We start from the raw sequence: 91,691 nt of genomic DNA on the forward strand, positions 1-91,691 counted from the left end.
CCGGATTTCCACGAAAGCGTCGTCGAATTTGTTCATTTTAAGATAATTCAGCGACATAAAAATATTCGTGTATATGTTTTCATAAGTGCTGCCAGCGTAATCTTTTACAGTGTCGTTGACAAGAAAAGACGCTACGGCTTGGGAAATACTCTTTGCGTAAAATTCGTCTATTTTTCTTTCCGCTAAGGATAATTCCTCGTTGGACCGCTTTGAATTCCCTGCATAATGAGAGACGATGCCCTTGTCGAGATTTTCCAAAACAATGTCGTTTTTTGAATAAAGCCTTTTAGAATCGGCTTCAAGATCGGAATAGACGGCCTCATAGTCCGCGTTTTTTAACGAAGCGTCTATGCTTGAAAAATCGTAATCCGCCGTTGTGGCACATGAAAAAAGAACGAAACCTGAAAATAAAACGAGAAGCGATATAGGAAGGTGCCCGGTTTTTTTCATGTGCAATTCCTTATGCCGTCCGGTTTCAGTCGAGCATCAAAGCCGCCATTGTATATGCGTCCGCTTCCGTATTGGCGATGACGCTGTATTCGTTTGGCTGATGACACACTTCGTCCAATGTGCTCCACACAGCGGCGTTGTATCCCGCCTTTCTGAGATCGCCGCCTACGGTTCCCCCTCCGATCCCTATGGTTCTCGCCTTAATTCCGTGTACTTCTTTGAGCGTTTTTGAAAGTTTTTTTACAATCGGGGCGTCCGCCGGAGTGGCCGGAGATTCTTCCGCCTGGAGGAGTTCAAGCTCGATTTTTACGCCGTATTTTTTTTCTACGTCGGTATAAATGGCCTCAACTTCTTTTAAAACGTCTTTTATCTTATAGCAGGGCAGTATGCGGCAATCCGCGCAGCTTACATCGTCTCCGGGGATTATGTTTACGCCCGAAACGTTTGCAAGGCGCATCGTAGGCTGAAATGTCGAATACGGCGGATCAAAAAGATCGTCTTTTTTATCGAAGCGCTTTTCAAGATTGTTTATGCGGAGCATCAGATCCGCCGCCGCAACACAGGCGTTTTTGCCCTTGTTAGGCATGGAACCGTGCGACTGTTTTCCGATGGTGTGGAAGCGCATCCAAAGGATATTTTTTTCGGCGATCTCGATCGTTTCGCCCTTGGGATCTCCTCCGTCGGGGATAAGTATGAGATCCTGTTTTTTAAACAGATTATGTTCTTTAAGGAGATATTTAATTCCGTATTTCGATCCCACTTCTTCGTCCGCTATAAAAAGCAGCTTTACGGTGTGAGAAGGAGTTATGCCGGTTTTGAAAAACGCCAGAGCCGCAAAAACCGATGAGACCAGTCCCTGCTGATTGTCTTCTACGCCGCGGCCGATCAGTTTTCCGTCTTTTTCGATCACCTTCCACGGGTCGGAATTCCATAAAGAAATTTCCCCGGGAGGAACTACGTCCAAGTGAGACATTATCCAAAGAGAATATTCGTCGCTTTTTCCGGGAATCGTAAGCACAATGTTCGGGCGTATGCCGTTTTTCGCTCTTTTGTCCGGAGCGTCGTAGCGTTCAATATTTTTTAGTCCCTTGTCCGAAAGCCACTTGATCAGGGCCTCCGCCTTATCGAATTCGCCTACGCCTCCGTTTTCCGGCGCCAATGCGGGAACGGATGTAAGAAGCGTTTCCAGGGCGATCATGTCTTTGCGGGAATTTTTTATAAAATCATTCAGCTTTTTAAGCTCTTCATTAGAATTTGTCATATTTTCCTCCGTATATTTTAAGTATCAAGGCCTGTCCTAAATTTTAAGATTTTCGGCAGCTCCGGATACCTTTTAAGCATTTTTTAGGTAAGCTTTCCACGTTGAGCTTACAAGGGTTTCTATGTCGGAATACAAAGCTTTCCAGCCGAGTTTTTCGCGGGCAAACGAAGAAGAAGCCACAAGGGCAGCCGGATCGCCTTTTCGCCGCGGCGCATACTCTGCGGGAATCGGTTTGCCCGTAATCCTGCGGGAGGCTTCGAGCATTTCAAGCACGGTTATTCCTTTTTCGCTGCCCAGCCCCACGGTTATACTTTCATTTTTCTTAACGATGTAATCGAGCGCTTTTACATGAGCGGCCGCAAGATCCGTCACGTGAACGTAATCCCTTATGCAGGTGCCGTCGCGGGTTTCATAGTCGTTGCCGAAAATTTTCAGTTCTTTGCGCATATCGCAGGCAACTTCCATTATTACCGGCAGCAGATTGGCGGGATTCTGTTCAAGACCGCATAAGACGCCGTCGGGGTCGTAGCCTGCGGCGTTAAAGTATCTCAACGCCGCAAAGTTGAGCCCTTTTAATCTTGCATACCATCCCAATATCTGTTCTATGGCGAGTTTCGTGTATCCGTAATAGTTTTCAGGTTCCGTAGGATGTTTTTCATCGATCGGCAAATATTTCGGTTCTCCGAATACCGCCGCGGACGACGAAAACACCATGTTCGCGCAGTTGTGAGCCAGAGCGCCGTTAAGAATATTGATAGTTCCGCTTATGTTGTGGGACGAATACTTTTCCGGAACTATCATAGATTCCCCTGCGGCCTTATAAGCCGCCAGATGAATGAACGCATCGAAACCCTGCGAAAACGCGGAGTTTACGTGTTCTTCGACCATTATGTCGCCGGCTATAAAATCGTTTTCCGGAAAAAGATTTCGGATAAGCCCTGTCGAAAGATTGTCAAAGACGCAAATCTTGTGTCCGTTTTTCATGAGCTCTTTTACGACATGGCTGCCTATATATCCCGCACCGCCTATAACCAATACTTTCATTTTTTCTCCCATAAAAACTTTTACAGGAAGTTTCAACTTCCGAAAAAGTTTTTTCCGCGCTTTCGCAAACATCAGTTGAGAAAGCGCAATAAATAATCGAGTTTGCGAAAATGTAATGTATCATATTAATTTTTTTCAAAACGATATGTATACATGCTTTACGCAAACAACCATGCAAACTCGAGATAAAAAGCGACGGCGATATTTCAGACGGTGCTTTTTATCATGTCTCCTTTTGGAATTATATATCTTTTTGTGCCGCCGCTCAATTAAAAGCCGATCAATCAGGCGCTTTGCAGCAAGCGATTCAGTAAGAACCGCAAGGGCGCCGTAAACCGGATTGAGCGGATTCCGCGTTTATCGATATTTTTCCAAATCCTCCATTGCCTTTTCCCACTGAGAATTCAGGCCGTCAAGCAAACTGTTGATTTCATTTATTTTAATTTGAATCGACTTGCATTTTTCGCCGTTGCTGTAAATTTCAGGCTTGGCCATCTTATTTTCAAGCTGCTTTTTTTTATCTTCATTTTGAAGAATCAAGTTTTCAATATTGTTGACTTCGTTTTCTTTTTTGCGCTTTTGAGCGCGGAGAGCTTTTTGCTCTTCATAAGAAGCCGGAATTTGTCTTGCCTTTTCGGCGGACGGGGCTTTGGGGTCGGATCCCTTTAGGCCGGAACCGCCGGATTTTACCGTGCTTGATGCAGTCGGAGTCTTCGTGCCCTGTGCCCCTGTTGCAGCCGACGCGCCTTTTGCGGCTCTTGACGCCGACGCATTGGATGCGTCAGTCGCCGCCTCACGGTTTTCCGCTTCCAGCCGTTCAAGATAATAATGATAATCGCCGGGAAAATTTCTTGAGCGTCCGGGCTTGAGCTCAAGCACACGGGTGGCAAGGCCTTCTATAAAGCCTCTGTCGTGGCTTACGAATACTACCGTTCCGCCGAAGTCTTTTAAAGCTTGTAAAAGAACGTCTTTTGAATGCATATCCAAGTGGTTTGTCGGCTCGTCGAGCACAAGCAGGTTTACCGGATGCAAAAGAAGGCGGAGCAGGGCAAGCCGGCTTTTTTCGCCCCCGGAAAGCACGTCAAGGCTTTTAAACACGTCGTCCCCACGGAATAAAAATGCTCCGAGCATGCCGCGCAGTTTGGGAATAAGCTCAAGCGGCGATTCTTTTTCCATAAAATCCATTACGGACTCGCCGCCTTTGATCGTCTCCGCGATGTCCTGAGAAAAATACCCTATTTTTACTCCGGCTCCCGGTATTATTTCACCTTTAAAATCTTTGTCCTCTCCTGAAATGATACGCAGCAGCGTCGTTTTTCCGGCGCCGTTGTAACCTGCTACAACAAGCCGCTCCCCGTTTTCCAGAACCAGATCAAGATCGTTAAGCACATTAACCTTTCCGTCATAAGTTTTGCAGATTCCGTTCATCCTGAGCACTATTTTTCCGGCATGGGGCGCTTTAGGAAACGTAAAATGTATTTTTTTAAGCGATTCGGGAATTTCTATGCGTATTATTTTGTCCAGCCGCTTTTGTCTGTCTTGCGCCTGAGAAGCCTTCGTAGCCTTTGCGCCGAAACGTCGTATGTAATCTTCAAGATGTTGAATCTCTTCCTGCTGTTGCTCGTATTGGGCAATAAGGGTTTGAAGTTCTACTTCACGAACTTTTTCATAGTGAGAAAAATTTCCGGGATAGCGTTTTAAATTTCCCCCGAAAAGCTCGTAAACTTCATTGATGGTAACATCCAAAAAATAACGGTCGTGACTTACTAAAAGGAATCCGCCTTTGTAATTTTGCAAAAACCGCTCAAGCCAGCTGCGGGCTTCAAGATCCAGATAGTTCGTAGGTTCGTCCAAAAGAAGAATATCGGGATTTTGCATCAGAACCTTGGCGAGCGCTATGCGCATCTGCCATCCGCCGGAAAATTCTTCGGTTTTTTTATGCAAATCCTCTTTTGCAAAGCCCAGTCCCAACAATACGGACTCCGCCGTCGCACTTCTCATGTGCCAGCCGGACGTTTCAAGTTCGTTCATCAAAAACTCATGCCTCTCAAGGAGGCTCCTTGTGTTTTTGCCGTCTTGGGCAAGACTTTCGCCTATGCTTTCAATTTCTTTTTGTATCTTGTATCCGAAGTCAAAGGCTTTGTCGGCTTCTTCCATTAGCGTACAGCCGTGATGTGTAAGCCCGGACTGCGGAAGATAGACGATCCTTGTGTCCTTTTGCAGCGAGCGTTTGCCGCTGTCCGGAGCTGTGAGCCCTGCCATTACCTTTATGAGAGTCGATTTGCCAGCCCCGTTCGCCCCAGTTAAGGCCGCCTTCGAACCTGTCTGCAGGTTTATCGAAACGTTTTTTAATATGTCGCGGCCGCCGAAAGCCAGTGAAACTTGAGAAAACTGAACAAAGGCCATCATTGCCCCGCAAAGAAAAGCACGAGAGGACTTGCTCCCGGATTTTGTACGGAGAGGCCTTTAAAAACCGCCCCTCCGGCATCCGTAAGCCGTATTCCGTTTTCTTCAAGTTTATATAAAAAATTGAGCTCTTTATTCATCCTGTCAAATTTGAACGTAAGAATTCCATCGTAGGAGGCTTTAAGTGGATTGGAAATAAAATATTTGACGGACACGATGCCCTCATTTCCCGCATTGCGGACTATCAAAGACGGAACCAAAAGATTGTATCCCCGCCAAGTAAAGCTTCCGCCTTCGTTGAAGGTAAGATGTCCGTAATTCGAACTTCTGAAGCGTCCGCCGTTCGCGCATAGCCTTTCTATCTCGTCGCTTCTGCGCTTTATCTCTGCGGAAACAAGCTCGTCGATGTTTTCTTCCACCGTTACCATGTTAAAGTCCTGCGGTTTTCCGCTTTCATCGGTGTAGCGCACTACTATGAAATTTTCGTTCCGAACGGTTATCTCTATGGGAATATCATTGTATTGATAGACGTCTTCGGGCGTTTTTGTTACGCCGTTATACTGCCAGCTTTCAGAAATGCCCGGCATATTAAGCGTTACCGTTCCGGAACCTGCGCCCGTATCGAAGCCGTAAGACGAATTCATTTTTTCTATGTCGATGTTTTGCGAACGGATCATCGCCGTGTAGTAATCCGGATACCAGCGTTTTGAGAGCATATCTTTAAGCACGGTATCTTCTTCCTGTATTTCTTGAATTTGCCCGCCTGTTATGTTCCCGAAAGCGTCGGTTTCATACTGTTGAAGGTTGTAAGAAAAACACCAGCCGGAAGTTCCGTCCTGGGTGAGAACGCGAAGCCAATCGCCTTCAAGCGGAACATTCCCGACCATTACGGTCTGTCCCTTGCCTTTATACAGAAGTTTTACGGTTTCGTTTTTCCGCAGCCTGTACACTTGCTTTGCGGTATTCACCGGTTCGTTTCTGATCGGGAGCCCGTCAAGTTTTACATGCGCGTATTGATGTTTGAATTCCGCGTATTTTTGCGCAGTTTTCGACGCCTTTCTTTTTGACTGGGGTTCTGTGATTTTCCACAGAGCCACTTCAGCTTTTTTACTGCCGCCCGGTAAACCTATGACGTAAACTTGTGAGATATTCGATTTTATATAGACGGGGACTATGTCGCCGTCTTGAAGGCGGTGTTCAGGGATTCCCCATAAGAGCACGGAATAGCCGGTGATATTTGAACATGAACTTAAAAAAAACATTGCGGCTAAAAAAGCGATGACAGATAAACGATAGATACGGAATTTCATGCTTCTATGATAGCAAATACGGCGAAAAAAGTCATATGGCGGCTTGTAAAAACTCGCAACATTGGCGCCTCATCGTATGCCTGCACAGGAGACGCTCGGCGGCGCTTCTTTTGGTTCTTGATTCACGCGGAACCTTAGACAAATGCTTTTGCCCTGAAAACGCGCGACGACGGTTCCTGAATGGCGGAGTGCCGTATCTGTCGTAATGGATCCGAAAGCCCTGAAACTGCGAAAGCCGTATTTTTATCGGCTATGGACTAATTTTTTTCATTTGTTATAATTATTATCATGGCGAATAACAGTATACCGGAAAGAAAAGATGTTCCGGATAGCGATAAATGGGATCTGACAACCTTATTTAAAACGGACGAAGATTGGGAAAAGGCTCTTTCGCAGATAGTTTCTGCGGCCGAAAAGCTTTCAAAATTTAAAGGAAAACTTTCGCTTTCAAGCGGAAATCTCCTTTCCGCTCTAAAGTTAAGCGAAGAGCTTTGGAAAAACGCAGAACTCGTCGGAAATTATGCGGGGCTTCAGCACACGGCCGACGAGAGCGACAGTGCGGCAACCGACCGCGTAGGGCGCTATTCCATGGCGTATTCAAAAGCTTCCGCAAAACTCAGTTTTTTTGATGCGGAAATTCTTTCAATACCGGATGAAAAAATCCGCGCTTGGACGGCTCTTCCCGAATTTGCAGATTATAGGGTTTACCTTGAAAAACTTTTGTATCTAAAGCCCTATGTCCTTTCCGAAAAAGAAGAGCGCATCATGGCGCTGCAATCGGAAGCGGCGGAGGCTCCTCAAAAGACCTTCAGCGTGCTTAGCAACGTGGATCTTTCTTTCGGCGACATTGAAATAAACGGCAAAAAAGAACCTCTTACACAGGGAACCTGGAGCCGGTTTATGGACAGCAACGACAGATCAGTCCGCGAAAATGCCTACAAAAAGTTTTACGGCGTATTTGAGCAGCATCAGCATACCTTGGCCGAATTGTATGCGGGATCCGTCAATCAGGACGTATTTGAAATGCGCGCTCGCGGTTACAAATCGAGCTTGGAAAAGGCCTTGTACAAGGATAAGGTTCCGACGAGCGTCTATCACAATCTCATAGAAACCGTTCATAAAAACCTTCCCGCGCTGCACAGGTTTTACGCGCTTCGCAAAAAAGTTCTTAAACTTGACGAACTTCGCCACTATGATGTATACGCTCCTCTTGTAAAAACGGTGGACGTTAAAATTTCATATGACGAGGCCGTCGATATTTGTAAAAATGCTCTTTCCGTTTTGGGCGGCGAGTACACCGATATTCTCTGCGGCGGGCTTAAAAACGGCTGGGTAGACCGCTATGAAAACAAGGGAAAAAGAAGCGGCGCGTTTTCATCGGGAGCTTACACGGGTTATCCTTACATTCTTATGAATTATAAGGATACTGTCATACGCGACGTCTTTACACTGGCGCATGAAGGCGGACACTCGATGCATTCTTGGTATTCCGCGCACAACAACCCTTTTATGCAATATAATTATACGATCTTTGAAGCGGAAGTTGCGTCTACGTTTAACGAAGAGCTCGTGTTCAGGTATCTTTTTAAAAACGCAAAAGGCGACGAAATGAAAACCTACCTTTCGGCTATGAGGGCGTGCGACATTACGGCCACTCTTTACCGGCAGACTATGTTTGCCGAGTACGAGCTTAAAACGCACGAACTTGTGGAAAACGGAACACCGCTTTCTGCAAAAGTTCTTAGAAAAACTTACCGAGCCCTATTGGAACAGTATTTCGGTCCTGAAATGTGTTTTGAGCCCAACAGCGACATGGAAGGGCTTAGAATACCGCATTTTTATTCCGCATTTTATGTGTATAAATACGCTACGGGAATATCGGCTGCGCTTGCTCTTGCGGACAGGGTGTTGAACGGCGGTCAAAAAGAAAAAGACGATTATTTCAAATTTTTAAAGGCGGGCGGAACTTATTATCCGATAGAAACTCTAAAAGTCGCAGGGGTGGATATGTCGAGTGCCGCTCCGGTGCAAGCTGCGCTTGACGTGTTTACGCAATTAATTGCGCAGCTTGAAAATATGCTCAAGATTTAGTACCGTTATACCGATGCTATAGATATACAAGTCTGTATAAACTCACGGGGGCATTCGTTGGAAAAAGAATTATTTTATTCTTTTATGAAAAAAATACCGAAGGCGGAAATTCATCTTCACATTGAAGCCGTAGCCAAACTTCATTCCATAGAAAAACTTTATGAAAAACGATTTGGAAAAAAAATAACGGATGCCGAACGGGACTCTTTTTTTTCATATACGGATCTTAACGGTTTTATTCAGGCCTTTTTAAAAGTTCAGGATCTGTTTTTGTCCGTCGACGATTTCAATTTGGTTTTTGAAGATTTTGCCGAATACTTGTCTGAAGATAATATCGTTTATTGCGAAGCCTTCTTTGCTCCTTCAGCCTTTATAAAAAAAGGTTTTAACTACAAGGACATGATCGACGTCTTTACCAAAAATATAGTAAAGATAAAGCGGAAAAAAAACATAACGATAAAGCTTCTTCTCGACGTGTCGAGAACGTTCGGCTGTGAAAACGCAATGCGGAATTACGCTCTTTTAAAGCAATTTCCCTGCGAACATATCTTAGGCATAGGGCTCGGCGGAGCCGAACAAAAAGGACCTGCGCGCGAGTTCGAGCCTGTTTTTACACAGGCGCACAAGGACGGTTTTCACGCTGTGGCTCACGCAGGAGAAGACGTAGGGCCGGAATCCGTGTGGGATTCAATAAATCTTTTGCATGCCGAAAGAATAGGGCACGGAATTACGTCCGTAGAGGATCCCAAGCTTGTAGATTATTTAAAAGACACGCAGCTTCCGCTTGAAATTTGCCCCACAAGCAATGTGTTTACAAAAAAAGTGGTTAAAAAGATTGAAGATCATCCTATAAGGCAGCTTTACGATAAAAATGTTCTTGTAACCGTGAATACGGACGATCCGGTGTTTTTTAAAGTCGGCCTTATAGACGAATACTGGAATCTTTACAGCAAACTGAATTTTACTATGGATGAAATCAAACAGCTCGTCATAAACGGTTTTAATTCAACCTTCCTATCTGATGCCGAAAAAAAATCATACATTAAAAACGTAAAAGCCGCGTGGAAAAAAGCATCCGCCGAATAAACAGATAATCGCTGCCGAATAAGCGTGTGCCGTCGGGCGCACAGCAACGCTTTTTCCGGCCTGCAGTCGCCCTGTAAAATACTTATAAACTGTAAAACGCCTGTTACCAGCTGCCGCTGGCTCCTCCTCCGCCGAAACTTCCGCCGCCGCCGCTAAAACCGCCTCCCGAACTATGTCTCGAGCCGCCAAATCCTGTTGAACCGTCGAACCCTCCGAGACCTCCTAAAAAAACGCTTCTGCCTAATCCCCCGTATCCAGTTCTCGAGGCAGATGAACCAAATGTTCCTTGCGGATTTGAACGCGGCTTGAATTTGGAAGCTATTCCCATTATGAATATTAAAAAGTATATTACCAAAAAAGCGAAAACCGGCAGCGGAAGGCCGTCTTTTTCTTCTGTCCCGGTTATAAGGGGATTAAGAGAATCCTCGTTTTCCTGAATGTCTTGCCCCGCCGCTTTTAGTACTACGGCGCTAAGCCCTTGTTCGAGTCCTTTTGCGTACGCATCCTGTCTAAAGTACGGAATCATAACCTGCCTTATTATAAGACCGCAGTATGCGTCCGTAAGAACTCCTTCAAGCCCGTAGCCAACTTCTATGCGCACCTTGTGTTCGTTCAACGCAAGCAACATGAGAACGCCGTTGTCCTTTCCTTTTTGTCCGAGTTTCCAGTTTTCCGCCACGCGCATGCTGAAAGATTCTATTTCTTCTCCGTTTAGGGATTTGACGGTTAAAAGAGCGACTTGTATTCCCGTTTTTTCGTTTACATTGTTGAGGTAAGATGACATCTTTTCCTTTGCCGTTGCGGTCAATATATTTGCGGTATCTGTTACGGCTCCTTCCATCTTAGGTATAGAATTTTCTTTTGCGTGTACGCTTGTAAATATGAATAAAGTTAAAATTATCATATTCAGTTTTTGCCTGTAGTTCATCTTAACCTCGCGAGATTTAATGTTCGCTCTGTGTGCGGCCGCATTCCGCCGGCACAACGTTGGCGGGCAAGTCACAAAACCGCTAATCCGTCCGGCAATTCGGAGCGGTCTTCATTTTTTTTAGGAAAGTGCTTTGCCAAAAGAACGCCGCATTCTTCCAGAGCGCAGAGAAAGGCCTTTTCGCCCGATCCCTTTCCCAAATCCGAAGCGAGTTTTGCCGCTATTTTATCCCATACCGCCTGTTCTATTTTTTGCGCAATTCCCGTGTCGGCCAAAATAAAGACGTGTTTTTCAAGGTAAGAGGCAAAGATAAGCACTCCCGATCTGTCGCTTGTCTTGTATACGCCGCTTTCGGAAAAATAGCGCAAGGCTCTTTCGTATACGCTTTGCCTAAAGACGCTTTTGGGCACTATCAGGCGGTCGATCGCTCTGATATTTGCAAGAAAAAAAACCGCGATGATCGCCGATAAAATTCCGCATCCGTATACAAAGGGCATGTACCATGCGGGAACTACCCAAAAAAACCGTGCGGAAAACTGCATGATATTTTTTGCAAAGGGTAAAAGGAGCGCAAAAAATACCGCCGAAGCTATTACGGCTGCAAAAAGTTCCCAAAACGCATAGGAAGAACTTTCCGCCGTCAGAGCCAAAGCTATTTCACCGCTCGTTGCGCTTTCGATCTTTTGAACGGAGCTTTTTATAACTGCAAAAGCTCTTTCGTTCAATCCGAGATCCTTTAACATTTTGCCGGTTTTCATAGATTTCATTTTATCCGATTTGCCTGAAAAAACGGATTAAAAACTAACCTGCGGAGCCGTCTGCGCCGCGTCCGATGCCGTAAAATACTGTTTTGCCCTAAAGCCCGACATATTCGCTATGATAACGCGCGGAAATTGCCGGATGAACGTATTGTATTGCTGGGCGGCATCGTTAAAACGCTTTCGCTCCGTTGAAATACGATTTTCGGTTCCTTCCAGCTGATCCTGAAGCGCCAAAAAATTGGAGTCGGCTTTAAGGGCCGGATAGTTTTCAGTTATCATCAAAAGCCGCTGCAAACTCGAACTTAGATTGTTTTGGATTTGCTGATATTTTTTAAAACTTTCAGGGTCGTCCAAAACGTTACTGTCTATGTTTACGGTTCCGCCCGCCGCAGCGCGTGCTTTTGCAACATTTTCATATACTTCGCTTTCGTGAGAGGCATAAGCTTTTACCGTCGCCACAAGGTTGGGAATAAGATCCATGCGCCGCTGATATTGGTTTTGAACCTGCGCCCATTGGCTTGTCACGGCCTCGTCCATTTCTACCATACGGTTGTAATTGCCCGTCCAAAATCTGTAAAAACTTAAGCCGATTATCGCTATCGCCGCCAAGACGATAAGAAGCAGCTTTGTCCCTTTTTTCATTGAAAACTCTCCTGTGGGAACATATAAAAATCGCTGAAGGCGGATTTTTTCAAGATGCCCCTATTCTTAAAAATTAAGGATCATACGGATTATAGTCAATAGATTCGTTAAAGTTTTAGGCGAATCCCTAATTCTTCAAACAACCAATCGGAACAACCAGAACTCCGTCCTCTCTTTTGTACGCATACCGGCCGACTCCGGTTAAAACCATCAAGAACGAAGGCTCTTTCATCTTGGAAGTATCAATTTTGGAGCCTAGCTTTTTCAAATTTTCTGCACCTTCTTCTATACAGATTATCGCCACCGAGCTTTATTTCAATTAAACCATATTTACTATTTCTCAGATGAATAACTGCATCACATTCCAAACCTGTGTTATCGCGATAATGATAAACTGAACCGTCAAGGCTTTCTGCAAATACACGCAAATCACGGACACAAAGAGTTTCAAAGAAAAGCCCGCAGGTGTTCAAATCATTCAGCAAATCTTCAGGTCCGATTCCAAGACTTGCAACGGCAATTGAAGGGTCAACATAGTAACGAGTATCAGATGTTCGGATTGTAGATTTTGAGCGTAGATTAGGATTCCATGCCGTCATATCTTCAATCACAAAGATTTTTTTTAAGGCTTCTATATAGGTGTGAACAGTATCTTCATTTACGCTGGAAACATCGTTTGCCAGAATGTCATTTGCAACTACTGTTGTTGCAATCCGGCTGCCTTGATTACGTGCAAACGAACGCATTATCCGCTTTACGCGCTCTTCATTTTTTGTGCTTCCATCAGCCCGATTTATATCATATTTTACAACTCCGTCATAATAATCAAATGCCTGCTGTAAAGCCGGTTTTTCATTCAAATCAATTGCTCCAGGCCATCCGCCACGGCAGATTAAGAAAGCGAGTTTCTCTATATTATTATGATTCTCTCCATCTACATCAAGATTACCGTTAAACAGTTCTTTTAAGCTGACTTCGCCCGATGATTCTCCTGATTCAAATAGCGACATCGGTCTCATCAAAAGCCATGAAAATCGGCCTGTACCGGAATGAGTGATTTCTTTAGTATCCGGAGGAACCGCCGAACCTGTAAGGATGAACTGTCCCATTTTAGCGCGCCGATCTACTTCATATCTTATTGTATCCCAGAGAGAAGGTGCCAGCTGCCATTCATCAATAAGGCGGGGAACTTCCCCCTTTAAGAGTCTCAGCGGATTTAATTTTGCAAGGTTTAGATACTGCTCTTTTTCTGTAGGATTGTCCATGCGCAAAACACTTGCAGATTTCTGTACAGCAGTTGTTGTTTTGCCGCACCATTTAGGGCCTTCTATGAGAACAGCTCCTTTTGCTTCGAGTTTATCTTGTAAGATTGTATCAACAATACGAGTTCTATATTTATTATTGCATTTTTCGGCGTTTTGTAAAGATATTTTTCGGCGAGTTGGAATGATTTTTTTCGGCGTCTTAGCTGGCTTTTATTCGGTGAGTCGACGTATCATGTCCTTGCCGTGAATAATAAAAATCTCAGGCCTAACTCTTACGTTTTACCGGAACGGTGCAGCCATGTAAGTTCGTGTTTGTTGTAATTGAGATGCACGATGCGGCTTTCAGGCAGATTTTCAAATTCCTTTATTAAATTCCAATCGATCTTATCCTGCGTTTCCGTTTTTATTTTCATCTTTATAGTGCAGATCATGTTTTTTGCAAGCCCGCTTTCTACCCATCCTTGAACCCATTTATACAAACGCTCCGGATAGCATATTACGTCGCTGAACACCCAATCGAAGGCTCCCAGTTCTTCGGGTTTTAGGGTAAAGGCGTCGTGTTTTATAAATTTTACAAGCGGATCTTTCATAAGGCCGGGAGCAAGCTCCGCCCTGTCTACCGCAAGAACGTCGCAGCCGAGCTCCGCAAGCACCCACGTCCAGCCGCCGGGACTTGCGCCCGCGTCAAGGCAGCGGTCTTTCGCTTTAGGAAACCCCGTACCTAAAAGACAATCGGCCGCGCATAGCGCTTCCTGAAGTTTTAAATAAGCGCGGCTCGGGGGATCTTTGTGATTTTCTTCAAAGTTTATCGTTCCTGCCGGCAAAAAGCTCGTCGTTTTTGCGGAAGCTATGATAGTATGTTCGTCTATGAGCGTGTACAAGCCTATGGGGCTTTTAGGTATGCAAAAAGGAAACTTTTTAGGCTTTAAATTTATATAGGGAAGACTTTCTTGAATGAAATTCGAGCGTCTGAACAGCCTGTACGTGTACGGCGCCCAGTTTCTTTGAATTTCTTTTAGAGAATTTGCCGCTTCTTTGCAGGAATCGAAATGCAGCAAAAACGGCTCCGTCATTGCAGTTCTACACCAGTAAGGAAGGCTGCCGGCAGGCCAATCGGAAAAGTAAAGCAGATCGCCGTAGGCGGCGTCGGGCGGCCGTTTTATTCCAAGCCGGTCTCTTAATTCTTCCAAAAAAAGACCTTCCGTTCCGTGGAACGCTAATAAGGCTGCTCCTGACAGTTTTTCTGTGCGGCAGGACATAGAATTCAGCTTATAAAATCGTTTTTTAAATCCATTTCGTCATCCGCAAGCTTTTGAATATAATCGTTAAAACGGGCGGTGTCGGGTGATCGAAGGAATTCAAAACCTATCAAAGTGGAACCGTCGTCTTCTTTAAGCCATTGAGGATGGCATATAAGTACGAACAAAAGCGATTTATCCATTTGCGTAAATTTTATTTTAAGCGTATAGTCAAGATCCATATCTATCGTTAAAGAAAGTGGAAAACGCACTTTGCAGCCGGACTTGCTTATGTCCGCAAGAGCGCCGTGAATTTGACATATATCGGGAGCTTCGACGCGTGCAAAAGTATTAAAGCGTTCAAATCTCCTCTGGATCTTTGCCATGGATAAAGTATGCCTTTTTTATCGATCGCCGTCAAGAATAGCCGTAATAATTTTGACAATAAAGCGAATACAATGTAAATTTGTTTTAACGAACAAAAAATATCAGCTACGGAGGTTTTTATGGAAAACAAGGTTATGGACGCCCTGCTGTCACGGCGCAGCTGCCGCTCTTATACAGGCGAAATGCCCACATCGGAAGAGTTAAAGGCCATTCTAAACGCGGGACTTTACGCTCCCAGCGGAAAAAACAACCAGACATCCGTAACGGTCTGCGTTACCGATAAAGCCGTCCGCGACAAATTGTCCTGCCTTAATGCGGAAGTTCTCGGGCGCGACGGCGATCCGTTTTACAGAGCTCCCGCCGTAATAGCTGTTTTAGGCGACAGCACGTGTCCTCTTTACGTTCAGGACGGCTCTCTTGTAATGCAAAATCTGATGCTGGCCTCTTATTCTTTAGGCCTTGCTACGTGCTGGATAAACAGGGCGTATGAGGTTTTCCGCTCTCTTGAAGGCAAAAAGATCAAACAGGGATGGAAAATTCCGGAACAATATGAAGGTATAGCGTTCTGCATAGTAGGACATGCTTCAGGCGCTATGGACGAAGCGAAACCGCGCCGCAGCGGCCGCATTATATTTGTGTAACTTCGACGACTAAAATGCAAGGTTTATTCAACAAAGTCCGCTGCTGCCCCGAAAGCAGAAATTGGGAGCAATGCATTTTACGCGAAAGCCGGCTTTATTCGCGCGGAAATGATATCCGAAGCGATTTTGAACGCGATTATACGCGTATTCTGCATTGTCAGGCTTACAGACGCTTAAAGCATAAGACTCAGGTGTTTTTTTCGCCTCATAACGATCACGTGTGCACCCGCATGGAACACGTGCAGCACGTGGCGTCGGTAGCTTGCACCATTGCAAAATATTTGGGACTCAACACGGAACTTGTCGAAGCCATAGCGCTTGCTCACGACATGGGGCATGCGCCATTCGGCCACCACGGAGAAGATTGCCTTAACGGTCTCTTGGAAACCCGCGCTGGAGCCGGCGGTCTTAAAAAATTCTGGCACGAACGGAACAGCCTTTTTTTTGCAGATTATATTGAAACCTTGCCCGACCCCGACGGGATTGAAAGACGCCTGGATCTCACGTATGCCGTCAGGGACGGAATTATCTGTCATTGCGGTGAAATCGACCAGCAGGGAATAAAACCGCGGACTTCCGCTATAGATCTGTACTCTATGAAACGTCCCGGGCTTATACAGCCTTATACGTGGGAAGGCTGTATTGTAAAAGTTGCGGACAAGATCGCCTACCTTGGGCGCGACCTTGAAGACGCAAGAACTTACCACATCCTTGACATGGGGGCTTACAGGCGCCTGCGGGAGATAGTTCTTGTTACGCTCGGTCTTAACGATAAGGGAAAAAAGGCTTTGCGGAGCGGAAAGGCGGTAAACACTACCGTTTTGATCAATGATTTGATCGTCGATCTGTGCGAACAAAGCTCCCCCGAAAAAGGGCTGTGCTTTTCGCCGGAATATTTTTCGTTTCTTCTTGAGCTGAAAAAATTCAATATCGCGCACATATACAGACACTGGCGCCTGGTAGAATTCGGAAAGTACGCTACGAACATTATTGAAACGCTTTACAGAACTCTTTTAAGAACGCAGCCTTACGCACAAAACGGAAGGATCGCCTCTGCGCTGCGCAATTATCCCAATCTGTGCAAAACCTTTGAGGAATGGCTTTTAAAATATTCGGATTATAAAAAACAGGGACATGACGGCATTTTCGGGACTCTGAAATACGATACGAAGGTTGTTTTTTTTGTAAACGACAACGAATCTTTTAAAAAGTGCATAATCGAATACATTTCGGGAATGACCGACCAGTATGCTACGACCGTGTATCAGGAAATAATTTCTTTTTAAAATCGATCGATAGATCGATCAAACCCTGTGCATTGCGGAAAACACTTTTTCGTTCATGACGTTGATTTCAACCTGCATTTCTTTACTGATCTTATCCATCTCTTTGCGTAGATCGTCGATGGAAATGTCGGCGGAATCAAGGTTTACCATCATCATCATAACGAAATTTCCCGACAAAACGGTCTGCGTGATATCGGCAATATTTATTGAATGTTTTGCCAAAAAGGCGCTCGTTTTTGCTATGATTCCTACCTTGTCGGAACCCACAACTGTAATAATTGCATTCATGCTCTTATTCTAGCAGCAATCATATGTTTTTTCCATACGAAAATCCTAAAGTCAACACGGGGAAAATTCCAAAGTTTTGACAGGGAATAATCCAAAGTCATGTATTTCAAGCTGTAATTTCGACTTACCAATCGTCACAAATACGGCTTTCATAATAACCGCCGCCGGCTGCTTCGATCCCCAAACCCAAAACTAATCGAAACATCATGGCTTTCTTTGTTTTTAGTTTTTCCCGGTTGCCCTTGCTTCCCGCAAATTTTTAAATAGACAAAATCTTCGGAAAACGGTATTTTAAAAGCCGCAATGCAACGTGCGCAAGATGCGCACGACTTGCACAGCTCCTAAATCTGAAGATTTACTCGCTGTGCAATTTTAAGGAATGTTTATGGCTGGTAAAGGCTCGCAAAAAAAAGCTAAAATAAAATTTAAAATCACATACAATGCGCCCGTGACGCTTACTTTTGCGCTGTTGTCGTCGCTTGTCCTGATTTCGGATTCAGTGATTTTTAACCACAGGCTCATAACTGCGCTTTTTGTTTCTCCCGGATGTCAGGGATCCGTCTATGCCTTCGATTGGCACAACGGGCTTGATTATTTTAAGCTTTTTTCACACATACTCGGGCACAGCGACTGGAACCATCTGCTGTCGAATTTCGGATTTATCCTCCTTTTGGGACCGATCCTTGAAGTGCGGTACGGCTCGGCGGTTCTTTTTATCATGATTCTTGTCACCGCCTTTGTCACAGGTATAATAAACGCCTGCCTAATTCCTTCCCCATTGATGGGTTCAAGCGGCATAGCGTTTATGATGATATTGCTCGCTTCTTTTGCGACTATGTCGCGACACGAAATTCCTCTTTCGTTCCTGCTGATCTTGGGGCTGTATATAGGGAGGGAGCTGTTTAACAGGAGCCGGGATTCGGATATCGCAACCTTTGCCCATATAGCCGGCGGAATATGCGGAAGCATGTTCGGATTTCTTGCGTCGCCGACAAGACAATCGTCCGCCGGCAAAAGAAGCGCAAAAAAAGACAAAAAAGAACAGCCGGAAGAAATTTTTCCGGCTGACGACATTCCTCAATAAATATCCGCAAAAGCAGATTATTTTTTTGCAAAAATAGGGCGAACCTTCGTTACGTTTTCAATGGTCGCAAGAGCTCTGAGCGTTTCTTCAGGAACCGTTCCGTCCACGTCAATGATATTGTAAGCCAGTTCCCCCTTGTTTTGGTTTATAAGTCCTGCAATATTAAGATTTGCATCGCCTAGAATTGTCGTGAATTTTGCCACCATCGCAGGCGCGTTTATGTGAGAGATGCAGAGCCTTGTTCCTCCGCCGGGTATCGGATTTTCACTTACGCATTTCGGAAAATTAACCGAATTGGTGATGTTTCCGTTTTCCAAAAAATCGCGGAGTTCTTTTACAGCCATCAATGCACAGTTTTCTTCCGCTTCGGGAGTTGACGCTCCGAGGTGCGGCATGCATATTATCTTGTCGTTATTAAGTATGTCTTCAGACGCAAAATCGGTGACAAAGCACGAAACTTTTCCGCTTTTGAGGGCTTCAAGCATATCCGCATTATTTACCAGCCCGCCGCGCGCTATGTTGATTATCTTTACGCCGTCTTTCATAGCCTTCAGCGTGTTCGCACATATAAGACCTTTCGTGTCGTCCGTCTGCGGAACATGAAGAGTGATGTAATCCGCCTTTGAAAGAAGCGTATCCAATGTTTCTGCGTGCTTTACGTTTTGATTCAGCCGCCATGCCGAATCAACCGACATGAACGGATCGAAACCTATTACTTCCATGCCGAGCTCGACGGCAGAATTTGCAACCATCGCTCCTATGACGCCGAGTCCTATGACGCCGAGCCTTTTACCCATGATTTCATTGCCTATGAATTGAGACTTTCCTTTTTCCGTAAGCTCTTCAATTTCATCGCCCTTACCGGCAAGGCCGTTTATCCATTTTGTCGCCTGAAAGACGGGGCGGCTTGAAAGCAGCAGCGACAGGATGACAAGCTCTTTAACGGCGTTAGCGTTCGCTCCGGGCGTATTGAACACTACGATCCCTTTGCCGGTAAGCTCCTTTATGGGAATATTGTTCGTACCGGCTCCGGCGCGGGCCACCGCTTTTACGGTTTCTTTTATTTCCATGTTGTGCATATCCTGAGAACGCACCAGAATTGCGTCCGGATCCTGGATGGACGAAGCTATTTCATAGTCGTCCCGCGGGAATTTATCCAGTCCTCTTGCCGAAATCTTATTTAAGGTTTGTATTTTAAACATTTGTCTTCTCCTTGATTCGCGATGTTTCAGCGGTCGAAATTAAACTTCTCCTATTTCGTGCGCGTGCCCCGCAACGAGCGCGTAAGCGCGAAGTTTCGAGCGGCGCACAGTTAAAGGCGAAAGCGCACTGCCGCCGATAAGCGGCCGCTCGAAACGGTCAAAAATTTTCTTTTGCAAATTTTTCCATAAAAGCGATAAGTTTTTGGACACCTTCGATCGGCATGGCATTGTATATCGAAGCTCTCATTCCCCCGACGGTTCTGTGCCCGGCAAGGTTTACCATGCCCTGCGCCGCCGCTTCCGACACGAATTTTTTGTTTATAACTTCGGCCTTTTCTGCGTCCGGTTCCTTTGTAAGAAAGGGAATGTTCATTATCGATCGGCTTCCCTTTTCTACGGTCGAACGGTAAAATTTGCTGTTATCCAGATAATCATAAAAAAGTTCGGCTTTTGCATAATTTTGCTTTTTCATGCCTTCGGCGCCCCCGTTTTTTTCGATCCAGTCAAGAACCTTCCCCATAACGTATACCGTGTAGCACGGAGGCGTGTTGTACATGGACATTTCGTCGGCGTGCGTTTTGTAATTGAGCATCGTGGGAGTTCCCTTGAGCGGAGATCCTGTTATGAGATCGTTTCTGATTATGACAAGGGTAACTCCTGCCGGCGCAAGATTTTTTTGCGCGCCCGCAAACAAAATCCCGAATTTCGTAACGTCGAGCGGTTCCGAAAGTATGCAGGATGAGATATCGGCTACTAGCGGAATATCGCCGGTGTCCGGAATGTATTCAAAATGTGTTCCTTTTATGGTGTTATTAAAGCACACATAAACATAATCGTAATCGCCGCTTATTTTTTCAAGTTTGGGAATATAGGAAAAATTCCTGTCTTCCGAACTTGCAATTACATCTACGTCCACAAATTTTTGAGCTTCTTTGATCGCCTTGCTTGCCCAGATACCGGTGTTTATATAGGCAGCCCTGCCTTTTTTTACACCCAGATTCATCGGAACCATGGCGAACTGTGTTGATGCTCCTCCCTGTAAAAACAATACAGTGTAGTTATCAGGAACGTTCATGAGCTTGCGGACTTTTTTTTCACAGCCTTCGATTATAGGCTTATAATCTTTTGATCTGTGGCTCATTTCCATGACGGACTGACCGGTGCCGTTATAGTCGAGCATTTCATCCGCACATTCTTTGAGAACTTCTTCCGGAAGGCAGGACGGTCCCGCCGAAAAATTGTAAACTCTTTTCATTTTACCTCTCTCCTCGTGTATTTTATCCGCCGTTGGCAGCGTTTGCCGCTATCGGCGTCAGTAGTTGCAGGCCTCAGTTGCTGCCGGCGTCAGTCGGTGTCTGTACCCGCCGCGCATTCCGCAGCAAGGTTTGTAAGCACCGTTACGGGTGAAGCGTTTTCAACTGCAATATTTACGGGCAACGAAAGCATCACCGCCGTATAATTGACGATTCCCTTTATTCCGGCGTTTACCAGTCGTTCCGCCATTTTTTGCGCGTCGCTTTCAGGCACGGCGAGCAGCGCAAATTTTATATTCTGCTGCGCAATTACGGTTTCCAGCTTTGACGCGGGATAGAGCGGAAACGTTGAACGCAGAATTTCAGTCCGGTTAACGTTCGAATCAAAACCTGCAATCAGCGTAAACGGCGAGCCTTCAAAGAGCCGGACTTCAAGCAGCGCCGTTCCGAGACGTCCCAAGCCGACTATGCAGCAGTTTTTTTTACCGCCGGCCGCTTCGCTTATTTTAAGCCCCTCACATATCGCGTCGTACAAATCTTTTACGGCATATCCGTTAGAAACGCCGCCCTTATATCCGAGCGTAAGAATATCTCTTCTGATAAGGGAATCCGACCATCCTGTCAAAGACTGTATGGTTTTGGAAGTTATCTTTTCGGACTTTTGTACGGACAAAAGCGCCGCCAACCGGACCAAGCGCCGTTTTGCTGCTTTGGGTATCTGCCTCATGTCTAATGAATATTAGATTTTGGCGTGAACGGCGTCAACATCGAAAATCCGAAATTCGCTTGATTTTAAAAGGAAATGCAAAAAAATGCTGAAATTTGTCGTTTATTGTGATTTATTTCACAGTAAATGCCGGAAGACACGCTGTAGAAAAGTGTGCGGAAAAAGCCGGCGGCGGATTATTTTATCATTGCAAGTTTTACACCCTTCGGCGTTTCAGGCTGATATAATCTGGCTATCTCATTTGAAAAGGTTGACTCCAGCCCCGATCGGTAGCGCATGATTGCGTCCACATAGTTCAGAGTTGACCGGGGCGTATTGTTCCTTCTGACTCTGTTCGCTCCGGCGTTGTACATGGCAAGAGCCGTAACTTCCTCTTCGCCTAGATCAAGGCAAAAGCGAAGGTGCTTCATTCCGTATTTTGCGCTTACCGTCGGATCATAAAAATCCGTTTCGCTTAGGTGCGGAAAAGAAAAGCTGTTGAGCTGAAACAGGCCCCTGTCGATCGAGGAATTAGTATTTTTATTTGCGGCTTTAGGATTAAACCGGCTTTCTACGTAAGCCAAAGCAAATGCCAGAGATAGCGGGATGTCGTTTTTATTCGCTTCCTGCAAGATTGCGTAAGCTATCTCTTTATTTCCGGTGATATTTATGTAAAACCATTCTACGGCCGTTTTTGAACGCGCCTGCCTGTACAGTTCCAGCCCTTTGTCCGCGCGCTTCGAGTGCTGCAGCACAACGTTGGAAGGCGAAAAGATATTTTCCGAAAGATCCGCTGCGGCTTCGGCAAAAAAATTGTCGCCCGTGATCAGCTTGCCCAGCGTTTCCTGAGGCGACGGCATCTTTGCCGGCAAAAAAAACGCAACGGCAAGAGCGGCTGCGGCAAAGAAAACGCAAAACCCGATCGTTTTCAGGAGCAGCAATTGCATGTTTGAGTGCCTGTAATTATTGGACGTTTGATTCTTTTCCATTCGCATAAAACAGACATATATTTACATAAAATTGAATTTTTATCAACAGTTTCGATGAAAATTTTGCATAGTCATGAAAACCGTGCGTTTTTATGGCTTTTAACGCTTTCAATACATCACGATATCCGTATTTGCTATGCCGCTCATGCAATGTGCTTTTTCAATTTCACTCTGTTCGGCAAAAAAAATATAATGTTCGTGCTTCTTTTTCAATTCCGAAATATATTCGGCGGCAAGGCTTTTTTCGCCCAGCAGCCCGCCGGCCAACAGTTTTTCAGGAATCGCAAAGCCTATCACCGACTCGCAATCCTTTATGCGGCGCGCTGCGTGGCTCACGGCGGCGATAAACGAGCCTTGAGAATCGCTCGAACCGGCTTGCAATGACCGTATGTCAGAATCATTTTCAAGGCGAGGCGCAATAACAACGTTGATTTCGCTTTTTTCTATCGCTTTTAGAAAGTCCCTAAGAGAGGCCAGAGCGGTTTCATTATACGCGCCGGAAGAAATTTCCATAAAACTTTGCGGCAAGTCTATAAAAAGAAATTTGTTTTTTGCGGCGGCCGGTTCGCCTTCGGCTTTTTTTAAAATATCGATTTCAAACGTGCCTTTATAGACGTCGGCCGCTTCAGTCCGCACGGGACAAGAAATAGGAATTTCCGTAACACCGTCGGCGCTTAACAGTTTATTGGACTTTACGGTGAATTTCGCTTTGATTTTCATGCGCACAGTAAGTCGATAAAAGACAGCTTTTACAGCGGCGGAGTTTATTCCGTTAAAATCTTTATGACGTCGGCTTTGTCCTGAGTGTTCAGAATCTGCTGGCGCTTATCCGCGCTTTTGAACAGAAGGCTTACTTCCGCCAAAAATTGAAGGTGCGGCCCCGTCTTGTTTACCGGAGAAAGTGTCATAATAAAGATGCGGCAAGGCTCCTGGTCAAGCGAATCAAAATCGACCGGCTTGTCGGATATGCCTATGCAGGCTACCAAATCGGATACGGTATCGGTTTTTCCGTGCGGAATGGCGATACCGTGCTTCATTCCTGTCGACATCTTGCGTTCACGATCCAACACACATTCAAGCGCAGCCTTTTTATTTGTAACTTTCCCGGCCTTTACGAGAATATCCAACATTTCATCAATAATTTCTTCTTTTGTGCTCCCCTTGAGGTGGAGATTTACCATGTCGGTTGTTAAAACAGTTCTAAGATCCATGATATAAGTGTATGTTTACTTTTTGGAAAAGTCAAGAAAATAACGGCTCTTATTCGGTTATCGGCAATGAATTTTAAGCGAAAACAAAAACGGCCAAATAGCGAATTTTGAAAATACCGGCTAATAATTCTAGGATTTCTGCGGGAACGCTTTGAGGTTCCCGATTGCGTTTTTATCGCCGTATCGCTATCATTCTTTTTAATGAACGAATCCGATAAATTTATTGCCGACCTGAAGCGCATCGTTAAATATGAGCGCGCAAAAAACGGCGGCAGACTTAATATTCATGACGTTTGCAAAGCTATGGCGGATTTTTTTGTAAAGGCCAATCCCCCTGCGCCTTCGCTTGCCGCCGGGGTTTTTGACTATTGGAAGGGAACTTATGTCGATTCTTCTTCGAACATCGACCTTGAGCCTACGGAAGAAAATCTTTACAGACTCTGCGCAATGAAAAATTTTCTCTGCGGTGTTGACGATAAAAATGAAATTCTTTGTGAACGGGATTGGAAAGAATTGTCCGAAGCGGTCAGGTTTGAAGCCGAGGATATTCCGCTTGACCTGTTGGAGCGGATGATGGCGATCGTCGTCGATAAAGACGCGCTTTGAACGTTTTGAATTTTATTCAGCGCATATTCGAGCTTCATATGCACGACCGTTTGTCTTTATATAAAAAATGTTTTCAGTGCCCGCGCAAATGCGGAACCGACAGAACGGGCAAAAAAACAGGGGTATGCGGCGAAAGTAAAAGTATAAGAATAGCCTCCGCTTGCCTGCACTTCGGCGAAGAGCCGCTCGTCACCGTTTACGGCGGAAGCGGAACCGTTTTTTTTACGGGCTGCACGCTTAAATGCGCCTTTTGCCAAAACTATCAGATTGCGCAGCAGGGAATGGGAAGAGACGTTTCTTCAGACGAATTTATAAGTATATGCTTGAAGCTTCAGGACGCCGGAGCGGAAAACATAAATCTTGTTACGGCAAGTCATTGCATTCCCAAACTGGCCGAATACTTACGCGGCGCAAGGCGTGCGGGTCTTACAATCCCGTTTTGCTGGAATTCTTCCGCATATGAAAATGTCGAAATGCTTGAGCTTTTGCGGGGGACAGTTACGGTATGGCTTCCAGATCTTAAGACCCTGAGCGCTGCGCTTGCAGGCCGGCTGTTTGCAGCGGAAGATTACCCTCAAACAGCCGTAAAGGCGATTTTATGGATGATGGAAGCGTCTCCTTTAAAGCTTGTTAAAAAGAATTCGGACGGAAGCACAAAAGAAAAAATACAAAGCGGGGTCATAATACGGCATTTGTTCCTCCCCGGGCGTTTTGAAGAAACTGCGGATACCTTGGACTGGCTTAAACACAATGCGGATAAAAAAGCCGTGATTTCTCTTATGTCGCAATACACTCCCGTTCCCTTTGCGGGAACTGAAGACGAACTTTTAAAGCGCAAAAAAGCTCTTTCCGCCATAGAAAACAGACTTGTTACGGCTGAAGAATATCAAGACCTGAAAGATCTCATAGAAGCCTACGACTTTGAATATCTTTTTTATCAGGAGCTTTCAAACGACACGTCTTGGCTTCCGGACTTTAACCGACGGCAGCCTTTTTCAAACGAGCTGGCAAGGCCGTTCTGGCACTGGAAGACGGGGTTTTGCATTTAAATTTTTATTCATGCCCGTACAAAACTTACTAATCATGATATACTTTTATACATGGAAAGTGCTGCCCGCAAAAAACTTCAGCGTCTTACGGGGACTGTAATTCCCCTCGGCGCGCTCCGCACTGAAAAAAGTCCCGTCATCGGTGAATTTTTGTCATTGATCGACCTTATACCGTTTTGCCAAAAAGCGGAGCTTGAAGTCATACAGCTTTTACCCGTAAACGACAGCGGGACTCACGTTTCTCCCTACAGCGCTCTTTCGGCATTCGCCTTGCATCCTATTTACGTTTCGATTCCGGAAATCCTTGAGTTTCCTAAGCTTTATAAGAGCGACAAAGACTTTGCCGGCATCTATGACCGATTCATAAAAGAGCATTCAAAAGCCGCGTCTAAAAAAAGCAACCGCTATGACTACGAAGCGATTCTTGAAAATAAGACCGCGCTGCTGAAGCGCATTTTCGAAAAAAGCGAAATTGCCGCCGGGCATGTCGGTTCAAAACGCTGTTCGTCGGACGGGAGAGGCTTAAAAACCGCAGCCTCGGAATATGAGGACTTTTCTCTATGGCTTAAAAAAAACGGCTGGGTAAAAGGCTATGCCGTATTTAAAGCCTTAAAAGAAAAACACCTGCAGGCCTCATGGAAGACTTGGCCTGAAAAAGACCGTAAAGCCGATGCGGAGCTTTTATGGGATACCGAAGACGTAACTCGTTGTAAACTGCAGCTTTTTTACGCGTGGGTGCAATTCGTCTGCCACGTTCAGTTTAAAAAAGCAGCGGACGCCGTTGCCGATGCGGGGATACTTTTAAAAGGCGACATACCGATTTTGATGAATGAGGATTCGTGCGACTGTTGGGAAAACGGCTATGTTTTCGATCACGGTTTTAGGGCGGGAAGTCCGCCTGACGGCGACAACCCGAGCGGGCAAAACTGGGGCTTTCCCGTATATAACTGGAAACAGCTAAAAAAAAGAAATTATTCATGGTGGAAGGAGCGGCTTGCTTTTGCCTCTCAGTATTATAAGGCCTACAGGCTTGATCACATACTAGGTTTTTTTAGAATTTGGGCCGTTCCCGAAGACGATGTGTCGGCGGAACTAGGACATGCCGAGCCTTTTGTTCCTTGTACTAAAGATGAGCTCGAACGGCTGGGATTCGACGAAGGCAGGATTCACTGGCTTAGTGAACCGCACATTCCTACAAAAGTCGTTGAAGATATTACATGGAATCATGAAAACGCTCATAGAATTCTCTCAACAGTTGCAAACCGCATCGGAAGCGAAGAACTTTGGAATTTCAAAAAAGAACTGAAAGGCAGCAAGGAAATTTATTCCTTGGATTTTTCGTCTTTGTGCGCTCAGGATGCGGAAAAACGCATAAAAGACGAACTTTGTAAATATTGGACGGACAGGTGCATTCTACAGATAAAAAAAGACATGTTCGTTCCCGTGTGGAAATACAAGGATTCTACGGCATGGAAATCTTTAAACATTGACGAACGGGAAAAGCTTGAAAATCTGTTTGAAAAAAAAGATGCCGAACAAAACGAATTGTGGAAAAGCGACGCTTCTGAAATTCTTAAAGAACTCACGTCTTCGGTTAGTATGATACCCTGCGGCGAAGACTTAGGCGTTTCTCTGGAATGCGTTCCCGCTGTTATGAATCTTTGCGGAATTTTGTCGCTGAAAGTAGTGCGCTGGTGCCGTAATTGGGCGCAAGAAAAGCAGCCTTTCATTCCCTTTGAAGAATATCCGCCGTATTCGGTTACCGCAAGCTCCGTTCACGACTCTTCCACGCTGCGCCAATGGTGGGAAACAGAAAAGGATTCCGTAGAAGCTTTTATAAAGGCCTTCGCTTTGAATAAAGATTTAGATTCCGATTTTTCACCGGAAACTGCGTATCTGATCCTTGAAAAAACCGCGCATAGCGCAAGTTTCTGGTGCGTACATCCTCTGCAGGATTTTTTATACCTTGCAAAGGAATATTATCTTAACGAAAGCTCCGACGAGCGCATAAACGTGCCCGGCACAGTTACAAACACCAATTGGGTGTACCGTATGCCCGTATCCGTAGAAGAGCTTTCCAAAAACAAGAGCCTATGCGATTCGATAAAAAGAATTTCTGAAATTCACAAAGATAAAGGCGGCCAGAGATGAAAAAAGACTTACCCGTATCGTATAACGAATTTCATGTAAGTAAAACTGTAAGAGATATGTGCGGCTTCGCCGACACACTTTTTTCTTCTTCAGGCAACGTCGTTTTTAGGAACATACGCGCCGTCCGCCTTTTCGCGCAAAAACTGAACGCACTTTTTGATGCGCAAAAAACTCCGGAGCTGAAAATTTCCGCAGGAAATTTAAATGCCATGGGACTTATTGACGAAATTTTCCACATCGTAAGCATGATTTACCGGCGGGACAAATACAGGGCCGCTTTTTTTGAAGCCTTGGAAGCTCTTGATAAAAAATTCGGAAAAGAAAAAGTCGACGGCATGCTGCTCTGCTTTGTAGAAAATTTTCCGTCTACGGAAGTGTATGCGAAAAAGATTTTTGTCCGCGATTTTTTAAATAAAAAAGCGTTCGACCAAGGCGTCCGAGCGGAAAGGGAAAACCGAGAAAGCGTTTTGGAAGAGCTTATTCTGCTTTATCTTGCAAACGAAAATCCGGCTTTCAAACCTTTTAAAATTCTGTTCGACGATTCTCCTCTTAAAGAGCTTTCAATATACAAGGATGCGTGGACGGAAATCAAGGCGTTTTTTAAAGCAAAACCGGTGTTCGGACCGTTCAGCCACGATCTCATCACCATGCTGAGGGAACCTGTCATTTTCAGTCCTAACGACTTACGCGGCCAGCTGGAATACATAAAAAAACATTGGGTTCCGTTTTTCCCCGAGCTCGCGGAAATAGTTTCGCTTCTCTTGTCTTCGCTTGATCTTCTTTCCGAAGAAGCTAAAGCCGCTTGGAGGGCGCCGAATGCGGGCGGAGCTCTTCCCGACATGTCGGCGTACAGTTATGAAAATTTAATGAACGAGTACGAAAGGTTTAGTCCCGACCGGGAATGGATGCCGAAAGTGGTTCTTATGGCAAAATCCGTTCTGGTTTGGCTTGATCAGCTCGGCAAAAAATATAACAGAAGCATAACCCGTCTGGATCAAATTCCCGACGAAGAGATAAACATACTTGCCGACGAAGGCTTTACGGGGCTTTGGCTCATAGGTTTGTGGGAAAGAAGCTCTGCAAGCCGCCGCATAAAACAGCTGTGCGGAAATCCCGAGGCGGCAGCGAGCGCTTATAGCCTTTACGATTACGACATCGCAGCGAATATCGGCGGCTGGGACGCGATAAACGACCTTAGGTTCCGTCTCTGGAAGCGCGGAATAAGGCTTGCATCCGACATGGTTCCGAATCATACGGGAATGGATTCCCGCTGGATTTCCGAAAAACCGGATCTGTTTATCCAGCGCAAAGACAATCCTTTTCCTCAATACACTTTTAACGGGGAAGATCTTTCTCACGACCCGCGCATAGGCATATACCTTGAAGACCACTATTACAACAGATCGGACTGCGCCGTCGTTTTTAAGCGGGTGGACAAGGCTACGGGCGACGTTCGCTATATTTATCACGGTAACGACGGAACGGGCATGCCGTGGAACGATACGGCTCAAATCGATTTTTTAAATCCTGCCGCCCGTGAAGAAATAATCCAAAAAATTTTGCATGTCGCAAGAAATTTTCCCATAATCCGGTTTGACGCCGCCATGGTTTTGGCAAAAAAACACATACGGCGGCTTTGGTATCCGGAGCCGGGAAGGGGCGGCGACATAGCTACAAGAAGCGAAACACAGCTGTCTACAAAACAGTTTGAAGACGCCATTCCTCAGGAATTTTGGCGTGAAGTTGTGGACAGGGTTGCAAAGGAAGTTCCGGACACCCTGCTTTTGGCCGAAGCGTTTTGGATGATGGAAGGATATTTTGTTCGCACCCTCGGAATGCACCGCGTGTACAACAGTGCGTTTATGAATATGCTAAAAAAAGAGGAAAACCAAAAATACCGGGACACCGTGAAGAATACTCTTGCCTTCGATCCGCAGGTTTTAAAACGCTTCGTCAATTTTATGAATAATCCCGATGAAGAAACCGCTGTTGCCCAGTTCGGCAAGGGCGACAAATATTTCGGCGTATGCACCCTTATGGTAACGATGCCGGGACTTCCCCTGTTCGGCCACGGGCAGATCGAAGGCTTTGAAGAAAAATACGGTATGGAATACACGAGGGCTTACAAATACGAAGTGCCCGACGAAGGTCTCATAGAGCGTCATCGCAAAGTGATCTTTCCTCTCATGAAAAAACGCTACCTCTTTGCCCAGATCGACGATTTTTTGTTCTTCGACGTATGGAACGGTTCTTTTGTGAACGAGAATGTCTTTGCGTATTCAAACCGATGCGGCGACGAAAAAGCCGTAGTTTTTTATAACAACAAATATGAAAGGGCTTTCGGCACGATAAAGCAGTCGGTTCCCTATGCGGTAAATACGGGCGGCGAAGGCGAAGTTCAAATGCGCTCCAGAAGCATAGGAGAAGGACTGGGGCTCTCTTCGGAGCAAGGAAGATACTGCATATTCCGCGATCTGTCGAGCGGCCTTTGGTACGTGCGCGAAAGCTCGGATATATACCGAAACGGCCTGTTTGTGAGTTTGAACGGGTTTGAAACTCAGGTTCTGCTTGACATACGCGAAGTTGCGGACGCGGCGGACGGGAAATGGGGAATTTTGTGCAGTAATTTGGCGGGCAAGGGCGTCCCCGATCTGGAAATTGCATGGCAGGAGCTTGCGTACAAAGAACTGTATGAAGCGCTGGGCGCCTTTATGTCGGCGGAATTCATAAGATCCGTAAACGGAATTTTATATCCGGCGGATATTCCGCCTGAAACCGAAAGCGGCTCGGCTGTCCGCATGCATGGCGGCGCGGATACCGCCGGCGCGGCTGCCGAAGGCAAAAACTCCGCCTATGCGGATGCCGCAGAAAATGACTCGGCTGTCCGCGCCGCTGTGGGCGGCCGCACAGATTCTGCCGGCGCTGCCGCAGCGTTGAAATCGCTAAATTCGATCCTCGGAAAGGTAAAGCCGTATGCGCTCGTCTTTTATTCTTCGGCCGCAGAGTTTTACGCAAAAGAAAAAACCTCTGCGGATAATGAGAACTTAAAGCCTGTAGGTGCGGCAAAGATGATGAGCGCCGTAAAGACGGCGGATAGCGCAAAGCCGGTGGGCTCCGTAAAGCCGGCCTCCTTTATGCCGGAAAAAGAATTCCGCACGTTTTCAAAAAAAGCCGAAATTCTTGTCAATCTTGCCCAAAAGTCCCGAAATCTTAAATCTTCTGAAAACGATGCGCTTTCAAAATTTGCGGCAGAAAATCCTCTGTCACTGAACGCTTTGTTCTGCTTGGCGGCGACAGGCAGTTTTGCAAAAACATCGGCCGCGCTTAAATGGGCATTGCCCAGAAAATTTTGCGCTTTCTTCGCCGATGCGGGAATAACCGCTCCCGGTTTGTATAAGGATCTTGAAACTATGTTCATCTTAGGCGGATTTACTCCTTTTAAAAAGCAAAAACTTAAAAACGAGGTTTCAAAGAGCTTAATAAAAAAAGACGCATATTCGGTTGCAAAATTCATGATGAAAAGCGAATTTTCGGCCGCCTTATGCGGTGTAAATGAGTTCGGCGGAGTGCTGTGGTTTAATAAAGAAGCTTCGGAGAGATCTTTAAACCTTTTTGCCGCCCTTAACATGTTTGAACTTGAAGCCTCCGTGCGCGGAGACTCTCTTGCCGAAAAACAAAGCGCCGTCTTGAAAATGCACAAGATGCTTTCGGACGCTCAAAAAAAATCCGAGTATAAGGTGGAAAGATTCTTAAAGGAATTCGAACCTAACGGAAAGCCCTTGAAAACAGTCAAAGAAAAAAGCGCAAAGGCCGTTAAAGCGCCTGCCGAATAAGGCTCGTCGCAACTTGCAGGCGGCGCGGCATTGTCGTGACGGAAGCCCTGCCGGCGTGTCATTTTCAGTGCGGCATTTAAAAACTTGCGGCCGTAAAATTTTTTGATACGTCCCGCGCTATGCTTAAGACTTCGCTTGAAGACCTCATTAGAGGCTTTCCTATATGCGCGGGGCGGACGGAAGCGGCAACATTTTCAGGCATTTGCAGATTTTCCCCGATACATCGGCGTATAAAATCCGCATCGAGCGACGGATGATCGTTTACAACTAAGACAAGGGTTCCGTTGTCTTGGTACGTAGCGGCTTTTTGCTTTAGAGCAGCCGCGTAAGCGCTCGCCGTGTTTTTATCTGCGTAAAGGTGATATTTCATAAACAGCTCTTTTGCGGCAAAGACCGTATCGTCGTCCGTGATCTTAGCTGCATAAACAAGGTTATGCATGAGAGCCGTATTTGCGGAAAAAATTTCTTCCAATCTTTCAAGGTTTGAAAGGCAGGAAGGATCAGTTTTTCCGCGCTCGTTCACCGGTACGAGGGCGTCGAGCATCACGCAGCGGCCTGCAGGATCCACCGTAAGGGCGTCGGTCGCCGGCAGGATAAAGCCCGAAACGGGCATGGCGATCTTCCAGCTGTAAAGCCCTGCCGTAACGTTGCTGAAATTTCCCGGCGGCATGGCATAGTAAATATTTCCCGTTACTTCTCTCTTTAACCTTGAAAATGCAAAAGGATAGAAAAATGCCTGAGGAAAAAGTCTTCCTATGTTTGCCGTGTTTGCGACGGTCAGATTAAGATCTTCGACGTTTTTATGATCCGAAAAAATATCTTTTACGATTTTATTGCAATCTTCGATATTTCCGTCAATCTCTATCGGAAAAAGGTTTCCCCCGTTCCAAATAAGATCTTCTTCCGAAAGTCCTTTTACGGAATTTTTAGGGAACAAAAGTACGGCCTTTATGCGTTTTTTGCCGCGCAGCGCGTTCGCTAAAGAGGCCGCCAGAGCGGAGGCGTTTACGTCAAGGATGACGGCGTTTGTGTCCTTCATCAAAAGTATGTTTTCAAGGGCTTCGATGAGGTAGCTTACGCCGAAATCGCGGTGCCACCCTGTAGGGCCGTGAAAAAGTTCCAAAGTATAAAGCCCCTTGTCCAATTTGGACAGTTTGGGTTCATAAGGAAACGCTTGTGCGGCTATCGCTTCGCATATTATCGGACTGAACTCTTCGTTTACGCATGCGAGCGTAAGAGCTCCCGCAACGGAAGCGTAGGTCGTTTTTTCATTTGTAAATAAGATCCATCGGCGCAGGTCGTTCACTTCCGCAGGAACGTAAAGACCTCCGTCTCCCGGCATGCAGTCGCGAATAGCTTGTTCAAAGCCTACGTTCAATTTTTTATTTCTCGTACTGGTAAAACGCATAAAAAGATTATATCACTATATGAGAGCTTTGCCAAAGGTGCCGGATGCGACCGTCAACCGCAGTCGATTATTTTATTGCAATAAAAAAAACTTTATTGTATCATATTTATTATATTAAAATCGAAACGGCTTAAAATGTTCTTTAAATCCCGTTTTGCAACGAGACCGATTCGGTTTTATAAAAACAGGAGGCTTTATGCTTAAAAAGAAATTTGCGATTGCATTGGCTGTTGCGTCATTGGCGTTTACGGCAAGCACATTTGCAACGGCTGTAGGTCCGGGTCTCGGATATGTATTCTTCGGCAAAAAGAGCGGTGCCGGATGGGACATCCTTGCCGCTACGACAAACGGATGCTGTTTCACTCAATTTTTTGCCATCACGTTCGGAACGTCCGGATATGAAGGCGGACTTATCGGTATGGAAGAAACCGATAAATTCATTGCCGAAAACATGGACTCTCTTGCGGCGGACATAGCAAAAGGCGACGGCGAATATGTCGACACCCTTTCGACCATGCTTAATGTCGCGGATAAAGTGGCATTTAAAGCTGCCCTGCAGGATAACTTTGATGAAATTTTCTCTTCATCCGAAGTTTCTGCAAAAGAAGTCAGCGCAAAGATCTATTCTTTTGTAGGCTAAGCTGACCTTCTATCTTTGTAAGACAGGGTGCGGTAAAGTCCGCATCCTGTTATTTTTTTGCCTACTTTTTTGTTGTTCAATGAAATGGCGAGTTTTGAAAGCGAGATGCGGCGGCGGGATTCCCAGCTGCGCACAGCTTTAAGCGTTATACTCACGGAATTCTTCTATGCACAAGGCGACGGTTTCACTTACAATTCTTTTGCTCCTTATTCGGTTTTTTCCGGCCTTTTCAGAGCCCGTAAACTCCGGCGGATATGAAAAATCCGCAGAATTTGCCGTAAAAAAAGCGCAGGAAATGCGGCTCTCCGAAGATCCGTATTGGCACACATTGCTGCACTATAAACCAGCCGGAGAAGGGCGTTATAAAAGTCTTATAGACGATCCCAAATTCTTTTGTGCAAAAAACGGAAAAACCGATCCCGCTGCGGAACTTTCGGCTACTTTAAAGGCTTTTTTTGCGCTTCCCGTAGAAGGCGAACGCCATGCGGCAGCGCGTTTCCCGGGCAGGTATGCATGGCTTTGCCGTAAGCTCGGTTTACAAACCCAGGATTTTCCTTATGACGGCGACGCCGAATATTCAAGTCTCATAAAACTTCTTCGCCCCGGTTCGATTTACTTGGTTTTCCCTTCCGGCTATATGAAAAATCCCGCTTCCGTATTCGGACATACCTTGATCCTTGTTGAAACGGAAGGCAGGCCCCAGCTGCTTGCCAATTCCATAAGCTACGGGGCTATTACAACTTTAAACACCGGCTTTGTTTACGCCCTTTTGGGGCTCGTGGGCGGGTTTCACGGTTATTACGGCTTTAGTCCCTATTATGAAAAGATAAAAGAATATGCAAACATGGATATGCGCGACATGTGGGAATACCGCTTTAATTTTACGGAAGAAGAAAAAGACAGACTTTTGCGCCACCTTCTTGATATGACTGGCATATATTCAAATTATTATTTTATAAGCGAAAATTGTTCGTATAATCTGCTTTTTTTAATAGAAGCGGCCCGGCCTGAAACAAAGATAACTCAAGTAGTGTCGGGCGTGGTAGAGCCCGTTGCGACAATAAAGGCCATGTACTCCGCCGGATTATACGACGACTTTGTATACAGACCTTCGCTCTTTAAAAGAATAGAAACATTAAAAACCGCTTTGAGCGCGGAACAAAATAGATACGTAAAATCTCTTTGCACGGGCAAAAAAACGGTAAAGGATTTTCCTTTTGAAACTTCGGATAAAGAAACGCAGGCTGTAATTTGGGAGATTTCGGCGGAATATCTTCAATACCTTCTCAACAACGGAAAGATCAGCCCGGAAGAATACAGGCCGCGCTATGTCGAAGTTTTATCCGAAAGACGAAAACTCGGCGCGATAAAATACGATGCAAAAACAGAAATCCCTAAGGCGCCGCACACGGCGCACGGTTCAAAGAAAATCGCCTTAGGATGCGGAAAAGACGCCGGCGGAAACTACCTCGGCTTTAATTGCAGGCTTACTGCGCACGAGCAGCTTGAAAATTCCGCCGGCTACAGCGATAATTCTCAGCTCTTGTTTTTCAACGTAGACGGGCGATTGAGGCCTATGACAAACGAATTTTATCTAAAGCATGCCCTCCTTGCCGATATTATCTCTTTGCCGGTTTCCGACATATATTTTTTTAATTCAGCCGTCCGCGTTTCATTCGGCTTAAAAAGCAGCGCCTATAAGGATAAGGATGAAAACCTTGCTCTTAATTTAAAGTTCTTATACGGTACGAGCATAAGTCCCGTTTCATGGATTCAGCTTTATTTGATGGCGGGCGCCGACGCATATTTTAATCATGAATACGACTATTATACGGATTTGCGGGCCGGCGGCGAAACCGGATTTATAACTACTTTCGGTGCGTGGAAAAATAAAATACAAGCGGAGATTTTTCAGACGCCGCTTGATCCGCAGCATCTTTTTATAACTTTTTCCGCTGACGAAGAGGTTTCGCTTTCTCAAAATTCGGCTTTAAAGGCCGGCTGCTCGCTCAACATTAACCGAAGGGAACGGCGCAGTTTATATCGTCCCGAGTGGTACTTTTCCGTCAACGCCTTTTTTTAGAGGAATCTTTCCGGCGCGCACGCTCCTGCCGGCCGATGTCGCGTGCCTGTCCGCCGCGCCTTGTTCAAGGATCGGCGTTTCCGAAAGTCCGCATCCGGAAGTTCCGCCATTTCTGCTACTTTACAGTAGTTCTGCTTCGCTCCTTTTCCACAACATAGAGCACAAGGACGGAACCCTTCGCCAGCTCGTACGGCGCTGTGAAATTCCCGCCCGGATGGTTGAAAGCGATCAGCGTATAAGGTTCTGTTTCGGGCGACTGCACTTCGATTCTTACCGGCACGGGATAAGGATAATTTGTAAGCGTTTCGCTTAAAATTCCAAATACAAATTCATCGCCGCCCGCCTCGGGAAAAGCAAATTCAGCCGAAACCCTTGAATAATTCGGAAGGAATTCTTTGTCGAATGTCTGCTGCTGAACCACAGTTCCCGGAGTTTCATTTGCCTTTGCAATATGTGATGTAAAATCAAAGACTATCTTACTTGTCTGCATAATTTCGAGCATTTCTTTTACGTTTTTACCGATTATATTCGGGACACGGGTATTTTCAAATTCCGGCCCGCGGCTCACGATGAGATTTAAGGTTACCGGTTCCGTTATGACCGTACCCGGCGCGGGATTTTGTTCAAGGATCACGCCGGGGGAAGAAACATCGGCCTTGTAAACAGGATCGGCAAGAACAATAAGCGGATTGGCCGAGCCTGCAAACAATGTCTGCAATTGCATACGGACGTCGTCAAGTATGAGTCCCTTGTAATCTTCGATATGGTCTATGACTACGCCCTTGCTTACCACGAGCGAAATCCTGCGGCCTGCCTTTACGATCATGCCGGCGCCCGGATTTTGTTCAAGAATTTTGCCAGCGTCGCCCGGCCTTTCCGAATAGCGCAATCTTATTTTGGGATAAAGCTCCTTTTCCTGCATTTCGATGAGAGCGTCGGCCAGGGTTTGTCCCGTTACGTCGGGAACCATAACCTTTTCCTGCCCCTGCACTACCGCAAAGAAAACCACTCCGGCGGAAAAGATCATTAGAATAAAAGCCGAAACAAAAGTAAAAATCATAGCTTTTGAATTTTTTTGAAACAGCGACAGAGTGTCCGCCGCATTTATCCGCAGTTTGTTAAAAAAGAAATTTTTAAGTTTAAAAAGAATATCCGCTGCGTTTATCTTTGTGATTTTGAATTTGTTTTTTCCGAAAAGTGAATTTTTTTTCGATCCGTCGGAATCGGAAGTTTTGTTTTCATCATCCATAGCGTTTCCTCTATTGTAATGTGGTGCCTATAAAATTGCGGCTGCCGTTCATAAAGTCTATGTAATTCATGGCTTTTTTAAACTGCCATTGAAGCTCTGTCGCAACAATAAAATCCTTTGCGCAGGCAATGTAAATTCCGCTTTTTTTATCAAAGAAAGCCGCCGTGCCCGGTTTTAATTCCGCCGGACCCTTTAATGCCGGATTTTTTGACGCGGAAACGAAAGCTGCTGCGGGCAAAGCGCACGATATGCGAGCCTTTAGGATTTTAAGGTTCACGCCCCCGGCAGTTGTAAAACATCCGGGTTCGCTCGTGTAGGCGCGGATCATCGCTTCGATGTCTTCGGCCGGCTTGTCCCAGCGGATCTTTGAGTCTTCTTTTTTTATAGCAAAAGTGTAAGAAACGTCGCCTTTTTGCGGTTTTGCCTCAGGCAGATTGCCTGCAGCGGCGGTTTCTTTCAGTATACGGGATATCTCCGCCGCTCCTAAAACGGCGCTTTTTTCCAAAAGGCTGTCCGCCGTTTCCGTAAAGTCAAGCGGAATTTCTTTTTGATAAAGTAAGTCTCCGGTATCCGTTTCAAGCGCAATTTTTTGTATGCTTATGCCCGTCGTTTTGTCGCGGTTTAATATGGCCTGGGGAACGGGAGAGCAGCCTCGGTATTTGGGCAGGAGCGACGGATGCAAGTTTATTCCGCCGTATTTTAAGGTTGCCAGGAATTTCGGGCCGAATATATGACCGTAGGCAAAGCACACTAAAATGTCGGGGCTGAACTTTTCCATTTCAGCGCGGAATTTTCCGTCCAAATGTTCGGGCGTAAACACCGGGATGTTTGCATTTCGGGCGACGACGTGAACCGGCGTGGGAATCAATTCCCTGTGTCTGCCCCGCGGTGCGGGCGGATTTGTGAGAACGCTTGAAATTACTACGCCGCTTTCAAAAAGGGATCGGTCCTTTAAAAGAAGTTCAAGCATAACGGCGGAAGCGCCGGGGCTCCCTGCGTACAGTACTTTCAGCACCGGTTCGTTACCTCCGCTTTTTTTGCTTCCTTCGCGGCGATTTTTGCGTTTATTCGGTTCAATTTCGCTTTTTTTTGCGCTTGTTTTTGAGCGGAACGCTCCGCCCGGATTTTGAATTTCTGTTTTATCTTTTCGGCGAAATCCTTATCGCCCTTGTCTATAAAAAGAATTCCTTCAAGGTGGTCGCTTTCGTGCTGAATAACGCGAGCAAGCAGTCCGTCGGCTTCGAGTGTAAACGGTTTACCGCTTTCGTCAAGCGCCTGCACGGTTACCTTTTTGGGACGAACGATGGATTCGTAAGTTTCCGGAATGCTGAGGCAGCCTTCCTCATAGGAACAGACTTCCTGAGAAGTCGATATTATTTGGGGATTTATGAATACGCGGCGTACGTTGTCGTCAACCATGATGACAAACATTCTTAACGGAAGACCTACTTGCGGCGCCGCAAGGCCTACGCCGTCGGCATTTATCATCGTTTCAAGCATTTGTTCAGCCAAAGAACGGATTTCGTCCGTTACTTCGGGAACATCTTTTGCTTTTTGGCGTAAAATTTCTTCTCCCAATTTACATATACGAAGCATATCACTCCTTAAAATTGCACAGCGCCGGAATTTTACCGCAAGCCGCGGCGCAAAATTCATAAGGTATTATTCTCTTATTCTCAGCCTTGCGGACTCTGCGTGGGCAAAAAGACCTTCCGCGCATCCCAAACAGGCCGATACCTTTGCGCTTTTATTTACACCGTCATAACCCGGTTTCGTTCTGAGCGTAGTAACGGTTTTTAAAAAACACCGCACGCTTAAGCCGCCTGTAAATCGCGCGGAACCGGAAGTAGGAAGCGTGTGATTTATTCCTGCAGCATAATCTCCCAAAACTTCTGCGGAACTGTGTCCTATAAAAAGAGACCCGTAGTTGTGTACGCGTTTTTCGATTTTATCGAGGTTCGGGCCTTCATCGATCGCAAGCTCAAGATGTTCCGGAGCTTTGCGGTTTGCAATATCGGCGGCCTGTTCGAGCGATTCGGTTATTATGATCCGGCCGAAATTATCGATGCTTTCCCGCGCTATGTTTTTTGTTTGAAGCGTCTCAAGCTGTTTTTCTATCTCTTCCGCAACGGAAAAAGCAAGTTCTTGCGACGGAGTTGCCAAAACCGGCTGAGCTACAACATCGTGTTCCGCCTGAGCCAAAAGATCGGCTGCTATCCACTCGGGATTCGCCGAAGAATCGGCAATTATGAACACTTCGGTAGGACCTGCCGCCATGTCCAAGCCGACGGTTCCGTAGACTAGTCTTTTTGCCTCAGCAACAAATTTATTACCCGGGCCTACTATCACGTCGACTTGCGGCACGGATTGTGTTCCGAACGCCATCGCCGCGATCGCCTGTGCTCCGCCGCAGGCAAAGACGCGGTCGGTACCGCAAATATATGCGGCGGCCATGATTCCTTCGTCGGCGTACGGTTTTCCGCCTGAAAACGCCTTGCCGGAAACGTTGGCGGCCTTTTTTAGGTCGTCGGGGTGCACCCGCGGAGGAGTACAGAGTATCGTTTCTTTTACGCCCGCCGCCTTTGCAGGCATCACCGTCATTATCACGGTTGAAAGGAGCGGGAACCGCCCCGCAGGGACGTATGCTCCGGCTCTTTCAACGGGAACGGTTTTTTGTCCCGTAAACAATCCCGGCCGCAGTTCGATTTCAAAGTCGCCGAAAGATTCTTTTTGTTTTTTTGCAAATTCAAGCGCAAGGTCGCGGGAATAAGTGAGCGCTTCGTACAAGGCGGGATCCCGCTTTTCCATCTTTTTTGCGGCTGCTTTAAGATCGCTTTGAGGAATTTCAAAGACGGCCGGATCCGCAGCGTCGAATTTTTTAGCGTATTCGTGAAGGGCAATGTCCTTTTTCGCTTTGACGTCGGACAGGATGGTCTTTACCGTCTCAAGGGAAGATCCGAAATCCCGCCCTTCAAAAAAGTCGCTTTCAATTTCACAGGCTTTTTGTATTTTTATCATTTTTCGTCATTTTTCCTTATGGCGCTTGTCCAATTCATCGTAAACGTCCTGCCACGTAATTCCGCTCTTATTCATCAATACGCTTACAAAATACAAAAGATCCGAAGTCTCCCAGACTATTTCATCTTTGGTTTGAGCTTCGCACAGCTCTTCCGCCTCTTCTTCGATTTTTTCACGCACACGCTTGTCGTTAAGAGTCGCAGTGTACGATCCCGGGCTGGGATCGGCAAAGCGCTCGGCTATAGTCGCGTAAAGCCGCTCCATAGTAGAAGGTTCGTCGGGAGCGGACGTAAAGCACGACCAGCTTCCCGTGTGGCACACGCCGCCGTGAGGAACGACGGTAGCTAAAACCGTGTCCCTGTCGCAGTCCGCGCGGAGTTTAACCAGCTCAAGATAGTGCCCTGAATTTTCACCCTTTGTCCATAAAACGCGCCGAGTACGGCTCCAAAAAGTGAGCTTACCGGTTTTAAATGTCTTTTCAAAGGCTTCTTTATTTGCGTAGCCAAGCATTAAGACGGCTCCGTGAACGTCCTGAGCGATAACCGGAACGAGCCCTTTTGTCTTTTGCCAATCCAGGCAGGAAATGAAAGCGTCTTTCAGCGCGATTTTTCCCGTATAAAGCGCCATTCCGATTTGAACGTCGCAATGCATCGTTTCGAGCTTTTCAATTTCTTGGATCGATGAAACGCCTCCGGCGGCGACAATCCTGCACTTTACGGCTTTGCGAAGCTTTTCTACGGTTTTTATGTCGGCGCCTTGCATGCAGCCTTCTTTTTCGACGCATGTGAACAACAGCTCCGAGCAAAAATTCTCCGCGGCCTTCGCTCCGTCTATCAGAGAAATGTTTAAAGATTGCGTCCAGCCTTTTACGGCGATTTTTTCATCGACGGCGTCTACTGCGATGATTATGCGCTGTCTGCCTACGGCATTTACGAGTTCTTCCAAAAATGTTTTATTTAAGATATCGCCGCAGGAATTTGCGTCGGCGTTCCATGCGGCGGAACCGATTATGACTTTTTCAGCTCCCAGGCTGACTAATTCTTTTGCGCGCTTTACGGAGCGTATGCCGCCCCCGCACCTTACGTTTCCACGGCGTAAAAGCGATTTTAACAAGGCGGTGTTTACGGTGTTTCCTTGAGCATCCGCGTTTCCAAGCGCTGCGTCAAGGTCTATAACGGCGACTTCGCCGTAACGGTTGAAGTCTTCGATAAGTTTATCCGCGTCGTCGCGCTGAATTACAAGCTCTTTTCCGTTTTTTAATTGAACGACGTGCCCGCCTTTTAAATCGATAGAAGCGATTACCATACTTCGATTTTATCAGAAATGGAAAGGTCTATCAATTACAGGATGCCCGGCAGCCCGCTGCGCGTTGCGGCATCTCTTACACGTATTCGGCAAATTTTGCGTTTACATACTTGTCGGAAATGCTTCTTACCAAAGCGTTGGCGGCGTCGCACATCTCTTTATTGTTTGCAACGATTTCCCAACGGGTCATACCTTCTTCGCTTCGGCTTATTCTTTGAGCCACTTGGAACCACGGTTTTGACATGTCGGTGTCCTTTGTGATAACTTCCGGCAGGCCGTAGCGCATTAAAGTCGCGTCGAGGCTGCTCTTGTCTTCCATAAATTTTATTACAGTAACGCCGAATTTGTCTTTCATTGCGTTTTCAACGTCGTCCATTATGGACTCCTCTTTGGATTCGTCCAAAAAGTGGCACGGCCATTCCCTTATCCTGAAAATATCTTTTTGTCTTTCATAGATTTTTTCATATTTTTCAGGATATTTTGCCCACATATTCGCGGTTAAAAGCGTGAACAGCAGAGTGTTTTCCGTAGCGGCAAAGCCTTTTGAATAATCGTTCAGATCGAAAGGCTGGTTCAAATAATAGTGAGCGGACTCTTCGCTTGCCACAATATATTGGCGTTTCAAGTTTGTCCTGAGAGCCTCTTTTATAAACGAGTGTCCGTTACGGATTATGTGAACATTGAATCCTTCTCTGCATTGATCGTACATCGAAAGCGGATTGGCTTTAACGTCCGAGTACAGATGAGGGTTATAAGTCGAGCCTTCAAAAAATCCGCTTTCAAAAACGGGGCGATAGATTTCTTTGAATTTGGGAGCCAACAAGGTCATGTTAAAAGCCGGCGCCAACTGCTCTCCGTCGCGGTTCATAATGTCCAGGCGGTCGCCGTCTCCGTCATAGCAAAAACCGAAGTCATAGCCGCCTTTTTTCATAATATCCCAAGTGGGCTTAATGCTTGAGATTATGATAGGGTTGGGATCTCCGTTTGGGAAATATCCGTTCGGAACGATATTGCGGGGCGTAACGGAACAGCCCGCATAGGTAAGGGCTTCAACTATTTCACAGCCTGCGGCGCCGGATAAAAAATCTACAAGAACGGGAACGCCGTTCAAGCTGTCTTTTTCAACGCCTGCAAAGCGCATGCTGTAGTCGATGAATTCGTCCATCACCCTTGAAACTATAACTTTTCCCTTTTGCTTTGAAGGAGAAATTTCTTTGTTTTCAACGTAGTATTCTTTGATACATCTTATTCCGCCCTTAGGCCCGCAGTCCGTCGCCAGAGTAAACATGTCGGGCGCCATGAGCTTTAAGCCTATGTATTCTCCGGGATTGTGGCTTGCGGTAAACATTATGGCAGCGCTTTTTCTGTGTTTCATGCAGGAAAAATAAAATTGGCACGTTGAAATTTGAAGAGGGTTCAGTATTACGTCCAGCCCGATAGACGTGAACAGATCCGACGCTTCTTGAAGCAGGCCCGGCGCGGCGAGCCTTGCGTCCCGTCCCAAAACTACGGAGCTTACCTTGAGATCATCTTTAAAGTATCTTCCTGCCGCTTTTAAAAGGCGCTCGGAAACTTCGCTTGTCATTTTACCCGATCGGGTTCTTATATCGTATGCCTTAAACATCGATAAATTCAAATCGAAATTTTCATTCATAAAATCTCATTCCCCTTACATCTTAAAACTGTTTGACATGCGCAGTCCGCGGATCTTATTTGTTCCGTAGACCACAAGGAACACCACTATGAGCAAAATGGTACTTAAAGCGGACGCTTCGCCTAAAGTTCCTTCGGCTACAGCGACGTAGATCTGAACAGGAACCGTTCTTGTCTTAGGTCCGTACAAAAGGATCGTCGTGGACAATTCCTGCAACAGCGTCGTAAACGTCAGGATTGCGCCGCTTATGATTCCCGGCAGAATCAAAGGAACGCTTACCTTCCTGAAGGTGTAAAACCACGTGGCGCCTGCGATCGTCGACGCTTCTTCCAGCGACGGATTAAGCTGCGTCAAACTTGCACATACAGAACGGTAAGTGTAGGGTGTACGCCTTATCATATATGAAATAATGATGATCGTGTAAGTACCACCGATGCTTATAAACGTATTTCCCGTAAAAGCCGATATGAGGGCAACCGAAACGACCGTTCCCGGCAAAATAAAGGGAATCATTATCGCCATATCGATAATGCCGGCTCCTTTGGGACGCTTTCTCTCGGTTATATAGGCCATGATGCTGCCTAAAAATGCGGACAGAACCGTAGCCGCCGTTGAAAGGTAGAACGAATTGAAAAATTCATGACCGCTTGTCTTGGGAATTACCTTATAGTTGTTTAGGGTAAAGCCTTCGGGGAACAAACCGTACCATTTTTCAAAAAAGCTCATGATGATGATCGTTATCTGAGGCGCCAAAGAAAGCACCAGGACTAAAAGGCAAAAAATAAACGCTAAAATCCTTGCAGCCATGTTCGTGTGCTGCCTGATCTCGGTGTGCGTCGCGCTTATCGTTTCGTATTCTCTGCTTTTTACCATGCGTTTCTGCGCGTAAAGTATGATGCCCGTTATTATGCAGTTTACTACGGCGATCGTGCTCGCTCCGTTATAATCGGCAAAGCCGTTTACTCTAAAGTAGATTAAGGTCGGAAGCACGTACTGGTCGCCGCCGATCATGGCGGGAATTCCGAAGTTTCCGATCGCTCTTATAAATACCAAAAGGGCGGAAGCGCCTAAACTGGGCAGTATGAGAGGCAGCGTAATGGTTCTGAAAATTCTTCCCTTTTTTGCGCCCATGAGCATTCCGGCGTCTTCCAAAAGATTGTTCGCTCCGCTGAAAGCGCCTTCGGCCAAAAGGAACACGAAAGGATAATATGACAGAACCATACAAAAAATCATGCCGAACATACCGTATATGCTCGGAAGGGTTATTCCGAAGGGCGAAAGCAAAAAGTTGAAAAAATACCTCATTATTCCCTTGTTGCCTAAAAGGATAACCCAGCTAAAAGCTCCGATAAAAGACGGCATTATCATGGGAAGAATTCCCAGAGACAGCATAAGTTTTTTACCGGGGATCTTTACTCTGGCCACAAAGTAGCCCATGGGCACCCCTATGAGCAAGGTTCCGAGCGTTACCGAAAGGCTTGAGATAAGGCTGTTCTTCATGCTCGTCATGTAGAGCTTGCTGGTAAAGAATTTCTTAAAGCCGCTTACAGTAAATTCGCTGAGCTTTAACTCTATCCCGCTGGGCATAAAGGCTCTGAACAAGGTTATTACCAAAGGATAGATCAAAAATATCAATAAAAATAAAAGCGGAACCAAAAATATAAAAAACTGCGACCTGTCTTTTTTATAAAGAGCGGAAGCGTCTTTTATTGCAGGCGATAAATTATTTTTGCTATCGGATTTCATTAATTATTTACCTCCGGCTTAAACAAAAACGCTCTTCCTTCTTTTATGCGGACAGATACGTCGTCGTGTTCTTTTAAGCCCTTTACAAGGAACGGCATGTCGACTTCAAGCGCAACCGGACTGATTTTTTTATCGACGGTTATCTCATAGCGGACTACCTGACCCAAGTGCTGAATGATCTGGATTTTACCGGAAATACACGAAGGATCTTTTTCGGACGTAACTTCAAGCATTTCGGGTCTTGCGCCGACAAATACGTCTTTACCCGCAGCGACGGCTCCCTTCGTTCTGTCGTTATTCTCCGAAACAGAAACGGTGATGTTCGTTGTGTGAATTTTTGCTGATCGTCTGTCCGTAAGTTCGGCGTTAAAATAGTTCATCTTGCCTATGAAATTTGCAACAAAGGCGTTGTCCGGAGCCGTGTACAGCTCGTCGCTCGAGCCAATCTGTTCTACAACTCCGCGTCTTAAAACGGCAAGCCTGTCGCCTACGGCCATAGCTTCTTCTTGGTCGTGCGTTACAAAAATTGTGGTTATATTTGTAGCCTTTTGTATTCTGCGGATTTCAGCCCTCATGTAGCGCCTTAACTTTGCGTCAAGGTTTGCAAGCGGTTCGTCCAAAAGCAAAATATCCGGATCGTAAACTAGTGCCCTTGCAATGGCTACGCGCTGCTGCTGTCCGCCTGAAAGAGCCGTGGGGAACGGATTTCTTTTTAATTCTTCCTGCAGACCCACAAGCTCCATAACGCTTTCAACCTTTTTTTTGACGGTTTCGTTGTCCGTCTTCCTTACGCGTAAGCCGTATGCGACGTTTTCAAATATGTTCATGTGCGGATAAAGGGCAAAGCTCTGAAACACCATGCCTATATTTCTTTTATACGGCGGAATTACGGTCATGTCAGTGTCGCCGTAAAGGATCTTGCCGCTCGTTATGGTTTCAAGACCGGCGGTGCTCCTCAGCAAGGTGGTCTTCCCGCAGCCGGAAGGACCGAGCAGGCAAAACAATTCTCCCGGTTCTATCACAAAAGAAACATCGCTTAAAGCCTTTACTGCGGAAGGTCCCTTGCCGCCGTAAACTTTATCTACATTTTGATAGGTCAAACTTAAACTCATCATTACCTCTTGTTTTATGAATTCAAAATCCGCTATAGACGACAAGAGCCGGCTTTTATTAAAACCGGCTCTTCTTTTACAGGCATAAAATCGGCCGTTGTCAGACCGGCTTTTGCGTTTAGTCTCGAAAATCGCTGGAGACGAGTTTTTCGAGCTGCCTTAGAGCATCATTTCCGAAAAACGGTCAGTCAGGTCTTTTCTCAATTTTTGCGCTTCGACTGCGTTATAGTCAAAGAATTTTATATTTTTCAAAGACGGTAAAAAGTCCGGATCGGGGATATTATCCATTACTACGCGGCGTCCCTGCGTTTCTCTGATCGTCCTGTAGGCGTCTTCCGTGGTTAAAAAATCCATAAACAGTTCCGCAGCCTTGGGATTCGGCCCGTTGTTTATGATTGCGGAACCGTCGAAGCGGAGACCCGTTCCGTCTTCAGGGTATACGTAGGTTACGTGGCTTCCGCTCACCATAAATTTTGAAACATTATATTCTGCGGTAACGCCGATAGCGTATTCGCCGCGGGCGACCGATTCGCCTACCGTTGTGGAATTAGGCGTAAAAGTGCAGTTTTTTGCAAGGGCGGGAAGAATGGATTCGCCGTACAGTTTATAGATCATATAAAGCTGGGCGTAAGCTCCTCCGCTCAGCGCGGGGTTTCCCATGATGATCTTGCCCTTGTATTTTGGATCGGCTAAATCTTTCCACGTCTTCGGGTATTCTTCCGGTTTTAAAAGGTCGGTGTTTACCATAAAGCACTGAATAGGCATGGAATAGCTATAGTACTTGGGAACGTCGGCTCTGTCGCGAAGGTTTTTGTCAAGTTTTGAATCGTTAACAGATTTGTAAGCCCTAAAATAGTTATAAGAACCGTCAAGAATTTCCTGAGAAGCTCCCAGCAAAATATCTCCGGAAGGCTTGGGCTGTTCGGCGTTAAGCCGCGTATTGAGTTCTCCGGCTCCCGCTCTTATGATGTTCACTTTAATTTCGGGGTGGATGACGTTGAATTTTGCAACCAAGGCTTTTGCCTCTTTTTCCTGCGCGGCGCTCCAAATCACCAATTCTGTAGGAGCTTTTTCCTGCGCGGCGGCAGATTCTTTAGAACCGGTTGCAAAAGCCGAGCCCAGCAAAACGGTTAAAACGGATAAAACAGCAAGTGCTTTTTTCATGGATACTTCCTTTGCGCGTATGCGCAGTAAACCGCGGCGCCGAAAAATTTCAATTTTCCGCGACGCACAGTTTTAAATAACGTTTTATTTATAATATCGGTTATGATACTTTACGGAATGTGATTTTGTCAATGTTTCGGTTAGGTTTTTATGTTGGACAATGCGACGGATTGAAATGTCTTAAACAAACCCATATACTTATACAATGTTCCGCATATATGTAGAAAGAAAAGAAGGTTTTCAAAACGAAGCCTCACGGTTTTTTTCCGAAATAAGAGATTTTTTAGGAATCAAAGGCGTTACGGACGTAAGATATCTAAACCGCTACGACATTGAAAACATTTCAAAAGACGTCGCAATGTCCGCCGCGACTCGTATTTTTTCGGAGCCGCAGAGCGACCTTTACACGTTTTCAGAAATTACCGTAGAAAAAGACGAAACCGTCATCGCGTGGGAATACCTTCCCGGGCAGTACGATCAGAGAGCGGATTCTTCCCGGCAGTGTCTTCTTTTGCTGCGTGAAGATCTTTCGCGGTCGGTCAGAACGGAAGAGAACCCTCCTCTCGTGTACTGCGCAAAGATGCTGATTTTAAAAGGAAATTTGTCGGCCGAGGACATAAAAAAAATAGAAAACTATGTCATAAATCCTGTAGATTCTAGGCTCGCTTCTCATGAAATTCCTGAAACCCTTGTTATGAAAACAAAGGATCCGGAAGATATCGAAGTTCTTGACGGTTTTATTTCTCTAGATGAGAGGGCTCTTGAAACTTTGCGACTGGACATGGGTTTGGCGATGGATTTCGCGGATATAAAATTTTTGCAGGATTATTTTAAAAAAGAAAACCGAAATCCTACGGAAACCGAAGTCCGTGTTTTGGACACATATTGGTCGGATCACTGCCGTCACACCACTTTTTTAACAGAGCTCGGCGACATTCAAATTGAAGACGGCCCTTATTCGCAATTATTTAAAAAATCCTTAGAAAACTATAATTCCATGAGAGATGATCTGTATGCTAAAAAAAGCGGCAAGCCGGTAACTCTTATGGATATGGCGACGATAGGGGCCAAATATCTTCGTAAACACGGCAAACTCGACGATTTGGAAGTTTCCGAAGAAAACAACGCCTGTTCGATTTACATCGACGTGCATTACACGGCCGATAAAAACGGAAATCCCGTTACAAAAAGTTCCGAAAATTCCACCGAACGCTGGCTCTTGATGTTTAAAAATGAAACGCATAATCACCCTACGGAAATAGAACCTTTCGGCGGAGCGGCCACTTGTATAGGCGGAGCTATAAGGGATCCGCTTTCGGGACGCTCGTGGGTATACCAATCAATGCGCATTACGGGAGCGGGAGATCCCACCGTTCCTCTTTCCCAAACCCTGCCGGGAAAACTTCCGCAAATAAAGCTTGTGCGTGAAGCCGCCCAGGGATTTTCTTCTTACGGAAATCAGATAGGGCTTACGACAGGGCAGGTCACAGAATTGTATCACGAAGGATACAGAGCCAAGCGCATGGAATTGGGAGCAGTCATCGCCGCCGCGCCTGCAGACACCGTCATACGCAAAACCCCTGAAAAAGGGGACGCCATAATACTCCTAGGCGGCGGTACCGGACGGGACGGAATAGGCGGCGCGACGGGATCTTCCAAAGTACACACAAAAAAATCCGTAACTACGGCTGCAGCTGAAGTGCAAAAAGGGAACGCCGTTGAAGAGCGGAAGATCCAGCGCCTTTTTAGAAATCCCGACGTAAGCCTTATGATACGGCGCTGCAACGACTTCGGCGCGGGGGGAGTTTCGGTAGCGGTAGGGGAACTTGCGCCGGGGCTGGATATTGACCTGGACGCCGTTCCTAAAAAATACGAAGGCCTTAACGGCACGGAGCTTGCCATTTCGGAATCTCAGGAACGTATGGCCGTTGTCGTAAAAAAAGAAGACGTTGCAAAATTCATAAAGGCGGCTGCCGAAGAAAATTTGCAGGCCGTCGCGGTAGCTGCCGTAACCGATACGAACCGGCTTGTCATGAGGTGGCGCAAAAAAGTCATCGTAGATATAGCGCGTGAATTTTTGGACGCAGCGGGCGCTCCACATAAGGCGAACGCCCTTATCGAAAGCCCCGCAAAGCCTGAGGGTTCTCCCTTAGTGCATCCGCTCTCTTCCGTTTCAAAAGAGCTTAAAAGCAAGGCAGAGCCTGAAAACCGCCTTAAAAGCGCATGGCTTAAAAACATGGCCGACCTTGCCTGCTGCTCGCAAAGAGGACTCGGCGAAAGATTTGACGGTTCCATAGGATCATCCAGCGTCCTGTTTCCGTACGGAGGAAGGCGGCAGGCCACTCCCGAAGCGGGAATGGCGGCAAAAATTCCCGTGCTCTCTCCTTCGGAAACTTCTACCGTAAGCCTTATGTCATTCGGTTTTGATCCCGGAATAAGCGAATGGAGCCCTTGGCACGGCTCTCAGATATCGGTTCTTTCGTCTCTTGCAAAAATTCTTTGCATGGGAGGAAGGCCTGATTCAGCGCGTCTTTCTTTTCAGGAATTCTTCGGCAGGGCTGTGGACGAAAAAACATGGGGCTATCCCGCAGCGGCTCTGCTGGGCGCGCTGTATGCGCAAAACGCCATGGGAACAGCGAGCATCGGCGGAAAGGACAGCATGAGCGGCAGCTTTGAAAACATGAACGTGCCGCATACGCTCGTTTCTTTTGCCGTTACCCACGAAGAAGTAAAAAACGTAACTTCTGGTTCATTTAAAAAAAGCGGCAGCTCCGTATACTTAGTCCTTACCCCTTATTCCGAAAAACTCGTTCCCGATTTTAAAACATTTAACAAAAATGCAAATACGCTGTACCGGCACAACAGTGAAGGTAAGATTTTTGCAATGTATCCCGTATGCGCCGGAGGAATTGCGGAAGCCGTAACCAAGATGGCCATGGGAAACAACATAGGAATGAAGATAACGTCCGCCCCGAAAGGCGGCTCTGTTTGTGGCATGGACATGCCTTCTTCGGATGTTCCGTTTTCAGATCTGTTTACGCCGTTTTACGGCGCCGTCATAGTTGAAACCGACTTCGACCTTGAAACCGACCCCGATCTGGTTCATAAAACCGTAATAAAACTCGGGGAAACCCAAAAATCCCCTGAAATTACAATTTATGCGTCGGCATCGGCGGCTGAAAAAGATTCGGAACCGGTTTCCATACCATTAAAAGAAGCCGAAGCGGCATGGGAAAGCACGCTTTCAAAGGTATTCCCTACAAAATCGGGAAAAAATTCTTTAAAAGATCTGCCGGATTTTGCAAAAAAAACGCATCCTTCCGTAGCAGACGTCAGAAAAAATCCCGTTTTTAAAACCGTATCCACAAAACCCTTAGTGCTGCTGCCTGTCTTTCCGGGCACCAACTGTGAATACGATATGGCCAGAGCTTTTAATCTTGCGGGAGCGAAAACGAAAATTCTCGTGTTCAAAAACAATACGCAAGAAGCGCTTAAAGCCTCCCTAAAAGAATTTGAAAAAGCGATTTCCGAAGCCCAAATTCTCGCTCTTTCGGGCGGATTTTCGGCAGGAGACGAGCCGGACGGTTCGGGCAAATTTATAGCGAACGTTCTTCGCCAAAACAGCATTTCGGATGCGGTTATGTCCCTGCTTGAAAAGAGGAACGGCCTCATACTCGGTATATGCAACGGCTTTCAGGCGCTCATAAAAACGGGTCTTTTACCCTACGGCAAGATCATTCCCATAACGGAAAATATGCCTACGCTGACATTCAATACTATAGGGCGGCACATTTCAAGAATTTCGCGTACGAAAATAGTTTCAGCCGTAAGCCCGTGGGCGCAGGATCCGTCGGTGATCGAAGACAAAATACATCTTGTCCCCGTATCTCACGGCGAAGGAAGAATCTTTATGCGCACCGAAGAAGCGAAGTTCCTGTTTGAAAATGGACAGATTTTCAGCCAATATGCGGATGAGCAGGGGCGCCCCGCGCTTTCGGAGCCTGACAATCCCAACGGTTCGCTGTTCGCCATAGAAGGCATAACAAGCCCTTGCGGAAAAATCCTTGGAAAGATGGGGCACAGCGAGCGCACGATAGGAAGCGGAAAAAACGGTTGTTCAAGGGATTTAATAAAGAATGTTGCGGGCGATCCGCTTACAAACGAACACGAAAGTTCCTGCCAAAACATCTTTGCCGCAGGCGTGCGTTATTTTTATTAAACATGTGCGCTTTTGCGCACGAAAACGGCATTCTCGGAAATCGAAATTTCCTCGCATGTCGTTTTGCAAGGAGTGTTATGAAAAAAAAACTGACGGCTATGACGGCCTTATTGGCTGCTGCGTCCTTATTTATAAGCTGTAATTCAAACCGCCCCGACCGGTTCGGCTGGTACGAAGACTTTGACAAGGCAAAAGAAGTCGCTCAAAAAAACGATAAAGACATTCTTCTTTTTGTAAGCCTTATGGGCGAAGACGAAAGAAGCTCCTTTTTCAGCGATAACATAATCCGAACCGAAACTTTTAAAGATTTTGCAAAAACGTCTTTAGTTTGTGTAAATTTGGATTTTTCCGACAAAAAATATCCGGGTTTGCCGGTCGACGAATCCGCTTCGGAAAAAGTCAAAAAATCTATGATAAAACTTCAGCAAAAATATGACAAAAACTTACGCATAGCTACGAGTTTTTATGTCGAATCCACCCCCGCCGCGTTTTTGATTACAAAAGAAGGGTATTTTATTTCTTCTCTCAGCTGCGACGGCTCGATCATTAAGCCGGAAGATTTTATTTCCGTCATAGATTCCAAAGCGGAAGAAAGATCCCGTTTAAACGCCCTGGTTGAAGCTACGAAATCCGGCGGAAAAATCGACCAGGCAAGGGCGATAGACGCCTTATGTGAAGCGACTCCTCCACAAAACCGAATTCTTTTGACAAATGAAATAGAGCGCTTTTTAGAGCTGGACAAGGAAAATGAAACCGGCCTTATCGGGAAATACACAATAGCTTCGGTAAATATTGAAGTTCAAAATGCTTTTATGAACGGAGACATGAAAGCTGCCGTTGAAGCTCTTGAAAAAATCACTTCTTCAAACTTTGTAACGGATGAAGAAAAGCAGCAGGCGTATTATATGTCCGCCTATATTTTGAGACAAACGGATGTTGCAGATATCGATGTTACAAGAAGGATTTTTGAGCTTCTTCAAAAGGCCTATGCCGCAAGCCCCGAAAGCGAAGCTGCGCCGGAAATTCTGCAGGCCATAGAAATAACAAAGGAAGCTTTCGATCTGCAGCAGCAGCATCTCAGCGAAGATAAAAGGGAACGGCTGCCTGACGGCCCGCTTTCAAATTAAAATTTCAAAGAGCTTTTCCGTATGAAAGCTGCATCACTTTCTTCGGCAGATATAGGTTTTTCAGCGCTTTTAATTTCGGCCCTATGCCTTATAGCGCTTTCAATGCTTTTTTCCATATCGGAAAGCTCCTTTTTGTCCATAAACAAGCTGAGGCTGCTCTCTAAAATAAACCGCCGCGATAAAAAGGCCTTACGCGCAGGCAGGCTTTTGCAAAAAAAAGAAAAAATGCTTAATACTTTACTGGTGGCAAATGAACTGGTAAACACCTTGCTTTCCGTCATTTTAACCGCAGCGGCGCTAAAACTTTTCGGACCTGCAGGAGTAGGGATAGCTACCTTTTTTGCAACCGCATTATTGCTTGTCTTCGGAGAAATTACGCCCAAGGCTATTTCCACCCGTCATCCCGACGTCTTCGCCTATAATCTTTCCTTTTTTGTGCAGACCGTAGTCAAAATTTTTTCACCCGTGGTTCCTATCTTTACATTCGTTTCCCGCGCCGTATTAAAACTTTTCGGCGTTGAAATCAAAAAAAGCTCAGGTTCTTTTACCGAAGAAGACATCAAAACAATTATAGACGTAGGTAAGGACGCAGGGCTTTTCGGTAAAAGCGAACAAACAATGATGCACAGCGTCTTTAAATTTACCGATCTTGAAGCGCAAAGCATTATGATTCCGCGCACGGATATAGTCGCCGTTCCTATTAACGCCAGCCACAGAGATATTTTGGAATTATCTGAAAGAACGCATTTTTCGCGTTTTCCGGTTTATCGTAACGACATAGACGACATCGTAGGCATTCTTTATATAAAAGACCTTCTGTTTTATACAGGATCTCAAAAAGATTTTAGCGTACAAAATATCATGCGTCCGCCGCTCTTTGTTCCGGGAACAAAAAACATATCGTACGTACAAAATCAGCTTGCAGAAAAGCATCAGACCATAGCCGTAGTTATCGACGAGTATTCCGGGACGGACGGAATTCTTACACGGGAAGACATAGTGTCTGAAATTTTCGGGATCATAAAAAAAGATTCTCCTGAAAACCGTTCTTCCGTCGATCTTTCAAAGCTTGAAACCTCAGGAGAGGCTCTTCTTCCCGGCGAAACTCGTCTTATAGACTTAAGAGAAGGCCTTCATCTGCCCATAAACTCGGATATAAACGAAACCTTAGGCGGCTGGATAACGGAAAAGCTGGGACGCCTGCCGGAGAGCGGCCGCATCCGCGAGCGTTCGGAATTTGTTGATTTTGCGGGATTCCGGTTTATCGTAGAAAAGTTACACGGCCGGCGCATTGAAACGGTTCGCGTGAAAAAGCTCTCGCCGTCTAAGGAAAATGCGCCCTCTGCGCCGTCCAAAGAATCTACGGAGTCCATGGCGTCTGCGGGATCAGCGAAGCCTGCAGCGGCTTTGCAGCCTGCGGAATCTACACTGTCTGCTCCTGAAGTCCGATCTGAAAATCAAAAGGAAAAAGAAAAATGAGCACGCTCCAAATTATTCTTACGGTTTTGTTTTTCTTTGTCCTCGTTTTGTGCATAGCATTTTTTGCGGCGTCCGAAACCGCATATCTTTCAATTTCAAATTTTACGCTTAAAAGAATGCTCAAAAACAACGAAGGCGGCGCAAAAAAAATAGCGGCCCTATACAACCGTATGGACAGGCTTTTAACGATCGTTTTGATCGGAATCAATTTTTTCAGCACGCTGTCGGCTTCAATAGGAGCGGCCGCAGCTATTTCCATTCTCGGCGCCCGCGGAATAACCGTATCCACCGTGATCGTCACTTTTATCATAACGGTAGGAGGTGAAATAATACCCAAAACCGTAGCGGCTTCTCATCCCTTGCCCATCGCAAAAACCGCCGCTCCCGCCCTTCTGGTGTTGCAAAAAATCTTTTTTCCCCTTATATGGACATTTACAAAGATATCCCAAGCCGCTTCGTCCGCTACCGAAAAGTTTTGGAAACACGAAGATCCTCTTATCACGGAAGAAGAACTTAAAACACTCATCGACGTGGGAGCCAAAGAAGGCGTTCTTGAAAGCTCCGAACAGCATATGTTCTACAAATTATTTGAATTTAACGACCTGCACATTTACGACATAATGCGGCACAGATCCCTGATAAAAGCCGTCCCCGTAAACATAAAAAGTACCCGCCTCATCGAAATTTTTACGAATACGGGACTTTCAAGACTTCCTGTCTACAAAGGTTCCATCGAAAACATAACCGGTTTTTTTCATTACAAAAAACTTTTGTTTGCGGGGAAAAAAGAAATTTCAAAATCGGATTTTGTCGAAAAAAATCAAAGCCCCGCTCTCTTTGTTCCCGAATCCCTTACTGCGATAGAATTGCTTACGCTGTTTAAAAAGAACAACGACGATATAGCCGTAGCCCTTGACGAACAAGGCTGTGTAGCGGGGCTTGTGACTATGGACGATCTTTTGCGTTCCGTCTTTGACAGAATCACCGACGAATTTTCAATTTCCGAAATACCGCCTGAAAAACGCATAAAAATTCTTTCCGCAAATGAATTTTTAGTTCCCGGCGACATGCACATTAAAGACGTAAATTCCGTGTTAAAACTTAACCTTAAATCCGAAAATTTTATAACGCTCGGCGGCTGGCTCCTGGAACGCTTTGACGCCTTGCCTTCGACCGGTGAATCAATAAAAAAGGACGGTATGCTGTTCGTTGTCGAAGATCAGGCCTCCCGCCGGATACAGACGGTGAGAATAAAATTAAATTGCCGCTGACGTGCCGACTGACATGTTGACGCAAGGCGGTTTTCAGCTCTTAGTCTGTTCGGCCATCTTACAGATTATCTTGGCAGTTCCGTCTATTCCTAAAAAAGAGCTGTCTATGGACAGATTGTAATTGTTACACTTTCCCCACGTGTTTTCCGTAAAAGTGTTGTAATGGTTTGCACGGCGTTTATCGATCTGAGTGATTATCTTTTTAGCCTCTGCGGCGGGAAGTCCGTACTCGTTTACCGCGCGGTCTATGCGGTCGTCCAAATTAGCGTAAATAAAAATATTGAATACGTCGTTTTTATCCGTTTCGCCCGAAGAATTTATTATGTAATCCGCACAGCGGCCTACGATCACGCATTTTTTATCTTTTGCGATGTTTAAGATCACCTTTCTTTGAGCGTTAAAAATTTGATCCGCCAAAGGCAAAATCGGGTTTGCAGCCCCCGGCGTCGCTCCCGCCGTACCTATCGCATAGCTTGAACCGAGCATCATATTGTAAAGCCATCCGCTTGAAATATTCTGTTCGGTCTTTGCGATAAAGTCAGGGGAAAGGCCGCTCTCTTTGGCAGCCATGTCTATAAGTTCTTTATCGTAAAATGAATATCCCAACATTTCGGCAATTTTTCTGCCGATCATTCGTCCGCCGCTGGCATACTCGCGGCTTATCGTAATAATATTTTTCATATGAACTCCTGTCAGATCGTTTATGGGCATCTTAAAAAACTCGCCTTTAGCGAGTTTTTTAGCTTATCCGCCCTATCTCTATATTATAACCTCAAAATAAAAATTTTACCGCCACAGAGTATTCAAAATATTCGGAAGAAAAGCCGTCTTCCGCGTCGACTTTGTAATATCCCTTGTCTCTTTCGTTTGATTGATATGCTTTGGAAGTATGAATTTCTCCGGTTACAAGGCATCCTGCTTCCAGTTTAAGCGAAATTTTCTCTTTTAAACTGTAATTTGCAGCGATCTTCAGTTTTCCGGCGCAAAACTGGTCGTATCCTATATCGACAAAGTAAATGCTCCGCAAAAAATGAGAATCCCGCGACCACATGTACACATACGGCGCAACGTATCCTGAAACAGAAAAATTCCATTTGTCGGAAAAAACCCAACTTGCTCCGCAGCCGAGCCAAACATAGACGTCCCGTCTTTCATAATCTATCACTTTTCCGAAAAAATCCTGGGTCGTGCTGTAGCCGCCACCTGCATTGTAGGGATAAAAATTGTCTCTCCCGTACCAAGCGGTTCCGTCGCGTCCTGAAAAATACATGTCTTGGTATTCAATGGCGAAAAGAGGAAAAACAAAAATTTTTTCAGACGGGCAAAATTTATAAGCGATTTCTCCGAATGACGAAAAACCCGAAACCAGAGAATTGTCGTGTTCGGAATAATTTGTCTTTACGGAACGATTTCCGCCTGGGCGAAGGCCCTGAAGCCAGTCGGAATCCTGCATATAACCGCAGGAAGCGGGAACGAAGCCTTTTAAATTGACAAGAAAAGAAAATTTTTCGGAAGCGGCTTCAAGGTCTACGCCGTAAAACCACAAAGGCTTCATATCCCATTCAAGATAACTTAACTTGTCGGAAGAGCCTTTGTCGTAATATGCATATTCGCCCATGCGGCCGTATATGAACCCGAGCGACGCCTCTGCCGACCACGTCCATTTCTTTTTATCGCTATGACCGCTTTGAGCGCAAACAAGAGCCGTTGCAAATGCAAGAGCTGTCGCTATAAAAAACTTTCGCCGTTTATTCATATTTTCTTCCGTAATTACGGTTTTAAGTCAAAATTCATTTGAGCGGATCGACCGAAAAAATTTTTTCAAATTGCTTACGCACCGCTTCCATGTCTCTGGGATACGGAGCTGTAAAACACATCTTTTTTCCGCTTAAAGGATGCGCAAATTCAATACCGTAGGCGTGAAGCGCCAAACGATTTAAAAGAGGTTTTTCTTCTTCTCCGTCGCCGTGCCAATTACGTTTAACATCGCTCAATCGAACAGGCTTTTGATTTCCGCCGTACAAGGGGTCGCATACGATGAAAAAACCGTTTTCCGCAAGATGCGCTCGAATTTGATGTGTCCTTCCCGTCCTGGGACGCGCTTCCATCCATGAATAAGGCCCGCATACTCCAAGCAGCCTAAAATCCGTGACGGAAGGTTTTCCGGAACGCTGATTCGCTACGGTTCTGTGGCGGGAGTCTCCGTCAACCTGTAATTTTAAATCAACGCGCAGAGTTTCCCAAAGCGGACGCCCGTTTACCAAACAGTGATAAATTTTTTCAACTTCCCTGTTTTCAAACTGCATTGAAAGAGCCTTTTGCGCTTCCGCCGTACGCGCATACACGATTATACCGGAAGTATCTTTGTCTATGCGGTGCACTGCGAACAACTTTCCGAATTCTCTTTCTGCGCTTAGATCAAGCCTTGGAGCGGCCGCGTCATAGCGGTCGGCTGCAACCGAAAGCCCTGATCTTTTATTCAAGACCGCAATATCGTTATCGCAGTATATCACCGTATAATCGGGAACAAATTTCATGCTATTAAGTATAGCAAAAATTTCACTTATTGCAAAAGTGCGGGCATTTGTCTGTATAAAAAAAGCCGCCATAGGCGCTCTTGTCATGTTTTGTCCATATTCATCTTTCCGTTGCGCAAGAAATTTCGCGCTTCGCCCTCTGCAAAGCGGCGCAGTTAACCCTAATAGGCTGCCCCTGTAGTCGTCTCAGCCTCCATGTCCTGCCAGCCAACACACATCCTGCCGTATCCTTCTTGCCCTAACCTCGGTTTGCTTATATATTTTATCTGTGTCTGTCTTATATATGGTAGGAACGCCCATCGGGAACCTCGGCGACATAACCTTACGGGCGCTTGAAACATTCAAATCCTCAGACTTCGTCGCATGTGAAGACACTCGACACACTCTTCAGCTTTTAAATCATTTTGAAATAAAAAAACCTCTTATTTCCTGCCGCGCACAAAACGAACTTTCCGCCGCCGCAAAAATCATTAAACTCCTTGAAGAAGGAAAAAACGTCGCCTACGCAAGCGACGCGGGAACGCCGGGCATAAGCGATCCGGGCGCCGTGCTGGCGGACAAAGTAAGGAAGGCAGGCTACGATGTAATCCCTATTCCCGGCGTTTCGGCTTTGACGGCGCTCGTCAGCGTTGCAGGAACAGGGGGAAAAACCATTATCTTCGAAGGCTTTCTTTCTCCGAGCCCCGGAAAACGTAGAAAACGCCTTAAAGAGCTTTTGCTTACCGAAGAAGCCTTTATCTTATACGAATCGCCTTTCAGAATCTTAAAACTTTTGTCCGATCTTGCCGATATAGAAGGTATGCGCAGAATAGTAGTCGGCAGGGAACTTACCAAGCTGCATGAAGAAATTATAGAAGGTTCTGCAAAAGAACTTTTTACTAATTTTCAAAAACGTGATATACTTAAAGGAGAGTTTACCGTTTTTGTTTCCGGCATAAAAAAGTCTCAACTTTAGAAAAATATTACCGATAATTATATAAAGGCAGGATAATATGATGATAGATAAAATAGGAGGAGTTAATCCTCTCAATAACCTTCAAAACACAAAGCGAACCGACGAAACTTCAAGGTATGACGCAGGTTCAGATTCTATTTTTGTGTCCGAAGAAGCCCAAAAAATGGCCGAATCTTTTTATCTTAAGGAAGTTGCGGATGCAACTCCCGACGTGCGTGCAGATCTTGTCGCCGAAATAAAACAAAAGATAAAAGATCCGTCATACCTGAATGCCGACACGATCGGTTCTGCCGCCGACCGTATTCTATCCAGCTTTGGTTTGTAGTCTGCCTTATAGCTTTATAAGGATGTAATAATAGGGAATTTAATGGTGTTTTAACAAAAAGGCGGATCTTGTGTTCCGTCTTTTTTATTAGTGCGAAGGTTCAATCCTCGTTGCCGCTTAAAGTTTCGCAGCAAAGCTTTGGCTGGGTTGTTGATTGTTTAAAATACGGAAATTTTATGGCTGATTTTATTTTTAAAATTTCACCGAATATTACATTGGGATCATACACGGCAACCAGACTGGGTCAGTTTTGCCGTGAATGGGGCTCCAAATTCATTGTTATCATAGATCCCGTATTAAAAGACGCCGGCGTTTACGAAAAAATTTTACAATCTTTAGACAGCCGCAATCTTGATTTTTTTGTGTTCAGCGAAATTAGCGAAGGCGCTTCTACAAAAGCCATACAGCAGGCTCTCGCCCTTGCAAAAGATGCACATGTTCACGGCGTCATAGCGGTGGGCGGAAGCAAGGCTTTGCAGGTAGGGCGGGCCGTAAGCGCTTATTATTATGAAATACAGGATCTTTATTCCTTTGTAGACGGCTCTTTGCCTTCTTCGGCGTCTCTTCCGCTCATATGTGTTCCCACGACGCCCAGAGCTCCGTTTGTTTTTACGAATTTTATTCCCGTAACGGATTCAAGAACGATGAGCATAAAGCTGCTAAAAATTCAAAACGGACTTTGTAAACTTGTCTTATTCGATCCGAATTTAACCGTTACGCTCACCGAAAACCAGATTACCTCCATGTCGATTGAAATTCTTTGTCTGGCAATAGAAGCATATCTTTCACCCAAATCAAATTTTTTCAGCGATATGGTAATTGAAAAAGGCATAGAATTGCTCAGCTTCGCCCTTGACGGAAATCCTTCCCTTTCGACGACGCCCGCCGAAATCCTTCTTTCTCAAGGAGGATGCTTGGCTTCTTTGGGTTCTTCATGCAGCTCTATCGGGGCGGCATCTCTGCTTTCTTTGTGTATAAACTCGCGCTTTAGAATTTCACGCTCGCTTACGTCGGCAATTCTTCTTCCCTACATAATCGAAGACGCAGGTCATTTTAAAACGGACAAGATTGTTAAACTGGCGCGCATATTTCGCACGGCGTCGACTTCCGACGCTCCCGAAAATATAGTCGCCGCCTTTTCAGACAATATAAGACAGAGAATCGCAAAGACGAATCTTCCGCCGAGATTAAAAGATCTGTCATTTTCCGTTGAACAACTATCCCTTGCGGCCGAAGACGCAGGAGAGCTTGACCTGATAACGTCCCTTCAGAGAAGTATGACTTCCGACGATCTGTTCGATCTTATAAAACTCGCCTATTAGTCTATAAAAAAATGATCGACCCGTCCAAAATTTTTCAATTAAAAGGCGGCCAAAAACGCAGAAAACTGGCTCTGTGCTTCGGCTCTCTTGAACGCGATATTGCGGGAATCGCCGAAAAAGGAACGGAATATGATTTTCCGCAAATGCCGCGCCGCGAATACATAAAAAACCTTGTAAACATCCTTTTTAAAGATCCTAAATTAAGTCCCGCAGCTCAAAGCGAACTTCAAAATTTGTTAAACGAAGCTCCTTTTGACGAAAGGCGCGTCTGTAATTGCGCTAAAAATCATCTTTTAGCGATTTTAGGAACCTTTCCTGCGGAGTGGGATTTGGTCATAGCGCCGCATTCCGCCCCCGGCTTGCACGGCACTGTAAAAAAACGCTTTTTTTATCCCGGCGTCTTTATCTATGCGGAAGACATCCGCTCTCCTTTTAACATAGGCTCAATTTTTCGTACCGCAGAGGCAATGGGCGCACAAAAGATATTTATTTCTCCGGGATGCACGGACCCTCTGCAACCAAGGGCCGTACGAAGCGGCATGGGCTGTATCGAAACCTTGGAGTATGAAAAAAGAGCTCTTTCCGAACTGCCTAAAAACATGCCCGTCTTTGTACTTGAAACGGGCGGAACCGACATAACGGATTTTGTATTCCCGAAGCAGGGGATATGCATAATAGGTTCCGAAGAATTGGGCGTAAGCCCGCAAGCTCTAAAAACGGCTTCTTACGGCCGCGTTACAATACCTATGAAAGGCCTAAAAGCCTCTCTTAACGTGGGCGTAGCTTTGGGAATATTGATGCAAAAATGGACGGAATTCTTGGACAGGGCGGATCGGGCGGCAGCCGTAGATTAAATAAAAATATCCGCCGCCAATAGAAAAAGCCTGATTCAGTCGTTTTCTTTTTCAAGCGCCTGTCCGAGTTTTTTTACAATGCGGTCGAACTGTTCCTGTGACTCGATGTGAAACATTTCAAGCAGAGATTCGTCTATCTGGTAAAAATCTATATTTCCGTCGTAATAGTCCACCATCAGTGACGCAAGCGAAATCAAAGACGTCAGTTTTCTATACGCTTCCGGCGCCTGATCCGGGTCGTGATGATAGCGGATCACATTTGTTATGACTTCAGGGAAATTCCACCTTTCCGTTATCATAGCGCCTATTTCACCGTGGTTTACGCCTGCAATCATAAGTTCAAAAACCGGAACGGGGATGTCTTTTTCCGAAAATTTATTCCTCAAGTCGTTTATAAGGTTGGGATGCGCCGTCTGAAAAAGCAGTTTTCCTATGTCATGCAGCAGTCCGCATATGTAAGAATCGTCTATGAGCTGTCTTTCCGAAGAACAATAATTCCGCGCCATATTGTATGAAAAAAAGGCGACTTTTTGGGCGTTTTCCCAAATTTTTCTTTTGACCTTATCGTTTCCGGGAGCAAGGGTTTCCATTGAACCGATTGAAAATAAAAGGTTTTTTATTCCGCGTATTCCGATAAGTTTTACCGCGTCCGCAACATTATGACAGGGAGTCGCAAGCGCAAAGGCCGCAGAATTTACCAAATGCAGCAATTCAGTGGTCAAAGAAACGTCGCTGCTTATGGCCGCGGCAATATCCGACATCTTTGAATCCGGATCGTTCAAAAGGCGGTTTATCTTAGTGATATGTTCAGGGAATTGCGGAATTTCGTTTATGGATTTTACGAATTCTGCGGAAAGTTTTGTGAGGCTGTCCTGTGTTTCTTTATTAAGAGGAAGCGTTATTCTCGTTATCGTTTCACCGTCTTGGCAAAGAGTTTGGAAATTTTCTTCGGTAAGCCCGATCTTTGAAAGCATGAGGATCATAATTATGAGCCCCAGCCCCGCTCCTTCTGAGCTGTCAAGTATTTGCGAAATCGCCTCGTTTATGGAAGTGTACTGCTGTGCGCGGGAAAGCTTGTCATGGACGCGCTTGTATTCAAAAACGGTCATTTCGGCATTATTACGGACTTCTATTCTTATTTTGTCTTTTCGCATTTGAAGTCTGAATTTCACATAAAGCCCGGCTTTTTTTTGCAACTCAAGATAATAATTGATGTTTTTCATCGTATCTTCTTTAAAAGTCGCCATTCCTTTTTCGTAGTCGCCGATATTATTTATATCCAGATTTTTTGTCCGAAAATATACGCGTTTCGTATTGGCTTTTTTCGCATTGGTTATCAGTTCGCTCAAACAATAGCTTAAATATTCTATCATTTGTTTTTGGCCCAATTCGGTCAAAAAAACGGTCAAAACTTCCGTCATATATACTTCAACATCATGCGGCAAAGTATATGTTGTTATTGAAAGAGGGACGCCGGTTTCTATCGCCATCCGTATTTTAGAACGATCCACTGTAACCTTATTCGAATTCTCCATAACGCACATACCCTTCTATATATAAAATATATCACGTTATATATAAAATTAAAACAAAAAAATAAAAATTCTCCAATATATCCGATATATCCGATATATTTAAAACTTTTTTGTGTCGTTTACATCAGCAGGCCAGGGGCTTCTTCAGGCGGAGTTTTGCGGCGCAGCGTTTTATCCATAAATTAAAACTGAATCGTGTCAGGGTCGCGCACGGGAACGATGCCCGTGTCCTTGAGTGTCCCGATCAGGCTGCATTCCCTTTCCGTCAATTCAAATGAAAAAACATCCGCATTTTGCCGAATTCTGTCGGCTTTTACCGATTTCGGAAGCGGAAGGAAACCCTGCTGCAAACACCATCTGACGCACACTTGAGCCACCGACGTTTTATGTTCGTCCGCTATCTTTTTCATTTGCTCGTTTTCAAGGATAAGACCCGTCCCCATGGGACTGTAAGCTTCAAGCAGCATTCCCTGCGATCTGCTGTACGAAACCGTTTCCGGCTGTGTTATTCCGGGACAAAGTTTTATCTGGTTTATCACGGGCTTAATCTCCGCCGTTTTTAAAAGTTCTTCAATATGGTGCTGCCTGAAATTGCTTATCCCTAAAGAACGGATCTTTCCTTCGCGGACGGCTTCTTCCATAGCTTTGTATGCGCCGGCGTTGGCTGTTTGCCATACGGAGCGCGTTTTAATGGGATTCGGCCAGTGTATCAGATATAAATCCAAATATTTTAAATTTAAATCTTTTAAAGATTTTTCTATCGCAGCCTTGGCTTCTTCATACCCGTGATCGTTGTTATGTAATTTTGTAGCAATATAAAGATCTTCTCTTTTGCATTTGCCCTGTTTCAAAAATTCGCTTACGGCTTTACCCACGCTTGCTTCATTGCCGTACGCGGCGGCGGTATCTATGTGACGGTACCCGCATTCCAGCGCTGCAAGAACCGCGTCATAACATTCTTCACCGTCTTTCGACTGCCAAGTTCCGAAACCTATACACGGTATTTCATTTCCGTCGGAAAGTTTGTATTTATCGGTAAGGGATTTAAAATTCATTTATCTTCCTCCTAGACAACTAAGGATAGCAAATATTTATTTTTTATTAAAGTCTTAGAAAATGGCAGAAAGCGTTTATGATTCGCAGCTATGACGCGCGACTATGAGCGCAAGCATGCCCTGGCGCTTCTTGCGCCGGGGTTGTTAATTGGAATTACTGCATCATGCTGCGGGAGCATCCCGCATTGGTACTTCGTTATTTGTTTAATTCTTCTTCAATATTTCTTCCACCATATATTACACGAATAATATAAACTTTTTTATCCGATTCGGATGGTATGTAAAAAATCAAAAATTTATCAACAGGCATAACGCGCAAGCCCTTACTGCACCAAGGTTCTTTTTGATATGCTCTAAAACGCTTAGGCATTTGATCAAGGCTCATAATACCATCTTTTAGTCTCATTAATTGCCGAGCGGCAGCTTTAGGTGAAAACAACTTAAAGGCAATATATTCGTAAATGGCTCTTAAATCGGATTCTGCATGGCTGGAAATTTCGATTTTATATGTCATATACAATAATCTTTTTGAATCTTATCAAAAACTTCTGCCGCTGCTTTTTTATTTCCATTCGTTATATCTGAATAGCCTTTCATAAGTTCTCTATTTAAATCTTCTTCAGTTAAATCTGCTAAAACAAGAGGAGACGTTGCCGGAAGTTTTAAATCAAAAGGAATGCCCCGGGTTAAAATTATTTGTTTATAAAACATCGTTATTGCATTAGATGCAGGAATTCCAAGTGAATCTAAAATAATTTCAGCCTGCTCTTTTATTTCAGGTTCAATTCTTGCATAAAGATTTGCTGTTTTTGCCATTTTTTCTCCAAAACTGCTAATATCTATATTATACGCTCATGTGCTTACAAAGGCAATACAATAGCTTTTGAGGATAGCTGGACTCCCCTCTCATCTCCCTTCCCTATTCGCCGAGAGCAACACTGTAGCATTTTTTAAATGCAGTTTGAAAAATACTCGTCGCCGTAATAGTCCACTTCATGACAATCTGTGTAATTGATAAATCGCTGCTTTTTAAAAGCCCAACTGTTCCCTGTCCTTCCAATAATCTTCTATCGTCCTCATGTAAAGAGGAACTTATTCCTGTTGACTTCATTTCATCGAGTTTGTGCCCGAGGAGTTTGGTTTTAAAATATATTTTGCACCAACAGAAAGGAATAGCAGCCAATAAATGAAAAAATTCTATGTTGCTATTACACGGGTTAAATCTTCTGAACATGACTATCCAGGTCGATTAATCATAAGTTCATATATCTGGATACATGGGATTGAGGCTTTAAAAATGGGATTGAGCGCAAATCCCAAAAAATATTTGCCAGTATCTTCTACAAGATTTATAAATGATTTCGGTTGCACAGCACCTAGAACAATACTTGGAAGAGACTGTGAAGTTATTCAGTAGGCTGCGGTAAAAAGTTTTAATGCGGGTATGTCGGGCAAGCAGCTGACAGTGACTGTTTCTTTTTTGAATATAAAATACTGCTGGTCTTTTATCAAGAGTTAAACACAAAAGACAGCTTCCCTGCCGGGCTGTTGTCTTTTTTTCTAGATTAGTCCAGCAGACGGTCGTCATAAATTATGCACATTTCACCGTAGGCCTGGCCCCAGTTGTGGATCGGCTTAAGTCCATTTTTTTGTTGTTTCAAAAGTTGCAAGATATAAAGCTTTAAGCAGAGACTGATCACTGGGAAAAACGTTCCGCTGTCGATTCAGTTTTCGATAGCTGGAATTGAGACTTTCGATGGCATTCGTTGTGTAAATAATTTTCCTGACATCTTTCGAGAACTTGAAAATCGGCACGATAACATCCCAGTTTTCAATCTAGCGTTTCATGGAGTTCGATCATATCATAAATTTTGTGTTAACAAAACAACGCAGTTCACTTAGATGTATTTATCAATTCATTGCATCAACACTTGTATAATTTAAGATTCCCATATATGAAGATGCATCAAGAATTGTTTCCAAAGGAACTTTTTCCAATTTTCTATAAATAACAAAAAAGCCATTATCATTTAATTCTCGAATTTCTTCATCTTTTTCTGTATATAGTTTTCTTACACTTAGCAAAACGTTGGCATTTTGCCCAAAAACATACACATAATAAATCTCATATTCTGAAATTCGATATTTTGTTATTTTTTTTATTTTTATCTCAAATTCCGGATAATAATATTTATCATCTTTTCTTGTTAAATCTGTTATTTCCCCTTTTATATATTTCCCCAGTGCTGGATTACCATCGCCTTTTACTGTAATCTCTCTTGAAAAACATGATATAAGGTTTAAAAGTATAATGTCTCACTTGAGTTGGAGAGAGTCCATTTGGCAGCTCTGTTTCCGTCCGCACTATATGCATAACGCGTGTCATAGACAGAGTTTACGCTTCGGCTTAAAAGGTTTCTGCTGTTCCATTCATAGGTGCGTTTGTTAGTTGAGACAGGCTTTTTACCCGTATTGTTATTACCCCACGGCCATGCCCATGCATAGTTTGCTTCATAGACGGGTGAGCCTTCGTCATTAGTATGAGTTGTTATAGTTACGGGTGTGAGAGTTGATGTATCTTCATTAGAAGACGTTCCGTCGTTTTCGGATGTAACATTCCCGTTTTTATCATATGTATAATACCTAAAGCCTTTCTTTTCATTTCCCACTCTCTTTAAGCGGTGTGCATAGTCCGTATCATACTCATATGTAAACTCATAGTTTAAATCATCCCCATTCTTCTTCTGCATTGCAGGAGTGATTATTTCAGTGCTCTTTTTGCTTATCATATTCCCTATTTCATCAAAAGAGAAGTTTTGACTGTAAGAGCTTAGATAGTCGGGCGATCCTATAATACCGTAGGGATTATCTTTCGTAGTACCTTCTGCAAAAGTAAGCTGGTAAAGAGAATCATATGTGTATGTCTGTTTTGTGTTGTAGCGAGCTCCGTTCATACAGTTATTATCATAGCCTAACACATTACCTACATCGTCAAAGGTGTTGTCAACCATATTTTTTATGCCTGTAATACGATCATAATTTTTGATAATGCATTGAAGACTTTTGATGCTGGAATATAAACTGAAATCAATCATAATCTGAAAAACTTATAAACTTTCCATTTGAATTCAGATAATTATAATTTTCATTAAACTTAATCAAGATCATGTCATCATCTATAATTTTTATAAGTTCAAAGTTCTCCGATTTCCTTTTTCCGTTTGTATCAGTAAGATAAAATAATTCTTTATCAAATGAAACAACTAATAATTTTTTAGCCAGTACATAAATAAACTTATAACCTTTATCAAGTATAACTTCTCCTTTTTTATTGATAAGAATAAAATTTTCATTATCTTTGCTTACTTCAGCCATGCCATATTTAAAATTATCAGCGTATATATAGATCGGAGAAATTATCCATTGATCATTCAAGTTTTTATATCCGTACAATGAATATTCCTCTCCATTTTCAGATAAATATTTTTCTTTGCATTTTATCGCATCATCCGATACTATAGTATACTCTCCTAAAGTGAAGGAAATAATTACATTCCCCTTTTTATCAACAATTCCACCCAAAGCTCCCGACACCCATTCTTGAGCTCCTTTGATTTCTATACCATTCTCAATATACGGGATATAAAAATCGGGTTGAACTTGTTTCAACACATAGGAATAACCATTTACAAACTTTGTTACAACATGATAATCGAAATGCTTAAACATATTCCCGGACTTATCAATTAATCCATAGGCATCTTCCGCAGGATAACGAGCCCATGCAACACCGCCTGAAAAAGGCAAACAGAGTTCATATTGCGCAGGTATAACATAATTTCCGCTTATATCTATATATCCGTATAAACCGTTTTTTTCTTCTTTTTTATCTAACAATCCATTTGAAAAAACATGATCTTCAAATTGTCCTTTTCGCTGAAAATCAATTAAAAATAATTTTGCTCCTGAAAAATCATAATAAGTAAATATATCAGACTCCATTTGGGTTGTCGGAAACTCATATGCTTCATATTTAGAGACACCGGTTATCTTTGCTGTTATAACTTTTCCATTATTGTCAATGAAAGTTACATTACCATCCTTATTGATTGGATACAACATTAAGTTTTCAGCAGCACACGAACAAAAGACTGTAAACAAGAAAGAAAAAACAAGTAAAATAATTTTTTTCATTTTCCGTTTCCCATATTTTCATCATTTACATTTGGTATAGGAACAGATTCTGACTGAGATGCGACGTAATCATTTAGCGGGACATATTTTAATTCTCTCGTACTCTTGTCCTTCGCTGTCGGTTATCAGGTGTGCACTTCCCAAGTGGTCGCTAAAGACTATGCTTTTTCAGAATATGATTTACATATGATAACACCATGTGCTCCATAACTTTCAACCAATTCTACTAAAATAAGTGATTTACTATGTATATGATTGATAATAGATTGCACCCACTCATTTTGTAATTCATCTATTTCTATATCATACAAAAAGCATAATAATCTGTACAAGTCTTTTTCCTCTGTTAAATCATTATAAATATTAACTTCTAACAAAATATTACCAGTTTGGAAATTATTAATTTTCATACGAATTGGATTTTTAAAAACTAATACCTTTCTTTTTTTTCCTCTCAAAACTAATGAGACATTTCTTTGAGCATCAAGTAGTATACCTATTAATCTAAAATCATGAATATTTTCCAAATTATACATCTATATTACTCCCAAAATTTTCACTCTATAGGTGCACCTGGCTGTCGATTATCCGCTGTCGGAGGAGAACCATCTTCCGGCCTCGTCCATTTATACTGATGCGGTTGCCCCTGTCCATGATTATGATCATAATCAATGTCAATATCTGGGTATCCATCATCTCCATATTTCCTTGTCTGCTTCGGTTTGCCGTTATTATCGTATGTCGTATTTGTATCTCCTGGCTTCCCCTTGAAAGGATTACTTTTAGGTTTTGTATCCTTTGAATTTGAATCAGTTGGTATTTGTTCCGATGAGGAAGTTTGTGCTTTTTTTTCTTTATTTTTATCATCCGGCGAGATAGGAACTGGGGCAGCTGCCTGTGCTTTTCCTTCTATATTTTCTTTCGCCATTGAAGATACCACCCATGCCCGGCAGGCTCTGGTTGTGTTTCTTAGCCTTGTCACTTACAGGCGCCTGCGGAATATACTCCCCTACCGCAGGATCCGTTGACAGCCATCTTGAGTACTTCGCATCGAGATACTGTGCTCCGTAGTAATAGAGCCCCACACACGAAACGCCGGCTATCGTGCGTGCTTCATCCTGCTCTTTAGCAGTGAACGCCGCAACCTTACGGTTGCTTCCCGAGTTTTGCGTTGCAAAACTCGTAGAAAAAGGCTCCGATCTGAACTCCATTTCATTTTCTGACTTCTTCTCTACCCACAGCTCTCCATACGGCGTGTATTCTATACGTTGGTATTCGTTTCCCTCATAGTCTGTCACAAGTTGTGCTGAGCCTAGGTGGTCAGGATGGTAGTAATACCTGTGGTGATATTCATCGCTTTGCTCATAACTTATATCAAGCTTACTTGTCTGCTTGGTTACGATCCTTGTCATAGGGCAGAATTTCCTATATGCCGCCTTCGTTAGGAACTGTTAAATCTACAAGTTCCAGTTCTCCAAATTTCTCAACAAAGATATTAAGCATAAAACGCTTTACATTTAAAGTTTCAATCGCATAAGATTTACCAAGCTTTTCCATTCGTTCAAGATATGCACCGCCTGGAATATACATCCATTCTGCAATTTTCGCGATTGTAATTTTCTTTTCCTGAAACAATGGGGGTAGGGCAGACACAAAAGCATATGCTTCAACCTGTGTCTTACAACCCTTACAGACTTTTTGATGCATTACACCTGTTATCGGGTCATTCCAATAACAATACCATTTATGAACGATCTTATCCTTTGATTGTATTGATTTCTTAAAAATGTGATAATTTAAATCCATAGAAACCTCCAAGTTCTTTGTTAAGCACTTAACATTTGCTTAACATTTCCAAAAACCTGAAGATCAGATAATTTTATAAATGCTTATATTATAAAGATTTAGCACTTATCCCGAAGCGCTAAAATATGGGCCATCCTGGACTTGAACCAGGGACCAAAGGATTATGAGTCCTCTGCTCTAACCAACTGAGCTAATGGCCCGAATTGATAATAATAATATCATAAAGGCCTAGTTTTGATCAATATATAAACACGACATGAAACAGTATAATTTAGATAATAAACCGGAAGCCCGCAATACTAAAAACATTGCCCTATCTTAGTAATTATATTTTTCCTCCCATTATCTATCGACACAAAAAATTTTAACTGCGAACAGAATACCCGTCTCGCAATGACCAAACGTCCGGATATGATTTTTTTAAAGTAACTATGTTATAATATTTAAATTAATAAGACAAAATACTGAAAAAAATAAAATTATGGATTTTTTGTGAGGATTTAAAAAAAATGACAAATACGTTTACTTTAAAAGAGATATCAAATAAGACAATAGACGGAATATGTGTAGAAATTCCCTCAATACAAAGAGGTCTTGTTTGGACTCCCAGGCAAGTTGAATTTTTGTGGGATTCTATTTTGCGCGATTTCCCAATAGGAGGTTTTGTTCTTTCAGAGAATAATAAAGGTTCTTACGACTTGATGGATGGACAGCAAAGATTTAATTCAATACAGATCGGATTTGCTGAACCTGATAAGGAATCTAAAGCAATTCTTTGGCTCGATCTTAAACTTAGTGATATGGTACGGGGAATTACGCGAAAATATTATGTAAAAGCTACAACAATTTCACATCCATGGGGATATAAAAACAATGATGAATGCAGTGTTCTTTCAGCTAAAGAAAGAAGAGCCGCTTTGACATTATATTATGATACGGATTCCAAGAATATATATAAAGACGATATCAAAATAATCGATACATATCCATTTGAATCTAGAGACGGATTTCCTATACCTTTAGCATTTTTTCTTAATAATGATTCAAGTAATGCAGAAAATTTTTTACGAGCTATTACTAAGAGTGTAGAATCTTTACCTGAAAAATGGCAAATAAGATTCTGGAATGAAAATAATAAGAAATTATTAAACAACAAGAAAGAAAAATTATACGAATTATTTTCGCGGATAAAATCTACATACAAAGTTCCTTTTAGTATTCTTCCTAAAGGGTCCATGGAAAGAGAATCTAATACGGAAGTGAATCCGGAAGAAAAATCTGATTTAGAGATATTATTTAACCGCTTGAATACGGGCGGAACCAGAATAACTCAATCGGATTTATCCTATTCGGCTATAAAAGCATACTGGAGCGAAATTAATAGTAAGAATGAGGAACTTGCAAAACAGTTTATGCCGGCTCCAAAATTAGTTATGTTGCTTTTCCGTTTATATCTAACGCTGGAAATACCTGATTGTGAAAAGTTTGAACCGCAATTAACTATCAAAAAAATCCGTTCTTTGGCGCTGGATCAAGAGAAGAAAAAAAAGATTGCGGATTTTTTTCTGAATGACGATAAGGCTAAAAAAATTTTAGACTCTGTCAAATATGCTTTAATAGACATTCCTAAATTTGTCCAAATGAGAATTTTGTCTGAAAAACAAGAGTGCTTTTTATTGTTATTTTTTTTAGCGGCTAAAGAATTTGATTTAAATGAAATAAATGCAAAGGGTCTTGTTTTATTACTGTTTTGGTTTTGTTTGGATATCAATTATGCTTGTAATACATTGCTTAAAAGTTTATCGGAATGTTGCAATAAAACGGATGTTCTCAAAAAAATTAGGGATTCCATTTGTTCCCTAATTGAAAATGAAAAAATCGTAATTATATATAGTCCCCAAGATATAAAGGGTTCTCTTTTAAATGAAAATGGAGTATTGAAAGAAGATTTTAAAAGAGAATCTGTCTTTCCTCTTTTACGCAGAATATTATCAATGAAAACATGTCTCGTGTATGCACAACGAAACTATCTTGATTCTATATTTCCTAAATTTAATCCTGCTGATACGATTTCATGGGAAGATCACAACCGTCCTTGGGATTATGACCATATTATGCCTAAAGATTGGTCTTACAATCATTTTAAGAGTGTTCTTAAAACAAGGGTTGATTTCTGGCGTGATACTATAGCTAATCTTGCTGCCATTCCTTTTGAAATAAACCGGGCAAAAAGCAATTACGATAATTATGATTATTATTCATTGCATACTAAAGAATTATTCTTTGATGAAGGGTTTAGAGAATTAAACTCTTCTATAACTTCAAATGAACAAATGGTAACAAAATTTGAAAATTTGTCGTTTCAAAGATTTATTCAGATTTATTCCGAATGCTATAAGGTCTTTTCAGATTTAATTGTATATAATGAGCCGGAGAGAATAGGCATATTGAAAAATATTATTTCAAAAGTTGGAAACAATGCCAAATTATATTTTATTAATCCTCCGTCTCCGTATGAAATCGAAGTCACTAAACAAATTGATTACCTTCATTCATGGTTAAGTGTTGAAATAGAACTTTCCAAAAACTGTATGCTTAGTTTTACATGGTATAAAAGTTTAATTAATAAATGTGAGTTCGGCTTAAGAAAACATATAAATAGTTATGAAGTAGATAGAAATTGCTACAATGACAATAAAGAATTGTTTGATGATTTGGTAAAAGACTTTCGATTTAATATTGAAAATAAAGGATGGTGGTATTTACATTCAGAATCAATTAAGCCGGAGCAGGCGGCAGAAAAAATTCTTGAAGTTTATGCTCGAATAAAAGATAGAATAAAGTAGGTATTCCTTATTCCGCGGGGCCGTGTAGTATATCATAAGGATACTGACAGATTCACGATTATCCATGGAGGCCTGAAAAAAATGAGATAAATAAAATCAGAAAGTTTTTCCGTCTTCCAAAAGAACTTACCGATTTTGACACGGATTTCTACTATCTAATTCAAACTTGATAAAAATTGAAACCTTTTTCAAGGCAATCTTCGGATCTGAAGTTAAACCGGCCGATCATATTATAATCCCCTGACGGTAAAGCGGAACATATTTTGATTCCGCATAGTGCTCATATCCCCAATCGCTGTGCCAGTGGCCGAAGAACCATTTATCATACTCTATTATAGATTCAAGACGATCGTTAAAAACTACATTTGAGTCTTTTAGGAGCTCTTTCAGATTCTTTTCATTTGAGTAATAAGAGTCTGTGCAAGCAATCCCAACAGAAGGACCTGTATGAGAAAGAACATAATCTACCCGTCTGCCTTTTACATTTGAAATACAGCTGTGTTTGTCTTTTTCCGTCCATTCTTCCTGCGGCCACCATGATTCATGCGGTATTCGGTATGCTTTATCATCACTTACCGCACCGCCAAGAGCCAGAAAAGACTTTCCTTCAACCAGATAAATTTCTCCCCTTTTAAGGTAGAAGATGTTGTCGCTCACTTGCAAAACAATAGATCCGAACATTTCTGCTTCCGGCAATTTTTCGATCATATCATAATTATCATGATTTCCCTGAACGGCAAGAATCCTAAAAGGCTTTTGCTTGTACCAATCAAGAAGATACCTATCCGTTTTATCTGTAGGATGAATTCCTTCGGAATCTAAAGGACATTCGTTCCAGGGAAGACCAAAATCGCCAAGAACAATGGCAATTGTAATATCCTTATAATCAGCATTTTGCTCTTTACAACATAGCTTCATATTTTTAGCGGCAAGATTTGACATATCAACCGTATTATGGGTATCACCTGTTATATAAATCATATTTTGTGTATCCTTCTAAGCAATTCAAGGCCTAAAACTAATTCTATTATACTTTTAAAACCTATCAAACAATAATAGTGATCGGAAAATTATTTATTTCAGTCTATCAGGTTTTGATAGTATTTTTTTGTATTATTTGCAACATCAACCGATGGAGAAGCCTATGCAAATAAATGAAAAATTAAAGAAAATACTTTTTGAACGTCAGAGACGTTTAAATGCAAACTTTGTATAGACGCCGGAAAACAAACAGAAAATCATTGAATTAAACAACGGCTTACTGGAACGTTATAGAGAGGCCTACAATGAACTTGTCCGTATAACTAACGAATATGAAGAAAAATTTCGAGCAGGCGACAATAATTACAAGGATTACACAATACACGTAGAATTCTGGTACAACGCTCCGGAAAGTCTGAATGAAGAAGAAAATGAATTATGGGGAAATCTTTGCGAGGAAAGCAATTTTTGGGGACCTTATTTGTCCGTAAAAAGCGATTTCCGAAATAATGAAAATAATAAAATCGAATCTTTCGAGAAAGCGATGTCCATAGATAACCAATCATGGAACGAATACCCTTTTAATACAAAAGAACTCGACGGCACTTACATTTATTATTTTATGCACGACATATTTAATCATAATGGTACTTATTCATTGGAAGATGCCGTAAAGATGAAAGCCGAGAATTTTTCATGGCAGCTTGTAATCTGTCTGGAACATTGGGGTAAATCTTGCCGGTCATAAATTGTAATCCCCAAAAATTTCTTCTTCAACATAGACATAAGAAGCTGCCGATTTTCCGAACCGCTTGTTTTCCGCGCCGCTCATTTTTAGTTTACTTTCCGACGCAAAAATTTGAAAAGATCGTTTCCAAAATATCGTCCGGCGTAACTTCGCCCGTAACTTCCGCAAGCGCTTCCAGACTGTCCTCCAAATCCTGAACGGCGGCGTCGAGCGAATAATTTTCATTTACGCTTTTTAGAGCATGTGTGACGCATTCATACGCTTCTTTTACATTTTTTTCCTGCCGTGAAGAGCCGAGCCCGGCTTTTTCCCTGTCCGTTTCCAAAGAACCTGTAAGGACGTTTTTTACCGCCTCAGAAAGAGCGGCTATGCCTTTTCCCGTTTTAGCGCTTATATGGAGTTGTCCTTTTAACGCCGGAATTTTTTTTATGCTATCCTCCCTTAAATACGGCAGACCCGCTTCTTCAAAACCGGAAGCAAGTGTATCGCATTTGTTCCAAACAAACAATACGGGAATTTTATCGTCGGGCAGCAGCGCCGTTAATTCTTCCGTGATTATTTTTTCTTTTTCTTTAGAACTGTCCAAAGCGTCGGCCAAATATAAAACTATATCCGCATCTTTTGACAAATCTTTTGTCCGCTCGACTCCGCTTTGTTCTATAAGGTCTTCGGTCTTGCGTAAGCCCGCCGTATCAAACAAGCGGGCGGGAACCCCGTCAAAATTCACCCAGCTTTCAATCCAATCTCTTGTCGTTCCTTCTATATCCGAAACTATAGACCTGTCCTCTTTTAAAAGGGCGTTGAACAAACTTGACTTTCCTACATTGGTCTTGCCGCACAAAACTACTCTGGCGCCGTCCTGATACAGTTTTTCACTCTTCCAAGAATCCGAAAGACTTTTAAGTTTTTCAGCTGCGGACAACAGATCCGTGCTGTCAAACGCATCCGCTATGGTTTGCTCGTCTTCAGGATATTCAATGCCCACTTCGATTGCGGCTATTGTTTTAACTATCAACTGCTGAATGTCTTTTATCTGATCGTATACGGAACCTGCCAGTCTGCCTGCCGCCCTTCCGGAGGACTTATCGGTTTTGCTTTCTATTATTTCCCTGATAGCTTCTGCCCTTGTCAGATCCGTTTTACCGTTAATATACGCCCGAAAAGTAAATTCTCCCCTCAAGGCTTTTCTAAAACCGTTTTTTAAAAGCAGGTTGTAAATTTCCGTCACAACGGCGATTCCGCCGTGACAGCTTATTTCGGCCATGTTTTCGCCGGTAAAACTTTTAGGAGATTTAAATACGCTTATCAAAACTTCATCTACGCGCCCGTCTTCGCCGTTTTCCTTTTTTAAAGGATCGATAATCCAACCGTAAACGATCGAATTCCCGCCGGCCGACAACAAAGCCTTGGGCCTTGAAAAAAGACGTGAAATCATTTCTATGCTGTCTTTGCCCGTAGTCCGTATAACGCCGAGCGCCGAAGGAATAAGCCCTGTGGCGACCGCCGCAATCGATTCTTCGGGCGTGTAAGTGATGGTTTCCATGATATATTAAAAATTATATGATTTTTATAATAACTTCAATTACCGCTTATTAAAATATCGACGTCGACGGCAGTTTGAATATATTCAAAAACCTGTTTTTTTCAGGACTTTCATATTTACGAACACTGTCAATGACGGATATGGACGGCAATGTCCTTTGACCTTCCGAATCGCTTTTATTTTTAGCATTTTCGGAAATACCGAAAGCGGGTTTTCTGTATTCCCTGCCGGCTTCTTTTGTCTTTCCGGAATACGGCTCTTCGCCTATATCCGGCTGGATCATGCTGTAGTTACCTACGTTATTCCAATACATATATCCCTTGTTTACGGAATCGCGGATGCCGAACAGCTGCTGTCTTACATATTCCTTGCTGTAAAACTGCCTGTCGTATCTTACATTTAAATAAAATGCCTGAACCCACGGGCGCACGATGATTCTGTTTCTCCCGATGATAGAATTTCTATATGCGCCGTAAAAATATATGCGATAAGGCCGCTCCGCCACCGGTTCATAAAGCAAAAAATCCTGTTCAAAATGGCTCGGATAAAACATAGGACAAATCACATCTACGTAATTTGAAAGCATTTCAACGTCTTGACCCGTCCGTGCGCCGCTGCGATACCAGCCGTTCGCCCCGTAAATATCTATTCCCAAAGGCGCTTCTATTTGCTTTCTGGCGTAGGCTAAAAAAGACATAAGTGCCGATTCCTTTGTCATGCCTTGAGAATGCCAGCGGAAACGCGCATTTTTTAAATTATATCCGTCTGTAGGAAACCTTATATAATCAAACTGAATTTCATCAAATCCTCGCGCAATCAGCTCCTTCGCAATCCCCACATTATATTCCCAAACTTCAGCCGAATACGGATCAACCCAATTTTCATCATAGTAAACGGTTTCTTTTCCGATAATTGTTCCTTCTTCATTTTTAACGTCTTCATATCCTTTTATTCCGACCCAAGCCCTGCCGGTTACGGCGTCCCATACGGCGTATTTCCCGCCGCCGTATCTGGCTAAATTCTTGTCTTTAAATACGACTATGCGGGCGATAAGGTATATGTCTTTTTCTTTAAATTTGGAAATAAACTGATCTATATCTACGGAATATTGGCTTTCCGTCGCTTTTTGCGCTACAAGCGGGTCTTTTGTGCTGTAACGCAAAAGACCGTAATCGTCTTTCATATCTATTACGACGCTGTTTAAACCGTTTTCTTCCACGATCGAAAGAAATTTATCTATGCCTTCCGAACCTAATTGCTTACGCACTTGATACGGCGGTATATATAAGCTTCGCTTATTGTCTTTAATAACGTTTGCGTACTTTGAACCTATCTTTTCAGGATAGAGCATCCACAATTCATTAAGAACAAAACCCTTTTCAAAACCCGCAGCCGCTTTAGGAATCCATGCCGTTTGTACCGGAAAAAATAAAGAATCGAATCTTTCTTTCCACAAAGAAAATTTTTCCGGTGTTCCTACTTCTTTTTGTTCTTTAAGATTGAAGGTTCCGACATCTGAAGGCCTTGTGAATAACAAAGTGTCTCCAACGTTGACTAAGGACTCTACCGTGTCGCTTGGTTCATTGCCGCCGTACAGAAGTTCTCCTTTTTTCTTTTCCCAATTAAACCTGTAGATATTAGGTATGAACGTCTGTGAAATATAAATATCAACGTAATTTCTGCCTTCGGCGTCGGCCTTGAGCACCGGTAAAATATCGGAAATTTCATCCGGCGCGGTAAGCGACGACATCATTTTAAATCCGGATGTCACATCGGTCCAAGCGGGTTTTTGATCGTTGGGCATAATATAAGACAGTCCGAATATAGGGTGCGACATAAAAACTGCCAAATCCGTGCCGTAAAAATTTCCGTCAGGCGCAAAATGCGGCATATCGGCTATTGCGACCGCTTTTATTCCTGCCGTAGTCTTACTCATCGATCCCAGCGATTTCCAATTTAATCCGCCGTCAAAACTGATATATACGTTGTCCTTCGTTGCGGTTACAAGCTGCATGGGATTAAGGGGATTGGCACATATATCCTTCAGATCTTCTATTTGCTGCGTATAATCGTCTTTTTGTTCATCATATTCGTGGATAACAAGGTAGGGAAGGCCGGTATTTCTGAATTCAAACTCGTTTAAATCCTGAGAGTAAAGAATTCCCTTGGACGTAATAAAATACCAATGCTCTTCCGTATTTCCCGTTTTGCCGACCGTTTCGGTTCGCAGAATTTGTTTTACTCGCCCTTCCGTCCACAACGGAAGAGCCGTATTGCTGCCGGTTATCCTGAATAAACCGGCGTCGTTTCCGGCTATTATATTTTGAGTTGCCGTATCGGTTGTTTCTTCTTTTAAAGGCATCGGGGAAAGCTGATAAAGCGGTCTTGCCTGTGTTTGGGCTGTCGCCGAAGAAAGACAAAATAAAAGCGCAAACGGTGCGGCGAATTTTAAAATTTCCATGTCTACTTTATCGGCAAAAATCAAGTGTTTTTATAGCCCTCCGGACGTAAATTCCTCTCATTTCACCTCAGTTCAATTTCCTTTCCTCTAAAGCGATTTCCGTGTTATAATTTTAAAGCTGATTATGGAAAATGATTTTCAGGATCTTATTAAAAAACTTCAGGAATACATAGACGAAAGCGATAATATCGTGTTTTTCGGCGGTGCAGGCGTCTCTACTGAAAGCGGCATTCCCGATTTCAGGAGCCAAGACGGTCTTTATTATCAACAATGGAAATATCCGCCTGAAACTATCATAAGTCACAGTTTTTTTATGGAAAAGACCGCTGAATTTTACGAATTTTACCGCAAAAAACTTATAATAAAAGGCGTCGCTCCGAACGCGGCGCATCTGAAACTTGCCGAGCTTGAAAAAAAAGGAAAGTTAAAAGCCGTGATCACTCAAAACATCGACGGTTTACATCAGGCGGCGGGAAGCAAATGCGTTTTTGAATTGCACGGCAGCGTTATGAGGAATTTTTGCATGAACTGCGGAGCGCCTTACAGCGTCGACGTTATCTGCGACAGCGAAAATTCTCAGGACAAACTTCCTCACTGCACTAAATGCGGCGGCCTCATAAAGCCCGACGTTGTTTTATACGAAGAAGGTTTGGACAATAACGTTATCACAGGCGCCGTTGCGGCTATCTCAAAGGCCGATATGCTTATAATAGGCGGAACATCCCTTGTGGTGTATCCTGCCGCAGGGCTCATAGACTATTTTAGCGGGAATAAGCTCGTTCTCATAAATAAGTCGGAAACTTCAAGCGATTCAAGGGCGGATCTTGTTATCCGTTATCCGATAGGAAAAGTTCTGTCTTCAATTCGCGTTTAAGATTGGATTATGCGCAAAAAGCGCACTAATTGCACTCAGTCGAAAATTGAAATTTTCTCCTTCGTTCAATTTTAAGGAACGTCTGAAATCGTGCCGTTCAATTTAAACTTTCGGTAAAAAGCGAATACAGCCTGTCCAAATCGTCTTTGCTAAAATAATCTATCCGTATGGAACCGGCTTTAAGATCGCCCTTAATTACGACCTTTGTACCTAAGGCTTCTATGAATTTTTGTTCTATAGCCGACAGATCCGGATCTTTATGTTCTGTTTTTTCGGCTTTAAGAACCTTCTTTTTTAAACCGTTATATTCGGCGGCAAGCTGTTCCGCATCCCGCACCGAAAGAAAATTTCCTACTATTTTTCCGAATAAGATTCTTTGGTCCGAAGCGTTTTCCACCGAAAGCAGGGCTCTTGCGTGTCCGGCGGAGATTTGTCCGCTTATCAAAGACGACTGAATATCTTCCGGCAGTTTTAAAAGTCTCATGGAATTTGCAACCGTAGAACGGTTTTTGCCCACACGTCTTGCAACATCTTCTTGGCTTAAATCCCCTAATTCCATAAGTTTAAAATATGCTCTCGCTTCGTCTATAGGGTTCAGATCTTCTCTTTGAATGTTTTCGATGAGAGCAATTTCAAGTTTTTTTACTTCATTGAATTTTCCGAGCAAAACGGGAACTTTTTTTAATCCCGCAATGATGGAAGCTCTCGTGCGCCGCTCCCCGGCTATTATATAAAAGGTTCCGTCGTTCGCATCTTCTATGAGAATCGGCTGCAAAACGCCGTTTTCACGTATGGAATCCGACAATTCCTGAAGGTCTTCTTTTACAAATTCTCGGCGGGGTTGATGGGGATTAGGCTTTAATAAGGCCGGATCTATCCAAAGAGTTCCGTTTTTATCGGCCGTAACGCCTTTGGGCAAATCCAAACGCTCTTTAAACTCCGCTCTCCCGGCTTCGGTACCCGTTTTTGTCTCGGGAATGTCGCCGGAAGACATGAGAGCGTCGATCCCTCGTCCCAAACCTTTTTTCTTAGCCACGGCGCATCACCTCTTTGGCAAGACTTTCATAGCTTTTGGCTCCGGCACACAAAGCGTCATATTCGCATATCGGAAGTCCGTGAGAAGGTGCCTCTGAAAGGCGGACGTTTCTCGGAATGATCGTATTAAAAACAATGTCTTTAAAATACGATTTTACCTGCATAACCACGTCCTGTGCCAAGCGGGTGCGGGAATCATACATGGTAAAAAAAATTCCGCCTATGACTAGACCTGGATTTATGCTTTTTTGAACTTTTTTAACCGTTTGGAGCAAAAGCGTTATTCCCTCAAGCGCAAAATATTCACACTGCATGGGAACAAGCACTTTATCGGCCGCAGCCAAGCCGTTTAAAGTTAAAATTCCCAAGGACGGAGGGCAGTCGATAAAAATGTAATCGTATTTATCTTTTATGGACGCCAGTGCATTTTTCAAAAAAAATTCTCTGTTTTCCTGATCCACAAGCTCGATAGCCGCGCCCGAAAGATCTATAGAAGCACCTATGGCATCAAGGTTTTTTACCGATGTGTGTCGAATAATTTTTTCAGCCGGCACCGATCCGGACAATAATTCGTAAACGGTAGGTTTTTCTTTGGGCAAACCTATACCGCTGGACATATTTCCTTGAGAATCAAAATCAATCAATAAAACGGTCTTTCCGGAAAGCGCCACATATGCCCCTATGTTTATGGCCGAAGTCGTCTTTCCTACTCCACCTTTTTGATTTACAAAAACAAAACATTGTCCCATGCAAACGACTATATCATTTTTAAAGAATTTAGTATACAGTGTAAATTTGAGAAGCATATGATCTTATCCGTTTCTTTTTCCAAACCGAACCCGAAACAAAAAACAGCCTGCCAGGAAAATCCGTCCGGAATACCGCAAAATTGTCTGAGAATAAAGGTCCGTCCCGTTCATAAAAACGCTAAAATAAATTATTTTGCGGAATTTTTTACCAAAACGCAGGTTTTTCACAAAACTTTTTCTGAAAAAGAACTTCTTGCTTTTATAGACGACAATGCGGGAAAAACGTTTTTACAATGTGTGTATCGTACGGAAACGGAAGAAATCACCGTTTTAGGAAATAAAAGCGGCCATGTTTCAAGGCTCTCAAAAAAAACATCCGACAAACCTTTATTGCAGGACTTTAAAAAAAAGAAAAATTATCTTATCTGCGAAGGTGAACCCGTACCGTTTTTGGTTATGCTCGGCATAATGACTCCTTCGGGAAAAATCATATCCTCAAAGCACGACAAATTCCGGCAGATAAACCGTTTTTTGGAATTTATAGACGATATTATCGACGACGTTCTTTCCCTGATCCGAAAAGAAGAAACGGATAAAGCGGCCTTATCTTCGCTTTCCGGAAATACGCGCCCCTTACGCATTGCGGACTTCGGGTGCGGCAAGTCTTATCTGACGTTCGCCGTCTATCACTATTTAACTCAAATAAAAAAGATCGACGCAAAAATCGTAGGGCTGGATTTAAAAGAAGACGTAATAGAATACTGCTCGGCGCTTTCAAAACAATGCGGCTATAAAGATCTTTCCTTTGAAGTGGGAAATATTGCCGATCATAAATCCTCATTTTCTCCCGACATCATGATCACCTTGCACGCATGCGATACGGCTACGGACTACGCTTTACTTTACGCCGTAGAAAACCGCGTCAAGGCAATTTTAAGCGTCCCCTGCTGCCAGCATGAAATAAATTCCCAGCTTGAAAGCCGGTTTAAAAGTCAAAAATCGGATATTTCAGATGAAAAAGATATTTTTGCGTCCGTTTTAAAGCACGGAATATTAAAAGACCGTTTTTCCGCAATAGTAACCGACGCTCTGCGTGCAGACTTTCTTGAAAGCTCCGGCTATAAGGTGCAAGTTTTGGAATTCATAGATTCACAGCATACGCCTAAAAACCTGTTGATACGCGCCGTAAAAAAAAGCCGCTGTGATAAAAAAAATTCCCAAGCGTCCCGAGCGGCTGAAAAAAGAAGCTCTGCTCTCATAAAAGCCCTCGGCATAAAACCTGCGATATTTCCAAACTCTTTAAAGGACGTATGATTCCAAAAAATCCGCAACTCCGTCTTCGTTGTTGGTCTTCCGTGTTACAAAGGCGGCAAGGTCTTTAATATATTCCAGGCCGTTCAACATGGCCACCGACATCGGCGCTTTTCGGATCATTGTTTCGTCGTTCATGCTGTCGCCGAACGCCATAAGATTTTTTTGCGGGATATTCAACCTTTGTATGAGCCACAAGAGCGCTTCGCCTTTTCCGCATTCGGGCGGCATAATTTCAAGAAAGTACGGTTTGCTTGTAAATATGACGGCTTTTTTGCCGAGCAGCTCTTTTAATCTGCTTTGAACTTCCGGTAAAATTTCAGGCGGACCTGAAACCATCATTTTTGCAGAACCTTTTTGCAAAACTTTTTCAAATTCGGGAATAATTTTCATGGGAAGCTTGCAAAGCGATGCGTCCCGCCTTGTCCACTCGTTGTCGACGGGCGTAACCACGGTAGAATCTTCGTAGACATTCGGAGTCAGATTGTATTTTTTTACCTCGTCATATACCGATAATAAAATTTCACCGCTTACCTTTCGCGAATAAATGCCGCTGTTCTTATGCACATCGTATACTACGGCGCCGTTCAGGCACACTACATAACGCCCCTCTTCCGTACCGCTTAGATCAAGCTGTTTTGCATACCGTAAAACGGAATTTTCCACCCTGCCGGAACATAAAACAATATAGATTCCTTTTTCCGCCGCCTTTTTTAAACAGTTTTTCGTCCGCTGTGTTATGAGCAGGTCTTCGGTTAAGAGAGTGTCGTCAAGATCAAGAGCTATGAGTTTGGGCTCAAGTTTTTCTGCGGGAATTTTCATAATAAAATCTTATTTTATGCCGGTTTTAAAAATATTTATCAAAATAAAAAATGCCGCCGTCAATACGATCATATAAATTAAAGCGATAAAATATTTTACTTCGGGTATTATAACGAATAAAAAGCCGCATATCACAGTCAAGGTGCCGACAAAAATCGAAAAACGTCCCGCCGATATTCCTAAAAATCGTCTGGAAGCCTTTTTGTCCGGATCCGTTATATTTTCACAGATACTCTTAAGATATCTTTCCGAAAGGAAATAAAATCCTGCAGCTAAAAAAACTGATCCGCCGGCAAAAAAAACAATACAAATTATCAAATTTTTCATACGTCAACGGTTTTCACAGCCGCTATTTTTTCCAACACGACGTCCGCCTTGTGCTGCGTAGAAACATGCACCGTCATCTTGTTTCCTTGTTTGTCGTAAAATTCCATATCGATCTTTCCGAATCCCGTATAAAACAAAAAATCATACCATTTTTTAGGCGGTTTTTTAAATTCAAGCGAATCCAGCTCGGTGATATTCAAAAGCTGCTCCTGAACCCTTTTTCCGCCGAAAGTTCGTCTTAATATGATATTTACGGAAGATTCATACGGAACTACATAAAAATAAATGTTTTTCGAGCAAAAAACCAAAAGTCCCCACAGCTGTCCGGAAGCATTTTTCTTTAAATTTAGAGCTTCAAAAACACATTGTTCCGCTTCCAAACTTACGAATTCCAAAGAAACTACAATATCTTTTACCTTGTCCGAAAAATCTTTGTAAAATTGTTCTATATCTCTTTGCTGCCCAGCTTCCATATTTTTCAGTTCTTTATCAGTTCAAGATCGAAAGCCAAATATGCGTTTTCGGGAATTACGCCCGGATATCCGCGCTCACCGTAGGCAAGGCCGGGCGGAATTACGATCGTTCGGCTTTCGCCGAGTTTCATGTCCTGTACCATAAGATCAAAACCCGGAATCATCTGTCCGGCGGCGGTTTTAAAAGAAAGCGGCTCTCTTCCCTTCGACTGATCGAAAACCTTTCCCGAAATCAAATAACCTTTATAATCCACCAAAACGTTTTTTCCTTTTCCGGTTTTATTTCCGCTTCCTTCCTTGGCGATCTTGTAATAAATTCCGTTAGGATCTTTTTCGTAACCGGGAAATTTTTTTTCTATAACTTTTATCTGTTCGGCGAATGCGGCCTCTTTTTTTCTGGCGGCGGCAGTCTGTGCTTTTTCCGCCAAATCGTCAAAATCTTTTTGCCCGGCCGTCATTTTTTTTGCTTCATCGCCTTGGCGTATTATATTTACTTTTAAAATTTTATCGTTTTGTTGAATCCTGTTTACAACGTCCTGTCCTTCAAGAACCCGGCCGAAAATCGTATGTTTTCCGTTAAGCCAAGGCGTTTCCACATGTGTGATAAAAAACTGGCTTCCGTTCGTACCGGCGCCGGCATTCGCCATTGCCAAAATTCCCGGTCCCGTGAATTTCAATTCGTCGTCGATTTCATCGGCAAATTTATAACCCGGACCTCCAGTGCCGGTTCCAAGCGGGTCGCCGCCTTGAATCATAAAATCGGGAATCACTCTGTGAAATTTAAGTCCGTCGTAAAACGGTTTTCCCTTCGATGCGTTTAAAGTCCCTTCCGCAAGGCCCACAAAATTAGTAACCGTCAAAGGAGCTTTTTTATAATTCAATTCAAGAACTATGTCCCCTTTGGATGTTTCCATAATTGCAAAAATACCGTTTTTTCCTTCTATAGCTTTCATGCTCTTCTCCGTAGGTTTTGTATAAGAATTCATAACAACCGCACAAAACAAAATTAACGCCGATAATATTTTTTTATTTTTTATTCCGCTTTTCATATAGACCTCAAAAAATCAAAATTGTTCCGTAAACCATTTGTAAATCGCGTCGAGCCGGGCATTTAAAGACTTATTCATTCTTTTTTCAAGAACCGACCACCTCAAAATCCGCGCCTGTATAACCATGTATACCAAAAAACTTTCTCCGCAGTCGGTAACAACCACGTTTATATTCATGTTGCCCTTTTTTACAGCCCGAATGAACGTGTATTTCAGCGGATCCAGATTCTGAAACGTTACGGATACTTCGCTTTCGCTTTGATTATATGTTAAAGAATATTTGCTGCCGCCGAAAGCGTGTTCGTTCTGAAAACAGTAAAGTTTTAATCCGTCTGCGGAACCTTCAAGCATATCGGGAATCGGCGTATCGGAATCGGGCCCTTCGATCATATAAGATTCCGAATACAAAACGTCCCACTCCTGACGGCTGTTTGAAAAATACATCATTCCCTTCATTTTAGAGATGGAACGGACTATCCTTGAAACTTCGTCTATCGACACGTCGGGATCAGGTTTTTCGCTTTTTGCTATCAGATCCGATTTTTTTACCAAATATAAGGACTCGGAAATAAACGAAGGATCTTCGTCTTTTTCATTTCCGTGAAAGACCGCCGCTCTTTTTGCAATCGGCGTGTCGGGAATAAGGGTTAACTGTTTTTCGTCCTTTTCAAGAGTGTGTTTAACCGCTCCCTTTTCTTTCAATTCTTTTATGAGCTTTATATCTAAAATATCCTCTATAAGATAAGTCTGAGCATAAAGCATAGGCATAAAAAAAATAACCGAAAAAGAAAGCAGCAAAAACGTCTTTTTCTTCGGTTTGAACATGTTATCGCACTCCCTTATACAAAACTCTTACCTGCTTGTATAAACCTTCACCTTCGCTTTTAGTTTCAATATCCGGAATATCGTTCAAAGTTGTATGAATAAGGCGGCGTTCAAAAGGATTCATAGGTTCGAGCAAAATCGAACTGTGCATAGAGCGCACCTTATCGGCCGTTACATACGCCATTCGCACAAGCAGCTCTTCCCGCCTTATGCGATAATTTTCGGTATCAAGGATAACTCTGGTATCTTCATGTCCCAACCGTCCCGCGTACACATTTGCAAGCAGCTGCAGGGCGTCAAGGTTTTTACCTTTACGGCCTATCAAAATCGAAGAATTATCGGATTCGAGTTTTATTCCTATTTTCCGCTCTTCGCGGAACATGACGTTCACTTTTACCTTATACCCCATTTTTTCGGTCAAAGTTTCAATAAATTCCGTCAGTTTTTTTTCAAACCCTTCCTGGGGAACCGGATCCGCAAACGTTTTTTTTGCGGGTATTTTTCCGTCAAATTCCGGCGCAACTTCGGGGCTGTCCGTATGCACTCTTATCTTTACAAATCCTTTTTTAAAGATGGAACTCTTTTGCGTTTCAAGAATTTCCACGTCGAATTGCTCTCTGGCAAGGCCAAGCTCGTTAGCCGCCATCTCTATGGCTTCTTTTTCGGTTTTCGCTTCGTATTCGTAGATCATAAATATCCTCTATCGTTTATTTTTAGGAAATTGTTTTATGTTGGAAGACCTTCCGCTTACGGCCGTCTTTCCGTTCGCCGCAAGCGCGGCTTTTTTCTTGTTCATGATACCGTTAATCACAAGCTGTTGAATGAGCTGTACAAAATTGGAAACCGTCCAGTAAAGCAAAAGGCCTGACGGCGCATTGTAAAAAATAAAGAAGAAAAACAATGGCATTCCGTACATCATTATCTTCATCTGCGCTGCGGACGAACCCGTCATAGTTCCGCCGTTCTGAGTGATTTTTCCGAACAAAAGCTGAGAAACCACGTAAATTATGGGCAAAAGCCTAAGTTCGTTTCCGATAAACGGTATCGTAAATTTAAACGTATAAATACTGTCACCGACGGAAAGATCGGGTATCCAGCCGGGAATGAACATGGCTCCGCGGAATTCAAAATAATTGTTGAAAAGGTTGAACATCGCAAATAAAATCACGAACATAAAAACCATGGGCAAACATCCGGAAACGGGATTATATCCGGCGGCCTTGTATACCTTTGCCGTTTCAGCCTGTAATTTTTGCGGATTATCCTTGTATTTCGCCTGTATGGCCTGCAATTCCGGCTGCAATTCCTGCATTTTAAGTGTTCCCATAGAGCTTTTTTTAGTGAGCGGGAACATTATCATCTTAAGGAAAATCGTAAGTATTATGATGGAAGCGCCCCAGTTCGGAACAACCTTGTATATCATTTCCATCATCCATTTTAAAGCCGTTTCAAGCCATGAAAGAAATCCGTTTGACTGCAGACTCTCGCCTAAGTTTTGTCCTTTAAGATTCCAAGCGTTGTTTTCAGGTGAATTGTACCTGTGCAGATCCTTTTCATTCCTGGGTCCGAAATACAGATAATAAGTATCGTTGATTTTTCCGCCGTTAAACGCGTCGCGCACTAACAAAGCCTGCGCGTTGGCATAATCGTTTATCTCCATCAAAGACGAATAATAAGCGCTTTTTACGATCGATTTGTTTTCCGGAATGATCAGTCCTACAAAGTATTTTCCGCCTATTCCTACCCAAGACATGTTTCCCTTATCGTATTCTTTGAATTGCTTGTCCGAAAGAACGATTCTTTTCGATTTATCGCCGTTATATGCGATAAATTGGCGCGATTCATACCTGTCGGTTTTTCTGTTAAAGTGCGGCCCAAGCTGCGGAGAAGTGCGGATCGTATAAGAAGCTCCGCCGAAATTCAGCCCGTTCGAACCTGTGTCGCCGTCTACCGTTACGTCGAGCTTAAAAGCGTATTCTCCGTTTTTAAACGTATAGGTTTTTGCTATCGTAAAAACATTGTCGGTATTATCGGAGTTTTTAATGTTAAAAGTCTTAAAAAAACCTATAGTGTTGTCATCTATCCTTTTTGAAAAAAATATGTCGTTTATTATAGGATTGGAAGCGGAACCGAAAGCCAAAGCGCACATTCTGTTCGTATTGGAAACGTTGTCCGAAAGTTCAACTCCCTTGCCCGTGTCTCTGTCAAGGTGATCCAGCAGTTCATAGCTTACTATATCGCCGCCGCGGTTTGTAAAAACGACTCTTACCTTGTCCGTCGTTATGGTAAAATTCTCTTCCGTAAGAATTTCATCCGACTTTTCAGGTTCCGAAACAACCGCCGCCTGAACGGAAGGTTTTACCGCTTCGTTTACCTGTTCCGGCGCGGCAGTCTGAACGCTTCCGGCGTTGGAAGTGTTTTCCGGCGCATTTTTTGCAGGAAAAAACGTAGTCTGAAAAAACATAAATCCGACTAAAACAAGGGTGGAAAGCACTATAGCCAAAATCGTATTTTTTTCCATAAAATCAAACTCCAAACAAATTTTTAAGGAACAGGATCATAACCGCCGCTGCAAAAAGGGTTACACCTAACAATGCGTTTAAAAGACAAATATATTCCCTTTATCGAACCGTGTTTTTTTATCGCTTCTATAGCGTAATTCGAACAGGTAGGATAAAACCTGCAGCATCTGGGAAATAACGGAGAAATGCAGACTTGATATATTCGGATAAGCAAACAGAAAAATTTGATAAAAAAATTCTTCATTTTTTTAATAATCCTGCTTTATCACATAATGAACTAAATTGAACATACCGCATGCCGAACGAATCGTTTCCCGGATATACAAGCAACAACAGATCGTATCCTGCGTTAAGATATGTTTTAAAAGACCTGTAAACTTCACGGCTGTATCGTTTTGATCTATTTCGTTTTACGGCCGAACCGTAATGTCGGGAAAGAGTAAATGCAATTCTGTTTATTTTAAGACTGTTAGGCAAAAAAAATAACTTTGCGCCCGAAACGCTTACTCTTTCCCCGTTTTTAAACAGATTCCTAATTTCATCGGAACTTTTTATTCTTTCACTTCTATAAAATCGTCCCGGCAAAAGCAAGTCTGCTTCCATCCCTAATTTGTCAAAATCAGTAAGGTTTTTTTTCGTCCGAAATCGTTAATTTTGCACGACCCTTTGCACGTCTGCGGGCAAGAACAAGTCTGCCTCCGCGGGTCGCCATTCTTGCACGAAAACCGAATTTTCTATTGCGTTTAACTTTGCTTGGTTGATATGTCCGTAACATGGTGAACGCGTCTCCTTATTTAAAGAACCTGTGAGGCTCCAATGTTCAATGCAGTGTTAAAAAATATAACATTAATCGTCTCTTTTGGTCAACATAGTCTTTTTTATTCTATTGAACGATTCTATGATTTCCAAGGGAATTTCTTTATTTTCGTTTATCTTTTTGTCTTTATATACGTCTTTTAAAACCTTTTCTTCCCTTTCAAATTCTTTTTCTATTCGCATTTTTTCTTCATATTCTTTTTTATTTTCCTTCTCGGATAAGACGGCCGCGCTGCCTTTAAGCCTGAAAGATAAGGCTCTTATATCCAATTGGGGAACCTGCTGCTTTAACCCTTTTAAAATATATCTTTCATACATTCGGAATAACTGAATGTATGCAGGGTGATCCGTTTCTACCAATAAAATTCCGTTTTTTATTTCCACCAAAGAGCTGTGGGAATATAATTTTTCACCCAAATTTTCTTGCGAATTTCCTTTTTTTACGGATTTCGTTATCGTTTTCCACGCTTCAGTAACGTCTTCTTTTTCTTTGTACTTCTCTTTATCGATAGAGGAAAACACGTCCATTATCATATCGCCGCAATTTATAACCTGCCCTTTAAAATTGCCGTTCACTTAATTCTCCGTTTTTCACAAAATAAACTTTAGTGCCGCTTCTCATATATCTTTCGTACGGTTCCCCAGGCAAAAACGTGCAAAACATTTGATCGTATTCCGGCAAAGACGATGTAACCTTCTTTCTTTTTTCGGGATCCAGTTCAAGCATAACGTCGTCCATGAGCAGGACGGGCTTTTTTCCCGTAACCTTAGTGTAAAACACCGCTTGCGCTATCCTTAATATCAGAGCTATCAATCTTCTTTGTCCCGTAGAAGCGGAAGGAATAAACGGTTTTTTATCTTTTGTAAAATAAATTTTATCGCGGTGGGGTCCGTAAAGGGTAGTCTCCGCCATTTTATCATTGTCTTCTTTCGTCTTTAAAAGATAAAGTATCTCATCTTTTAGAGGAAAACGCTTTATTTCGCCTTCTTTCAATTCTTTCCACGAAGGCTCGTAAAAGATGGAAATTCCTTCTATGCCTGCTATGTCTTCATATAGTTTTCCGAAAATTTGATTGAATTGGAAAATCATATCCTTTCTTTTTTTTTGCATCATTAAGCCGTTTTCCACAAGCTGTTCGTTGTAGACTGGCAGCATTTCATATTCGTGACTTTTTAAAATGGAATTTCTGCTTTTTAAAATTTTTTTATATTTTCTCAGCAAGTCCAAATAAAGAATATCGTACATCGACAAGGACTGATCTATAAAAAATCTTCTTCGCTCAGGTTCTCCCGTCGCAAAAGCAAGGTCGTCGTGACAAAACAGCACGCACGGAATCGTGTTTATAAGTTCTTTTCTGTCCTGTATCTTTTTTCCGTTTTTTTCTATTTTCTTTTTACCGTTTTCAAAAATCACGCTTATAGTCTGCGTGGTATCGGTTTCTGTGCGAAAAAAAGATTTTATGCTGAAATTTTCTTCTCCTTCTTTTACGATCTCATGTTCGTTATTCGTTCTGAAAGAATTTCCATAAGAAGAAAAATACAAGGCTTCAAGAAGATTGCTTTTTCCCTGTCCGTTTTCGCCTACAAAATAAACTTCTTTTGAAAAAAGATCGGTCGTCTTGTTGTTCAAATTCCTGAAGTTATAAAGCGAAATATTCAAAAAAGGCATTATTCAAAATTCATCGGCATGATTATATGAAAATAATCTGCCGCGGGATCGGATCTTAAAGTTATGGCTTTCATAACTTCGGTAAATTCAAATACAACCTTGTCGGTTTTGATCACTTTTAAAGGATCGCCTATATAGCGGTAATTCAAAGCCAACGTTATTTCGTTACCCGCATATTCGCATGGAATTTCTTCGTCGGCCGTACCTATATCCGATTCGGGAGATATGAGTTTTAGAACTCCGGGGCTTATTTTAAACAAAAGTCTGCATATCTTTTTGTCAATCATGAGAGCCGTTCGTTTTAAAGCTTCTTCCAAATCGTTTTTGTATACTTTAAAGTGGAACGATTGCTTTTCCGGAATTACGCGCTGATAATTCGGAAATTGCCCGTCCAAAAGCAGCGAAGAAAATTCGTAATTTCCGAACTTTATGAAAATCATCTTGTCGATAACGGAAACGAGTATGCTGCCTTCGTCCGACGCATTTTTTAAAACACAGTTGAGAATTTTTACAGGTACGATTGAAGAAGGAAAATCAGGCACGGGATTCGTTACGTCCTTTTCTATATAGGAAAGTCTTCTTCCGTCGGTCGCCACCATAACAAGGTTTTCTTCTTTTTTCGTAAAAAAGACACCCGTCATAAAGTATCTGTTGCCGTCTTCTGAAACCGAAAAGATAGTTTGAGAAATCATCTCTTTAAAATCCTTTGCAGAAACTTCAAAGAACGTTTCTTCGGTAGTCGCAATTTCAGGGAATTTATCGCCGGCTATGCTTTTAAGCTGGAATTTTATCTTTTTGGAAACAGGCCGTATCGTAACCTTTATATCTTCCTGCTCAAATTCTATTTCTCCCTGCGGCAAAGAAGCCAGTATACTCATAAATTTGTCGCAATATATAGTGGTGGATCCTTCTTCTTCAACGTTTACAGGAATATGCGTTATAAAATTTACCGAAGTGTCGGAAGCCTTTACCGTAAGAGTGTTTTTTCCCGCTTCCAACAGAATATTTGAAAGAATGGATATTGGACTTTTGTTCGTTATTATTTCTTGAGCAATTGCAATTTCTTTTATCATCGAATCTCTGTCAAAAGAAAATTTCATTTTTTTCTCCTATAAATTTTAAACTTGCGCTCGGTCGAAAATCGAAATTTTCGATCAAATGTAAGCAGTGCGTTTTTTTGCGCACAATTTAGATTTGTCATCAGGCATTATATATTATTATATTTTTAAATTTAATAGTAATAATAATAAGACCTGTTATTATGTGTAAAAGTGCCCTATCCGTATATGTTTTAATAAAATAAAACTTGGATAAGTTTGTTCCTTCTATCAACAGTTTATGCACTTATCAACATTTTTAATACATATCAATAAGGTATCAACATAATATTATCACATTATACACAATTTTGTAT

At 43.4% G+C, this 91,691-nt stretch carries 86 protein-coding genes and 1 tRNA gene (1 of these 87 only partly in view); 24 read left to right on the top strand and 63 right to left on the bottom strand.

The window, feature by feature from the left end:
- From HRI96_RS11260 to HRI96_RS11280, 5 genes are all read right to left on the bottom strand, one after another.
- On the bottom strand, positions 1-450 hold the start of the coding sequence (locus HRI96_RS11260) for a COG3014 family protein (protein WP_210117438.1). Its footprint begins 882 nt before the window's first position; 450 of the gene's 1,332 nt are visible here — the first part of the coding sequence; the start codon lies at positions 448-450; the stop codon falls past the left edge of the window.
- Between the two features lie 25 nt (positions 451-475).
- Positions 476-1,711, bottom strand: coding sequence for a M20 family metallo-hydrolase (locus HRI96_RS11265; RefSeq protein WP_210117439.1), 1,236 nt, complete (start codon positions 1,709-1,711; stop codon positions 476-478).
- 72 nt (positions 1,712-1,783) lie between these two features.
- Positions 1,784-2,755, bottom strand: coding sequence for a UDP-glucose 4-epimerase GalE (gene galE, locus HRI96_RS11270; protein WP_210117440.1), 972 nt, complete (start codon positions 2,753-2,755; stop codon positions 1,784-1,786).
- A 357-nt stretch (positions 2,756-3,112) separates the two neighbouring features.
- Positions 3,113-5,161, bottom strand: coding sequence for an ABC-F family ATP-binding cassette domain-containing protein (locus HRI96_RS11275; RefSeq protein ID WP_210118704.1), 2,049 nt, complete (start codon positions 5,159-5,161; stop codon positions 3,113-3,115).
- A complete protein-coding gene (locus HRI96_RS11280; protein ID WP_210117441.1) occupies positions 5,161-6,471 on the bottom strand; it encodes an SH3 domain-containing protein in 1,311 nt (436 codons plus the stop codon). The genes HRI96_RS11275 and HRI96_RS11280 overlap by 1 nt, the downstream gene beginning before the upstream one ends.
- Positions 6,472-6,759: 288 nt before the next feature.
- Here HRI96_RS11280 and pepF point away from each other — a divergent pair, with 288 nt between their 5' ends.
- Both pepF and add read left to right on the top strand, forming a co-directional pair.
- Positions 6,760-8,562 (top strand): oligoendopeptidase F, encoded by a 1,803-nt coding sequence (pepF, locus tag HRI96_RS11285; RefSeq protein ID WP_210117442.1) that lies wholly within the window; start codon positions 6,760-6,762, stop codon positions 8,560-8,562.
- A gap of 84 nt (positions 8,563-8,646) precedes the next feature.
- Positions 8,647-9,648, top strand: a complete 1,002-nt coding sequence (gene add, locus HRI96_RS11290) for an adenosine deaminase (protein WP_256729239.1) — start codon at positions 8,647-8,649, stop codon at positions 9,646-9,648.
- A gap of 103 nt (positions 9,649-9,751) precedes the next feature.
- On the opposite strand, the gene HRI96_RS11295 is transcribed toward add, so the two are convergent.
- From HRI96_RS11295 to HRI96_RS11320, 6 genes are all read right to left on the bottom strand, one after another.
- Positions 9,752-10,576 (bottom strand): TPM domain-containing protein, encoded by an 825-nt coding sequence (locus HRI96_RS11295; protein ID WP_210117444.1) that lies wholly within the window; start codon positions 10,574-10,576, stop codon positions 9,752-9,754.
- A gap of 71 nt (positions 10,577-10,647) precedes the next feature.
- Positions 10,648-11,334, bottom strand: coding sequence for a TPM domain-containing protein (locus HRI96_RS11300; RefSeq protein ID WP_210117445.1), 687 nt, complete (start codon positions 11,332-11,334; stop codon positions 10,648-10,650).
- A 36-nt stretch (positions 11,335-11,370) separates the two neighbouring features.
- Complete coding sequence (locus tag HRI96_RS11305) at positions 11,371-11,979, bottom strand: LemA family protein (protein WP_210117446.1); 609 nt, start codon at positions 11,977-11,979, stop codon at positions 11,371-11,373.
- Positions 11,980-12,221: 242 nt separating this feature from the next.
- Positions 12,222-13,430, bottom strand: coding sequence for an ATP-binding protein (locus HRI96_RS11310; protein ID WP_346267179.1), 1,209 nt, complete (start codon positions 13,428-13,430; stop codon positions 12,222-12,224).
- A gap of 86 nt (positions 13,431-13,516) precedes the next feature.
- Positions 13,517-14,503: an SAM-dependent methyltransferase gene (locus tag HRI96_RS11315; protein ID WP_210117447.1), complete on the bottom strand. Its 987-nt coding sequence runs from the start codon at positions 14,501-14,503 to the stop codon at positions 13,517-13,519.
- A 5-nt stretch (positions 14,504-14,508) separates the two neighbouring features.
- Positions 14,509-14,868, bottom strand: a complete 360-nt coding sequence (locus HRI96_RS11320) for a PilZ domain-containing protein (RefSeq protein ID WP_210117448.1) — start codon at positions 14,866-14,868, stop codon at positions 14,509-14,511.
- 120 nt (positions 14,869-14,988) lie between these two features.
- Between HRI96_RS11320 and HRI96_RS11325 the strand changes: the two genes are divergently transcribed.
- Together HRI96_RS11325 and HRI96_RS11330 are read left to right on the top strand one after the other, a co-directional pair.
- Positions 14,989-15,510 (top strand): nitroreductase family protein, encoded by a 522-nt coding sequence (locus HRI96_RS11325; RefSeq protein WP_210117449.1) that lies wholly within the window; start codon positions 14,989-14,991, stop codon positions 15,508-15,510.
- A gap of 14 nt (positions 15,511-15,524) precedes the next feature.
- Complete coding sequence (locus HRI96_RS11330; protein WP_210117450.1) at positions 15,525-16,796, top strand: deoxyguanosinetriphosphate triphosphohydrolase family protein; 1,272 nt, start codon at positions 15,525-15,527, stop codon at positions 16,794-16,796.
- An 18-nt stretch (positions 16,797-16,814) separates the two neighbouring features.
- On the opposite strand, the gene HRI96_RS11335 is transcribed toward HRI96_RS11330, so the two are convergent.
- Positions 16,815-17,084, bottom strand: coding sequence for an ACT domain-containing protein (locus HRI96_RS11335; protein WP_210117451.1), 270 nt, complete (start codon positions 17,082-17,084; stop codon positions 16,815-16,817).
- Positions 17,085-17,469: 385 nt separating this feature from the next.
- Between HRI96_RS11335 and HRI96_RS11340 the strand changes: the two genes are divergently transcribed.
- Positions 17,470-18,168, top strand: a complete 699-nt coding sequence (locus tag HRI96_RS11340) for a rhomboid family intramembrane serine protease (protein ID WP_210117452.1) — start codon at positions 17,470-17,472, stop codon at positions 18,166-18,168.
- A 17-nt stretch (positions 18,169-18,185) separates the two neighbouring features.
- On the opposite strand, the gene HRI96_RS11345 is transcribed toward HRI96_RS11340, so the two are convergent.
- The 6 genes from HRI96_RS11345 to HRI96_RS11370 form a co-directional block, all read right to left on the bottom strand.
- Entirely contained in the window at positions 18,186-19,370 is a 1,185-nt protein-coding gene (locus HRI96_RS11345) for a 3-phosphoglycerate dehydrogenase family protein (protein ID WP_210117453.1), read from the bottom strand.
- A gap of 157 nt (positions 19,371-19,527) precedes the next feature.
- Positions 19,528-20,625: a 3-phosphoserine/phosphohydroxythreonine transaminase gene (serC, locus tag HRI96_RS11350; protein ID WP_210117454.1), complete on the bottom strand. Its 1,098-nt coding sequence runs from the start codon at positions 20,623-20,625 to the stop codon at positions 19,528-19,530.
- 89 nt (positions 20,626-20,714) lie between these two features.
- Positions 20,715-21,350: a redox-sensing transcriptional repressor Rex gene (locus HRI96_RS11355; RefSeq protein ID WP_210117455.1), complete on the bottom strand. Its 636-nt coding sequence runs from the start codon at positions 21,348-21,350 to the stop codon at positions 20,715-20,717.
- A 176-nt stretch (positions 21,351-21,526) separates the two neighbouring features.
- Positions 21,527-22,318 carry a transglycosylase SLT domain-containing protein gene (locus HRI96_RS11360; protein WP_256729240.1) on the bottom strand — a complete coding sequence of 264 codons (792 nt, stop codon included), beginning with the start codon at positions 22,316-22,318 and terminating at the stop codon, positions 21,527-21,529.
- Positions 22,319-22,426: 108 nt separating this feature from the next.
- Entirely contained in the window at positions 22,427-23,038 is a 612-nt protein-coding gene (locus tag HRI96_RS11365) for a hypothetical protein (RefSeq protein ID WP_210117456.1), read from the bottom strand.
- 44 nt (positions 23,039-23,082) lie between these two features.
- Positions 23,083-23,529 (bottom strand): PTS sugar transporter subunit IIA, encoded by a 447-nt coding sequence (locus tag HRI96_RS11370; RefSeq protein ID WP_210117457.1) that lies wholly within the window; start codon positions 23,527-23,529, stop codon positions 23,083-23,085.
- Positions 23,530-23,730: 201 nt separating this feature from the next.
- Between HRI96_RS11370 and HRI96_RS11375 the strand changes: the two genes are divergently transcribed.
- Genes HRI96_RS11375 through HRI96_RS11390 form a run of 4 tightly spaced genes read left to right on the top strand, consistent with a single transcriptional unit; the run spans position 23,731 to position 31,168 of the window.
- A complete protein-coding gene (locus tag HRI96_RS11375; RefSeq protein WP_210117458.1) occupies positions 23,731-24,135 on the top strand; it encodes a hypothetical protein in 405 nt (134 codons plus the stop codon).
- Positions 24,132-25,184: a radical SAM protein gene (locus HRI96_RS11380; protein WP_346267163.1), complete on the top strand. Its 1,053-nt coding sequence runs from the start codon at positions 24,132-24,134 to the stop codon at positions 25,182-25,184. Before HRI96_RS11375 ends, HRI96_RS11380 begins: the two co-directional genes overlap by 4 nt.
- A gap of 51 nt (positions 25,185-25,235) precedes the next feature.
- Complete coding sequence (locus HRI96_RS11385; protein WP_210117459.1) at positions 25,236-27,335, top strand: 4-alpha-glucanotransferase; 2,100 nt, start codon at positions 25,236-25,238, stop codon at positions 27,333-27,335.
- The gene (locus tag HRI96_RS11390; RefSeq protein ID WP_210117460.1) at positions 27,332-31,168 is read left to right on the top strand and encodes an alpha-amylase family glycosyl hydrolase; all 3,837 of its coding nucleotides are present in this window, start codon (positions 27,332-27,334) and stop codon (positions 31,166-31,168) included. Before HRI96_RS11385 ends, HRI96_RS11390 begins: the two co-directional genes overlap by 4 nt.
- Positions 31,169-31,244: 76 nt before the next feature.
- Here the strand turns inward: HRI96_RS11390 and HRI96_RS11395 are convergent, their stop codons facing one another.
- A complete protein-coding gene (locus tag HRI96_RS11395; protein WP_210117461.1) occupies positions 31,245-32,576 on the bottom strand; it encodes a PALP domain-containing protein in 1,332 nt (443 codons plus the stop codon).
- Between the two features lie 196 nt (positions 32,577-32,772).
- On the opposite strand from HRI96_RS11395, the gene HRI96_RS11400 reads away from it, so the two are divergent.
- The gene (locus HRI96_RS11400; protein WP_210117462.1) at positions 32,773-33,216 is read left to right on the top strand and encodes a DUF3015 family protein; all 444 of its coding nucleotides are present in this window, start codon (positions 32,773-32,775) and stop codon (positions 33,214-33,216) included.
- On the opposite strand, the gene HRI96_RS11405 is transcribed toward HRI96_RS11400, so the two are convergent.
- Positions 33,213-33,371 (bottom strand): hypothetical protein, encoded by a 159-nt coding sequence (locus HRI96_RS11405; RefSeq protein ID WP_210117463.1) that lies wholly within the window; start codon positions 33,369-33,371, stop codon positions 33,213-33,215. The genes HRI96_RS11400 and HRI96_RS11405 overlap by 4 nt on opposite strands.
- Before the next feature lie 11 nt (positions 33,372-33,382).
- Here HRI96_RS11405 and HRI96_RS11410 point away from each other — a divergent pair, with 11 nt between their 5' ends.
- Positions 33,383-35,299 (top strand): Lnb N-terminal periplasmic domain-containing protein, encoded by a 1,917-nt coding sequence (locus tag HRI96_RS11410; protein WP_210117464.1) that lies wholly within the window; start codon positions 33,383-33,385, stop codon positions 35,297-35,299.
- 115 nt (positions 35,300-35,414) lie between these two features.
- Here HRI96_RS11410 and HRI96_RS11415 read toward each other — a convergent pair whose 3' ends face one another.
- From HRI96_RS11415 to HRI96_RS11455, 9 genes are all read right to left on the bottom strand, one after another.
- Positions 35,415-36,548, bottom strand: coding sequence for a PASTA domain-containing protein (locus HRI96_RS11415; protein WP_210117465.1), 1,134 nt, complete (start codon positions 36,546-36,548; stop codon positions 35,415-35,417).
- Positions 36,549-36,558: 10 nt separating this feature from the next.
- Positions 36,559-37,563 (bottom strand): methionyl-tRNA formyltransferase, encoded by a 1,005-nt coding sequence (fmt, locus tag HRI96_RS11420; protein WP_210117466.1) that lies wholly within the window; start codon positions 37,561-37,563, stop codon positions 36,559-36,561.
- Entirely contained in the window at positions 37,557-38,144 is a 588-nt protein-coding gene (gene def / locus HRI96_RS11425; protein ID WP_210117467.1) for a peptide deformylase, read from the bottom strand. Before def ends, fmt begins: the two co-directional genes overlap by 7 nt.
- A 66-nt stretch (positions 38,145-38,210) precedes the next feature.
- Positions 38,211-39,566 (bottom strand): histidinol dehydrogenase, encoded by a 1,356-nt coding sequence (hisD, locus tag HRI96_RS11430; RefSeq protein WP_210117468.1) that lies wholly within the window; start codon positions 39,564-39,566, stop codon positions 38,211-38,213.
- Positions 39,567-39,572: 6 nt separating this feature from the next.
- Positions 39,573-40,871, bottom strand: coding sequence for a bifunctional phosphoribosyl-AMP cyclohydrolase/phosphoribosyl-ATP diphosphatase HisIE (gene hisIE / locus HRI96_RS11435; RefSeq protein WP_210117469.1), 1,299 nt, complete (start codon positions 40,869-40,871; stop codon positions 39,573-39,575).
- 76 nt (positions 40,872-40,947) lie between these two features.
- A complete protein-coding gene (locus HRI96_RS11440) occupies positions 40,948-42,525 on the bottom strand; it encodes a hypothetical protein (protein WP_210117470.1) in 1,578 nt (525 codons plus the stop codon).
- Positions 42,526-42,540: 15 nt separating this feature from the next.
- A complete protein-coding gene (locus tag HRI96_RS11445) occupies positions 42,541-44,271 on the bottom strand; it encodes an ABC transporter permease (protein WP_210117471.1) in 1,731 nt (576 codons plus the stop codon).
- Positions 44,271-45,386 (bottom strand): ABC transporter ATP-binding protein, encoded by a 1,116-nt coding sequence (locus HRI96_RS11450; protein WP_210117472.1) that lies wholly within the window; start codon positions 45,384-45,386, stop codon positions 44,271-44,273. The genes HRI96_RS11445 and HRI96_RS11450 overlap by 1 nt, the downstream gene beginning before the upstream one ends.
- A gap of 156 nt (positions 45,387-45,542) precedes the next feature.
- A complete protein-coding gene (locus tag HRI96_RS11455) occupies positions 45,543-46,547 on the bottom strand; it encodes an extracellular solute-binding protein (RefSeq protein WP_210117473.1) in 1,005 nt (334 codons plus the stop codon).
- A 205-nt stretch (positions 46,548-46,752) separates the two neighbouring features.
- Between HRI96_RS11455 and HRI96_RS11460 the strand changes: the two genes are divergently transcribed.
- The 4 genes from HRI96_RS11460 (at position 46,753) to HRI96_RS11475 (ending at position 54,643) form a co-directional block, all read left to right on the top strand.
- Positions 46,753-50,766 carry a phosphoribosylformylglycinamidine synthase gene (locus HRI96_RS11460; RefSeq protein ID WP_210117474.1) on the top strand — a complete coding sequence of 1,338 codons (4,014 nt, stop codon included), beginning with the start codon at positions 46,753-46,755 and terminating at the stop codon, positions 50,764-50,766.
- A gap of 77 nt (positions 50,767-50,843) precedes the next feature.
- Positions 50,844-51,893: a hypothetical protein gene (locus tag HRI96_RS11465; protein WP_210117475.1), complete on the top strand. Its 1,050-nt coding sequence runs from the start codon at positions 50,844-50,846 to the stop codon at positions 51,891-51,893.
- A 21-nt stretch (positions 51,894-51,914) separates the two neighbouring features.
- A complete protein-coding gene (locus tag HRI96_RS11470) occupies positions 51,915-53,372 on the top strand; it encodes a hemolysin family protein (RefSeq protein ID WP_210117476.1) in 1,458 nt (485 codons plus the stop codon).
- Complete coding sequence (locus HRI96_RS11475) at positions 53,369-54,643, top strand: hemolysin family protein (protein ID WP_210117477.1); 1,275 nt, start codon at positions 53,369-53,371, stop codon at positions 54,641-54,643. The genes HRI96_RS11470 and HRI96_RS11475 overlap by 4 nt, the downstream gene beginning before the upstream one ends.
- A 33-nt stretch (positions 54,644-54,676) precedes the next feature.
- Here the strand turns inward: HRI96_RS11475 and HRI96_RS11480 are convergent, their stop codons facing one another.
- The 3 genes from HRI96_RS11480 to HRI96_RS11490 form a co-directional block, all read right to left on the bottom strand.
- Positions 54,677-55,324 (bottom strand): cytidylate kinase-like family protein, encoded by a 648-nt coding sequence (locus tag HRI96_RS11480; protein WP_210117478.1) that lies wholly within the window; start codon positions 55,322-55,324, stop codon positions 54,677-54,679.
- Positions 55,325-55,415: 91 nt separating this feature from the next.
- Positions 55,416-56,399, bottom strand: coding sequence for an omptin family outer membrane protease (locus HRI96_RS11485; RefSeq protein WP_210117479.1), 984 nt, complete (start codon positions 56,397-56,399; stop codon positions 55,416-55,418).
- A gap of 34 nt (positions 56,400-56,433) precedes the next feature.
- Entirely contained in the window at positions 56,434-57,180 is a 747-nt protein-coding gene (locus HRI96_RS11490) for an RluA family pseudouridine synthase (protein WP_210117480.1), read from the bottom strand.
- 283 nt (positions 57,181-57,463) lie between these two features.
- Between HRI96_RS11490 and rsmI the strand changes: the two genes are divergently transcribed.
- The 4 genes from rsmI to HRI96_RS11510 all read left to right on the top strand — a co-directional run bounded on the left by rsmI (position 57,464) and on the right by HRI96_RS11510 (position 60,636).
- A complete protein-coding gene (rsmI, locus tag HRI96_RS11495) occupies positions 57,464-58,135 on the top strand; it encodes a 16S rRNA (cytidine(1402)-2'-O)-methyltransferase (RefSeq protein ID WP_210118707.1) in 672 nt (223 codons plus the stop codon).
- 37 nt (positions 58,136-58,172) lie between these two features.
- Positions 58,173-58,460 (top strand): flagellar biosynthesis anti-sigma factor FlgM, encoded by a 288-nt coding sequence (locus HRI96_RS11500; RefSeq protein ID WP_210117481.1) that lies wholly within the window; start codon positions 58,173-58,175, stop codon positions 58,458-58,460.
- A gap of 176 nt (positions 58,461-58,636) precedes the next feature.
- On the top strand, positions 58,637-59,782 hold the full coding sequence (locus HRI96_RS11505) for an iron-containing alcohol dehydrogenase (protein WP_210117482.1): 1,146 nt from the start codon (positions 58,637-58,639) through the stop codon (positions 59,780-59,782).
- 11 nt (positions 59,783-59,793) lie between these two features.
- Complete coding sequence (locus tag HRI96_RS11510) at positions 59,794-60,636, top strand: TrmH family RNA methyltransferase (protein WP_210117483.1); 843 nt, start codon at positions 59,794-59,796, stop codon at positions 60,634-60,636.
- Positions 60,637-60,671: 35 nt separating this feature from the next.
- On the opposite strand, the gene HRI96_RS11515 is transcribed toward HRI96_RS11510, so the two are convergent.
- The 4 genes from HRI96_RS11515 to HRI96_RS11530 form a co-directional block, all read right to left on the bottom strand.
- A complete protein-coding gene (locus HRI96_RS11515; RefSeq protein WP_210117484.1) occupies positions 60,672-62,171 on the bottom strand; it encodes an HDOD domain-containing protein in 1,500 nt (499 codons plus the stop codon).
- 182 nt (positions 62,172-62,353) lie between these two features.
- Complete coding sequence (locus HRI96_RS11520) at positions 62,354-63,226, bottom strand: aldo/keto reductase (RefSeq protein ID WP_210117485.1); 873 nt, start codon at positions 63,224-63,226, stop codon at positions 62,354-62,356.
- A gap of 196 nt (positions 63,227-63,422) precedes the next feature.
- On the bottom strand, positions 63,423-63,740 hold the full coding sequence (locus tag HRI96_RS11525; protein WP_210117486.1) for a type II toxin-antitoxin system RelE/ParE family toxin: 318 nt from the start codon (positions 63,738-63,740) through the stop codon (positions 63,423-63,425).
- Positions 63,737-64,042, bottom strand: coding sequence for a type II toxin-antitoxin system RelB/DinJ family antitoxin (locus HRI96_RS11530; RefSeq protein ID WP_210117487.1), 306 nt, complete (start codon positions 64,040-64,042; stop codon positions 63,737-63,739). The genes HRI96_RS11525 and HRI96_RS11530 overlap by 4 nt, the downstream gene beginning before the upstream one ends.
- Positions 64,043-64,412: 370 nt before the next feature.
- Between HRI96_RS11530 and HRI96_RS11535 the strand changes: the two genes are divergently transcribed.
- Positions 64,413-64,643 (top strand): hypothetical protein, encoded by a 231-nt coding sequence (locus HRI96_RS11535; RefSeq protein WP_210117488.1) that lies wholly within the window; start codon positions 64,413-64,415, stop codon positions 64,641-64,643.
- A 218-nt stretch (positions 64,644-64,861) separates the two neighbouring features.
- Here the strand turns inward: HRI96_RS11535 and HRI96_RS11890 are convergent, their stop codons facing one another.
- The 9 genes from HRI96_RS11890 to HRI96_RS11580 form a co-directional block, all read right to left on the bottom strand.
- Complete coding sequence (locus tag HRI96_RS11890) at positions 64,862-65,062, bottom strand: transposase (protein WP_430741171.1); 201 nt, start codon at positions 65,060-65,062, stop codon at positions 64,862-64,864.
- 75 nt (positions 65,063-65,137) lie between these two features.
- Complete coding sequence (locus HRI96_RS11810) at positions 65,138-65,341, bottom strand: hypothetical protein (RefSeq protein ID WP_256729241.1); 204 nt, start codon at positions 65,339-65,341, stop codon at positions 65,138-65,140.
- Positions 65,342-65,526: 185 nt separating this feature from the next.
- On the bottom strand, positions 65,527-66,321 hold the full coding sequence (locus tag HRI96_RS11550) for a hypothetical protein (RefSeq protein WP_210117490.1): 795 nt from the start codon (positions 66,319-66,321) through the stop codon (positions 65,527-65,529).
- Positions 66,314-67,420, bottom strand: coding sequence for a WG repeat-containing protein (locus HRI96_RS11555; RefSeq protein ID WP_210117491.1), 1,107 nt, complete (start codon positions 67,418-67,420; stop codon positions 66,314-66,316). The genes HRI96_RS11550 and HRI96_RS11555 overlap by 8 nt, the downstream gene beginning before the upstream one ends.
- Positions 67,421-67,578: 158 nt before the next feature.
- The gene (locus HRI96_RS11560) at positions 67,579-67,956 is read right to left on the bottom strand and encodes a hypothetical protein (RefSeq protein ID WP_210117492.1); all 378 of its coding nucleotides are present in this window, start codon (positions 67,954-67,956) and stop codon (positions 67,579-67,581) included.
- A gap of 20 nt (positions 67,957-67,976) precedes the next feature.
- Positions 67,977-68,348, bottom strand: a complete 372-nt coding sequence (locus HRI96_RS11565; protein WP_210117493.1) for a hypothetical protein — start codon at positions 68,346-68,348, stop codon at positions 67,977-67,979.
- Positions 68,284-68,832 (bottom strand): RHS repeat domain-containing protein, encoded by a 549-nt coding sequence (locus tag HRI96_RS11570; protein ID WP_210117494.1) that lies wholly within the window; start codon positions 68,830-68,832, stop codon positions 68,284-68,286. Before HRI96_RS11570 ends, HRI96_RS11565 begins: the two co-directional genes overlap by 65 nt.
- 13 nt (positions 68,833-68,845) lie before the next feature.
- The gene (locus HRI96_RS11575; RefSeq protein WP_210117495.1) at positions 68,846-69,226 is read right to left on the bottom strand and encodes a hypothetical protein; all 381 of its coding nucleotides are present in this window, start codon (positions 69,224-69,226) and stop codon (positions 68,846-68,848) included.
- Positions 69,227-69,352: 126 nt separating this feature from the next.
- A tRNA-Ile gene (locus HRI96_RS11580) sits at positions 69,353-69,426 on the bottom strand.
- 309 nt (positions 69,427-69,735) lie between these two features.
- Between HRI96_RS11580 and HRI96_RS11585 the strand changes: the two genes are divergently transcribed.
- Complete coding sequence (locus tag HRI96_RS11585; protein WP_210117496.1) at positions 69,736-72,072, top strand: DUF262 domain-containing protein; 2,337 nt, start codon at positions 69,736-69,738, stop codon at positions 72,070-72,072.
- A 225-nt stretch (positions 72,073-72,297) separates the two neighbouring features.
- Here HRI96_RS11585 and HRI96_RS11590 read toward each other — a convergent pair whose 3' ends face one another.
- Positions 72,298-73,053: a metallophosphoesterase family protein gene (locus HRI96_RS11590; RefSeq protein WP_210117497.1), complete on the bottom strand. Its 756-nt coding sequence runs from the start codon at positions 73,051-73,053 to the stop codon at positions 72,298-72,300.
- A 544-nt stretch (positions 73,054-73,597) separates the two neighbouring features.
- On the opposite strand from HRI96_RS11590, the gene HRI96_RS11595 reads away from it, so the two are divergent.
- Positions 73,598-73,801, top strand: coding sequence for a hypothetical protein (locus HRI96_RS11595; protein ID WP_210117498.1), 204 nt, complete (start codon positions 73,598-73,600; stop codon positions 73,799-73,801).
- Between the two features lie 91 nt (positions 73,802-73,892).
- Here the strand turns inward: HRI96_RS11595 and mnmE are convergent, their stop codons facing one another.
- Together mnmE and HRI96_RS11605 are read right to left on the bottom strand one after the other, a co-directional pair.
- Positions 73,893-75,344, bottom strand: coding sequence for a tRNA uridine-5-carboxymethylaminomethyl(34) synthesis GTPase MnmE (mnmE, locus tag HRI96_RS11600; RefSeq protein ID WP_210117499.1), 1,452 nt, complete (start codon positions 75,342-75,344; stop codon positions 73,893-73,895).
- A 49-nt stretch (positions 75,345-75,393) separates the two neighbouring features.
- Positions 75,394-77,829: a putative glycoside hydrolase gene (locus HRI96_RS11605; protein WP_256729242.1), complete on the bottom strand. Its 2,436-nt coding sequence runs from the start codon at positions 77,827-77,829 to the stop codon at positions 75,394-75,396.
- Positions 77,830-77,929: 100 nt separating this feature from the next.
- On the opposite strand from HRI96_RS11605, the gene HRI96_RS11610 reads away from it, so the two are divergent.
- A complete protein-coding gene (locus HRI96_RS11610) occupies positions 77,930-78,679 on the top strand; it encodes an NAD-dependent protein deacylase (protein WP_210117500.1) in 750 nt (249 codons plus the stop codon).
- Positions 78,680-78,776: 97 nt separating this feature from the next.
- Here HRI96_RS11610 and HRI96_RS11615 read toward each other — a convergent pair whose 3' ends face one another.
- The gene (locus HRI96_RS11615) at positions 78,777-79,715 is read right to left on the bottom strand and encodes a ParB/RepB/Spo0J family partition protein (protein WP_210117501.1); all 939 of its coding nucleotides are present in this window, start codon (positions 79,713-79,715) and stop codon (positions 78,777-78,779) included.
- Entirely contained in the window at positions 79,708-80,463 is a 756-nt protein-coding gene (locus HRI96_RS11620; protein WP_210117502.1) for a ParA family protein, read from the bottom strand. The genes HRI96_RS11615 and HRI96_RS11620 overlap by 8 nt, the downstream gene beginning before the upstream one ends.
- Before the next feature lie 57 nt (positions 80,464-80,520).
- Between HRI96_RS11620 and HRI96_RS11625 the strand changes: the two genes are divergently transcribed.
- A complete protein-coding gene (locus HRI96_RS11625) occupies positions 80,521-81,777 on the top strand; it encodes a class I SAM-dependent methyltransferase (RefSeq protein ID WP_210117503.1) in 1,257 nt (418 codons plus the stop codon).
- Here HRI96_RS11625 and HRI96_RS11630 read toward each other — a convergent pair.
- The 13 genes from HRI96_RS11630 to dnaN all read right to left on the bottom strand — a co-directional run bounded on the left by HRI96_RS11630 (position 81,763) and on the right by dnaN (position 91,377).
- Positions 81,763-82,596 carry a Cof-type HAD-IIB family hydrolase gene (locus HRI96_RS11630; protein ID WP_210117504.1) on the bottom strand — a complete coding sequence of 278 codons (834 nt, stop codon included), beginning with the start codon at positions 82,594-82,596 and terminating at the stop codon, positions 81,763-81,765. The genes HRI96_RS11625 and HRI96_RS11630 overlap by 15 nt on opposite strands.
- A 9-nt stretch (positions 82,597-82,605) precedes the next feature.
- Complete coding sequence (locus HRI96_RS11635; RefSeq protein WP_210117505.1) at positions 82,606-82,923, bottom strand: hypothetical protein; 318 nt, start codon at positions 82,921-82,923, stop codon at positions 82,606-82,608.
- Positions 82,920-83,396: a hypothetical protein gene (locus HRI96_RS11640; RefSeq protein WP_210117506.1), complete on the bottom strand. Its 477-nt coding sequence runs from the start codon at positions 83,394-83,396 to the stop codon at positions 82,920-82,922. The genes HRI96_RS11635 and HRI96_RS11640 overlap by 4 nt, the downstream gene beginning before the upstream one ends.
- Positions 83,397-83,401: 5 nt before the next feature.
- Positions 83,402-84,382 carry a peptidylprolyl isomerase gene (locus HRI96_RS11645; protein WP_430741164.1) on the bottom strand — a complete coding sequence of 327 codons (981 nt, stop codon included), beginning with the start codon at positions 84,380-84,382 and terminating at the stop codon, positions 83,402-83,404.
- A 78-nt stretch (positions 84,383-84,460) separates the two neighbouring features.
- Complete coding sequence (locus HRI96_RS11815) at positions 84,461-85,270, bottom strand: DUF6675 family protein (RefSeq protein WP_256729244.1); 810 nt, start codon at positions 85,268-85,270, stop codon at positions 84,461-84,463.
- A 1-nt stretch (position 85,271) separates the two neighbouring features.
- Positions 85,272-85,961, bottom strand: coding sequence for an RNA-binding cell elongation regulator Jag/EloR (jag, locus tag HRI96_RS11660; RefSeq protein WP_210117510.1), 690 nt, complete (start codon positions 85,959-85,961; stop codon positions 85,272-85,274).
- A 9-nt stretch (positions 85,962-85,970) separates the two neighbouring features.
- Positions 85,971-87,791: a membrane protein insertase YidC gene (gene yidC, locus HRI96_RS11665; RefSeq protein ID WP_210117511.1), complete on the bottom strand. Its 1,821-nt coding sequence runs from the start codon at positions 87,789-87,791 to the stop codon at positions 85,971-85,973.
- 23 nt (positions 87,792-87,814) lie between these two features.
- Complete coding sequence (gene yidD / locus HRI96_RS11670) at positions 87,815-88,036, bottom strand: membrane protein insertion efficiency factor YidD (RefSeq protein ID WP_210117512.1); 222 nt, start codon at positions 88,034-88,036, stop codon at positions 87,815-87,817.
- Positions 88,033-88,395: a ribonuclease P protein component gene (rnpA, locus tag HRI96_RS11675; protein WP_210117513.1), complete on the bottom strand. Its 363-nt coding sequence runs from the start codon at positions 88,393-88,395 to the stop codon at positions 88,033-88,035. Before rnpA ends, yidD begins: the two co-directional genes overlap by 4 nt.
- 16 nt (positions 88,396-88,411) lie before the next feature.
- Positions 88,412-88,567, bottom strand: a complete 156-nt coding sequence (rpmH, locus tag HRI96_RS11680) for a 50S ribosomal protein L34 (protein WP_210117514.1) — start codon at positions 88,565-88,567, stop codon at positions 88,412-88,414.
- Between the two features lie 71 nt (positions 88,568-88,638).
- Complete coding sequence (locus tag HRI96_RS11685) at positions 88,639-89,184, bottom strand: DciA family protein (RefSeq protein ID WP_210117515.1); 546 nt, start codon at positions 89,182-89,184, stop codon at positions 88,639-88,641.
- Complete coding sequence (recF, locus tag HRI96_RS11690) at positions 89,168-90,277, bottom strand: DNA replication/repair protein RecF (protein ID WP_210117516.1); 1,110 nt, start codon at positions 90,275-90,277, stop codon at positions 89,168-89,170. Before recF ends, HRI96_RS11685 begins: the two co-directional genes overlap by 17 nt.
- A complete protein-coding gene (gene dnaN, locus HRI96_RS11695) occupies positions 90,277-91,377 on the bottom strand; it encodes a DNA polymerase III subunit beta (protein WP_210117517.1) in 1,101 nt (366 codons plus the stop codon). The genes recF and dnaN overlap by 1 nt, the downstream gene beginning before the upstream one ends.
- Between the last annotated feature and the right edge of the window lie 314 nt (positions 91,378-91,691).

The sequence above is a fragment of the Treponema parvum genome, assembly GCF_017893945.1.
Taxonomy (GTDB): Bacteria; Spirochaetota; Spirochaetia; order Treponematales; family Treponemataceae; genus Treponema_D; species Treponema_D parvum_A.

What these genes read in the sequence shown, in the direction of transcription:
- HRI96_RS11265 (WP_210117439.1), bottom strand. Translation starts at nt 1,711, where the DNA reads ATGACAAATTCTAATGAAGAGCTTAAAAAGCTGAATGATTTTATAAAA.
- galE (WP_210117440.1), bottom strand. Translation starts at nt 2,755, where the DNA reads ATGAAAGTATTGGTTATAGGCGGTGCGGGATATATAGGCAGCCATGTC.
- HRI96_RS11275 (WP_210118704.1), bottom strand. Translation starts at nt 5,161, where the DNA reads ATGGCCTTTGTTCAGTTTTCTCAAGTTTCACTGGCTTTCGGCGGCCGC.
- HRI96_RS11280 (WP_210117441.1), bottom strand. Translation starts at nt 6,471, where the DNA reads ATGAAATTCCGTATCTATCGTTTATCTGTCATCGCTTTTTTAGCCGCA.
- pepF (WP_210117442.1), top strand. Translation starts at nt 6,760, where the DNA reads ATGGCGAATAACAGTATACCGGAAAGAAAAGATGTTCCGGATAGCGAT.
- add (WP_256729239.1), top strand. Translation starts at nt 8,647, where the DNA reads ATGAAAAAAATACCGAAGGCGGAAATTCATCTTCACATTGAAGCCGTA.
- HRI96_RS11295 (WP_210117444.1), bottom strand. Translation starts at nt 10,576, where the DNA reads ATGAACTACAGGCAAAAACTGAATATGATAATTTTAACTTTATTCATA.
- HRI96_RS11300 (WP_210117445.1), bottom strand. Translation starts at nt 11,334, where the DNA reads ATGAAAACCGGCAAAATGTTAAAGGATCTCGGATTGAACGAAAGAGCT.
- HRI96_RS11305 (WP_210117446.1), bottom strand. Translation starts at nt 11,979, where the DNA reads ATGAAAAAAGGGACAAAGCTGCTTCTTATCGTCTTGGCGGCGATAGCG.
- HRI96_RS11315 (WP_210117447.1), bottom strand. Translation starts at nt 14,503, where the DNA reads ATGTCCTGCCGCACAGAAAAACTGTCAGGAGCAGCCTTATTAGCGTTC.
- HRI96_RS11320 (WP_210117448.1), bottom strand. Translation starts at nt 14,868, where the DNA reads ATGGCAAAGATCCAGAGGAGATTTGAACGCTTTAATACTTTTGCACGC.
- HRI96_RS11325 (WP_210117449.1), top strand. Translation starts at nt 14,989, where the DNA reads ATGGAAAACAAGGTTATGGACGCCCTGCTGTCACGGCGCAGCTGCCGC.
- HRI96_RS11330 (WP_210117450.1), top strand. Translation starts at nt 15,525, where the DNA reads ATGCAAGGTTTATTCAACAAAGTCCGCTGCTGCCCCGAAAGCAGAAAT.
- HRI96_RS11335 (WP_210117451.1), bottom strand. Translation starts at nt 17,084, where the DNA reads ATGAATGCAATTATTACAGTTGTGGGTTCCGACAAGGTAGGAATCATA.
- HRI96_RS11340 (WP_210117452.1), top strand. Translation starts at nt 17,470, where the DNA reads ATGGCTGGTAAAGGCTCGCAAAAAAAAGCTAAAATAAAATTTAAAATC.
- HRI96_RS11345 (WP_210117453.1), bottom strand. Translation starts at nt 19,370, where the DNA reads ATGTTTAAAATACAAACCTTAAATAAGATTTCGGCAAGAGGACTGGAT.
- serC (WP_210117454.1), bottom strand. Translation starts at nt 20,625, where the DNA reads ATGAAAAGAGTTTACAATTTTTCGGCGGGACCGTCCTGCCTTCCGGAA.
- HRI96_RS11355 (WP_210117455.1), bottom strand. Translation starts at nt 21,350, where the DNA reads ATGAGGCAGATACCCAAAGCAGCAAAACGGCGCTTGGTCCGGTTGGCG.
- HRI96_RS11360 (WP_256729240.1), bottom strand. Translation starts at nt 22,318, where the DNA reads ATGGAAAAGAATCAAACGTCCAATAATTACAGGCACTCAAACATGCAA.
- HRI96_RS11365 (WP_210117456.1), bottom strand. Translation starts at nt 23,038, where the DNA reads ATGAAAATCAAAGCGAAATTCACCGTAAAGTCCAATAAACTGTTAAGC.
- HRI96_RS11370 (WP_210117457.1), bottom strand. Translation starts at nt 23,529, where the DNA reads ATGGATCTTAGAACTGTTTTAACAACCGACATGGTAAATCTCCACCTC.
- HRI96_RS11375 (WP_210117458.1), top strand. Translation starts at nt 23,731, where the DNA reads ATGAACGAATCCGATAAATTTATTGCCGACCTGAAGCGCATCGTTAAA.
- HRI96_RS11385 (WP_210117459.1), top strand. Translation starts at nt 25,236, where the DNA reads ATGGAAAGTGCTGCCCGCAAAAAACTTCAGCGTCTTACGGGGACTGTA.
- HRI96_RS11390 (WP_210117460.1), top strand. Translation starts at nt 27,332, where the DNA reads ATGAAAAAAGACTTACCCGTATCGTATAACGAATTTCATGTAAGTAAA.
- HRI96_RS11395 (WP_210117461.1), bottom strand. Translation starts at nt 32,576, where the DNA reads ATGCGTTTTACCAGTACGAGAAATAAAAAATTGAACGTAGGCTTTGAA.
- HRI96_RS11400 (WP_210117462.1), top strand. Translation starts at nt 32,773, where the DNA reads ATGCTTAAAAAGAAATTTGCGATTGCATTGGCTGTTGCGTCATTGGCG.
- HRI96_RS11410 (WP_210117464.1), top strand. Translation starts at nt 33,383, where the DNA reads ATGCACAAGGCGACGGTTTCACTTACAATTCTTTTGCTCCTTATTCGG.
- HRI96_RS11415 (WP_210117465.1), bottom strand. Translation starts at nt 36,548, where the DNA reads ATGGATGATGAAAACAAAACTTCCGATTCCGACGGATCGAAAAAAAAT.
- def (WP_210117467.1), bottom strand. Translation starts at nt 38,144, where the DNA reads ATGCTTCGTATATGTAAATTGGGAGAAGAAATTTTACGCCAAAAAGCA.
- hisD (WP_210117468.1), bottom strand. Translation starts at nt 39,566, where the DNA reads ATGATAAAAATACAAAAAGCCTGTGAAATTGAAAGCGACTTTTTTGAA.
- hisIE (WP_210117469.1), bottom strand. Translation starts at nt 40,871, where the DNA reads ATGGTAATCGCTTCTATCGATTTAAAAGGCGGGCACGTCGTTCAATTA.
- HRI96_RS11440 (WP_210117470.1), bottom strand. Translation starts at nt 42,525, where the DNA reads ATGAATGAAAATTTCGATTTGAATTTATCGATGTTTAAGGCATACGAT.
- HRI96_RS11445 (WP_210117471.1), bottom strand. Translation starts at nt 44,271, where the DNA reads ATGAAATCCGATAGCAAAAATAATTTATCGCCTGCAATAAAAGACGCT.
- HRI96_RS11450 (WP_210117472.1), bottom strand. Translation starts at nt 45,386, where the DNA reads ATGATGAGTTTAAGTTTGACCTATCAAAATGTAGATAAAGTTTACGGC.
- HRI96_RS11455 (WP_210117473.1), bottom strand. Translation starts at nt 46,547, where the DNA reads ATGAAAAAAGCACTTGCTGTTTTATCCGTTTTAACCGTTTTGCTGGGC.
- HRI96_RS11460 (WP_210117474.1), top strand. Translation starts at nt 46,753, where the DNA reads ATGTTCCGCATATATGTAGAAAGAAAAGAAGGTTTTCAAAACGAAGCC.
- HRI96_RS11465 (WP_210117475.1), top strand. Translation starts at nt 50,844, where the DNA reads ATGAAAAAAAAACTGACGGCTATGACGGCCTTATTGGCTGCTGCGTCC.
- HRI96_RS11470 (WP_210117476.1), top strand. Translation starts at nt 51,915, where the DNA reads ATGAAAGCTGCATCACTTTCTTCGGCAGATATAGGTTTTTCAGCGCTT.
- HRI96_RS11475 (WP_210117477.1), top strand. Translation starts at nt 53,369, where the DNA reads ATGAGCACGCTCCAAATTATTCTTACGGTTTTGTTTTTCTTTGTCCTC.
- HRI96_RS11480 (WP_210117478.1), bottom strand. Translation starts at nt 55,324, where the DNA reads ATGAAAAATATTATTACGATAAGCCGCGAGTATGCCAGCGGCGGACGA.
- HRI96_RS11485 (WP_210117479.1), bottom strand. Translation starts at nt 56,399, where the DNA reads ATGAATAAACGGCGAAAGTTTTTTATAGCGACAGCTCTTGCATTTGCA.
- HRI96_RS11490 (WP_210117480.1), bottom strand. Translation starts at nt 57,180, where the DNA reads ATGAAATTTGTTCCCGATTATACGGTGATATACTGCGATAACGATATT.
- rsmI (WP_210118707.1), top strand. Translation starts at nt 57,464, where the DNA reads ATGGTAGGAACGCCCATCGGGAACCTCGGCGACATAACCTTACGGGCG.
- HRI96_RS11500 (WP_210117481.1), top strand. Translation starts at nt 58,173, where the DNA reads ATGATGATAGATAAAATAGGAGGAGTTAATCCTCTCAATAACCTTCAA.
- HRI96_RS11505 (WP_210117482.1), top strand. Translation starts at nt 58,637, where the DNA reads ATGGCTGATTTTATTTTTAAAATTTCACCGAATATTACATTGGGATCA.
- HRI96_RS11510 (WP_210117483.1), top strand. Translation starts at nt 59,794, where the DNA reads ATGATCGACCCGTCCAAAATTTTTCAATTAAAAGGCGGCCAAAAACGC.
- HRI96_RS11515 (WP_210117484.1), bottom strand. Translation starts at nt 62,171, where the DNA reads ATGGAGAATTCGAATAAGGTTACAGTGGATCGTTCTAAAATACGGATG.
- HRI96_RS11520 (WP_210117485.1), bottom strand. Translation starts at nt 63,226, where the DNA reads ATGAATTTTAAATCCCTTACCGATAAATACAAACTTTCCGACGGAAAT.
- HRI96_RS11525 (WP_210117486.1), bottom strand. Translation starts at nt 63,740, where the DNA reads ATGACATATAAAATCGAAATTTCCAGCCATGCAGAATCCGATTTAAGA.
- HRI96_RS11530 (WP_210117487.1), bottom strand. Translation starts at nt 64,042, where the DNA reads ATGGCAAAAACAGCAAATCTTTATGCAAGAATTGAACCTGAAATAAAA.
- HRI96_RS11535 (WP_210117488.1), top strand. Translation starts at nt 64,413, where the DNA reads ATGAAAAAATTCTATGTTGCTATTACACGGGTTAAATCTTCTGAACAT.
- HRI96_RS11550 (WP_210117490.1), bottom strand. Translation starts at nt 66,321, where the DNA reads ATGATTGATTTCAGTTTATATTCCAGCATCAAAAGTCTTCAATGCATT.
- HRI96_RS11555 (WP_210117491.1), bottom strand. Translation starts at nt 67,420, where the DNA reads ATGAAAAAAATTATTTTACTTGTTTTTTCTTTCTTGTTTACAGTCTTT.
- HRI96_RS11560 (WP_210117492.1), bottom strand. Translation starts at nt 67,956, where the DNA reads ATGTATAATTTGGAAAATATTCATGATTTTAGATTAATAGGTATACTA.
- HRI96_RS11565 (WP_210117493.1), bottom strand. Translation starts at nt 68,348, where the DNA reads ATGGCGAAAGAAAATATAGAAGGAAAAGCACAGGCAGCTGCCCCAGTT.
- HRI96_RS11570 (WP_210117494.1), bottom strand. Translation starts at nt 68,832, where the DNA reads ATGACAAGGATCGTAACCAAGCAGACAAGTAAGCTTGATATAAGTTAT.
- HRI96_RS11575 (WP_210117495.1), bottom strand. Translation starts at nt 69,226, where the DNA reads ATGGATTTAAATTATCACATTTTTAAGAAATCAATACAATCAAAGGAT.
- HRI96_RS11585 (WP_210117496.1), top strand. Translation starts at nt 69,736, where the DNA reads ATGACAAATACGTTTACTTTAAAAGAGATATCAAATAAGACAATAGAC.
- HRI96_RS11590 (WP_210117497.1), bottom strand. Translation starts at nt 73,053, where the DNA reads ATGATTTATATAACAGGTGATACCCATAATACGGTTGATATGTCAAAT.
- HRI96_RS11595 (WP_210117498.1), top strand. Translation starts at nt 73,598, where the DNA reads ATGTCCATAGATAACCAATCATGGAACGAATACCCTTTTAATACAAAA.
- mnmE (WP_210117499.1), bottom strand. Translation starts at nt 75,344, where the DNA reads ATGGAAACCATCACTTACACGCCCGAAGAATCGATTGCGGCGGTCGCC.
- HRI96_RS11610 (WP_210117500.1), top strand. Translation starts at nt 77,930, where the DNA reads ATGGAAAATGATTTTCAGGATCTTATTAAAAAACTTCAGGAATACATA.
- HRI96_RS11620 (WP_210117502.1), bottom strand. Translation starts at nt 80,463, where the DNA reads ATGGGACAATGTTTTGTTTTTGTAAATCAAAAAGGTGGAGTAGGAAAG.
- HRI96_RS11625 (WP_210117503.1), top strand. Translation starts at nt 80,521, where the DNA reads ATGATCTTATCCGTTTCTTTTTCCAAACCGAACCCGAAACAAAAAACA.
- HRI96_RS11630 (WP_210117504.1), bottom strand. Translation starts at nt 82,596, where the DNA reads ATGAAAATTCCCGCAGAAAAACTTGAGCCCAAACTCATAGCTCTTGAT.
- HRI96_RS11635 (WP_210117505.1), bottom strand. Translation starts at nt 82,923, where the DNA reads ATGAAAAATTTGATAATTTGTATTGTTTTTTTTGCCGGCGGATCAGTT.
- HRI96_RS11640 (WP_210117506.1), bottom strand. Translation starts at nt 83,396, where the DNA reads ATGGAAGCTGGGCAGCAAAGAGATATAGAACAATTTTACAAAGATTTT.
- HRI96_RS11645 (WP_430741164.1), bottom strand. Translation starts at nt 84,382, where the DNA reads ATGAATTCTTATACAAAACCTACGGAGAAGAGCATGAAAGCTATAGAA.
- HRI96_RS11815 (WP_256729244.1), bottom strand. Translation starts at nt 85,270, where the DNA reads ATGTTCAAACCGAAGAAAAAGACGTTTTTGCTGCTTTCTTTTTCGGTT.
- jag (WP_210117510.1), bottom strand. Translation starts at nt 85,961, where the DNA reads ATGATCTACGAATACGAAGCGAAAACCGAAAAAGAAGCCATAGAGATG.
- yidC (WP_210117511.1), bottom strand. Translation starts at nt 87,791, where the DNA reads ATGGAAAAAAATACGATTTTGGCTATAGTGCTTTCCACCCTTGTTTTA.
- yidD (WP_210117512.1), bottom strand. Translation starts at nt 88,036, where the DNA reads ATGAAGAATTTTTTTATCAAATTTTTCTGTTTGCTTATCCGAATATAT.
- rnpA (WP_210117513.1), bottom strand. Translation starts at nt 88,395, where the DNA reads ATGGAAGCAGACTTGCTTTTGCCGGGACGATTTTATAGAAGTGAAAGA.
- rpmH (WP_210117514.1), bottom strand. Translation starts at nt 88,567, where the DNA reads ATGTTACGGACATATCAACCAAGCAAAGTTAAACGCAATAGAAAATTC.
- recF (WP_210117516.1), bottom strand. Translation starts at nt 90,277, where the DNA reads ATGCCTTTTTTGAATATTTCGCTTTATAACTTCAGGAATTTGAACAAC.
- dnaN (WP_210117517.1), bottom strand. Translation starts at nt 91,377, where the DNA reads ATGAAATTTTCTTTTGACAGAGATTCGATGATAAAAGAAATTGCAATT.